This is a genomic window from Jatrophihabitans lederbergiae, assembly GCF_031845305.1.
GTDB lineage: Bacteria > Actinomycetota > Actinomycetes > Mycobacteriales > Jatrophihabitantaceae > Jatrophihabitans_A > Jatrophihabitans_A lederbergiae.
Window position 1 is genome coordinate 1 of the sequence record NZ_JAVREH010000018.1, and the last position, 81,521, is coordinate 81,521.

74 protein-coding genes and 7 pseudogenes are annotated in these 81,521 nt (G+C 69.0%); 35 read left to right on the top strand and 46 right to left on the bottom strand.

Annotated features, from left to right (window positions below; all coding sequences use genetic code 11):
- A pseudogene (locus tag RM423_RS13615) lies at positions 1 to 111 on the top strand (IS30 family transposase); the annotation flags it as partial.
- Between the two features lie 67 nt (positions 112 to 178).
- Here the strand turns inward: RM423_RS13615 and RM423_RS13620 are convergent.
- The 3 genes from RM423_RS13620 to RM423_RS13630 form a co-directional block, all read right to left on the bottom strand.
- Complete coding sequence (locus tag RM423_RS13620) at positions 179 to 1,078, bottom strand: alpha/beta fold hydrolase (RefSeq protein WP_311423581.1); 900 nt, start codon at positions 1,076 to 1,078, stop codon at positions 179 to 181.
- A 118-nt stretch (positions 1,079 to 1,196) separates the two neighbouring features.
- Entirely contained in the window at positions 1,197 to 2,135 is a 939-nt protein-coding gene (locus RM423_RS13625) for a phosphotransferase (RefSeq protein ID WP_311423582.1), read from the bottom strand.
- Positions 2,135 to 3,319, bottom strand: coding sequence for a GNAT family N-acetyltransferase (locus RM423_RS13630; RefSeq protein WP_311423654.1), 1,185 nt, complete (start codon positions 3,317 to 3,319; stop codon positions 2,135 to 2,137). Before RM423_RS13630 ends, RM423_RS13625 begins: the two co-directional genes overlap by 1 nt.
- Positions 3,320 to 3,680: 361 nt before the next feature.
- On the opposite strand from RM423_RS13630, the gene RM423_RS13635 reads away from it, so the two are divergent.
- From RM423_RS13635 to RM423_RS13645, 3 genes are all read left to right on the top strand, one after another.
- Entirely contained in the window at positions 3,681 to 4,265 is a 585-nt protein-coding gene (locus RM423_RS13635; RefSeq protein WP_311423583.1) for a recombinase family protein, read from the top strand.
- On the top strand, positions 4,262 to 5,395 hold the full coding sequence (locus RM423_RS13640) for a TIR domain-containing protein (RefSeq protein ID WP_311423584.1): 1,134 nt from the start codon (positions 4,262 to 4,264) through the stop codon (positions 5,393 to 5,395). Before RM423_RS13635 ends, RM423_RS13640 begins: the two co-directional genes overlap by 4 nt.
- A 277-nt stretch (positions 5,396 to 5,672) precedes the next feature.
- Positions 5,673 to 6,524 carry a hypothetical protein gene (locus RM423_RS13645; protein WP_311423585.1) on the top strand — a complete coding sequence of 284 codons (852 nt, stop codon included), beginning with the start codon at positions 5,673 to 5,675 and terminating at the stop codon, positions 6,522 to 6,524.
- On the opposite strand, the gene RM423_RS13650 is transcribed toward RM423_RS13645, so the two are convergent.
- Together RM423_RS13650 and RM423_RS13655 are read right to left on the bottom strand one after the other, a co-directional pair.
- A complete protein-coding gene (locus tag RM423_RS13650; protein ID WP_311423586.1) occupies positions 6,525 to 6,695 on the bottom strand; it encodes a hypothetical protein in 171 nt (56 codons plus the stop codon). It abuts the gene before it with no gap.
- Between the two features lie 66 nt (positions 6,696 to 6,761).
- Positions 6,762 to 7,061 carry a hypothetical protein gene (locus tag RM423_RS13655; RefSeq protein ID WP_311423587.1) on the bottom strand — a complete coding sequence of 100 codons (300 nt, stop codon included), beginning with the start codon at positions 7,059 to 7,061 and terminating at the stop codon, positions 6,762 to 6,764.
- Between the two features lie 414 nt (positions 7,062 to 7,475).
- On the opposite strand from RM423_RS13655, the gene RM423_RS13660 reads away from it, so the two are divergent.
- The 4 genes from RM423_RS13660 (at position 7,476) to RM423_RS13675 (ending at position 11,118) form a co-directional block, all read left to right on the top strand.
- Entirely contained in the window at positions 7,476 to 7,805 is a 330-nt protein-coding gene (locus RM423_RS13660) for a hypothetical protein (protein WP_311423588.1), read from the top strand.
- A gap of 61 nt (positions 7,806 to 7,866) precedes the next feature.
- The gene (locus RM423_RS13665) at positions 7,867 to 9,444 is read left to right on the top strand and encodes a relaxase/mobilization nuclease domain-containing protein (protein ID WP_311423589.1); all 1,578 of its coding nucleotides are present in this window, start codon (positions 7,867 to 7,869) and stop codon (positions 9,442 to 9,444) included.
- A gap of 52 nt (positions 9,445 to 9,496) precedes the next feature.
- Positions 9,497 to 9,931, top strand: coding sequence for a hypothetical protein (locus tag RM423_RS13670; protein ID WP_311423590.1), 435 nt, complete (start codon positions 9,497 to 9,499; stop codon positions 9,929 to 9,931).
- Positions 9,932 to 9,981: 50 nt separating this feature from the next.
- Positions 9,982 to 11,118, top strand: coding sequence for an MFS transporter (locus RM423_RS13675; protein WP_311423591.1), 1,137 nt, complete (start codon positions 9,982 to 9,984; stop codon positions 11,116 to 11,118).
- A gap of 27 nt (positions 11,119 to 11,145) precedes the next feature.
- On the opposite strand, the gene RM423_RS13680 is transcribed toward RM423_RS13675, so the two are convergent.
- From RM423_RS13680 to RM423_RS13730, 11 genes are all read right to left on the bottom strand, one after another.
- A complete protein-coding gene (locus RM423_RS13680; RefSeq protein ID WP_311423592.1) occupies positions 11,146 to 11,928 on the bottom strand; it encodes an HpcH/HpaI aldolase family protein in 783 nt (260 codons plus the stop codon).
- Between the two features lie 127 nt (positions 11,929 to 12,055).
- Complete coding sequence (locus RM423_RS13685) at positions 12,056 to 13,120, bottom strand: LD-carboxypeptidase (protein WP_311423593.1); 1,065 nt, start codon at positions 13,118 to 13,120, stop codon at positions 12,056 to 12,058.
- A complete protein-coding gene (locus RM423_RS13690; protein WP_311423594.1) occupies positions 13,117 to 14,829 on the bottom strand; it encodes an Ldh family oxidoreductase in 1,713 nt (570 codons plus the stop codon). The genes RM423_RS13685 and RM423_RS13690 overlap by 4 nt, the downstream gene beginning before the upstream one ends.
- Before the next feature lie 7 nt (positions 14,830 to 14,836).
- Positions 14,837 to 16,351: a class-II aminoacyl-tRNA synthetase family protein gene (locus tag RM423_RS13695; RefSeq protein ID WP_311423595.1), complete on the bottom strand. Its 1,515-nt coding sequence runs from the start codon at positions 16,349 to 16,351 to the stop codon at positions 14,837 to 14,839.
- Positions 16,348 to 17,724 (bottom strand): phenylacetate--CoA ligase family protein, encoded by a 1,377-nt coding sequence (locus RM423_RS13700; RefSeq protein WP_311423596.1) that lies wholly within the window; start codon positions 17,722 to 17,724, stop codon positions 16,348 to 16,350. Before RM423_RS13700 ends, RM423_RS13695 begins: the two co-directional genes overlap by 4 nt.
- Positions 17,721 to 18,344, bottom strand: a complete 624-nt coding sequence (locus RM423_RS13705; protein WP_311423597.1) for a DUF6939 family protein — start codon at positions 18,342 to 18,344, stop codon at positions 17,721 to 17,723. The genes RM423_RS13700 and RM423_RS13705 overlap by 4 nt, the downstream gene beginning before the upstream one ends.
- Positions 18,341 to 19,507, bottom strand: coding sequence for a GTP cyclohydrolase II (locus RM423_RS13710; protein ID WP_311423598.1), 1,167 nt, complete (start codon positions 19,505 to 19,507; stop codon positions 18,341 to 18,343). Before RM423_RS13710 ends, RM423_RS13705 begins: the two co-directional genes overlap by 4 nt.
- A gap of 11 nt (positions 19,508 to 19,518) precedes the next feature.
- Complete coding sequence (locus RM423_RS13715) at positions 19,519 to 19,941, bottom strand: cupin domain-containing protein (RefSeq protein WP_311423599.1); 423 nt, start codon at positions 19,939 to 19,941, stop codon at positions 19,519 to 19,521.
- Between the two features lie 53 nt (positions 19,942 to 19,994).
- Entirely contained in the window at positions 19,995 to 21,365 is a 1,371-nt protein-coding gene (locus RM423_RS13720) for a His/Gly/Thr/Pro-type tRNA ligase C-terminal domain-containing protein (RefSeq protein ID WP_311423600.1), read from the bottom strand.
- A 4-nt stretch (positions 21,366 to 21,369) separates the two neighbouring features.
- On the bottom strand, positions 21,370 to 22,500 hold the full coding sequence (locus tag RM423_RS13725) for a Rieske 2Fe-2S domain-containing protein (protein WP_311423601.1): 1,131 nt from the start codon (positions 22,498 to 22,500) through the stop codon (positions 21,370 to 21,372).
- 137 nt (positions 22,501 to 22,637) lie between these two features.
- Positions 22,638 to 23,849: a GNAT family N-acetyltransferase gene (locus RM423_RS13730; RefSeq protein ID WP_311423602.1), complete on the bottom strand. Its 1,212-nt coding sequence runs from the start codon at positions 23,847 to 23,849 to the stop codon at positions 22,638 to 22,640.
- 133 nt (positions 23,850 to 23,982) lie between these two features.
- On the opposite strand from RM423_RS13730, the gene RM423_RS13735 reads away from it, so the two are divergent.
- The 5 genes from RM423_RS13735 to thrS all read left to right on the top strand — a co-directional run bounded on the left by RM423_RS13735 (position 23,983) and on the right by thrS (position 30,492).
- Entirely contained in the window at positions 23,983 to 25,197 is a 1,215-nt protein-coding gene (locus tag RM423_RS13735) for a hypothetical protein (RefSeq protein ID WP_311423603.1), read from the top strand.
- Between the two features lie 5 nt (positions 25,198 to 25,202).
- Positions 25,203 to 26,522: an MFS transporter gene (locus RM423_RS13740; protein ID WP_311423604.1), complete on the top strand. Its 1,320-nt coding sequence runs from the start codon at positions 25,203 to 25,205 to the stop codon at positions 26,520 to 26,522.
- Entirely contained in the window at positions 26,509 to 27,528 is a 1,020-nt protein-coding gene (locus RM423_RS13745; RefSeq protein ID WP_311423605.1) for a class I SAM-dependent methyltransferase, read from the top strand. Before RM423_RS13740 ends, RM423_RS13745 begins: the two co-directional genes overlap by 14 nt.
- A 44-nt stretch (positions 27,529 to 27,572) precedes the next feature.
- Positions 27,573 to 28,388 carry a phytanoyl-CoA dioxygenase family protein gene (locus RM423_RS13750; RefSeq protein ID WP_311423606.1) on the top strand — a complete coding sequence of 272 codons (816 nt, stop codon included), beginning with the start codon at positions 27,573 to 27,575 and terminating at the stop codon, positions 28,386 to 28,388.
- Positions 28,389 to 28,635: 247 nt separating this feature from the next.
- Positions 28,636 to 30,492 carry a threonine--tRNA ligase gene (gene thrS, locus RM423_RS13755; RefSeq protein ID WP_311423607.1) on the top strand — a complete coding sequence of 619 codons (1,857 nt, stop codon included), beginning with the start codon at positions 28,636 to 28,638 and terminating at the stop codon, positions 30,490 to 30,492.
- A 726-nt stretch (positions 30,493 to 31,218) separates the two neighbouring features.
- Here the strand turns inward: thrS and RM423_RS13760 are convergent.
- From RM423_RS13760 to RM423_RS13820, 14 genes and pseudogenes are all read right to left on the bottom strand, one after another.
- Entirely contained in the window at positions 31,219 to 33,078 is a 1,860-nt protein-coding gene (locus RM423_RS13760; protein ID WP_311423608.1) for a toprim domain-containing protein, read from the bottom strand.
- A gap of 155 nt (positions 33,079 to 33,233) precedes the next feature.
- A pseudogene (locus RM423_RS25625) lies at positions 33,234 to 33,527 on the bottom strand (ArdC family protein); the annotation flags it as partial.
- A 6-nt stretch (positions 33,528 to 33,533) separates the two neighbouring features.
- Complete coding sequence (locus tag RM423_RS13765; RefSeq protein ID WP_311423609.1) at positions 33,534 to 33,704, bottom strand: hypothetical protein; 171 nt, start codon at positions 33,702 to 33,704, stop codon at positions 33,534 to 33,536.
- 11 nt (positions 33,705 to 33,715) lie between these two features.
- Positions 33,716 to 34,639: a hypothetical protein gene (locus RM423_RS13770; protein ID WP_311423610.1), complete on the bottom strand. Its 924-nt coding sequence runs from the start codon at positions 34,637 to 34,639 to the stop codon at positions 33,716 to 33,718.
- Between the two features lie 43 nt (positions 34,640 to 34,682).
- On the bottom strand, positions 34,683 to 35,105 hold the full coding sequence (locus RM423_RS13775) for a DUF4913 domain-containing protein (protein WP_311423611.1): 423 nt from the start codon (positions 35,103 to 35,105) through the stop codon (positions 34,683 to 34,685).
- On the bottom strand, positions 35,102 to 36,973 hold the full coding sequence (locus RM423_RS13780; protein ID WP_311423612.1) for a type IV secretory system conjugative DNA transfer family protein: 1,872 nt from the start codon (positions 36,971 to 36,973) through the stop codon (positions 35,102 to 35,104). Before RM423_RS13780 ends, RM423_RS13775 begins: the two co-directional genes overlap by 4 nt.
- Positions 36,970 to 38,463, bottom strand: a complete 1,494-nt coding sequence (locus RM423_RS13785; RefSeq protein ID WP_311423613.1) for a hypothetical protein — start codon at positions 38,461 to 38,463, stop codon at positions 36,970 to 36,972. The genes RM423_RS13780 and RM423_RS13785 overlap by 4 nt, the downstream gene beginning before the upstream one ends.
- An 18-nt stretch (positions 38,464 to 38,481) precedes the next feature.
- The gene (locus RM423_RS13790; protein WP_311423614.1) at positions 38,482 to 39,996 is read right to left on the bottom strand and encodes an SCO6880 family protein; all 1,515 of its coding nucleotides are present in this window, start codon (positions 39,994 to 39,996) and stop codon (positions 38,482 to 38,484) included.
- A complete protein-coding gene (locus tag RM423_RS13795) occupies positions 39,993 to 41,114 on the bottom strand; it encodes a hypothetical protein (protein ID WP_311423615.1) in 1,122 nt (373 codons plus the stop codon). The genes RM423_RS13790 and RM423_RS13795 overlap by 4 nt, the downstream gene beginning before the upstream one ends.
- A gap of 119 nt (positions 41,115 to 41,233) precedes the next feature.
- Positions 41,234 to 41,995 (bottom strand): hypothetical protein, encoded by a 762-nt coding sequence (locus RM423_RS13800; RefSeq protein WP_311423616.1) that lies wholly within the window; start codon positions 41,993 to 41,995, stop codon positions 41,234 to 41,236.
- A gap of 40 nt (positions 41,996 to 42,035) precedes the next feature.
- Positions 42,036 to 42,551: a hypothetical protein gene (locus RM423_RS13805; protein ID WP_311423617.1), complete on the bottom strand. Its 516-nt coding sequence runs from the start codon at positions 42,549 to 42,551 to the stop codon at positions 42,036 to 42,038.
- Positions 42,548 to 43,213, bottom strand: coding sequence for a hypothetical protein (locus tag RM423_RS13810; protein ID WP_311423618.1), 666 nt, complete (start codon positions 43,211 to 43,213; stop codon positions 42,548 to 42,550). Before RM423_RS13810 ends, RM423_RS13805 begins: the two co-directional genes overlap by 4 nt.
- Positions 43,214 to 43,231: 18 nt before the next feature.
- A complete protein-coding gene (locus RM423_RS13815) occupies positions 43,232 to 43,828 on the bottom strand; it encodes a hypothetical protein (RefSeq protein ID WP_311423619.1) in 597 nt (198 codons plus the stop codon).
- A complete protein-coding gene (locus RM423_RS13820; RefSeq protein ID WP_311423620.1) occupies positions 43,825 to 44,865 on the bottom strand; it encodes an NlpC/P60 family protein in 1,041 nt (346 codons plus the stop codon). Before RM423_RS13820 ends, RM423_RS13815 begins: the two co-directional genes overlap by 4 nt.
- A 240-nt stretch (positions 44,866 to 45,105) precedes the next feature.
- Here RM423_RS13820 and RM423_RS13825 point away from each other — a divergent pair, with 240 nt between their 5' ends.
- The 4 genes from RM423_RS13825 to RM423_RS13840 are packed head-to-tail and all read left to right on the top strand — an operon-like array spanning position 45,106 to position 48,167.
- Positions 45,106 to 45,606 (top strand): helix-turn-helix domain-containing protein, encoded by a 501-nt coding sequence (locus RM423_RS13825; protein WP_311423621.1) that lies wholly within the window; start codon positions 45,106 to 45,108, stop codon positions 45,604 to 45,606.
- A 10-nt stretch (positions 45,607 to 45,616) separates the two neighbouring features.
- Positions 45,617 to 46,153: a hypothetical protein gene (locus tag RM423_RS13830; protein WP_311423622.1), complete on the top strand. Its 537-nt coding sequence runs from the start codon at positions 45,617 to 45,619 to the stop codon at positions 46,151 to 46,153.
- 44 nt (positions 46,154 to 46,197) lie between these two features.
- Positions 46,198 to 47,331, top strand: coding sequence for a hypothetical protein (locus tag RM423_RS13835; RefSeq protein ID WP_311423623.1), 1,134 nt, complete (start codon positions 46,198 to 46,200; stop codon positions 47,329 to 47,331).
- Positions 47,328 to 48,167 (top strand): oxygenase MpaB family protein, encoded by an 840-nt coding sequence (locus tag RM423_RS13840; RefSeq protein ID WP_311423624.1) that lies wholly within the window; start codon positions 47,328 to 47,330, stop codon positions 48,165 to 48,167. Before RM423_RS13835 ends, RM423_RS13840 begins: the two co-directional genes overlap by 4 nt.
- An 88-nt stretch (positions 48,168 to 48,255) precedes the next feature.
- Here RM423_RS13840 and RM423_RS13845 read toward each other — a convergent pair whose 3' ends face one another.
- The 4 genes from RM423_RS13845 to RM423_RS25630 all read right to left on the bottom strand — a co-directional run bounded on the left by RM423_RS13845 (position 48,256) and on the right by RM423_RS25630 (position 51,456).
- Positions 48,256 to 48,960 (bottom strand): carbon-nitrogen hydrolase family protein, encoded by a 705-nt coding sequence (locus RM423_RS13845; protein WP_311423625.1) that lies wholly within the window; start codon positions 48,958 to 48,960, stop codon positions 48,256 to 48,258.
- Positions 48,961 to 49,529: 569 nt separating this feature from the next.
- Positions 49,530 to 50,267, bottom strand: coding sequence for an MOSC domain-containing protein (locus RM423_RS13850; RefSeq protein ID WP_311423626.1), 738 nt, complete (start codon positions 50,265 to 50,267; stop codon positions 49,530 to 49,532).
- Between the two features lie 178 nt (positions 50,268 to 50,445).
- A complete protein-coding gene (locus RM423_RS13855; RefSeq protein ID WP_311423627.1) occupies positions 50,446 to 50,823 on the bottom strand; it encodes a hypothetical protein in 378 nt (125 codons plus the stop codon).
- A 57-nt stretch (positions 50,824 to 50,880) separates the two neighbouring features.
- On the bottom strand, positions 50,881 to 51,456 hold the full coding sequence (locus RM423_RS25630) for a tyrosine-type recombinase/integrase (protein WP_396327716.1): 576 nt from the start codon (positions 51,454 to 51,456) through the stop codon (positions 50,881 to 50,883).
- 606 nt (positions 51,457 to 52,062) lie between these two features.
- Between RM423_RS25630 and RM423_RS13860 the strand changes: the two genes are divergently transcribed.
- The 3 genes from RM423_RS13860 to RM423_RS13870 are packed head-to-tail and all read left to right on the top strand — an operon-like array spanning position 52,063 to position 54,556.
- Positions 52,063 to 53,022 carry a DUF262 domain-containing protein gene (locus RM423_RS13860; protein ID WP_311423628.1) on the top strand — a complete coding sequence of 320 codons (960 nt, stop codon included), beginning with the start codon at positions 52,063 to 52,065 and terminating at the stop codon, positions 53,020 to 53,022.
- Positions 52,950 to 54,260 carry an ISL3 family transposase gene (locus RM423_RS13865; RefSeq protein ID WP_311423629.1) on the top strand — a complete coding sequence of 437 codons (1,311 nt, stop codon included), beginning with the start codon at positions 52,950 to 52,952 and terminating at the stop codon, positions 54,258 to 54,260. The genes RM423_RS13860 and RM423_RS13865 overlap by 73 nt, the downstream gene beginning before the upstream one ends.
- Positions 54,257 to 54,556: a hypothetical protein gene (locus tag RM423_RS13870; protein WP_311423630.1), complete on the top strand. Its 300-nt coding sequence runs from the start codon at positions 54,257 to 54,259 to the stop codon at positions 54,554 to 54,556. The genes RM423_RS13865 and RM423_RS13870 overlap by 4 nt, the downstream gene beginning before the upstream one ends.
- A 35-nt stretch (positions 54,557 to 54,591) precedes the next feature.
- On the opposite strand, the gene recD is transcribed toward RM423_RS13870, so the two are convergent.
- The 4 genes and pseudogenes from recD to recC all read right to left on the bottom strand — a co-directional run bounded on the left by recD (position 54,592) and on the right by recC (position 63,145).
- Complete coding sequence (recD, locus tag RM423_RS13875; RefSeq protein ID WP_396327717.1) at positions 54,592 to 56,202, bottom strand: exodeoxyribonuclease V subunit alpha; 1,611 nt, start codon at positions 56,200 to 56,202, stop codon at positions 54,592 to 54,594.
- Positions 56,202 to 56,543, bottom strand: a complete 342-nt coding sequence (locus RM423_RS25635) for a hypothetical protein (RefSeq protein ID WP_396327718.1) — start codon at positions 56,541 to 56,543, stop codon at positions 56,202 to 56,204. The genes recD and RM423_RS25635 overlap by 1 nt, the downstream gene beginning before the upstream one ends.
- Positions 56,540 to 59,876 (bottom strand): annotated as a pseudogene (locus tag RM423_RS25640) (UvrD-helicase domain-containing protein). The gene RM423_RS25635 and the pseudogene RM423_RS25640 overlap by 4 nt, the downstream one beginning before the upstream one ends.
- Entirely contained in the window at positions 59,873 to 63,145 is a 3,273-nt protein-coding gene (recC, locus tag RM423_RS13890) for an exodeoxyribonuclease V subunit gamma (RefSeq protein WP_311423633.1), read from the bottom strand. The pseudogene RM423_RS25640 and the gene recC overlap by 4 nt, the downstream one beginning before the upstream one ends.
- A 286-nt stretch (positions 63,146 to 63,431) precedes the next feature.
- Between recC and RM423_RS13895 the strand changes: the two genes are divergently transcribed.
- On the top strand, positions 63,432 to 64,361 hold the full coding sequence (locus tag RM423_RS13895; protein ID WP_311423634.1) for a tyrosine-type recombinase/integrase: 930 nt from the start codon (positions 63,432 to 63,434) through the stop codon (positions 64,359 to 64,361).
- An 86-nt stretch (positions 64,362 to 64,447) separates the two neighbouring features.
- Here the strand turns inward: RM423_RS13895 and RM423_RS13900 are convergent, their stop codons facing one another.
- The 4 genes and pseudogenes from RM423_RS13900 to RM423_RS13915 all read right to left on the bottom strand — a co-directional run.
- A complete protein-coding gene (locus tag RM423_RS13900) occupies positions 64,448 to 64,615 on the bottom strand; it encodes a hypothetical protein (RefSeq protein ID WP_311423635.1) in 168 nt (55 codons plus the stop codon).
- Positions 64,616 to 64,625: 10 nt separating this feature from the next.
- Entirely contained in the window at positions 64,626 to 65,036 is a 411-nt protein-coding gene (locus RM423_RS13905) for a VOC family protein (protein WP_311423636.1), read from the bottom strand.
- A gap of 442 nt (positions 65,037 to 65,478) precedes the next feature.
- A complete protein-coding gene (locus RM423_RS13910; RefSeq protein ID WP_311423637.1) occupies positions 65,479 to 65,808 on the bottom strand; it encodes a hypothetical protein in 330 nt (109 codons plus the stop codon).
- Between the two features lie 327 nt (positions 65,809 to 66,135).
- A pseudogene (locus RM423_RS13915) lies at positions 66,136 to 66,423 on the bottom strand (transposase); the annotation flags it as partial.
- Between the two features lie 7 nt (positions 66,424 to 66,430).
- Here RM423_RS13915 and RM423_RS13920 point away from each other — a divergent pair.
- Positions 66,431 to 66,765: pseudogene (locus RM423_RS13920) on the top strand (transposase); the annotation flags it as partial.
- A gap of 285 nt (positions 66,766 to 67,050) precedes the next feature.
- On the opposite strand, the pseudogene RM423_RS25645 reads toward RM423_RS13920, so the two are convergent.
- Positions 67,051 to 67,435, bottom strand: a pseudogene (locus RM423_RS25645) (pyridoxamine 5'-phosphate oxidase family protein).
- A 13-nt stretch (positions 67,436 to 67,448) separates the two neighbouring features.
- A complete protein-coding gene (locus RM423_RS13930) occupies positions 67,449 to 68,066 on the bottom strand; it encodes a dihydrofolate reductase family protein (protein ID WP_396327719.1) in 618 nt (205 codons plus the stop codon).
- A 92-nt stretch (positions 68,067 to 68,158) separates the two neighbouring features.
- On the opposite strand from RM423_RS13930, the gene RM423_RS13935 reads away from it, so the two are divergent.
- A complete protein-coding gene (locus tag RM423_RS13935; protein WP_311423640.1) occupies positions 68,159 to 68,611 on the top strand; it encodes a winged helix-turn-helix transcriptional regulator in 453 nt (150 codons plus the stop codon).
- Positions 68,612 to 69,138: 527 nt separating this feature from the next.
- Here the strand turns inward: RM423_RS13935 and RM423_RS13940 are convergent.
- Positions 69,139 to 69,363, bottom strand: coding sequence for a hypothetical protein (locus RM423_RS13940; protein ID WP_311423641.1), 225 nt, complete (start codon positions 69,361 to 69,363; stop codon positions 69,139 to 69,141).
- 338 nt (positions 69,364 to 69,701) lie between these two features.
- On the opposite strand from RM423_RS13940, the gene RM423_RS13945 reads away from it, so the two are divergent.
- The 11 genes from RM423_RS13945 (at position 69,702) to RM423_RS13995 (ending at position 80,123) form a co-directional block, all read left to right on the top strand.
- A complete protein-coding gene (locus RM423_RS13945; RefSeq protein WP_311423642.1) occupies positions 69,702 to 69,836 on the top strand; it encodes a hypothetical protein in 135 nt (44 codons plus the stop codon).
- Between the two features lie 449 nt (positions 69,837 to 70,285).
- Entirely contained in the window at positions 70,286 to 70,732 is a 447-nt protein-coding gene (locus RM423_RS13950) for a hypothetical protein (protein WP_311423643.1), read from the top strand.
- A gap of 488 nt (positions 70,733 to 71,220) precedes the next feature.
- Complete coding sequence (locus RM423_RS13955; RefSeq protein ID WP_311423644.1) at positions 71,221 to 73,146, top strand: hypothetical protein; 1,926 nt, start codon at positions 71,221 to 71,223, stop codon at positions 73,144 to 73,146.
- Complete coding sequence (locus RM423_RS13960) at positions 73,143 to 73,697, top strand: hypothetical protein (RefSeq protein WP_311423645.1); 555 nt, start codon at positions 73,143 to 73,145, stop codon at positions 73,695 to 73,697. The genes RM423_RS13955 and RM423_RS13960 overlap by 4 nt, the downstream gene beginning before the upstream one ends.
- Positions 73,698 to 74,140: 443 nt before the next feature.
- A complete protein-coding gene (locus tag RM423_RS13965) occupies positions 74,141 to 74,959 on the top strand; it encodes a ParA family protein (RefSeq protein ID WP_311423646.1) in 819 nt (272 codons plus the stop codon).
- A gap of 326 nt (positions 74,960 to 75,285) precedes the next feature.
- Positions 75,286 to 75,687, top strand: coding sequence for a hypothetical protein (locus RM423_RS13970; RefSeq protein WP_311423647.1), 402 nt, complete (start codon positions 75,286 to 75,288; stop codon positions 75,685 to 75,687).
- A 488-nt stretch (positions 75,688 to 76,175) separates the two neighbouring features.
- The gene (locus RM423_RS13975; RefSeq protein WP_311423648.1) at positions 76,176 to 77,348 is read left to right on the top strand and encodes a coiled-coil domain-containing protein; all 1,173 of its coding nucleotides are present in this window, start codon (positions 76,176 to 76,178) and stop codon (positions 77,346 to 77,348) included.
- Between the two features lie 24 nt (positions 77,349 to 77,372).
- Positions 77,373 to 77,945, top strand: coding sequence for a hypothetical protein (locus tag RM423_RS13980; RefSeq protein WP_311423649.1), 573 nt, complete (start codon positions 77,373 to 77,375; stop codon positions 77,943 to 77,945).
- Positions 77,942 to 78,313 carry a hypothetical protein gene (locus RM423_RS13985; protein ID WP_311423650.1) on the top strand — a complete coding sequence of 124 codons (372 nt, stop codon included), beginning with the start codon at positions 77,942 to 77,944 and terminating at the stop codon, positions 78,311 to 78,313. Before RM423_RS13980 ends, RM423_RS13985 begins: the two co-directional genes overlap by 4 nt.
- Complete coding sequence (locus RM423_RS13990) at positions 78,310 to 78,492, top strand: hypothetical protein (RefSeq protein ID WP_311423651.1); 183 nt, start codon at positions 78,310 to 78,312, stop codon at positions 78,490 to 78,492. Before RM423_RS13985 ends, RM423_RS13990 begins: the two co-directional genes overlap by 4 nt.
- Before the next feature lie 701 nt (positions 78,493 to 79,193).
- The gene (locus tag RM423_RS13995; protein ID WP_311423652.1) at positions 79,194 to 80,123 is read left to right on the top strand and encodes an NADP-dependent oxidoreductase; all 930 of its coding nucleotides are present in this window, start codon (positions 79,194 to 79,196) and stop codon (positions 80,121 to 80,123) included.
- A gap of 187 nt (positions 80,124 to 80,310) precedes the next feature.
- On the opposite strand, the pseudogene RM423_RS25650 reads toward RM423_RS13995, so the two are convergent.
- A pseudogene (locus RM423_RS25650) lies at positions 80,311 to 80,822 on the bottom strand (GNAT family N-acetyltransferase).
- A gap of 64 nt (positions 80,823 to 80,886) precedes the next feature.
- Here RM423_RS25650 and RM423_RS14000 point away from each other — a divergent pair.
- The gene (locus RM423_RS14000; protein ID WP_311423653.1) at positions 80,887 to 81,372 is read left to right on the top strand and encodes a GNAT family N-acetyltransferase; all 486 of its coding nucleotides are present in this window, start codon (positions 80,887 to 80,889) and stop codon (positions 81,370 to 81,372) included.
- Positions 81,373 to 81,521 lie beyond the last annotated feature (149 nt).

Sequence of the window (81,521 nt, forward strand, 5' to 3'; positions counted from 1 at the left end):
CACTCCGCCGAGGACCTCGACTGGGTCGCCCAGGAACTCAACGACCGCCCCCGCAAACGGCTAGCGTTCAAGAAGCCGAACGAACTGATCGGCGACCTGCTGTTGCAATGACCGCCAGAATCCGCCGGTCGGCTACTGGACGCAGTTCCGAGTGGCGCGAACTGCCCGGTGGATGGGGTTACGGGTTCGTTGGAGGCCGACCGGCCGATATTTCGCGGGCGGTGAGCGCGATGGTGATTTCTGCGAGCAGGGTGTCGGGGGCGTCGGTGAGCAGGTCGTGCGCGGCGTTGGGAATGATCCGCAACCGGACCGGCCCAGGACAGGCGTCAGTGGTGGCGACAGCCAGCTCTGGCGTGGTGAGCGGGTCTTGTTCCCCGACGACGACGGTGACCGGGCAGCGGGTTTGGCGAGCGTCGTCGGTCAGATCGAGCTGGCTGAACAGCGGGGTGAAGTATTGGTTGACCTGCGGAGTCCTGATCTGCGCCGCGCGCACCGCTGCCAACTCGCTGCCCGGCTGGCGTGTCGCCATCAGGGTCTGGACGTGCTTACCGAACGCGGGGGTCGCCTCGACGCTCGAATCGGCGTGCACCGCTCGCCACGTGGCGGCGCTGGCCGGGCCCCCCAGGGTCCGCATCCGCTCGGCGCCTTCCTCGACGGTGGGCAACCGCGCGGTGGTCGCGGCGACCACCAGACTGCCCAACTGCTCAGGGTGGCGCGCCGCGTAGCGCAGTGCGACCCAGCCACCGAAGGACACTCCGACCACCACCGGGCGGTGCAGCGCCAGTTTATCGATCACGACGGCCAGGTCGTCGGCCCAGTCGTCGAGCGTCCAGCTTGACGATGACGCCAGGTCACTGCGGCCGTGGCCGCGCAAGTCCGGCACGACAAGGGCGGCCCGCTCAGCTAGTGGGGCGAGCACGTGGCGCAATCCACCGCCGTCGACACCCGGACCGCCATGGACCGCCACCACCGCGGCGTCGGAAGAACGGTGATCGGCTCGACCCTGCACCGTGCCGCGCAGCATCACCCCGCGGACGGCGAACTCCCACCACACCGGATCAGCCAAGCCGTTCGTCACCCCACCAGACTGCCGCAGTCCCGACACCCACCGCCACCAAAGTGGTCTGGGACAGGATCGATGACCGCGACAGGTTCCTCCTGCGGGACGCACCGACCGATCCGTCTTGCGCCTCGTGTCAGAGAAGCGCAGATCGGGCCTCATCGAGCACTGCGCGGGCGGCGACGAGGCGGTGGCGGCAGCGGCCGGGCATGGTGCGCCAGTAGTACGGGAAGGTCATCACGGCGATGGCGAATGCCCAGGCCCGCGCCACCTGCCACTCGTCGTCGCCGACGTCGACCGTACGGCGGAACACCTCGCGGTCGGCTGGGCCGAACAGCTCCCAAGCCCCGACTAGGCCGACTGCGGGTCGACCGACGGCCAGACCGCCGAGGTCGAGCACTCCGGCGAGCGTCCGGTCGGCGGCTGCTGGCCCGCGTACGAGCAGGTTCTCGGCGAGCAGGTCGGCGTGCACCCATGTCGGGGCGACGTCGGGTTCGGGCAGGTCGGCCGTCGACGCCCAGTACCGCGCCGCGGCGGCGAGGTCGAGCTCGAGGCCCGGCACTTCGCGGCAGCGGGCGAGCCAGTCGTTAATCTCGTCGCGGACGTCGCGTAGCCGGCCGGCGCGGTAGGACGCGAGGGCCGGATCAGCGGCGGCGTCGGAAGGCACCGGAAGCGACCGGAGCTGCCGCGCGACCTCGCCGAGCTCGACGGCGAGCGCGGTGGTCGTGGGGCCGCTCGGCAGCGGGACGGCCGGCGTCTCACCCTCGATCCACGACACGACCGCCCACCGCTCGGGGAATTCGGCGTCGGGTTCGCCGACCACCATCACCTCGGGCACCGCGACCGATATACGCGGGGCCAACCATCGGGACCACCGGGCCTCGGCCTTGATCGATGCCGAGCCGCCGGGTTGGCGGGGCAGCCGCACCGCGAGGTCGTCACCGAGCCGGTACAGCACGTTCGACGACCCCGCGACGTCTAACCGCTGCAAGGGCCGGTCGGCGAGCGCCGGTGCGTCGCGACGCAGCAGCGTCCGCACGAGCTTGTCGGTGATCGGGAGGTCGTCGTCGTGCATCAGAACGCGAAAGAGTTGAACGGGGCGGGATCGGTGCGCAGTAACCGGCCGAGCCGGTCAAGCGTTCCGGACCGGTGCTCCTGGATCAGACCAGCCATCGCGAGCAGCCGGGCCGACCCGCCGCCGAGGAACAGCCGCGACAGCGCACGGATGTCGACGGTGAGGTCCGGCGATGCGGTCGTGCGCGCGCAGTTCCCGTCAGTTCCGGACGTCTCAAGCCGCCAGGCTCCCGTGTTGTTGCGGCACATCGGATCGTCGGCGACCTCGACGACGAGAGTCTCGGCGTACGGGTAGGTGCGCCGCGAGAGGCAGGACGGGACGTCGAGCAGTCGCAGCCAGAGGTTGTCCGATTGGCGGGTCACCCGCATGCCGCGGGGGTCGGTGAGCATCCAGCGCAGCGGTTCGTCGGTGGGGCGGCCGGCGGCGACGACCCTTCGGGCGAGGTCGACGGAGAAGATCGTCTGCCACAGTGCGCGGTAGGCAGCCGTGCTCGTGGTGCACAGTCCGTCGACAACCACGGTGCCCGCCTCGGCCGTCGTCCGGCCCCACGGCTGGCGGAACCGCGCGACACCATCGACCTCGCCCGCGGTGCGGTGCACGAGGTACTGCGGCGGGCCGTCGGTCCCCACTGCCGCGTCCGACAGGTCTGACCAGCGGCCCGGCCGAGCCGCGAGCTCGCCGACGGTACAGGCCCGGACTTTCTCGTGCAGGGCCGGCCAGACCGTGCGGTCTGTCGCGGGCGCGAACCCGAAGTTGCCGTAGATCGATCCCTCACTCGCGCTCAGCCCGGCGACCGACTCGCCGCGGGCGAGCGCGTCGTCGAACATCCGTTGCATCATGTGACGAAGCAGCCCCCGGCGACGGTGCGTCACGAGCACCCCGGTCGAGGTGACCCCTCCCAGTGGGCGGGTGAGCAGGCCGGGGACGGTGAGCTCGTGCGAAATCATCGCCGACGCCCCGACCATCCGGCCGTCGACCACGGCGGCCACGGGGTGCAGGTCAGGGGCCTCGAGGTCACGCACCTGCTCGGCGACCACGCCGGCGGTGCTCGGCGCCGGCCACGGCTCCGGCCCGTCGTACCAAGCAGCCGGCGCCGGTTCCCACATCGGCCGGCCGGTGTACTGAGGCAAGACCCGCACCCAATCCGCGGCGTCACCCGGCCCCACCGCACGGATCTCGACCATCACATCGCCGAGCGTAAGTCAGGACGCGAGCGGATTGCGTCGATCAAGTTCGGGCGGGCAGCCCATCACGACCCTGCGGCGCCTTGCAGGGCCCACGCTGCCCTGCAGGCGAATCCGTGTGGAGGATCGTCTGCGAGACGGCTGGTGCGCCAGATAACGCTGCGAGAACCGTGCCAGTTACTGCTGCCGGTCACAGCGAATCCGAGCTCGTGCCGGCCGAATCGCGGGTGTCTCAGAAACGATCCTTTTCCTTACGTAAACCGAATGGCTCCGACACGCCGAGCCAACAACGTCGGAAACCCGTGTCAGAATCTCGCCCGCCGGGTGCGGTCTTGTCGTTGAGTTCCTTTACAGTCCGGCCATGACGAACTACCGATATGGGTATGTGCGGGTGTCGACGCTGGAGCAGGATCCGGCCGGCCAGCTCGACGCGATGGCAGCGGCCGGTGTCGAGCGCGAACGGGTCTTTGTCGAGCGTGCCTCAGGCGCACTGGACAGCCGGCCCGAGCTGGCCAAGCTGCTCGGTGTGCTGCGGCCGGGCGACACGCTCGTGGTGTGGCGGCTGGACCGGCTGGGTCGGTCGACGTCGCATTTGATTCAGACGGTGACCGAGCTGGGGGAACGGGGCATCGGCTTCCACTCGCTCACCGAGGCGATCGACACCACCACCTCAGCCGGCCGGCTGCTGTTCGGCATTCTGGCGTCGCTGGCCGCGTTCGAGCGCGACGTCATTCGCGAGCGCACTATGGCCGGCCTGGCCGCCGCCCGGGCGCGTGGCAACGTAGGAGGCCGGCCGCCGATCATGACGCCGGAGAAGCTGGCCGTCGCCCGCCAGATGCTCGACGCTGGAACACCTAAGAGCGTCGTGGCCAAGACGATCGGCGTCAGCCGCCCGACGCTATACACACATCTTGGCCGGTTACTTAACGACGGAGTGACGAGGTGAGCAGCTACTTGGAGGAGGTTGACAGCCTCGTCAAGCAAGCGGCCGGGGCCTCTGATGAGGCCGTGGAGGCAGCCCTCGGCACCATCCGAAGCGAAGCGTCCAAGGTTCACTTGGCGTGGTCGGGATCGAACATCGGCTATCACGCTATGGTCTATTACGACGGTTTTGAGGCGCCGCCGGCTGGGCGGCAGTTCAGCCGAGAGTGGGGCCTTTTCGGCGGAAGCATGCTGGCACCTGACTCGACAGGTTGGGCGCAGCGCACCTACTCCGAAGTCGTCACGCACATCACCACGCGGGCGAACACCCTCGACCCCGACGCAATGAAAGCTCCGGTGAAGCTTGCCGAAGCCACTCTGCATGAGGTCAAAGCCGGGCTCGAATCAGTCCTCGAGACGGTCCTGGCTGAGGCCGACGACGCCTACTTACGACGACAGCTCATTGAGGTCCAGAAGGTCGACGTTGTTGCAGTTCAATCGTTCCGGCGAACCATGATGCCCACTGGCCAGCTGGTGACGCGCGACCCCACTGCTGATGCTGTTCTCGCCCTAGCGCCGCACCAGGAGTTCGTCGCGGTGATCGAGTCGATGCGCTCGCCGTACGTCGGCCTGCAAGAACTGGTTCGGCTAGGCAACCAGGTGGTCAGCCACCTTCGGCGCCGTCCAGCACCGACCGTTGACGGTCTGAAAGGCGTGCCGGTGGGGGCCGGCAAGGTGTTCATCGGCCACGGTCGATCCAAGGAGTGGATGGCGTTGAGCGCGTTCGTGGAGAAGCGCTTGAGGCTAGACACAGATGAGTACAACCGGATCCCGACCGCAGGTATCCATACCTCTGACCGGCTGCAAAGCATGCTCGACGACGCGGCGTTTGCGCTGCTGGTCCTCACAGGTGAAGACGAACAGGAGGACGGGCGGATCGTCGCGCGGCTCAACGTCGTTCACGAAGTGGGCCTGTTCCAAGGCCGGCTCGGACTACGGCGAGCGATCGTCATGCTCGAAGACGGGTGCGAGGAGTTCTCCAACATTGCCGGCCTTGGCCAGATCAGATTCCCCAGGGGCAACATCAGTGCAGCGTTCGAGGAGGTCCGGGAGATCCTCGAACGAGAAGGACTGATGGTTTCGGTCACGGAATGAAGATCGGGTCCGCCCTCGGCCTGGTCTGCGTCGCAATCAGCCTCGTAGCGACCGTGCTGGCTCTGTACTTGGCGGTGGCGGCCGTGGCCAGCCTTGCGGCCGCGGCGGTGTGCTGGGTAGTCAGTCGAGCTACGAGCCGGCGAGAGAGCCGGGCGGATTGGCGGTGGGCGGCCGAGCTGGGGGAGCGTGGGGCATAGCAAAGCCCCGTGGTGCCTAACTCAGCCGAAGCTAGCCAGAGGACCGAGACCACGGGGCGCTGTCTTCTATCCTACGGGGTGTGACCAGTCCTGACCAGCCGGTGGTGTTGACCCCGGATCAGGTGCGCGAGTGGTTGGGCGGCCCACGGTTCGGCCGGTACCTCACCGCGGCCGATGGCGACGCGGGCCGAGCGCTGGCGTTGTATGAGTGGAACTCGCATATGGCGGCCGCGGCGTTGCGCGACGTCGGGCACTTCGAGGTCGCGATGCGCAACGCCTACGACGCCGAGCTCAGTGCGCGCTACCCGGACTGGGCGGCCGACCCGGGCACTGGCCTGTTCCGGTTGGAGAGCGGTCCGGCCAAAGACCGGGTGCCGCAACGTCGAATCAACGCCGGCAGCGTCGACAAGCTCAACGTGGCTCGGGCCGGCCTCGGCGGTCAGCCGTCGCACGGCCAGGTGGTGGCGGCGCTGGACTTCGGTTTCTGGACCCAGCTCACCGCCAAGGAGCGAACGAGCACGCTGTGGACGCCGATGGTGGCGCGGGCTTTCCCTGTGCACGTGACACGCGCCGAGGCTCATTCCTTGGTGGACCGGGTGCGCAAGTTCCGTAACCGGTTGGCGCACAACGAGCCGGTGTTCTCGAACAAGACCGGCTTAGTCAAGCGGATGGAGGAGACCGAGACCCTGTTCCGGCTCTTACGCCCGGAAGCGGCGGAGTGGGTACGCCAGCACTCCGACGTGCCGCGGCTCATCGCCCGCTGCCCGGTGCCGGGTTTGATGCCCACGACGGGCCGGACCTGGCCGATGACCGCGGCTCAGGTCGCGGCACTGTCGATCCCTCGGTCATCGCGCCCGGCGCGCCCGGCGAAGTCAACCCGGACGGTTCCCGATCCCTCACGCCGGCCCAAGCCGCCCGGCCAGAGCCTGTAGTTACCAGCAGCCGTAGCGGCGGACACGCTCGGCGTTGACCGCGCCCCAGCCGAGCTGGGCGAGCAGGACCACGGTCAACAAGCCGCCGATGACGACCACGAGACTGTTGTGTTCGGTGAACGCTGGCACGAACAGGTAGAGCGCAACGATTGCGTTGGTGCCGAACGACATGAAGGTTAGTCGCGAGTAGCGCCACCATCCGCGTGTCGCGTGGGGAAACGTGACCATCGGTCAGGCTCAGGCCACGTCCACGTTGCGCTCGCCGTCATCGACATTGCTCGATGATGACCCGGTGGCGTCCTTTACGACGCTTGCACCCGCGCCGCCCGGCGCGGGCCGGCGCCCAACCGGCGGTTTGGCATAACCCATCGCGCGGAGCTGGGCCGGCGCCCAACCGGCGTCCTTGCTTGCGTTCCAAGCCTCGGCATACGCCTCGTCGGCTTTGCTGGCGCCGGCCTGGGCGGCCGTGATCAGCGCGTCGCCCTCGGCCTGCGCTGCCTCGACAAGCGCCTTGGCCTTCGCGCGGGCGGTCGCCACGTTATCGGCGGCCTCAGCCTGACCGGCCAGGGCTACGCCCAGCTCGCCGGCCTTGTCGACGAGCGTCCCGCTGATTGTTTATGTCCGCCCGAAGGCGGACCGTCTTAACCACCGTATCGACACTGAGCGCCGATGCAGAGCTACTTTCAGGTATCAAGATAGTTAAATGCTATGCATTTAGGTGGCCCTCCGGGGTCCTGGCGCGCATACTGGCGCGATGCACACCGTCCTCACTTCCGGCCTAGGCGCGGGCCGGCCCCTGTCGGGACCTAAGAGCGGTTCGGTCCGACCGGACGCGGTCGTGGACAAGCGGGGATGTGCGTGAGCACTGAAGGGGCGGAGGGAGCCGCAGGACGGGCACGGTCCAGTCGGAAGCGGACGCATCGGGAGCCGGGCCGGCGCCGGGGGGTGAACGTGCGGTTTGATGACGCGGAGTACGCGGCGCTGGTGGCGGCGGCGAACCGTGCTGACTTGTCACCCACGGCCTATGTGGGCACGGCGGCATTGGCCGCGGCCCGGGGCACCGAGGCTCCGGGCGCGCCGATCCGGGAGGCGCTGACGGAGTTAATGCAGGCACGGACAGCGGCGGTGCGGATCGGGGTGGCAGTCAACAAACTCGCCGCGAAGGCATTGGCCGGTGGCGATGTGACGGCGGCCGAGCTGGCCGCCGCGGCAGAGGCAAGTGACCGAACAGTGGCGCGGGTTGGTGACGCCGCCGCGGCGGTGCATCGGATGATGGCGTGATCAGCCGCGTGCTTTACGCGCGGGCGGCTGGCTCGGTGCTGCGGGCGCGATGATCAGCCGAGTGTTTCGAGGTAAGTCCCCGTACGGTCTGGTGCGGTACCTCTACGGCGAGGGCCGGCGCAACGAGCACACCGACGCGCACATGATCGCGTCGTGGGACGGCAACCCCGCCCGGTTGGAGCCGGAATTCATCGAGGGTCTGGACATGCACAACGTGGCGCCGTTGGTGCGGCAGTTGGAGCAGCCGGTCCGGGCGTGTGACCGGGCGCCGAAGGAGTGGGTCTATCACCTAGTGTTCCGCAACGCCCCCGAGGACCGGCGCCTGTCGGATGAGGAGTGGGCGCAGGTCTGCACCGCGGCGATGGAGCGCACCGGCATCGCCCCCGAGGGTGATCCGGCCGGTTGCCGGTGGGTCGCCGTCCGGCACGCTGACGACCACGTGCACGTGGTGGCGACGCTTGCCCGGGAGGACGGCCGGGCGCCGAACGTGTGGCGGGACTATCCCCGACTGGCCGAAGTCAGGCACGAGTTCGAGGACAAGTTCGGGCTGCGCTCGACCGCACCCCGCGATGACAACACCGCGGCGGCCCGCCCTGGGGTGAAGGAACAACTCACGGCCGAGGCCAAGGGCCGGCGAACCTCACCGCGGGTGACGTTGCGGCAGAAGGTGAAGACCGCCGCCGCGTCCAGCTACGGTTTCGCCGACTTCACCGACCGGCTCGCGGCCCAAGGCGTGACGGTGTGGCCACGAATGTCGGAGCGCAACCCGGAGCAGATCACCGGCTACTCGGTGTCGCTGAACGACTGGAGGAACGCGGCCGGCGAGCCGGTCCGCTTCGGCGGCGGCAAGCTCGCCCCGGACCTGTCCTGGCCCAAGCTGCGTGCCCGATGGGAGCCTGCGCCCGCAACAGGCCAGCGCGAGACGCCGGCCGGGGGTGCAGGCTGGCACGCCCGGTCCGGCGCGCCGCTTGGAGGCTCGTTGACGGGCGATGACGCCGAGCAGGTGTGGCGCGAAGCCGAGCGGATCGTGCGCGAGGCCGCGGACAAGATCAGCGCCGACGCCGACGCCGGCACCGACCCTGACGCCGCGGCCGATGCCGCGTGGGCGGCCTCGGACACGCTGTCCGGTGCCGCTGCCGGCTTGGAGGGCGACGCCGGCGGGCCGATCACCGACGCCGCCGAAGCGTTCGACCGGGCCGGGCGGGAGCGCTACCGGCGCGTGCCGGCCCGCTCGGACACCGGCACCGCGCTGCGCTCAGCGGGCCGCATGATGGCGCTGCTGGCACCCGGGACCAAGCACCCCGGCGCGCAGGTCGCGGCCCTCACGGTCGCACTGGCGGCGCTGGCGGCCGCCGTGGCCGACCTGCGCCAGTCCCAGCAACGACTCCACCAGGCCGAGGCCGCGCTGGCCTCGGCCGAGCAACTACGACACGTCGCACCAGGACCCCAGAAGGCCACCACGACAGCGACGCGGCGGTCTAAGAACGCGGCCGACCTGGCGGCGATGTCGTTCAGCTCGAAGCCGTTCCGGGTGCGACCGACCAAGGCGACACCGGACGCGCAAAAGAAGGCCGCCGCGGCCGCCGAGGAGCTACGCCGCCGCGGCGACGGCCAGGGCCGAGGACCGACCCGCAGTTAGTGCCGGACGCGGGGCCTGGGAGGCCGTAATCCGGCTGCCGGCGCTGCGCGGGGTGCTCATCGCGGACCGACTGGGCCGCAGTAGCGGGGACGTCCTGGCCGCGATTGAGATTGTCACGTCGGTCGCGGCCGGTGAGCCCCAGGGCATCAGCATCCGTGTCCGGCGCGCCGATTCGTTCGGCCAGCACCGTTTGCAGCATGTTCGCCGGCAGCCCGATCCGCTCGGTGACAGCTGTCAGCTCCCGCTGCCACGTATCGTTTGCAACCGCGCCGGGTTGCTTGAAGGCTTCAGGCCTGGGAACCAGGATGGAGCGATGAGCGACGACATCACGCTGTGTGCACCCGGCATCGCCCAAGTGCGTCGACATTCCGGCGCCGACACGGCCAAGACCGGCGCACGCGGCCCGTCCGAGCCGGAAAGGACGCGAACGACCCCGGCGCGCGAGACGGTAGCCCGCTTGGTCGGGATCCGATGCCGGAAGCGGTGACCCGGGGCCCGACGAACGCTCGTCGCGGCTGGTTAGGCGCTGCGCTCGGCATGTTCGCCGTCGCGTGGGGCGCGAATCAGTTCGTGTCGACGCTGGTGGTCTACCAGTCCGAGAGAGGACTGTCGATCGCCACCGGCGACGGCCTGTACGGCATCTACGCCGTGGCGCTGATCGCGACAATGCTGCTGAGCGGACCGGCCGCCGATCTGTGGGGCCGCGCGCGGTTCGTGCGTCCGGCACTGGCGCTGTCGATGCTGGGCAGCGTGCTGCTCATGCTCGGCGACCACTGCGTCGGCCTGCTGTTCGCCGGCCGCTTCGTCGCGGGGGTCGCGAGCGGCATGGTGTTCGCCGCCGGCACGGCCTGGGTCAAGGAGCTGTCCGCGTGCGCCGCTGCGGAGGCCGGTCCGCGCCGGGCGGCGATCGCACTCTCGGCCGGTTTCGGCGCCGGCCCTATGGCGACAGGCGTGGTCGCGCAGTGGGCGCCGCACCCGCTGGTGACTGCGTATATGCCGCATCTGATAGTCAGCATCGCCGCGCTGCCCGGTGTCCTGTGGGCGCCGGAGACGGCCGGGCCGGCGCCATCGGGTGCGCCGGGTTACGCCGCGCGGCTCCGCGTCCCGGCGGCGCGGCGTCGCCGATTCCTGACGGTCGTGGTTCCTGCCGCGCCCTGGGTGTTTGCCGCGCCGTCGCTCGCGTTCGCGGTGCAGCCGGCGCTGCTCGGCGACCGAGTGCACGGCTACGCGATCGTGTACAGCGCACTGATCGTCGCCGTCACTCTCGGCACGGGGATCGCGGTGCAGCCATTCGCGCGCAGGCTCGACCGGCCCGACCGTACGGTGGGCGCCAGCGCGATCGGGCTTGCATTGATCGGGGCGGGAGCGCTCGTCGCGGCGCTCGCGATCGGGCAGTCCGATCCCTGGACGGCGGTGGTGGCGGCGGCGCTGCTCGGCGGCGGGTACGGCCTGTCGCTGATCGGCGGGCTGGTGGAGACCCAGCGCATCGCAGCGCCGTCCGAGCTGGCCGGGCTCACGGCCGTCTACTACTCGCTCACCTACGTTGGCTTCGTCTTACCGCTGATGCTCGCCGAGGCGCATGCGGTCGCCGGCTACCCGACCATGCTCGTGGCCGTCGCGGCGCTGATCGCGCTCAGTCTCGCGACGTCCGTCCACGCGGCGTCGTCGGCCTGAGCGGGTCGGCGGGCGGCAGGCAACCGCTCAGCTCTGCTCGCGAGCCGCGGCAAGTGCGTCGACCGTCGCGTCCTTGAGCATCTTGATCTCGTTGCCGATCGCGATGAGCCGGAAGCCCTCGCGCCGGTACTGCACGGCGAGCTCGAGGCTGTAGGCGAAGATGCCGGGCACGATGCCGTTGGCCTCGCACGCCCGCAGCACCGCCGCGCGCGCGTCGTCCATGTCCGCGCCCACGGGGTTACCGGGGTGCCCGAATGCGGCGGCGAGGTCACCGGCCCCGATGAACAACCCCGACAGGCCGGGGACGGCAGCGATCTCGTCGACGTTGCGCACGGACTCGACGGACTCGATCTGCACGAAGCAGGTCGTGCGCGCGTTGACGCCGGCGAGGTAGGCCTCCAGCTCGGTGAAGTACGCCGAGGCGCGCACCGGGTTGAGGCCGCGGATGCCGATCGGCGGGAAGTAGGTCGCCGCGACGGCGGCGGCCGCCTGCTCCGCGGTGTCGACCTTCGGCACGATGATGCCGTGCGCGCCGGCGTCGAGCGCATGCTCGATCAAGTGGTGCTGCAGCCACGGCACTCGCACCACGCCGGCGCAGGAGCTGCCGGTGAGCGCCTGCAAGCAATGCAGCGCCTCGCGCTTGGTCATCGGCGCGGCTTCCATGTCCAGGACGACGAAGTCGGCGCCGCAGACCGCGAACAGCTCGACGATCTCGGATTCCCCGGTCACGGAAAAGAAGCCGGTCGCGACGCCGTAGGCGTCGAGCGCGGTGCGTAACGGTGACGCCAGCTGCGCCAGGGGGTGCGTCATGACGGCCGCACCGCCTGCGCCATATGATGCGCCGGGCTGTGCCGGGCGGACTTCAGCTCTTCGTCGTTGGTGGCCACCTGTGTGCTCCCATGATCGGATCGTGCCGGGATCGCTGCGATGTTACTGATCATGCCGTGTCCGCCGACCGGTCTCCCGTGCCGGTGGCCGCGCCCACCCGCAACACCTGCGCGTCGGCGTCGAGCTCGCATTCGACACCGAGCGGCAGGGCCCATTCCGGCTGCGTGTGGCCGAGATCGAATTCGGTCAGAACGACGATGTGCTCGGGCACGACCCGGCGCAGGGCGGCGTCGAGCTCCGCGCGCTCGGTCTGCAGGTAACCGCGCGGCCGGCCTACCACGAGCCCCGTCACGTGGCGGAACGCGCCCGCCGCGGCCAGCACCCGCAGCATCGTGTCGACGCCGTCGGGTCCGCCGAGGCCGGAGGCGCTCCAGCGCGACCCCGGCAGCGCGATGTCGAGGGCGAGCACGACGTCGTCGCTGCGGGTGAGCAGGTCCCAGGACGGCGTGCCCCGCACCCACCAGGCCAGCGCCTCGAGACAGCCGGCGAGCAGGCGACCGCGCGCGCGACCACCGCCGCGCGGGGCGCGCCAGCCGCCCGCGCCGGAGGCCGCGCGGTGTTGCGTGTGCGGTGCGGCCTCGCGTCCGGCATCGATGCGCAGCCGCTCCTCGGTCCAGAACTCGCCGGGGCGGCACTCGTACGGCTGCCCGGACCATGCCCCGGCGATGCCGCGGGCGGTCACGTCGAGCACGGCGGGCTGCTCGGCCAGCCCCATCGCGGCCATCGGCCCGTAGATGGCCGGGGTGCCGGCGTGGTGATGCAGGAACCACAGCAGGGACGTGAGATCCGAACCGCCCTGCGTCGCGGCGCGGTGCTCGCGGGCAATCCCGGGATCGAGCAACGGCAGCAGCGTCACGGCGGAGTTCCCGCCGATGGCGCCGAGCACCAGGCGGGTGTCCGGGTCGGCGAACGCGGCGTGCAGGTCCGCGACCCGCTCGGCCGGTTCGGGGTGCGGGTCGGCGCCGGCTGCCGACGGCATGAGCCGCGGCCGGTAGCCGGCATCGGCCAGCCAGCGCAGGCCCAGCTCGAGGCGCAGCGGCATGGTGTGCGCGGCCGGCGCGGCCGGCGACACCACTGCGATGCCGGCGCCGGGCGGGACCAGCGGCCGCGTCACGAGGCGTGCCCAGTGCCATGGGCCAGCAGCTCGAGCTCGTCGGCGAGCGCGGCCGGCAGCGTGACCTGCCCACGTGCGCTACGAGCGGCGCCGCGGCCGGGCAGCCGCACCGGCCGATCCGGCTCGACCGGATCGGCGGCCGCGACGTGTCGTTCGAGGTCGAGGACGTGCCGGTGCAACGCTTCCGGCGCAACGCCGACGGCGGCCGGATCGAAGGCGATGAAGAACGCGCTGTTGCCGCCGACGCCGTCGAACGCGTCGTGGGCGCACACGACGTCGCCGCCCAGCGCGCCGCCGAGAAGCTCGGCGGCGACCGCGAGCGCGAAGCCCTTGTGTGCGGTGCCCGCCGGTCCCCAACCCAGGGGCGCGAGCGCAGTGTGCATCGCGGCATCGGGTGCGTACAGCCGCTTCGGATCGCGCACGGCCGTCCCGTAACGTCCCACGAGGACGCCCGCGGGCAACTCGGAGCCGGCGCGGGCGGCGATGCGCACCGCGCCCTCGCTCCAGGCCGAGGTCGAGATGTCGACGACCACCGGCCGGTCGTCGCCGGCGGGGCACGCGAAGACGATCGGGTTGGTGCCCAACCGACCCTGGCCCGACCCGGCCGGCGCCACCTTCTGCCCGGTGCCGGAGTAGTTGCAGAAGCCGAGCACGACGACGCCCGCCTGCGTCGCGCGCGCGGCGAGCGGGCCGAGCCGGCCGAGGTGCCCGCCGTGCGAGACCCGCACGAACCGCGCGCTGTCGGCCCCCTGCGCGCTCGTCAGCGCGTGCTCGATCTCGCGCAGCACGTGGACACCGAGCGCGCGATTGCCGTCGATTGCGATCGTGGCGCCGTCCGTCGTGGCCACGGGACGCGCGGCCGGATCAAGCTCGCCTCGATCCAGCGCGCCACAGTACTCGACGATGCGGACGAGGCCGTGCGAGGGGTAGCCGTCCTGCTCCGCTGCGATCAGTTGCGCGGCGCACTGCGCGGCGGCGTCGGCGTCGACGCCGCGCGCCGTCAGGGCTGCGGCCGCCAGCCGGTGGACCACGTCGCGCGGAAGCGTCACGTCGGGCGCGGCCGTGCTCGGCGCGGCCAGAGCACCGGACACCAAGGCACCAGACACCAAAGCACCGGACACCGGCGCACCCGACACCAAAGCGCCCGACACCGGCGCACCGGCAACCGGCGCACCGGCGGCGGCCTCCGCGGCCAGCACCTGCTCGAGCACGGCATCGGCGTCGAGGCCGTCCGTGACGATGTCACGTGCGTCGATGCCGGCCGAGGCGAGCTCGTCCAGCCGGCGGTCCAGGCCACTCATCGACGCGCGCAGCTGCGGATCCTGCACCGCGTGCTCGCCGGCCACCCGGGCGGCGAGCGTCCGCGGCTCGGCTCGCAGCGCGTACCAGACCCAGTCGAACTGCGGATCCTCGAGCAAGTCGGCCACGTGCGCAAGGACGTCGCCGGGCAGCAGCACACCGGACAGCACGATGACCTGCGCGCCCCAGGCACGCAGCCGCGGGAGGGTGGCGCGCAGGTTGTCGGCCACGAGCCGGTACAGCGCGTTGTCGGCGGTCCACGGCCAGACGTTCGCGAGCGAGTCGGTGTCGAGAGTCGCGGCCGGGACGCTGTACCGGCGCGCGAGGCGTTGCGCGACGGTCGTCTTGCCGACGGCGGGCGCGCCGGTGATGGCGACGAGCCGGACCTGACCGTCGTGCCCCGAGCTCATGGCCGGCTCACCCGCGCCGCGCCACGAGCGCGCGCACCCGGGTGGGACTGCCGCCGAGCAGCGCAGGCGCGACGTCGTTCGCGTGGCGGAAGCCGATGACCTCGCCGCCGACCAGCTGCTCGAGCGCAGCCGTGGCTTCCCGTTCCGCCAGGGCAGGCACTATGACGACGGCACCGGCGCCGACCCAGTTGCGCGCGGTCTCGGCGTCGGCGCAGTGCCGCGTCCGGGCGGCAGTGCGGGCCGAGACGGCGTCCCGTACGCGCGCCGTCTCGTCGGCCACGGCCCGGCCGATCTCCGGCGCGGCGTCGGCGACGTCGGCGACCAGGAGCGCGGTCTCGCCGGCCGGTGTCTCGATGACGGCGCGCGCCCGGTCGCCCGGCCCGCGCGCCGACTGCGCCAGCACCAACACCGGCACGCCGCGCCGGCGCCATCGCTCGCGCGCCGCACGCAGCGCGCCGCGGTCGGCGACGTCGAGGTGCACCCGCACGCCGTCGACGCGCAGCCGGGCGGCCAGCGACTGCACGGCGTCGTCGGCGCCGCGGACCGCGACCTGTACCGGGCTGACGTCCGGGTCGAGCTGCAGCTGCCCGTGCTCGTCGAGATGCTGGTGCAGGTGCGCCAGCAGCAGGCGGCGGGTCACGCAGCCCGTGACGTGCATCGGATGCCGGTGAGGAATCGAGTCGCGCAGCCGGATGTCGAAGGCGCGCGCGAACAGGTCGCCCTGGTCGTAGACGCAGCCGACCTGGATCGTGCCCCCGGTCGGGAGCACGGTGTCGCCGCCGAAACACCGGCGGGCGATCTGCTCGTTGTTGCCCCACGGCGGCCGGCGCGACCAGAGCACGGGCACCTGCAGCCGCGCCGTCATCGCCTGCGCCATTATTAACGCGCGGTCGAGCTCGGTGTTCGCGGCGGCGTCGTCGGTGACGCAGGCGTGCCATTCGTGCACGTCGGGCGCCTCGAGCGGGCGGTAGATGCCGCGACCGCTGCGCGAGCCGCGCGGAGCCGGCCGGAAGTACCTGGCGTTGCGACGCAGCCGCACCGGCAGGTCGTCGACGACGCGGATGGTCCGCGCCCAGTGCGTGTAGACCGACGCCTCGCCGGTGGGCGTGAGCACGGCGCGCGGTCGCCCGGCCGCCCAGTCGCCGTCGCTGCCGGCCGACAACAGGTTCTGCTGTTCGGGAAAGGCCGCGATCGCGGGTTCATAGACGCTCGGTGGCGCGAGCTCCGGGAACTCGTACTCGTCGTAGCCGAACCGGTCGAACTCCTCGTCGAGGATCGCCCGGAAGCGACGCAGCAGCGCGGCGCCCCACGGCAGCGTGATCGCGGCTCCCGGCAGCGCGATGCTGCGGGTGTCGAAGATCTCGGCCTCGAGCAGCGCGCGCGAGAAGTCGTTCAGGGTCCCCGTCGTCTCCGCCGGCTTTGCCTGAGCGGTCGTGGCCGACTCGAGAAGGCCGTCGCTCTCAAACCGGTCGTCGATGTCGATGCGCTCGTCCGGCGGGCCGTCGATCTGTGCCGTCGTCATGCTCGATCGAGCCGGGGAGTCTGCTCGAGGTTCGACACGCACAGCCGGAACTTCCCGGTCGAGGACTCCGGCATCCGGTGGAGCACGTCGAACTCGACCTGGAACGGGAACTGCGTGTGGTGGACGATGCGCTCGACCAGCTGATTGCGCGTCGCGCGATCGAGACCGTCCGGGGCGTAGACGCGGATCGTCAACGCTTCCGGCCGGTCCTGGATCACCTGGAACCAGTGGATCAAGGGTTGCTGCATCAGCAGGTAACTGAAGAAGTACGAGTCGACGTGGCCCTGGCCCGGAACGACGATCAGGTCCTGCAGCCGTCCGGCGACCGACGAGATGCGGGGGAACGGCAGGATCGCATCGGCCGCGCGGGGGAGCAGGGCGGCAACGTCGCTGGTCTCGTACCGCAGCAACGGCATGGCCCGGTTGTTCAGCGGGGTGACGACGAGCTTGCCGCGCACGCCCTCCGGACAGGGCTGCAGGTCGTCGTCCAGGATCTCGACCACGACGTTCTCGGACTGAAGCAACATGCCGTTGTGGTCGGGGGATTCGTGCGCGACCACGTTGCTCTCGCGCATGCCGTACTTGTCGTACACCTCGCAGTTCAACGTCTGCTCGATGCGCTCGCGCAGCGCGGGCGGCAGCGGCTCGCTCGTCGCCTGCACCGCACGCAGCCCCTCGATGCGCAACCCGCGTCGAGCGGCCTCGCCGGTGATCAGGTGGATCGCGTTCGAGTAGGTGCTCACCAACGCCGGCCGGAAGGCGATCAGCTCGTCCAGGAAAGCCGCGATCAGCTCCGGGCTGAGCCGGAAGGTGTTGAACTCGCGTCGGTTGACCAGCCGGTTTTCCCACTGCTCGATGCGCTGCTTCAGGCTCCAGTAGATCTCCGAGCCCCACAGCAGGACGAACGGGTCACCCAGCTTCCAGCCGCTGCACCAGGCGTAGGTGCGCAGCTGGTGCGCGCGCATCCACAGCCGGAAGTCCTGATCCTGGCTGAATTGGGCGCGCACGCCGGTGGAACCGCTGCTGAAGTTGACCTGCAGCGACTCGGTGTCCGCCTCGGACGACAGCAGGCGGTCCTGGTGCGCGGCCAGCCGAGCTCGCGAGAGCACCGGCAGCTTGGCCAGGTCGGCCGGCGTCGCGATGTCGTCGGGCTTCAGGCCGCGCTCGTCCATCAGCTCGCGGTAGTACGGCACGGTGCGGTAACTGTGGGCGACCAGGTCACGCAGCTTGGCGGCCTGGATCTCGTCGATCTCGACCGGCGACTTCGTCTCGTTGGAGACCAGCCACTCCAGCCGGTCGCGCACCGCACCCCGGCCGCGCAGCGACATCTGTTTCCAGTAGATGGCCTCGGCCATCGAACGGTTCATCTTCATGAGAACTCCAGGGGCGCCGCGCCCACGTCGGCGGCGAGTCGGTGGTGCCGCGCCAGCAGCTCGTCGAGCTCGTTGTCGTACCAGCGAGCCAGCAACGAGGAATGGCTGAACGACTGCGAGCTGTCGTCGATGTCCATGTTGGCGTCCCAGTCGTAGAACGCGACGGTGCGGCCGATCGCGAGCCAGGACGAAATCCGCTCGTGGACGTCGGGTGGCACGACGTGCTCGAGCAGGTACAGGTATAACGGCAGGTAGATCAACAGCCGCGCGTCGACGATGGGCAGCTCGACGTCGCCGAGCCGGAACCGCGAGCGGTCGTAGCGGTAACCGCCGCCGCGCTGGTCGTCCGGCGGCCGCTTCGCCGGCGTGCCGGCGAGCTGGGCGAGGTCGAGCTCGCCATCGACGATCTTCAGGCCCTGCCACACCGACTCGACCGAGCGGGCGCGCAGCTCGGGCCGTCCCGGCACCGGCAGGACCGCCTCGTCCCACACTGTGAAGGGTCCGAGCGGGCGCCAGACACGCATCGGCGCCGCGCAGTCCTTGAAGGTGTCCACGCACAACGCGTCCGGATCGCCGAGCAGTTCCAGGCCGCGCAGCCGCGACACGGCAAGGGCCGTCATGGAGCCGACGTCCAGCCCGCGACCGAGCGCACGTAGGACCGGGCGACCTCGGGCTGCACGGGCGCGAGGTCGGGGCCGACCAGGCGGTAGGCGTGCCGGTTCTCGTCAGCGGCGAGCGGCGCCCACTGCGGCCTCTCGACCGTCCAGGCGTTGCGGCGTGACCAGTCGACCAGGCGGATGCCGGAGCTGGTCGCGGCCAGGGTGAGCAGCGGCGGCAGGTGCGGGTAGGGCGTCACGAGCGTGCGCACGCCCAGCTCGGCGAAGCCGTCGAGATCGGCCAGCCGCGGGAGGTCGGTCAGGTAGAGCACCTGCCGCTGCGCCGCGCCCACCCGCCCTGCCAGGTGCCGCACCTGCTCGGCGATGTCGTCCCAGCTCGCCTCGACGTGCTCGGTAGGGGCGACGCCGGGCTCGGCCAGCGCCGCGGCCACGGTCTGCGGACGGTCGGCGACCGATGCCTGCAACGGCTCGAGGACGTCGGCGTGGGTCGCGAACGACCACGCGTAGCCGAGATCCTCCTTCTCCAGCATCAGCGTGCTCATGTTCTCGACGGTGAGCTCGGCCTCCAGCGGCGCGCGCGTGACGTCGAACCCGGCCTCCTCCAGCAACGCGACGCGAGCCGCGTTGTTGCTCATCAAGGCGATGGTTCGGGTGCCGACCGCGCGCAGCAGCTGCGGTACGGGTGTGTAGTCCCGGCTGTCCCACAGCGCGCCGATGCGCACGAAGACCTCGCTTGTGTCGAGATCCTCCTGCTGGCGCAGCTGGTAGATGTCGAAGTGGGCGGCCATGCCCGCGCCGCGGGCATCCTGGTCGACGGCGTACAGCAGGATGCCGCGGCCTGCCTCGATGATCGTCCGCAACGACGTGCGCCACTGCCAGCCGCAGTCGCACTGCAGCGACCCGAACAGATGCCCGAAGGCGCATGCCGACTCGATGCGCAACAGCGCCGGCTCCGACCCGCCGATGTCACCCAGCGTCGCGATCACGTAGCGACCGGTCGGGAACCCCACGTAGTACAGCGTGAAACGCGCCTTCACGTCGTCGATGCCAAGCGGCAGCGACGCCGGGCCGTGGACGTCGACGCCTTCCGGTAGTGCGGCGAGATCGAAGCCGCCGGCCAGCAGCCGTTCGCGATCAGCGGCCGTGACCGACACGGGCGTGGTCATCTCCGGGCGGCTCAATGGGGCGCCTCGACGAGGGTCATCCGGTCGGGCGCGGACACCGGCATGTGCGGCACGCCGAACGCGAGGAAGGAGATGCCGCGGTCGATAGCTGCGCTGACGCCGTGCGGGTACTTGGCCGGGACGTAGATCGAGTCCCCGTCGACGACGACGTAGTCGACGCCGTCGATCGTGATGGAGCCCTTGCCCTCCTGCACGACGAGGATGTGCGCGCCGGGATGGGTGTGCAGCTCGAACGCTCTACCGGCCGCCATCGTGATGGAGTCGAGCCCGATCGCGTCGCCGTTGTCCAGGAACGCGACGGCTCCCGACAGGCCGAATACGCCCTGCAGAACGCCGCCGGCGCCGTCCGACACCTCCTCCTGCGGACAGTCGCGCAGGTTCACGATGTGCTGCTGGGGGTCGAATGCCGCTTGCATGAGAACTCTCCTGTGGTCCGGTGTCGCTGGCGGTCTGTTGTCCGGGGTTCGGCTCACGCGAAGGTGGGCGACCGCGAGCAGTACGTCGGCGGCGCGGCCGCCGTCCCGTCCGCAGCCAGTCGGTGCGCCAGCCGGGCCCCGGTGGTGGCCAGCCGCGCGCCGCCGCGCTGGCGAACCTCCGCCAGCTCGACCTCGTCGCCGACGACGGCGACGTAGGGGATCCAGCGGCTCTCGCTGTCGCGTACGCGCCGACGCACCGGCTCGTCGCGGTCGTCGATCTCGGTGCGCACCCCGCGGGCCTGCAGGTCGCAGGCGATTCCCTGCGCGTGGGCCAGGTGCTCGGGGCGCACCGGCAATATCCGCACCTGCACCGGAGCCAGCCAGTCCGGCCAGCTCGGCGGCGCGGCGTCGAGTCCGTCGAGTAGATGCACCAGAACCCAGCGCTCGAGCGATCCGGTGGCGCTGTGCACGATCGTGACCGGACCGGTGTCCCGCGGATGCCAGTGCTGGCCGTTGAGGTCGTCGAGCTGCCCGTGCATCGTTCGCAACCCACGAGGGTCGTAGATGTTGTGTAGCAGGCGGTAGTAGTGCTTGCGGCGCGAGATCAGCTCCAACGCCACCGCCCGCCCGCTGCGATCGCTCCAGCGCTGGATGGCCGTGATCGACTCGGCGTCGCCCGCCACGGCCGTCATCGCCACGGCGTGATCGACCGGTTGCATCGCGTCGACGCACGAGAGCTGGGCGTCTAGCACCTCGAAGTACTCGGCCATGCCTGACGCCGCGTCGCTACACACGCTGTGGCAGTCGAAGAAGTCGAAGGATCTTGTGCGCTGCAGGCCGTTCAGCTCGCCACTGCGGTTGCGGCGGAATCCCGCGACCTGCTCGTGCCACCGCCACGGCATCTGCGCCCCGTCCGCGGTGACGTCGTCGAGCAGCGTGAAGAAGCCGGGATCAGCGCCGTAGCGCAGCAGCATCGGGTCGTCGCGACCTGTGCCGCGGACCTCGTAGATCCGTTCGCGGAAGCTGCCGGCCAGCTCCGAGAGCCGCTCATCCCACTGCACCAGTGCAGGCGTGATCACCGGGCTGGACATGAGGTCGTGGGTCAGGAAGTGCTCGAGCCGGTCGCAGATCAGCGTTCGTAGGACGACGCCGGCCGGGAACCACCGGATGTGGCCGGCCTCGGCGTCGCCGTCCGGGGCGGCCAGGCGCAGCGCGGCCAGCGTCGCGCCGATCGGCGGCGCGTGATAGTCGGGCGCCCCGGTCGCGCGGCGCTCAAGCAGTCCAGCGAGGGCGGCGTTGTCGACGGCAGGGATGTCGGCCAGTGGCGTCGGCTCCTGCCCGGGCCGCACCAGGACGTGGGTGTGCTCGATGCCCGCGACGACGCGCTCACGCGCGCCCACAGGAGTCGGGGCCGGATCGGTCATCGCGTCACCGCGGCAGCAGGACAGCCGTTGTTGCGGTACGCCGGGGCAGGTCGACGACGTCGACGAGGTCGCTGTTGCGGGGCGGGAGGCCGTCGGCGGCGCGAGCGATCTCGGCGAACAGCATGTGCCGGAACATCGTAATGCCGCGGTCGGCGACTCCGAGCCGCTCGCGGGTGCGGTCGAGGATCGAGCCCTGCGAGGCCCAGACCACGGCGTCCTGCCCGTCGATGGAATCGAGATCCCAGCTGCCGTCCGGGCGGCGGGTGGTGGACGGTGCGACGGTGACGGACGGCTCGTCGGCGTCGCGGCCCTCCCACCAGATGTGCAGGGTGTGTTCGTCGTCGATCGGCGTCCGGAACTGCATGCCGCGGTAGGACGGACTGCAGTGGTAGAGAATTCCCGGAAAGATCAGCTGCTGCCCGATTTCCCAGTCTTCGCCTGCCTCGTCGCGGCTCTCGCCCACCAGTCGCCGGCGCTTGACGAGGCCTAGCGGAGTCTCCTCGAACGCCAGCTCGTCGTGCGGGCGGACGGCGAAGGGCTCGGGCGCGCCGCGAAGGCGCGACTGCGCATTGCGGAAGTGGCCGTGCAGCCACTCCAGGTGGGTGGGATCCATGCCGTTCTCGGCGATCTGCAACCAGTTGCACGGCAGCACGTCGATCCGGACGGTGATCGCGTCCGGATCGGCCAGCGGCCCGAGCGCGGTGATGCCGGGTGCGGGATCGGCGGTCCCGCCGAGATGGCCGAAGACGAGGCCACCGCGCTCGAGTACCGGCAGCGACCTGGTGCTCGCGAGCTCGGTGAGACGTGAACCGGCCGGTTCGTTTGGGGTCTCGACGCACATACCGGAACGGTCGAATGCCCAACCGTGGTAGGCGCAGCGGAGCACCTGGCCTTCCACGAAGCCGAGCGCGAGGGACGCGCCGCGATGCGGGCAGCGGGCGGGCACCAGACCCAGCTCGCCGTCCTCGGTGCGGAACAGCGCGAGGTTCTCGCCGAGCAACCGCACCGCCTGCACCGTGCCGGGGGCGACCGCCGGCCCGGCCGCGATCGGATGCCAGTAGGAGCGCAGGAGTTGGCCGGTCGGGGTGCCGGGCCCGACGTGGGTCAGGGTGTTGTTCTGCTCGGCGCTCAGCACGGCGCGTCCGAGGATCGAGCCGATGCTGAGTTGAACGTCATCGAGCCTCGATCCGGTCTGGTCATCGGGCGGGACACAGCTCCCGAACGAACGATATCGATCATTATACCCACTGTCACTCGCAATCTCCCCTGCGGTCAGGTGATTGGCGGGAGCTCGTGCAGCCGCTCGATGAGCTCGCCCATGGAGCGGTGCGCCGACCGTGCGTACCTGTCACGCCAGGCGTCCGCCGTGCGTAGGCGTTGATCGGCGGCAGCCGCGGGCGGGGGGACAGGGGCGCGGCCGACGGGCAGCACGGTCGTCCACAGCGGCTCGGGTGTCGCGCCTCGGATGAGCTTGGGCACGCAGCCCTCGGGGCCGAAGTGCAGCCGCCGGGCGCCGAGGCGGAAGGCCGCGAGCATCGGCGCGCGATAGCCGACCTCGAAGTACTCGTCGCCGCGCAGTCCGGGTCTGGCGCCGTACGCGCGCGTGTGCACCGACGTGCCGTCGGTGAGCAGCACGACGCAGGCTATGGGCTCGTCTGCGGCGTCGCGCAACAGCACTAGGCGCGCACGATCGCCCATCACCCGCGCGAGCTGGCTGACGTAGTCGAGCCAGTCGGTCGGACGCAGCCCGAGCGTGTCGGCGTGCTGTGCCAGGAGATCGGCCGCCACCGGGAGCTCGTCGACAAGCGGGCCCTCGGTCTCGGTCGAGCCCGCGGCGACGATGCGGGCGGCCTGCTTGCGCAGCTTGCGGCTGCGGTCGCTGCCGAGCCATCGGTGGTAGTCGAGCTCGGCCAGGGCCGGGGTCTCGCCGTGGAACCTGTCGAGCTCGAGCGCGAGGTCGACGATGGCGAAGTACGTGGTGTCGACGGCGTGCGGCTCGGCCCGCGCGAGCGTCGCCCAGCTGGCCGAGTCGACGAACGCGGCGGTGACGGTGCGCGCGCCGGCCTCGACCGCGTGCTCGCGCGCCGCGCTGAGGAGAAGGCCGGCCACCTCGGCCGCGTCGGTGGGCGACAGTGCGGGATCGACCAGCAGACCGTTGCGGTAGCCGGATCGCGAACCGACCAGCAGCGAGGGGTACAGGCCGTCGGCCGGCGCGCCGGTGAGCGCGGCGAGGTCGTAGTAGGGGTTCGCTTCGTCGGACGTCAGGTAGGCGGGCAGCACGCCGAGCAACCGGCCCTCCGCGTCGACGGCGCTGAGGTACCGGACGACGGTGCGTGGGCTCGATTCGACCGACTCGACGAAGGGCAGCGACAGCGTCACGCCGAGCGCGCGTGCGCTGAGTCCCCAGAAGTCGGCCAGCGCGGGGTGCCCCTGACGAAGTTCGGCGATCGACTCATGCTGTGCGATCGAGACAGGGGCCGACATGTCGCCGATCGTACGAAAGGCCGGTAACAACGACGGCCGAGGGGCGGTTGTCCGCACTTGTGCTGTTACAATGGTACAGCTCACTCCAATGTTCACGTTGCGGACCGCCTCGCCGACGGGAAGGGTGTCGCACATGCACGTCGTGGTTCTTGCCTCGCGTCACCGAGGTCCCGTCGACCGACTTCTGGCGCGCGGCCACGAGGTGTCGGTGATCGCCTACCAGGGCGCGGCGCACCTGTACGAAGACCTCCCGACGCAGACGGTCCAGGGCCTCGGCAGCATCGACGAGGTGCTCGCGGTCGCCCGCGCCGCCGGCGCCGAGACCGCGGATGCGGTCGTGCCGCTCGGTGAGTTGTCGGTGCTGGCCGCCGCCACGCTGCGCGACTACTTCGATATCGGCGATCCCGACAGGCGCATCGGTACCGCCATTGCGGCGCGCTTCATCGACAAGGCCCGCATGAAGGACGACCTCGCCGCGGCCGGTATCCCGGTGGCCAACCACGCCAGCGGCACCGCCACCGAGGTTGGCGAGCTGTGTCGCGACGTCGGGTTCCCGGTCGTCGTGAAACCGGCCATCGGCTCCGGGTCCCGGCACACGGTCAGCCTCGTCGACGACCGGGAGCTGCGCGCCGGGCTCGCCGACGAAGACGGTGTGCCACGCGTGGGCGACATCATCGTCGAATCGTTCGTCGAGATGCGCGCCGAGCTGCACTGCGACTTCCAGGTCGCAGACAGTGCCGTCGTCTTCGCTGCGACCTCGCGCTACATGGCGCCGCTGCTCGGCAGCAACGGCGCCAATGGTTCGGTGGTGCTCGGGCCTGGCCATCGGCATGACACGGGAGTCGCTCTCGCGCAACGGGTGGTCGACGCGCTCGAGCTCACCGACGGCGTGTGCCACCTCGAGTTCTTCGACACCGTCGAGGGCCCTGTGGTCGGTGAGGTCGCGGCGCGGCCGGCCGGCGGCGGGATCGTCGAGGCGGTCGCGCTAGGCACAGGCGTCGATCTCTGGGAGCGCTACCTCGACTCCTGCCTGGGTCCGACCGTGACGCCCGACCCGCGACGCGGAACGGCTGTGCCCACAAACCGCCGGTTGCCGGACGGGGTGGCGGCTTGGTGCGGCCTGCCGGCCCGCAACGGACGGGTGGTCTCGATGACGGACAGCGCCGCTTTGCTGGCGCTGCCGTATGTGCATGCCGTGCACATGGAGATGGAGGTCGGCGACACGGTCCAGCGTCCAGCCGGTTCGACGTCCTGGGCCGGCATCGTCGTGTACGAGGCGCCCACGGAGGTTGCCGCCGTCGCCACCGCCGGCGATCTCTGGTCGATGTTCTCGCTCTCCGTGGCGTGACGCCGGTGCGGCTGCCTTCCCGGGTTGCGCCGCCCGTCGCGGCTGTCCGATCGCTGGCGGCGGTCACGCTCGTCAACACCGCCGGCGACGGCCTGTTCGCTGTCGGCGGCATCCTGTTCTTCATCCACTCCGTGGGCCTCTCTGCTGCCCAGGTCGGTTTCGGCCTGACCGCGGCCGGCATCGCGGCGCTGGTCGTGAGCGTGCCGATGGGCCGGCTCGCCGACCGGCTCGGGCCACGGCGCGTGCTCACTGTCCTGTTGTGCACGCAGGGCGTTGTTACGTTGCTCTACCTGGTCGCGGGCTCCTACCCAAGTTTCCAGGTCGTCGCCGTCCTGTTCGCCATCGGGAACTCGTCGGCGGCGCCGGCGCGTGGCGCGCTCGTCGCGCAGATCACCAAGAAGCACGTCGAGTACCGGGTCGCGTCGCGCGCGTTCCTGCGCTCGGTGACCAACGTCGGCCTGGCGATCGGCACGCTCATCGGCGGCGCGTTGATCGGCGCCGGCACGGCCGGTACCTACGACGCGTTGATGGTGGTCGACGCCGGCACCTACCTGGTCGCCGCCCTGTTGCTCGTCACGCTGGTTCCGGCGACGGCCACTGTGTCCGCGTCTGCGTCGAGCCCGGTCAAGACAGCCGCACCAACCGGGGGGGCCACAGCCCCGCGCAGCGCGCTGCGAGATCGCCCCTACGTCGTCGTCACCGTGCTGTCCGGCGTGATCTCGCTGCAGTACGACGTCCTGCCGACGGCGCTGCCGCTGTGGGTCGCCTTGCAGACCGACGTCGCGAAGGGCTGGCTCGGCCCGCTGCTGTTCGCCAACACAATCATCGTCATCCTGTTCCAGCAGGCGCTGGCGCGGGGTTCGCGCACGGCCGACGGCGCGGCCCTGGCGGTGCGCCGCTCCGGCCTGTGGTTCGTCGGATCCTGCGCGCTGTTCGCGCTGAGCTATCACGGACATGCACCGATAGCGCTGCTTGTCCTCTTCGGCGCGGTGGTCGTACACTCCTGCGGTGAGCTGCTGCATGCCGCGGGTGGGTTCGGCCTATCGTTCGGGCTCGGACGGGACGGCGCGCACGGCGAGTACCAGGCCGTGTTCGGCCTCGGTATCGGCGCCTCGCGAGCTGTCGCGCCGCTCGTCCTGACCGGCTTGGTGATCGGGCTCGGTGTACCCGGCTGGATCCTGTTGGCAGCCCTGCTGTTCGTTCCCGGCCTGGCGATGCCCGCCGCTGTGCGATGGGCGCAGCGCGACCGAACCCGCGAGGACGCCGATACCGCCGACCCCGATCCGTCCCCACGATCAGAGGAGCCCAATCATGCGTCGAGCTGAGCTCGAGCAGCTTTTCCACCCGCTGAGCCTGGAGCAGAGCCTGCACCTGCTCGACAGCCTGACCTGGTTCCCGCAGCCAGGTCCGGACGGTTCGGCGCGCATTGCCGATTACGTCAACACCCGCGCCGATGGTGCGTCGGTCGACACAGCGACGATCGACAGCGTGCTCGAGCGCATCGACGAGTCCGCCGCGCCGGACGACGATCCCGCGCTGGGCCGCTGGGCGGACATCCGGAACGCCAAAATCCTCTACTCGCTGAAGTACGACCTGAAGACGTTCCTGCTGCCTGATCCGTGGTTCACCTTCATGAATATGGGCTGGCAGGAGGTGGGCGCGCCCGACCCCGACCTGCGAGAATGGTTGCCGGGCGGTCAGGACGTGTGGCGTTACTCCGCGAATCTCTACGACATGGTCGCGAGCCGGATGCCACTGGCCGGCAGAGACGTTCTCGAGGTGGGCAGCGGTCGAGGCGGCGGCGCAGGTTTCGTGGTCCGCAAGCACCTCCCGAGCAGCTACACCACCGTCGAGCAATCCGAGAACAATGTGGAGTTCGCGCGCGCGGTGCAACCGAGCGAGATCGACTTCCGGGTCGGGGACGCCGAGTCGATGGCCGTGGACGACGACAGCATCGACGCGGTGATCAACATCGAGTCGGCGCACTGCTATCCCAACCCCAAGCGATTCTTCGCCGAGGTCGCTCGCGTGCTCCGGCCGGGCGGGCGGCTGCTGTTCGCGGACGAGTGGTGGACGGAGCAGGTCGGCGAGCTCACTGACGCCATCGCCGCCGCGGGGTTGACCATCGTCACCCACGAGGACCTTACCGCCGGCATCATCGAGGCGCTGCGACGCATGCCGGCTATCACCGGCCCCCTCGTCGCCGCACAGGAGGGCGCGCAGCGCCGGGTGTACGAGCGCTTCTTCGGTGAGCGGGTCCTGCGCGACTCGCTCGAGTCCTACACCTCGAAGCGCTTCGTCTTCACGCTCGTGGTCGCGGAGTTGGCATGAGAGTCCTGCCGGTGACTACCGCTACGGACAAGGACGGTGCACCGATGAGTGGGGAAGTCGACCGCCGCTCGACCGACGAGCTGGTCGCGACCTATCTCGCCGACGGCGTCGTGCACCCGATCACCGTTTTCCCCCCGGACGACTGTCCGCCCCTCCTGGCCGCCGTGCGCGACGTCTTGACGCGGCCGGGCCCCGCGCCGGCGCCATCGCAGGAGCAGTCCAGCGGCCGGCTCGCGTCGGTCTCGGGCACGCAGAGCAGCGTCCCCTTCGTCGAGTCGCGCCATCTCGACAGCCGGGTGGTCTTCGACCTGTGCACAGCGCCGCCGGTACTGGACCTGGCCAGGGGCATTCTCGGCGACGATCTGCTGCTGTGGCGGTCGACGATCATCGCGAAGCCGCCGGGCGGCGCGGGATTCCGTTGGCACCAGGACTTTGGCGGCGTGTTCGGAGCGCACGAGTCCTACGGCCTCGAGCCCCCGCTGCATCTCAATGTGTGGATGGCGCTGACGCCGACCACCCGGGCCAACGGCTGCCTGCGCTTCGTCCCCGGCATGCCGCAGGTGTTGCCGGGCGCCCCGTCCGGCCCCGGGCAGCGGGCGACCCTGCTGACCCGCGAGGAGCACATCGACGAGAGCCGCGCCATCGACGCACCCCTGGCGGCGGGCGAGGCCGCCGTGTTCGGCGACCGCGCGTTGCACGCGTCGTGGCCCAACGAGACCGACGAGGCGCGGCTGGGCCTGGCTGTGCGGATCACGCTGCCGCAGGTGCGGGTCCGCTCGCACTTCCCGGGCCACCGCAACATCCTGATCAGCGGGCGTGACGCGCTGGGCGTCAACCCGCTCGCCCCGCCGCCGGCCTGACGCGGGCCGGGGCGGTCTGGGATGGTTCGACCGCGCCGACGAGCAGCTCGCCGCCGACTTCGCCGAGCGGTGGTTGATGATCGACAAGGGTGAGTGGGAATGCGGGATCTCGCCGGTCGCTGCCGGGTATCGGCGTCACAGCCTGCGCACCGGTGTCCCTGGCCGGGTGCCCGTGCCGCCGGAGCGCTGCTCGGCGGGCCGAGGCTAAGCTGACGCCTTACTTGGTGACGACATCTCAAAGGCAGGCATGACAAGCTCTGACGATCAGCTCAAGCGCATCAGGCACTCCAGTGCCCACGTGCTCGCGCAAGCCGTGCGGGAGCGGTTCGGGCCCGAGGGTCACGTGGCCCTCGCGATCGGTCCGCCGACGGCGCGCGGCTTCTACTACGACTTCAGCCTGCCGCGCCCCGTCGTCGAGGGCGACCTGAAGTGGCTCGAGAAGCGCATGAAGAAAATCCTGCGCGGCAACCACGACTTCGTCCAGCGCGACGTCTCCGAGGACGAAGCGCGGTCGCTGTTCGCCGACCAGCCGTTCAAGCTGGAGATCATCGACGGAATCGTCCACGGCGGTGTCGATGCGCATGGCGAGCCGTTCGAGGGCGAGCCGGTCCTCGGCACGTACCAGCAGGACACCTTCCTCGACCTGTGCGGCGGTCCGCACATCGCGAACACCCGCGACATCGATCCCAACGCGGTGAAGCTGCTGACCGTGGCGGGTGCCTACTGGCGCGGCGACGAGAGCCGTCCGATGTTGCAGCGGATCTACGGGACGGCCTGGGGCACGCGCGAGGAACTCGACCACTTCCTGTTCCTTCGTGCCGAGGCCGAGCGACGCGACCACCGAAAGGTGGGCCGCGAACTCGACCTGTTCATGTTCGACAAGTCGGCACCGGGCATGCCGTACTGGCTGCCCGACGGCCTGCGCATGCTGAACACGATGCTGGAGTTCTGGCGGAACGAGCACGAGGCCCGCGGATACCAGGAGATCAGCAGTCCGCTGATCAACGAGAAGTCCCTATGGGAGACCTCGGGGCACTGGCAGAATTACGTCGACGACATGTTCGTCATCCCGGACGGCGACAACCGCACCTACGCGGTCAAGCCGATGAACTGTCCCAACGCCATGGTGGTCTACAACCGCAAGACCACCTCGTACCGGGAATTGCCGCTCCGGTTGTCGGACTGCGACCTCCTGCACCGCAATGAGCGGTCGGGAACCCTGCAGGGGCTGTTACGGGTGCAGGCATTCCGGCAGGACGACGCGCACATCTTCCTGCCGGAGGCGGAGATCGGCGCCGAGATCCAGCGCATCTTCGACATCGCCGATCGGTTCTACGGCGTGTTCGGACTGAAGTACCGACTCCGCCTGGGCACCCGGCCGGAGAAATTCATCGGCGACGTCGCGACCTGGGATCTCGCGGAGTCGACGCTGCGGGATGTGCTGGAGGAGCGGGCGCCCGGCGAGTACATCGTCGTCGAGGGCGACGGTGCTTTCTACGGACCGAAGATCGACATCCTGATGGAGGACGCGCTCGAACGCGAGTGGCAGATGGGGACGATCCAGCTGGACTTCCAGCTCCCTCGACGTTTCGGGTGCGTCTACACCGACGACCAGGGCCAAGAAGTCACCCCGGTGGTCATCCACCGCGTCATCTACGGGTCCTTGGAACGTTTCGTCGGCATCCTGCTCGAGCACACCGCAGGAGCACTGGCGCCCTGGCTCGCTCCGCGGCAGGCGATCGTCCTACCGGTCGCCGTTGACTACGAGGCGGCGGCCGAGGCTCTGCGCGAGGAGCTGGTCGCTGCTGGTCTCCGCGCCGATCTGTGGTCGGCGACCACTGGCACGCTCGGCGCCCGCGCCCGGCGCGCTCGGATGGCCAAGTACCCGTTCGTGCTGGTCGTCGGTGCCCAGGAGGCAGAGGGCTCGGAGTTGTCGGTCAAGCTGCGCGAGGGCGGTCAGGTGCCGCCGTTAACCCGAGCCGAGGTCGTCGAGCGGATGGTGCGATCCGTCCGCCAGTTCGACAACAGCACCGAGACGGCGTTCGCCGACGTCCTCCCGGCCGAAGCACCGGCTGCGGCCGAAGCGGGCGCGACCAGCTCCTGACGTGACGTCCGCGGACGTCACGGCTGGCGTCAGCACTGTCACGGAAAAAGCGCCGAGCGTCGAGCGCTTCGGCATAGATGGCGTCGACGGTGCCCGCCGATGCGGCGGCGGTAGGCGGCCGCTCGCCTGCGCTGAGGCTCTGGCCGCCACCCGCGCAGCGTTTCGTCTGCGTGCGTTCTGATCTCGAGCGGCAACCACGTCATCGCAGGCGGACAGGGACTGAACCGGGTCAGACCCGCCTGCGGCTCAGCCACGATGCGCGCCGCGCGTGACAGACGCGAAGTCATCTGTCCGGTTGGGCCTAGGTTCGCCATAGGAGGTACGCGATGACGGATGCGCAGACCGCAGATGACGCACCAAACTTGGGACGGCCGGTAACGGTCAAGGTCGAGCGGGCGGCGCACTCCGTCATTTCGGCTGGATACGGTCGACACGACTCGGCGTTCACGCCCGGTCGGCCAGTGTGGACTAGCGAAAACGCCGACGAACTGAAACGGCTGTTCGTGGATCGTCCGGATGTGACGGGTCTGAGCTTCCGCAACCTCGCCAACTACATCACCCGCGCCCTGCTCGACACCGGCGGGTTCAGACCCCGACTACACCCTCATCTGCGATGAGCCGGCAATGTCGCTCGGTTCAAAGCCGTTTCGGGTGCGCCCGATCAAGGCGACACCGAACGCACCGATAAGGCGGCGGCAGCGGCCGAGGGGCTGTGCCGCCGCGCAGTTAGTGCCGGCTCCGGGCCTGCGTGGCCGTGAGACGGTGCGACGGCCGGGCGTCGTCGGCTGGGCGCGCCGTGGCGGGCCGGATGTCGGCGCTGCGCGGGGTGCTCATCGCGGCCAGTTGGGCGGCGGTGGCGGTGACGTGCTGGCCGCGATCGAGGTCGTCACGTCGGTCTCGGCCGGTGAGTCGCCCCAGGGCATCATCATCCGTATCGGGCGCGCCGATTCTTTCGGCGAGGACGGTTTGCAGCGTGCTTTCCTGTAGCCCGGTCCGCTTGCTGACAGCTGTTAGCTCCCGCTGCCAGGTATCGAGCGGCGCCTTGGCGATGATGCCGGCGGCGACCCGTGCGGCCGCTACGCGGTCCTCGGGCCAGGTCAGTTCGCGCCCGGTGAGGGCCTGGTCGACGAGCTGGCGGCCGATCGATTCGGCGGTGGCCAGCCGGTCGACGAGGACCGCCGGCCCGTGCAGCTCGGCGAGCTGGGCCGGGTCCATCCCGGCCGGCAGTGGCGCGCCGCGAGGGTCGAGGCCGTGCGCGGTCAACAGCTCGTAGGCGCGGGCGGCGGCCTGTACACCGGCCGGGTCGGCGTCGGTGGCGACCACGATCCGGTCCCTGGCGGCGCCGAGGGCGTCGGCGAGCTGGCCGGCCTGGTGGTCGGTCAGGGCGGTGCCCAGCGGTGCTAGGCCGGCCATCATGCCGCCGGAGGCGAGGTCGACGGCGAGGGCGTCGATCGGTCCTTCGACGAGGACCCCGAGACCGCCGCGATCAAGGACAGCCGTGTTCTCGGCGAGGCCGTACAGGTGCTGCCCTTTGGTGTAGAGCGGGGTTTGGCCGGTGTTTAGATACTTCGGGTTGCGGGTGTCGGTGCTGACGTCCAGGCTCGGGTTGCGGCGGCCGACGAAGCCGACCACTTCCCGGCCGCCGCCCTCGGTGCGGGCCTCGATCGGGAACATCAGCCGATCCCGGAACCGATCGACGACCCGGTCCGTAGAGGCGCGTGTGCCCAGGCCCGCGCCGAGGATCTCGGCGTCGGCGAAACCCTGGCTACGCAGGTGCTCGGTCAGGTGGGTCCAGCCGGCCGGGGCGTAGCCCACGTGACCGGCCGGGTCGTCGAGCATCGCGCTGCCGAGCCGGGTGTCGAGGTAGGCCCGCGCCCAGGAGGCCGGGTATTGGCTGGCGTAGTAGGCGGCCGCGGCCGCGTTGGCTGCGACGAGTCGGTCGCGGTGCAGAAAATCATGCTCGGGATCTTGCGCGCGGTTTTCTGCCCTCGCGCGCAGTGCGCCGGTGCGTTCCGCGCCGGCCGCGGTACGGGTGGCGAGTTTGTCGGCGTCGCTGGCCACCACCGCCCCCGGCTCGGTGGTGAGGTGGTCGTGGGTGCGGTCGAGGACCTGGTGCGCGGTGGCCAGCACGCGGGCGCCGGAGGCGCGCAGCGCGGCGTCGACATCGCCGGTCTGCGCGGCCCAGCCGGCGACGTAGGCGAAGGTGTATTCAGCGGTGTCCAGGCCGTGGTCGGCGGCCACCAGGTAGGCCAGGGATTCGGCCTCGACCTCGCGGTTGCCGCGGCAGCTGCCGGTCTGGCCGCGTTCGAACCCGGCCGGGTCGTGCATCAGGACGTGCCCGAGTTCGTGGGCCAGGGTCTTGACCGCTTGCGCCTCGTCAACGTCGGAGCGGATGACGACCTGGTGGGTGGCGTAGGCGGTGTAGCCGTTGGGGCCGGCGTCACCGGCAATCGGTGCTCGGGTGACGGTGAAACCGGCGGCCGTGCACTGAGCGGCGAGGGCGTCCCACAGGCCCTGCGGGGCGTGCCCGGCGAGCAGCTGCGGAATCGGCGGTGCCGGCAGTCGCTCGCCGCTGGTCTGGGACACGTCCCATACGTAGACGGGTCGGAAACCGACGACCCGCCGCGGGCCGCTCGCCTCGACCGGCCCGTCGCCGGGCGCCGCCGACGAGGACTCTGCGGCGGCGGTGATCGCGTCAGGGGTGTCCTCGGCTCGTCGACCTTGCGGGTGACCGGGGCCAGGATCGCCAGGCCCTTCTCGCCCTTGGTCACCTGGCGGCCGAGTTCGGTCCACAGGTTGTAGCCGGCGACCTGCGTGGCGTCGGGTTTCTGGGCGAGCAGGAGCAGGGTGTTGTTGAAGCTGTAGTTGTGGAACTTCGCGGCCACGTCCAACCAGCGCTGCCACTCAGGCCCCGCCGCCAGCGCTGACACCTGCTCGGTGAGGGTCTGGTGCAGCCCGGCGAGCTTCGCCTCCCGCGCCTCCAAGGCCTTGGCCTTTTGCTCCGGCGTGATCGGGCGCCGGTACCTGCCCGCCACCGCGGGTCAGACCTTCCGTGCCTTGGCCTGGCCGTCCAGCTCGTCGAGGCGCCGTGCGTGGGCCTCGACGACGGAGGTCAGGTCATCGATCTGATCCTGCATCGCGGCCAGGACCGCGGTGAAGTCCACCGGCACAGCCGCCGGCCGCGGGGTGCTCTGCTCGGTCTGCTCGGTCATGGCGGGTGCTCCTATCGGCTCAGGGTGCGGGTCTTGATTTTCGTGGCCGTAGCGGCCGCCGTGGCGGGCTTGCCAGCACCGGCCGGGCTGACCTCGACATACGGGCGCGGGTAGCTCTCGGCCGCCAGGTCGGCCGGGTGCGGATAGCCGGCGTCGGTGGTGCGCCAGTACCGCGGGCCACCACCGAGGGTCTCGATGTAGGCCGACGCGTCGGCCCTGCTCAGCTGCGCGAGGTCCTCCGACGTGGTGGGCCCACCGGCGGACCGGTCCGGGTCCCGCTCGATGAGGTGGGTGAGGTAGCGGACTTGCCCGGGCGTGGCCGGCAAATGCCCAGTCGCGGCCGAGGTTGCCGCCGGGTCGGCGCTGGCCTGCCACCCGCCTTCCTCGTCCTCATGGGACGCTCCGGCCGACACACCGCCGGCGTGCTCATCGACGCGGGCTTGCCCCGCTGAACCGGCGCTGTCGCTGCGCCCGGGTTCGCCGACGAACACCCGCGGCTGGTAGCTGCTCTCCGCCGCGACGTGGGCGAGGACGTCGCGCATCGCCCCGATCCGGTCCGCGCCGGATTCACGCAGCTCGTCGAAGCGGGCCATCGCGTTCGGCGCCATCTCGCCCAGCCGCGTCTCGACGCGGGTGGCGGCCACGTTCGCGGCCGGGTCGGTGTCTCCCCAGCCTGCGGCGGCGCCCCAGGCCCGGCCCAGCTCGTGCAGGTCGGCCTGGCCTGTCGAGTCCAGGGCGTGGGACCACACCATCCTGTCGGCGGTGTGCTGGGCGGTCAGTTCGGCGCGGGCCGCGGCTGCGGCCTGTTCGATGCCGGCTGCGCGTTGTTCGGTGCGCTCCTGGCGCAGCCGGATCACGGCCCCCGCGACCTGCACCGCCACGGCCAGGTGCTGGGCCAGCTTGGCCGAGGCTTCCCGCTCCGGTCCTTCATCCATCACGTGCTCGCTTTCTGCTAGCACTTGCTAGCTCGCTCAGTTGTTAGTCGGTGTCGGCCCAGTGCCCGGGCGGTGCCGGCGCGGTGGGCATCGGGGCTTGATCGCTGTGCCGGTCGTTGGTGCAGGAGGAGAACGGGCCGTCCGGCGCCAGCAGCACCGGGTTGATCGCGTCGAAGCAGGTGCGCAGCCAATCGGTCATGCCGGTGGCCTCCTCCGACACCCGCGCGGCCTCCCAGCTGCGCCACAACGCGGTCAGACGGATGATCGCCTCACCGTGGGCCCACCACGACGGGCACCACCGCTGCGTCTGGCTGATCTTGCGGACGTAGACCGGGGCGTAGACGTGCTCGACCCACGTCTGCACGTCCTCACACAACGGCTCGATCAGGTCGGCCGCCTCGCCGGCGAGCAGCTCGTCGACGCCGATCTCCTCGCCGAGCCCGCAGTCAGGGCCGGGGTCGGTCATGCCGGCTGCCGGCCCGGCTCGAACCGTGTCATCGACGACTCGCCGGCGCTCAAGGAGATCCCTCGAGCCGGGGCGCCGCCGGCCGCGGTGCTGGCTCGAGACTGGAGGGCAGCCGCGGCCTCCTTCTCGGCCGCGGCGATCGCGGCCTTACGCGGACCGTCATACCAGGGCAGCAGCCGGATCATCGCCGGCTTGATGCCCGTCGCCAGCAACACCGCATGGGTCTTGGGCAGCGCCCGCACCCCGGCCGCCGGCAGAATCCGTTCCCGCCGCGTCGACGTCGAGGACGAGCCGCCGCCCTGACCCCGGCTGAAAGACAGCACGTCGACGTCGTGCTCACCGACGATGCGGGAGATGTCCTCAGCGAAGTCGGCGTCATCGGCGCCGGAGCCGATGAGCTTGACCGTGGCCGCGCCCCACAGCTCTTTCATGCCGGCTTTTCCCCAGACCCGCTCGCCCTGGGCGTAGGACTGCAGGATCGCGATCGGGATGATCGAGCGGGAGCCCATGTGGCTGTACTGCTCGGGCAGGTCGCGGATGCGGCAGATGTTGGCGACCTCGTCGAGGACCAGCACCAGGGGCGGGTCGATCCGCCCGCCGCGGCGCTCGCCGGCCCGCTCGGCCGCGACCCGGACCTCCGTCGTCAGCGCCGACACCAGCGAGGCGGCCGACGTGCCGCCAGCGACGTTCTTGGACAGCAGGTACAGGGTCTCGCGGGTCTCGACGAACTCTGCCGGTGTGAACTCGACCAAGCCCTCCTGGGGAGTGACCCACCGGGAGATGTCGTTGTCGCGCAAAGAGGATGTGCCCGAGCGGGCGGTGAAGTACACCGACCCGCGGGTCTCCGGGGGCAGCCCTTGGGTGCCGGCGAGGGAGTTCGCGGCCGCGTTATGGCCATGTGTGCGCAGCAGCTTGACCGGCTCCTCCGTGGCCTCGTCGAACAGCCACCGATACACATCCAGCAGCGTCAGCCGTCCTAGGTAGGCGGCGAAGATCAGGTTGGACAGCAGCTCATTCGCTGCCGGTCCCCAAATCTCGCGGTTGGAATCGTCGGCGACCGCCATCACGAAACCCCCGGCGAGGCGGGTGGCGTCATCCATGCTCATCTGCCCGCCGAGGGGGTTCCACCACCACTCCTGCTTGGTGTGGGTGATGTGTTGCGGGTCGAAGACCCATACCCGGCAGCCGGTGTCGGCCTCCCGAAGAGCCGCGGTGGCCAGGTACAGGTCGGCCTTGTTCGAGCAGGCCACCACCGCTCCGGGTGCGTCGAGGATCGTCGGCACCGCCAGGCTGGTGGTTTTGCCGGTGCGAGGGGCGAAGATGGCCAGGATGACGTCCTCCCAGGAGGCTTGCAGCAGCCGGCCCGCCGGCAGCAGCCGCCCCAAGGTCACGCCGCGCTGAGCTTGGGCGACGTCGCCGGCTCTCTTGCACTGCTCGGCGAGGGAGGGCCGCAGCCGCAGCGCGACCGCCGCGGCACGCTTGGTGTCCAGGGTGGCCACGTCGGCCCGGGTGGCCATCGACCGGGCCGCCGGCCGCGCCTTGCGCGCCCCCCGGATGAACAGGACCACCGGCGCCGTCACCACCGCGGCCGCCACCAGGAACACCAGCACCGCACAGGCCCAGAGGAGCCCGGCCGGCACTCCCGGCCACGCCGCGGCGTGGTGGACCAGGTCGCCCGGGCCGGCCAGGCGCCACTTCGGGCCGCGGAAGCCGTGGCCGGTCACGCCGGAGGCCAGCCGGCCGCCGAGGAACACCGCGCTCGAGGCGGCCGCCGCCAGCACGAACCCGGCCGGGATCAGCCACCACAGCCACTCCGGCCCCGACGAGCCCTTCGGGCGGACCTGGCCGCCGGCCGCGAGCCGGGTCATCGGGCATCCCCAGCCCCGCGGCCGCCGCCCCACACCTTGTTGGTGTTCTGCCCGCCCCACTCGGTCTCGGCCGAGGTCAGCACGACGTCGACCGGGATGCCCGGGTCCTCGCTGGAAGCTTTGATGAGGAACTTGCCGGCGCCAGGTGGGACCTCGTTGCGTTCCAGCGCCGACACCGAGGTGGACCACCATTCGCGGATGGCGTTCTGTTCGGCGTTGGTCAGGGTGACCACCGAGTCCAGGGCGATCAGTTCCTTCTTCGGCACGCCGCCGATCACGATGGCGCCGGCCCGCTCCTCGATGCCTTCGATCTCGGAGTTGCGCCCGGGGGCGAGGTCGCGGATGGAGTGGGTGATCATGATCTGCCCGACGCCCTGGGTGCGGTTGAGCCGGGTCAGCTCGTTCACCCGGTCGGGCATGGTGCCGCCCAGGCGCAGCACCCGCCATAGCTCATCCAGGGTGAGGCAGTACAGCCGCCGCGGGGCAAGTCCTTCGTCGGCGAGGGCCTGGTCGGCCTCGACCATGCCGTACATGTCTGACCAGGCCGCGATCATGACCGCGGCCAGGAACCGTGGGTCACCGGCCTTGATCCGGGAGGTGTCGATGTTCACGACCGGCGGCCGGTCGGCGGTGCGCTGCACCCGGCGGGCGAACACGTCGCCGAACTGGCCGTCCAGCAGCGCCCGCAGGGAGCGCTGCAGCGGGTCGACGAGCCGGTCATAGGCCTCGTCGACGCCGCGGTCGAGGATGACCGCCCGCACCGCGTTGGGCCGGGTCTCCAGCAGCTCGACGACCTCGCGCAGCACCGGAACCGCACCCTCGTTACGGGTGTAGAGCAGCCTCAGGCAGGCCGAGATGGCGGCCTCCTCGTAGTCGGCCACCGGACCCTTGCGGCCCAGCTCCACCAGCGCCGAGATGCACACGGTGGCCTTGCCGATGGCCTCGGCCAGCAGCGTCGCGCCGGCCGCGCCACCGATCCGGGCGGCGGCCGCCGCCATCCCGCCCGGGTCGCACGGATTCAAAGCGGCCCCGCCGGAGCGGGCCACCACCCGGTGGTCCCCGCCCAGGCGACGGGTGAACTCCACGTAGTCCGGCTTCGTGTCGCCCGGGATCAACACGATGTAGCCCAACGCGGCCAGCCACAGCATCAGCTTCGAGGCCAGCGTGGACTTGCCCAGGCCCGGTTTGGCGATGATCAACACGCTGGGGTTGGCGATCCGGTGGGCCAGGAACCACGACACGTGGTCGAAGCAGATCACGGCACGGGACTTCTGGTGCCGCCCGATCGGCGCCCCCTCAAGCGGGAGCTGGCCGGGGCTGGCCCACGGGAACAGCCCGCACACCTGCCGGGTCGTGCCGCGCCACTCCAGCGGCACCGGCACGAACGCCGTCGACCCACCGCCCGGCGCGGCGATGCCGTTCTTGAGGATGAACTTGCGGCGCCGGATCGGCCGCGCGTGCCGCGAGCTGCGGGAGCTGGGCTTGGTCATAACGGATTACTCGCTTTCTCAGATGTGTTCGCGGGCCACGTGCGGCAGCACCGACAGGTCAGGCAGCGACAGGCCGATCCCCAACGCCCCGGCGAACGCCGCGGCTTGCGCGCCGCGCACGGGTGAGAGCCGGAACCGGGCGCCGCGGCCGGCGCGCTCGATCGTGGTGCAGGCCCGGTCAAAGGCGTCGTCATCGGTCACCGTGACGGTGACCAGGACCGAGAACGACACCACCCCGGCGCCGTCTGCTTCCTCCTCGGTGGCTTGGCGGGCCGAGCGCAGGTCGGCTGAGTCGTGCGCATGGACCAGGCCCTTGCGCCGCCCGGCGCGGTTGATCGCGGACTTGTAATCCCGATCGACGGTCTCCGCGGTCCGGCCGGCGTCAACCGGCCGGTACAGCAACGTGACCCGCTTACGCGGGGCGGTCCGCATCGGCCCCATCAACCGCTCCATATGCGCATCGCGCACCACACCCGGTGGCACCTGCAACGCCTCATACGTCCGGGACAGGCCCGAGTCATGCCGGTAGGACAACGCCGTCTCGTCGTGGGCGGACGGGCCGGCGTCGGCGAACTCGACGTGGATCGGCAAGCCCTCGGCTTCGGACTCGGCCAGCTCGGCCGCCACCGCCGGATCGAAGGCCTCCCGCACCCGGCGCGAGAGCTGCGCCACCGACAACGGCCGGCCCTCCGACGCCCCGGCGTCCTTGAGCGCCACCGACAATCCGGGCAGCCGCCGGCCGACCTCCTCGGCGACCGCGGCCGCGGTCTGATCGGAGCCTTTCCGGTCGATCCCCAGGCCCCGCTCGGTGAACGTCAGCGTGACGTAGCCGACCGTGTCGGCGACATCCACGGGAAGCTCCGCGGCCGCGGAGAACGCCACGTCACGGGCGAACTGGGGCGCGTCATCGCGGATCTGGGTGGCGACGTGGGAGTACAGCATCGCCCCGGCGTCGGGGATCGTCTCCACCACCGCGGCCGCCTGCACCACGCCGCCCTCCTGGCCCAGCAGTGCCAGGTACTCCCCCCACGAGGCGACCCACACGTCGTTGGTCTCCGAATCGACCAGCGCGCCGCCCTGGGCGGCGACCCGCATCACCACCGCCCACTGGTGGGCGGCCTGAATCTCGACCAACGCGAAGTCCCGGCCGATCGCGTCCGTGGCCTCCCACACCTTCACCTTGGCCAGCAGCCCGGGCAGCGACCGGGTGCCCGAGGGGGTGACGCCGGCCAGCCCGGAGCGATACATGTTGCGCCCGCGACGCTGGTGCCGGCGCCACCGCGCCGACTTCGACCACTCCGCATACACCGTCCGTCCGCGGAACGGGATGACCGCCGGCCCAGCGCCCAGGAGCGCGACCATCGCGAACCCCAGCGCCCACCACAACCCGGCCACCATCGACACCAACAACGTCATCCCAAGCCCGGCCATCATGACCATCGTCGGAATCAGCTTCAACGGACCCACACCCGGCGACGCCGGCCGGCGCCACCCGCCATAGGTCCGGTCCTTCACCTCGACACCGGCACTCACTGCGACCCTCCCTCACCTACGGCACCGTTGGCCACGGACTTCGCGCCCGAATGAACCTTCTCCAGAACCCCGACACCGGCCCCCACCGGGCCGGCCCCCGCCGCAGCACCCGCAGCGGCTCCGCCTCCTCCAGCGCCAGCTCCGGCGCCGGCAGCGCCAGCACCCGAAGCGCCGGCCTGCCCTGCACCGCTCGCAGCCTTCCCGCCGGACGGCAACGCCTGACTGCCGGCGGACTTACCGCTCGTCCCGCTCGACCCGGACGGCCCGCCCTCGCCCTTCAAACCCGGCGACGCCGTGGGCGTCGGACCAGACGAACCGCCACTGCCGTTGCCCGACAGGCTCACCGCGCCCGTCGCGGCCGCGGCGACCATCCCGGCCATCGCACCACCGCTGCCGCCGCCCATCGCCTCAGCAGACGGAGGCAACAACCGCAGCAGCGCCGGCAACGCCAGAATCGCCACAATGAGCAGCGAGAACCCGGACACGATCCCAGCGAGGTCTTTCGCGTCGCCGATCATCGTGAACGCCGCGGCGTAGATGATCGCGGCCACCAACTTGTAGAGCACGAACGAGAAAATCCAGCCACACAACCGTTTGAACCACGAATAGCCGGCCTCAGTGATCGACGAACCCGCCGCCACCGGAAGAATCCCCACCAGCACCGCCAGGATCGCGCCGCGGACCAGCATGATCCCGACCTGCACCAGCGAGGCGATCATCCCGAAGAACGCCAACAGAAACACCAGACCGCCGCCGACACCCGGCAGGGACCCCAGCGCGGTCAACCTCTCGCCCACCGAATGCCCGTCGAACCCGTTGTCGAGAATCGACTTGGCCAGCAGGTCGAAGCCCGTCAGCGTCACCTCGACGATGGTTGCGCCGGCCGCGGTCACGATCGTCATGAGCAACAGCCCACGAAGGATCGACTGGCCGGACTGCTCGGCCCGGGCGGTCCACGCCATCCGCACGCCACCCACCAGCAGACCCAGCACCGCGGCGAATGCCACCAACGGTCTAGTCAGGTTGTCCAAGGTCGTGATCACCCCCGAGGACGACGACAAATCAGGCTCCGGAGTGTTGATCCAGAACGTCATCAACGCCTTCATCACGTCCGCCAACCCCTTAGCGAACGCATCCTCAACAGCCTGAAAGCCACTACTCGCAGCAGCGCCAGCCACACCACCAACGCCCTTGCACGCCTCGCGCACCCCAGGAACATCACATAGACCCGGCATCGCTAGACACCCCTCCACTCGATGAAGCCGGCGAGGCTGTCAACTTGTTGCAGGTTCGCGGCCTGTCCACCATCGGACGCTGGAACGAACCGCCAGTCGGAGCCGTCCCAGCTCACGTGGTCGGCGCCTACCTGGAGCGTGCCGTCGGAATTTCGGTTGACTACCTGGATCACAGCGTCAGACGGCGTGTAGGACACGAACTGAAAACCAGCAATCTGAGACAGCACATCGTTGCCAGCCGCGCCACCAGCTCCGTAGAGGTGGGTTGCGCGAGTTTTCAGCCAGGCTTCCTTACCAGGGCCGGGAATCAACATCGCGTCAGCGGCCCTACGGAACTCCGCATCCGGCGCTAACCCGTAGCGGAATCCCTCGTTAGTTGCGGCTAAGAGCGCGCCGAGGGGTGTGTGCGCGTAACCGGTGGCGATGGCACCGGTCACCTTGCTCGGGCCAGCGCCGGGCAGCGAGGGCAGCGCGACGGTTTGATAGATCGACCAGGTGACGCCTGCTGGCGCAGCGCTCGGCACAGTCGTCGGCAACGCCGGCCCAGAGCTGCTGGACGACCCGATCGTGGTCGTCGCCGGGCCACCGCCGGTGGCGACTGGGCCGTTCTTCTTGTTGCCGTGGTTGACGATCAGCACGACGGCGACGCACAGGACGACAAGGATCAGGAAGCCGATCGCGGCGATACCGGTCCAGCGGCGCCCGCCAAACCAGTCGCGGTCTGCGGGAGCAGGTTCGGGGCGGGACGGCTCGTTGTTAGTCATGAGCGGCATTTTTCACGATCCTGCCCGGTTTCTGGGCGCATCAGATGAGCGCGCCGATGATGGTGGAGGCCCCGCCGACGATCAGGCACCCGGTGGCCACACCGCCCAGGCGACCGGCGTGTTCGGAGTTGCCCCGCTGGTAGGACACGGCCAACATGCCGCCAGCCACGATCAGCCCGATCAGGCACAGCGCCGCGGCGATCCACGAGACGTAGGAGATGACGGTCTGCACCCCCGTCAAGCCCGGGATCGCCTGCGGGGTCGAGGTGAACAAATTGAAGCCGAGAATGGCGCCGGCGATCGGTGACGCGGCGCCGACCACGAGACAGCCAGCTGCCACGCCGCCGAGGCGGCCCACGTGCTCGTTGCTACCGCGGTGGTAGGACACGGCCATCATCGCCCCGGTGATGATCAGACCCACCAGACACAGCGCGGTGGCGATCCAGCAGACGTAACCGATGATCGTTTGCAGATTCGTGACGCCCGGAATCGCGAGGGGGTTGGAGTTGAACGCGTTGTTGTCGGCCAGGATGCGGGCCGCCGCGGTGGTGGTCATGCGAGGTGTCCTTTCGGGGTGACGGTGGTGCGGATGGCGGCCAACACGTCGTCGACGGCTGGGTGTGTCGCGGGACACTCCTCACCGGGCAGGCCGGTGAGCAGGCGGTACTCCGGCACGTACGGGACGTGCCAGGTGTGCGGGAACACGCCCGCGAGCAGGCCCTTGGCCGCCGCGATCGGTTGCGGCAGCCGCCCAGGCTGGTCCGCGATGGTGACAACTCCGACCAGGTGCACGCCGTCCGGGGCGCGGCCGGCGAGGTACTGCGCGGCCGCGTCGCGCGCCCGCCCCAGGCCCCGCATCGTGGTGCGGCACACCACCACCACCCAAGTGGTGCGTTCCAGGATGGGATCGGGCCAGGCCCGGCCGGCATTGACGGCGAACGCGGGTAGCCCAAGGGGAGGCTGGCCAGCGGCCACCGCGGCCGCCAGGGCCAGGTCGTAGGGATGACGGGCGAGCTGGGTCAGCAAGCCCGCCCCCGAGCCGCCGTGGACCGCCACGAATGCCCACGACGCGTGCTCGGTCAGCGCCGCGATCCGGGTGCTGTGGACGGGCAGCAACCGATCGGCCGGCGGCGGGGAGAACACGTCGCTGCGGGGTGCGGACAGTGCGTTCTGCCGGTGCGCCGGCCGGGTAAGCACGCTGGTTATTCGCTTGGCCACACCAAACCTCCTAGGTAGCTAGCTCGGTTGCTCGTTGGCCAGTCGCCACTGGCCGTGAACGGGGGTCAGGGTCACGAACACGACAACGGTCTGCGCCGGGCCGACCCAGCCGTCTCGGCCGACCGGATGCAGCACGGCAACCACCTGGCGGTAGGCCGCCGTCGCACTGTCGACGGGGTGGTCATCACCGGCCAGCGACGTGGTGACCTCGACGTAGGCGTGGTGCGCGGCCCACCGGTTCCAGGTCGCACCGGGTGCCGCCACCGGCGGATAGGCCCGGACCTGCTGCGCAAAGGCCGGCGTCAGCCACGCCGAGGCCCGCTTCGCGGTGTCGTTCGGGTCAGCATCCAGCCTCGTGTCCGATGACTCGATGGCCTTCACCGCCGCCAGCGCCACCGCATCGACGCCGGCGCCGCTCACCGCGGCCGGCGACGGAACCGGCACAGGCGATGTGCCGGAAAAACTCGACGAGGGGTAGGGGCTCACACTCAACAACGACGCCGAGCTGGCGCTGGAGGTTGCGGCCGGGGTCAAGGTCAGTCGCCCGCACCCGGTGAGCAGCACCGCCGCCAGGCCGAGACCGACCACGACGCAAAGCTGTCGAGAGGCGGTCATCCGAACCTCGCCACCTTCCATTGCTGGGCTTGGTAGTAGCCGCTGGTCAGGGAGTCGATGCGCACCAGCTCCCCGCTCTGCGGGGCGTCGATCATCTGGTCGTTGCCGATGTAGATGCCGATGTGATGGGCCACCGACTCCCCCGGATTCGCGAAGGCGATCACGTCGCCGGGCAGCATCGAGTCGCGGTCCACCGGCTTGCCGGCATCACCCTGGGCTTGGGCGTCGTGGCTCAACTTGATCGCACCGCCCGAGGCTTGATAGACCGCATACATCACCAGCCCGGAGCAGTCCCAGCCGACGATGTGACAGTCATTGAAGCCGCCATCGTTGGTGCACTGGCCCAGAGTCGGGCCGGTGTAGGTACCGCCGTCCCAGGAGTACGGCTGGCCGATCTGAGACTGCGCCGCCGCGATCTCCTTCGCGGCGAACGGGCCGCCGCCCGGCACGACCCCGGTCGTGTCCGCGAAGTGCGCGGCCCGAGCAGTGATGGCCGCGACGTAGCCCGGGGTCTGACCGTTCTGCGGAATCCCCGCCGCGGACAGCACCGCGTAGGGGCCGGCGTTGTAACCGGCCAGCATCAACTCCGTCAACGTCAACGACGCCGGCACCTTGCCCTGGCCCTGCCACGCCTGCATCTGCGCCGCGATCGAGCAGTCATAACGACCCTGGGCCGGGATCGCAGCGGCCGGATCGAACGGGCTCTCCCCCGCCTTCGACCACGACGGCCACGTCCCCGGCAAGAACTGCGAGATGCCCTCAGCACCCGCCGGGCTCACCGCCTTCGGATTCCAACCGGACTCCTGCTCGATCTGCGCCGCGATGACCGACGCCGGCGCCGCCGGGCACATCGCCCCAGCCGCCGACACCAGCGCCACATACGCCGCCGGCGCCGTCCCAGCCTTCAACCCGTGACCCAGACCCCCCACCGCCGCCTGCGCCGGCGTGGACGCACCGCCACCCAGTAGGACCGCAACCACCACAGGCACGACCAGTAAGAGGCCAGCGGCCGCAGCGAAGGGAGCGGCACCCCTCATGCTGGCCTCCCAGTTCGCTCGCGTCAGTCCAGATCGGGCCTATCCCGAAACGGGCATCTCATGTCAGACTTAGGCCCACGCCTCGCCTCAGAAGACAAAAGCGGACCTTGCGTCTAACACCAGTCAGAACTATAGGCCCGCTGGTCGCTGCTCTGTCAAACGCCATAGGCAAACTGCTAACGTCGCCACCGTGGCCACAGAGGTTGGTGCCACAGCTCGGAGACGAGGGGCAGAGCGCGCGTGACAGAGACCGGACCTGACCTGCAGCCTCAGGGTGGCGGTGAGCCGACGACGTCCCTCGACACCTTCGCGGGCCGGTTGGACTACCTGTTCCGGACGGTTCACCCTCAGGGCCAACGGCCCTACAGCTATGACCATGTGGCCGAGGCCATCACCAGGGATCAGGGCCTCGACATCTCCGGCAACTACATCTGGATGCTTCGATCAGGCCGACGAGACAACCCAACCCTGCGGCACCTTGAAGGGCTCGCGAGGTTCTTCGGTGTCAGCCCCGCCTTCCTCAGTGATCAGCAGGAAGCCGAACGCGTCCGTGGCCAGCTCGACAAGCTGACCGATCTAGCCGCCAGCGGCCTCCAACACGTGGCCATGCGCGGCAACACGGTCGATGAAGACACCCTCGATGTGATTCATTCACTGTTGGACCGCGTTCGAGACCTAACGACTGGTTTGCGCGCGGATAATCAAGACAAGCCTCAGCAGAGCACCAACGAGGAGACCTAGGAGCAGCGCAGTGAAGTGGACCAGCGAACGGCAGTTGCGCCGTCGTTGCGACGCTGCCTTGCGCGGAATCGAAATCCCCGCCCCCTGGGACCTCGACGGCTTCCTGAGATCACTGGGTGATCGCCGCGGCCGAGAGATCGTGCTCGCCGAGGCACCCGAACTCACTAACTCCGTCAGTGCGAAGTGGTGGAAGGACCGAGACCGGGACTTCATCTTCTACGCGCCCACGCAGAGCGTGTTCTATCTCGAACTCAACGTCTTCCACGAAGTAGGCCACATGCTCTGCGGTCACGACCACCCCTCGGCCGGGCAACCGTTCGCGGGAGGGGACATGGAGGCGCTGACGACGGCACCCGACGCCGCGCGGACCATTTTCTCCCGCAGCTCCCGGTTCGACTCCGTGGAGGAGCGCGAAGCCGAATTCATTGCCTACCGGCTCAAGTTGCTGATCGAGCAGCGCCAGTCGCCCAGCGCTGACGATGACGATCCGGCCACCGCCCACCTGCGCCAGACCATGCGCCGCACGCTGGGCAGCTCAGCAGATTGAGACTTGCCGACGTTCTCAACGACCTTGAAATCGTGGGAGCCGTCGTGGTCTGGACCGTCACCCTGTTACGAGTCCGGATGGTCACCCAGGCCAACAGCCGCCTCCTCTGGTTCGCGTTACTCACCCTCACCCTCGGCCAAACCCTTCAAATCGAGGGCATGTACCGGGCCGTTGAAGACCTCGTGGGTGCCCCGGGCTCGGCCGCGGTGCTCAAGCACAGCTTCGCCCTCTTTTCCGCCGCCAACACCGCCGCGGTGGTGGCCCACCTACTTCCGCCCGGCGCGCAGCCGCACACCCCGCGCCGCACCTGGCTCGCGTTTTCCGCCGCGCTCGCCGTCAGCGTTCTGCCCTGGCTCATCGACCCACCACGAACCCTTCCGCCGAGCCTGCAGCACCGGGCCGAGTACTACGACAACACGTGGCACAGCCTCGTGCACTGGGCCAGCTTCCTCGGCTACCTCGGATGGGCGCTCTGGGTTGCCTCCCGGCTCTGCTGGCGGTTCCGGCGCGTCGAAGAACACGCCCCGACCCGGACAGCGGTCACACTTGTCGGGCTCGGAACCACCATCGGCGGCGCATACATCGTCGAGAAGACCATCACCGTTCTGGGTTGGTGGTGGGGTCACGGGCCTGCTCTCATCGAGTTCGACCAGGCGGCCGAAGCCGCCGTGCTGGCCCTGTCCGTCTCCCTCATCGCCATCGGAACCGCCTACGAGGCCGGCTGGGATCGGCTCGCCGGCCGCCGACGCGACCGACAGCTCCGGGAGCAATGGAGGGGCCTGGCCGCGTTCGTTGACCAGCTGCAACGCGAATTCCCCGACATCGAAACCCCAGCGGCGCTGACCACGGCTGAACGGCTCGTGGCCGGCGTGGCCATGATCCACGAGGGGCTGAGGCGACTCACTGCCTACGCCCCACCACCAGGCCCCCACACGCACGGTGTGATCGATGACGACCTAGCTCTGTGTCGCCTGGCGGGTTGGCTGCACCAAGCCTTGACCGCCAAGAAAACCGGTGCCCTGGACGCTTACCCGATCACCGGCTCGCCCGTGGCCGACACCGGCCGCACCGATCACACCGCCCGCTACCTGGAATCGCTCTACAGGCAAGCTGAGACCATTGAGCGGTCGTTGCGTACGCCCACGCGAGCGACGACGGCGACGGAGGTAACACCATGACCCAGGAAGCCCGGGAAACCGAGGATGAGCTGGCGACAGCCCACCAGGTGTACCGCAACGTCGCCCTCTTCGAGCTGGTGCGCGATATCCGGGTCGGGCTCAACCTGGCCTTCTACCGCACCTTCGCCGTGCCCCGGATCGCGGAACTCCTGGCGCACACCGGCGAGATCAAGACCCAGCCCCACAAACGGTCGATGGACACCGGCTTGTTCATGTACGAGCTGATCGAAGCCGGCTACGACAGCGAACGCGGCCGCCAGGTCGTGCGCGCACTCAACAAGATGCACAAGCGCTGGGACATCGCGGCCGAGGACTACCTCTACGTCCTGACCACCTTCATCGTCGTTCCCACCCGCTGGCTCCACAACTACGGCCCACGCAAGCTCACCGACACCGAGACGGCAGCCATCACCACGTTCTACCGCGAACTGGGCCGTCGAATGAACATCGATAACCTCCCGGCCAATTACCGTGACGCAGAGCGCATCTTCGACGACTACGAAGCCCGCAACGTCCGCTACAGCGACGCCGGCTGTGCACTCATGAAATCCACCGAAAACGTCATGGCCGAACAGCTCCCCCGACCACTTAAGCCGGCCGCCACGCTGCTGACGCGCCTCATCCTCGATGACTACGTGGCCGAAGCAGTAGGCCTAGCACCGGCACCCCGCGCCGGGCGTGCCCTGATGCGACTCGTCGGAACCATCCGCCGGCGACGTGGCCACCACCGCCACGCACCGCGCACCGACAGCTGGTTCAAGCCCGGCCGCAAGGTCGAAGGCGTCTATCCCAACGGCTATCAGTTCGACCAGCTAGGACCGCGGGACTCGGCCTGACCCGCGCTACTAAGCACTGATCGAAGTGGGACCGGCCCTCGGTGGTTGCGATCACCACGAGAACCAAAGGAACCTGCAGGGGGCGGTCTCAGGTGAGGGTGGCCCGGACGACGCCTCCTTGGTCCGGGCCGGTGCGGGCGATGGCAAGGCCTTCCGCCGAGTAGATCGCCGACGCTCCTGCCGTCTGGGTGAAGACGTCTCCCGTCGGGCCGGCGAAGCTGGCGAAGACGACGAACGCCCGGCAGGCGCGGGCGATGACGACAGCCCGGGCCTCTTGCTCCGGGAGCTCCTGCGGCCGGTGTACCAGCCCTGCGAGGTAGGCATCGACGTTCAGTGCCGCGATGCCAGCGACGTGCTGAGCGACGCCGGTGTCACTACAGATCCCCAGCCCGAGCCGCCACCCGTCTACCTCCAGCACCGTCGGGCCGTCACCGGGGTGGAACTGCGTCGGCTCGTTGCCGCCCAGCCACGTCTTGCGGTACGCGGGCCGCGCACCCGCCCCGTCGACGGCCAGCATCGCGATGAAGCGCCGACCCTGCTCCTCGACGGGGGCGCCCACAAGAGCGAGCGACCCGGTCGCTGCGCAGGCGTCGATGATCGGAATCAACACGTCGTGATCGCATGCGACAGGAGCCGCATCCAGCTCGTACCCGGTCAGCGACAGTTCTGGAAAGACGACAACGCGCGCCTGCGCCGCACGCACGACACCAGCGTGCGCCTCGGCGTTGCCGGCAACGTCTAGCGCACGGCAGGCCGGTTGAGCCGCAGCGACCGTCAGCGAGGGTGCACGCACCCCGACATCATCCACTGCTCCCACGCTGTGCGGCGACGAGCGCCGCCCCTCACGCCGAATCGCTTGTGGCGCAAGCTGCGGGACTTCGCGGGCTTGCGCGGCTCGGTGGCAACGATGGTCAGCGTCCCGTCTTCGGTGTTGGTTGCGGGCATCGCGGGGGTGCCGGCTTGCGTCGTGCTGCCCGGTTGACGGACGGGAAGTCGCTGACACCATGCCGCGGCGATAGGTCGTTTCAGCTTCCGCGCCCGAAGCCGCCGGTCCAGGTTGTGGCATCCGTGACGGTCCGGGCGTGGCGGTGATGCCCGCGTGCGCCGCGCGCTGTTTGCTGCGGGCGAGCGCGCGGTAGACGGTCAAGCGAGCGACGCCGAACAGGTCGCCGACCTCGCCGGTGGTGTACTCGCCCGACCGGATCAGCTCGACCAGGCGTGCTTCCTGGCGGGGGGCTCAGTTTGGGGTTGCTCGCCGCGCAGATGACCCTCGGCCTTGGCGACTCGCATGCCCTCCTTCGTTCGTGCTCTGATCAAGTCGGCCTCCATTATGTGGACAGTCCAGTTCGCGAAAGGGGCCTGTCAGACGTTGTGCATTAGGACGGCTGGGTCACCGGCTCTGATGACGCCAGGATGAGTGACGCCGGCTTGCACGCCGAGGATGAGGTTGTGGGCTCGCCCCAGGATCTGCAGCGCGGCAGGTTCGGCTCGAACGCCCACCTGTGGCTGGTCAAGCATCACGCAGCGGGTCATGCCGGCTCCGATTCGCAGCATCGCGTGGGCCCCTATCGTGATGCTTGCGCCGGCCCAGTCGTCCTCAAGCCAGGTTGGCTCCGGGCCGGTATCGAGAACGATATTGGGGCGCACTCGGCGGTTGTCGACCGTTCCTCCGAGGAGGGCCTCGGTGCTAGCGATCGAGCAGGTGGTAACGAGGTGGACGCTGGCTTCGTCGTGGTGAGGGATCGTGGTTTCTCGTCGCAGTGTCAGCGGCTGTCCCAGCGCGTGCGTGAGTGCTTGCGACGCGGCCGGGTCATCGACCCGGTAGCGGTCGCCCTGCGGGCTGATCAGCCATGGCACTCGGTCCTCATCCGCCGCTTCCGAGCGCCACTGCATCAGCCCAGCAACCGGCCGAAAGCGGCGCGTTCGCTTGCCACTGCCGATGCCGCTGTCAGGGGTGTAGGCGGCCCACTCGCGATCATGCAACAGGCCTCGAGAACCGAGCGGCGCGGCCGTCACGGCTTGACCAGCGGTGGACTTCACTGGATATCGGTATAGGCGGGCGACGGTACCGATCAGCACCGCCCGGCCGGTCACAGACATCTTGTGAGCTGCGCGATGATCACAGGCTTATCCTGCACGATCGCCTGACAGATCGGCGCAAGCACGCTGCACGTGCCGACGGGCGGTCGGCTGGCGAAGCCACTCATCGCCGGTCCCGCAGTGGGTGAAGCAGTTTGAGCGCCCGCAGCCACTGTCTCGTCCCTGTCCGTCATGTCGATCATGTTCGGCTACTCGGCCCGCGCCGGTGCGGTCCGAATCGGTCGGAAAAGGGCTGGCCCAGCAGTATCGCGACGAGTTGGCGTTTCTCGGGCGCGTCCCGCCTGAACTCGTTCGACCGAGTGTTCAGATTCCCGTTGCGGAACTTGACTCCAGCCAGGAAGCGCCGCATCACCGCCATCTTATGAGTCGGCACTTCATTGTCGAAGTAGCCGTTTCGGAGTATTACGCGGGCGGCGCCAAGCATGTCCTCGGACGCGAACAAGTAGCCAAGCGTCGCCGCGTCGTCCTCGCGAAGGGTCAGGATCCGGTAGTTGTCCAAGTCGAGGCGGAGGTCATCCAACGTCGCTTCAACGATCGGCAACGGTTCGTGAGCCATACCCATCCCTCCGCTGAGCGCCGAGCTGCTTTGCCGCCGGCGCCGTAGATGATCTTGTCACGTGCGTCTTCGAAATCGGTCCCTGTACCGCGACCAGCGCTCCGCTAGGGTCGCACGTCCCTGTGCGAGTAAGCCGTCCAGCGCCCGGTAGGTCCGGTTAGCGGCGGCGGACCGACGCTCCTCGGAAGCGGTGGCGTCTATATAGGCCTGGCTGGTGGTCAGCGAGGCGTGGCCGAGCAACGCCATGATCTCCCTCGCGGAGGCGCCGACGTCGGCCGGTCGAGTGGCGTAGGTGTGGCGCAGGGCGTGGACGAGGACACCGGGGAGCGGCGGTCCCCGACGCCTGCAGCGCGCAGTGCCATCTCGACGAGGTATTGGAGTCCGCCGCGCTGCAGTGGTTCGCCGCTGAGGTCGACGAACAGCGCTGCTCGGATCCCGACACGGGTCCACGGGAAGCGAGCGCGGCGTGTCGCCAGCACCCCACAGCGCCGGGCAGCCGACCACCCTCTCGGTCGTTTCGATCGCCTGCTCAACCTCACCGCCGAGCTCGGAAACCGCGAGCAGGACGAAGCCTGCCAGCCCCAACATCGCCGTGCCTGCGCTACCGTTTCCATCCACCTGGGGCCTCCCCATTTCGTGTCCTAAGCACCACGAATGTTGAGGCCCCAGGCCCACCCTCAAGCCCAAGCAGCCGACCGTGTCGGCAACCGATCACCACCTTTCAAGACCTCCTGCGGGTTCGGCCAGCAGCGTGTCCTGGCAGACGGTGTCTGCGGAGGGCGAGGTGGTGCGTGCCGTTTGCTGATGATGCCAACCGACGAGACGCCGCCCGAAGCCTTTGGGTGTCGATCGTGAGCGCGCTCCAGACGATCCGACGTGGCGGCGGCGCGCGGTATCAACTCTCAGACCGCACTGCACTGCGTGAAACTATTATTACCCGCAGTGCTAGGCCCGCTCGGAGCACGCATCGCGGACCGGGGCGCGCCCGAACAGTTGCTGTCGCCGTGACGACAGCAACGCACACACATATTTCTCCCCGCGGCCGCCGGTCAGATGCGGTGGGTCGAGCGCTCGCAGAGGTGTGTGCTGGCGTCGCCGTCGACCGATCCACCTCTCTCGATCGCGCTGGTCGGGCACCGGGCGTCTGTCCGGTTCCTGAGGTTGCAAGGCGGGTGCTTGACTAGGCCAGGACGTAGGTCAGAAGGAGCTGCAGAGCTCCGCCCGTAGGAGACGAAGCGCATGAAAGACGCCCAAAAGCCCGATCACGTAAGTCTGGGGACTCTGATAGGCCACCTAAAGGACGGCCGCTTTGTGATCCCAGACTTTCAACGTGAGTTCGAATGGGACCCTTCGGACGTCAGGGACCTCATGCGGTCGATCTTCCTTGACTACTACATCGGCAGTCTGTTGCTGTGGAAGGCGCAACCAAGCAACCTCGCCAGCTTGTCGTGCGAGCCGATCTTCGGTGCCCCGGAGGGCAGCCCTGAGCACATCGTGCTGGACGGCCAGCAGCGACTGACTGCGATGTACTACGCCTTCGTTGCGCCTGACCTGCCGATGCGGGGTCGATCGAACCGGTATCTCTTCTACATTCGCGTAGACAAGTTCATGGAAGAGGCCTACGACGAGGCGTTCGCTCACGACTGGAGACGTTCCATGCGCGCCGTGAGCGAGAACGAATCGGCCCAGTACCGCCGCCACGTCTTTCCGCTCTCGATCATGGGTAAAGGCGGTTGGTCTCTGGCCAACTGGGCACAGGGTTATGAGAAGTACTGGACGGAGGAGAAGGCTCGGGCCACCTCGGACGGCGAGCAGGAAGACGCCGAAGCTGCGGCCGTGCACGCCAGTAACGCCCGGGAGTTTGGTGAGCACCTCCGAGGCATCACCGAGCAATATCAAGTCTCGTACGTTGAGCTTGACCGGGACCTGCAGCTAGATAAGGTCTGCGACATCTTCACGCAGATCAACAGCAAGGGGAAGCAGCTCGACGTCTTCGACCTGATCAACGCTCTGATGAAACCTCAGGGACTTCAGCTGAAGCACATGTGGGCGCGTCGGTCATCGGGGGAGGGTCGAGGTCTTCCGATGATGGAGGTTCTCACGCCACCCATCCGGAAGACCTCGACGTGCTCAACGCTACTTTCTCCTGCCCTGATCTGGACAGCTTCTGCCTGCTGGATCGTCTCGGTCTGTCGGTGACCGGGCAGCAGGTCCAGGACGACCGTGCGGTGCTGGCCTGCCGGGTGCTCGAGCCCGATGACTGGTGCCACGAGTGCGGCTGCCAGGGCGTCCCCCGCGACACCGTGTTGCGCCAGCTCGCTCACGTTCCCCTGGGTTGGCGGCCGACGATCCTGGTGGTGCGGGTGCGCCGCTACCGGTGCACCGGTTGCGGGCACGTGTGGCGCCAAGACACGTCCTCGGCAGCGGCGCCGCGGGCGAAGCTGTCGCGGCACGCGGTGCTGTGGGCGCTGAAGTCGGTCGTGCTCGACCGGCTGTCGATCGCCCGCGTCGCGGCCGGGCTCGGCGCCTCCTGGCACACCGTCAACGACGCGGTCCTGGCCGCCGGCCGGGCGCTGCTGATCAATGATCCGCACCGCTTGGACGGGGTGCGGGTCATCGGCGTCGATGAACACTGCTGGCGCCATACGCGCCGCGGCGACAAGTACGTCACCGTGATCATCGACCTGACGCCGGTCCGCGACGGTGTCGGGCCCTCCCGGCTGCTCGACATGGTCGAAGGCCGCTCTAAACAGGTGTTCAAGGGCTGGCTGCAAGCGCAGACAGCCCAGTTCCGTAACGGGATCGAGGTCGTCGCGATGGACGGGTTCACCGGCTTCAAGACCGCCGCCAGCGAAGAACTGCCCGACGCGGTCGCGGTCATGGACCCCTTCCACGTCGTCGCGCTCGCCGGCGACGCCCTCGACCGCTGCCGCCAACGCGTCCAACAAAACACCCGCGGACACCGCGGCCGGATCGGGGACCCGCTCTACGGCATCCGCCGCGTGCTGCGCACCGGCGCTGACCTGCTCACCGACAAGCAGCGGCAGCGGCTCACCACCGTGTTCGCCGACGGCCAGCACGTCGAGGTCCAGGCCACCTGGGGCATCTACCAGCGCATCGTGGCCGCCTACCGGCACCCCGACCGTGCCGCCGGGAAGACCGCGCTCACAAAGATCATCGACGCCATCAGCAAAGGCGTGCCCGCAGCGCTCAGCGAGCTGACTACCCTCGGCCGGACCCTCACCCGCCGCGCCGTCGACGTGCTGGCCTACTTCGACCGGCCCCGCACCAGCAACGGACCCACCGAGGCCATCAACGGCCGCCTCGAACACCTGCGCGGCACCGCCCTCGGCTTCCGCAACCTCACCAACTACATCGCCAGATCACTGCTCGACACCGGCGGCTTCAGACCCCGAATACACCCTCTTCTGCGATGAGCCGGATCGACGTCGACCTGACCAGCGTCGTGCGGCTACTGGAGTACTGCGACCTTCGTGAGTTGCAGGAGATCATTACTTCGAAGACCGCGTGGCCCACCTTCGAAAGTTCTTTCGCGACAAAGGAGAGCCTTAATGGGCGGTTCGGGCAACTCGCCGAGTTGCGCAACGGCATTCGGCATAGCAGGACCGTCGACGAAGTGACCCGCAAGGATGGCGAGGCGGCGGTTCTTTGGTTCAACCAGGTCCTGGCTCAGGTGACCGTCAGCTCGTTACCTGGCAATCGTTCTGCTTGACCGACCAGTTTCTCACGTAATTCCCCTCGACCAATTCAGCTAGACGTGTCGCATACCGGCTCCAAAGGCGTTTCAAGGCGGCCCCGCAAGCCGGTCGCGCGGGCGATCGGCCGGTCGACGCACGCTCGCACAGACTCCGCTGATCCAACAACCAGCACGCGCTGTGATGCGCGGGTGACGGCCGTGTATAACGTCTGTCGTGTTGCCAGCGGCGAGCTCGCTAGCGGCAGCACGACGGACACGTTGCGGAACTGACTGCCCTGGGCCCGGTGGACCGTCATGGCGTGCATCGGCCGAACGTCACCGAGTCGGGCCAGCGGCAGTACGGTCGGCTGTCCGCCCCGGCGGAACGCTGCAGCGAGTTCTTCACCGTCGTTGTCGCTATTTCGGCGCACGACCACGCCGGTGTCGCCGTTGTACAGGCCGGTCTCATAGTCGTTAGAGGTCACCAGCAGCGGCTGACCGGCGTAGTGGCCGTCGGTCCGGCCGACCACGTCCAGCTCGGACGCGAGCCACCGCTGCGCGACTTCCGTCCAGTGGCGCACCCCTCGCGGGCCGGCGCGGTGCGCGCACAGTAGCCGATGCTGCTCGGAGGCGGTGAGGGCGGCGTCGATATCACCTGCACGGGCAGCGGCTATTACTGCGCGCTCGTGGCCGGTGACGGCGGCCTCGATTGCTGCGAATGGGTCGGCAGTGATCCGCGCGTCGTCGGCGACCTCGTAGAACTCGATGCTGGCGGCGTCGCTGTCGCGCAGCAGCTCCAGCGCACCGTCGGCGTCACCGGCGCGGATGAGTGCGGCGAGCTGTGCGATGGGACCGCCAGCGTCGAAACGGTGGACCGTGCGCAGCAGCCGGACCGACTCTGCCAGCCGTGCACCGTGAGAGTCCGGTCGGGTCTCGGCCGCTAGGTCCTGGACAACGCGGCTGAGGTCGCTACGGAACTGTTCGGTCACCGGGCCGATGTCCGCAGGGTCGACCAGATCCCCGAGGACTGCACCAGCTTCGACGGACGCGAGCTGGTCGGGGTCGCCTACGAGGACGAGCCGCGTCGAGGGTGCCAGCGCCTCTAGCAGCCTCGCCATCAATGTCAGAGACACCATCGAGCTCTCGTCCACGATGACGACGTCGTAGGGCAGGTGACTGTCACGGTTGTGCCGGAAGCGGCTGTTAGAGCCCGGACGCCAGCCAAGCAACCGGTGCAGCGTCGACGCCGGCAGTTGCGCCAGTCCTGCGCGATCGTCGGGAGACAGCGCTCCGGTAGCGGAATGCACGGCTTCTTCTAGCCGTGCAGCCGCCTTGCCGGTCGGGGCGGCGAGTGCAATTCGGACGCCTGGACTCAGACGGCGACGCAGGACAGCGATGAGTTGAGCGACAGTCGTAGTTTTGCCAGTGCCGGGGCCTCCTGCGATGACCGCGACCCGTGACAGCGCGGCGACCGCAACCGCAGCGCGCTGGTCCGCGGAGCCAGCCTCGGGAAACAGCTCGTCCAAATCTCCGCGCAATGCGTCGAGGTCCAGGTCGCCGGGCCGGTCGGCGCTGCGGCGTAGCAGGTCGGTCGCGACCTGAACTTCTTGACGCCAGTACCGGTCGAGCCATAGCCGGCTACCGACCATTTGCAGCGGGGGCCCGCCAGCGACACCGGTCACTAGGGGGCTCGCGGCGACCGCGGTAACCCACGGCTCAAGCTCGGGCCACGGCAGCTCGACCGTCTCGGAGGCGCCGGCTGCGAAGCTATCCGCGGCGCTGTCGATGTCGGCGTTGTCGGGTCAGCGACGATCTGGGTGGCGACCTCGGCCAGATCGAGCACTACCGACCCGTGCCGTGTCCCGCGGACGGTCAACGCGGCCGCGAGCAGGACCCGGTCGTCGCTTGCGTTGACCAGCGCACCCAGGCGCATCGCAACGTGGACGTCTGCGGGTGCGAGCACTCCGGCGGTTGAGAAGTCGGCGAGCAGCCCGACTGCTCGCGCAGCGATGAGTGCGCTCATGACGACGTTCCTGTCGCGAGCAGGTCAGACAGAGCTGTGACGAGCTTTGCCGGCGGATGCCACTGGAAGACGCCTGGGATGGCGCCGTCGTCGCCTGTAACATCCGGCCCAACCATGCCTCGTAGAAACAGGTACAGCACGCCACCGAGGTGCTGATTCGGGTCGTAGTGAGGTAGGCGCCACCGCAGAAACCGGTGCAGCGCCACGGCGTACAACAATGCCTGGAGCGGGTAGTGCGCGTGCAGCATCGCCTCGGCCAGTGCGTCCGGACGGTAGTCCCACGCGGAGATCGGCTCGTCGGGTTCGCCGAGGCGATTGGTCTTGTAGTCGACGATGACGAACCGCTGAGTGTCCCCTTCGCCGACCCTCAGGACCGCGTCGATGCTGCCGGTGAGATAGCCGCGCAGTAGCCCGTCGGCGACGACTGGGTCCTCCAGCAGTGCCGCGTAGGCGCGCATCGGATCTTCGGCACTCAGATATTGCCGCAGCAGGGCCGCGATTTCGCGCAGCGCGGTGACGCCGTTGGGTTGGTCGCCGCCGCGCAGCGGCAGTTCGAAGTCAAGCTCGGCGAGCCGGTCAGTGACGGCGATGTCGGTGAGAGCGCAATTGTCTGCCAGCGGCCCGAGCGGCGTGGCCAGCGATGGAAGCAGCGCATCGGTGAGCTCAGCTACGCCGATGCCGCGCATACCTGCCTTGGCAAGTTCAGCGGCAACGTGCCCCGTGATCTCGGCCTGCAGGTCGGACACTCCAGTATCGGTTGCCTCGAACACCGCGTGCACGAGCGTGCCGAAGGCTGGACCGCCCGGCAGCGCATTCATCGGTGAGACGAACGCACGTAAGGCCTCGCCGCCACCGGCAAGTGGGGCTGACGTATCCGGCTCGTCGTCCTTCTCTGTCAGTTCGGGTTCGCTGGTGACCGGCGGCGAAGCGTCGTGCACGCCGCTGGTGAGAGCGCTGTAGGAGGTTCGCCGCCAGTCAATGTCGACGCTTCGCCCGAAGGTGGCGGCGGTGAGCGTTGTCGACTCCTGCGCCGGGGCGCGCCACTGCGTCACCGCTCCCGGGTGGAATGCGGCGATGGCGAGCTGGTCAGGTGCCGCAAGCTCGAGCATCGTGCGGGCTGCGCGCTCCTCGGGGTACGGCGGCACTTGCTCGGGCACTCCGATGGCCGGATCGGCGGTGAACAGCAGCCGGTGCAGCGGCGAGATCTCGGTGTTCTTCTTCGTCGGCGCCCACCAGGCGACTACGCGGGCTTGGGCACGAGTAACGGCCACGTAGAGCAGACGCAGCTGCTCGCCACGCGTTTCGGAGAGCGCGGACTGTACGGCCTCGTCGTAGCCGGGGCCGTTACCGCCGACGTACCGGATGCGGTGGCCGTGCTCGTCGTGGAACAGCGGCACCGCGTCGGGCCTGTCGTACCGGTCCCACTCGAACGGCACGAGCACGACCGGGAACTCTAGGCCTTTGCTGGTCCAGACGGTCACGAGCTGGACCGCTGCCGCGTCCGAGTCGAGGCGGCGGCTGCGTTCGATAGTGGAGTCGCTGGCGGACTCGCGAACGCGCCGGCGCAACCAGTCCAGCAGCGCGGCTAGGCCCAGCTGGCCGGTAGTTGCTTCGGCATGCAGCGCCTCGCTGACGTGTCGCAGGTCGGTCAGTCTGCGTTCGCCGTCTATCTCGCTGAGCATTCGGCGCGGTAGCTGCTGGTCGCGGCTCACGGCCTCGAACAATGCCGCCACGCCTCGTTCGTCGAAGACGCGCAGCCAGCGGCGAACACGCAGGCCGAGCGTGTCCAGGTCGGCGGTGTCCAGGTCCGCGGCACTCCAGCCGACGAACGAGGAGATGGCTAGGCGGCGCAGCAGGTTGCTGCGTTGCGGTTGGGCAATTGCGTCCAGCAGCACGATCCAGTCGTTGCCGGCGATGGTCTTGAAGACGCTGGAGGTCTTGCGCTGGACCGACGGCACGCCGGCGCTCAGGAGCGCGTCGTGGAGCAGGTCGATCTGATGGTTGGTGTCGACGACGATCGCTATGTCGCCCGGGCGTAGTGGGCGCGGGCCGACTGTCGCACGGGCGTCGGCGCGCGGGGTTAGTTCAATGCCAGTGTCCAGAAGCTCTACGACGGTCCGTGCGACGTCGGCCACGACGGCGTCGCGGGCTGGGCCGACGGCGGTGGCGGGACCGCACGGCGCGGATTTCGATCGGTGCGCCCGGTAGCGACAGCGAACGTCCTGAGTGCCCGGCGGCGACGGGACGCACCACGATGCGGTCATCGCCGAGTGCGGCGCCGCGGAAAAGAGCTTCGAGCCCGGCGAGCAGGTCGGGGTCGCTGCGCCAGTTGGTCCCGAGGGTGCGCCGGTGCTCGGCGACTTCATCCGCGGCTAGGTAGGTGTGCACGTCTGCGCCCCGGAACGCGTAAATGGCCTGCTTGGGGTCACCGATGAGTACCAGCGTCGTGTGGCCGTGGAAGGCGAAACGCAGGATGTCCCACTGGACCGGGTCGGTGTCCTGAAACTCGTCGACGAGCACGACCTTGTACCGCTGCCTCAGCCGCGCTGCTGCGATCGCGCCGCTGCCGTCAGCGTCGAGAGTTTTCTGCAGTCGGGTGAGCAGGTCGTCGAACGTCAGCAGGTACCGCTCGCGTTTGCGTCGCTCCACCTCCTCGCGGACGGCTCGCGCGAACCGGAAGCGAAGGTCTGCTGCGGAGTTCGGTGCGCCGTCGTCCGGTCGCAGTTGTGCGTGGTGGTCGCTCACGACGGCTTTGGCGAGCTCGATTGCGCTCTTGACGTCCATGGGCGGCGCGTCGGCATTGGGACGTGACCACATGCGCAGGTAGAGGTCTTGGACGACCTCGACGGTGAGGTCGTCGACGTTGTCGACGAAGGTGATGTTGGTGTCGATGTCGGCTGCTGTGCCGAGGCCGCTGAGAACGCGGCGGCAGAACTCGTGCGTGGTGGCGACTGTTGCGGTGTCGAACGAGCCGAGCGCGTGAGCGAGCCGCTGCCAGCGCGCTGGTGCGTCTTCTGCGGCGAGGTGTCGGATGAGAGGGTCCTCGGCTTTGGCCGCCTGGCTAGGGTCTGCCAGCGCGTCGCGGGCGGACACCAGCCGGCCTCGGACGCGGTCGCGTAGCTCTTGAGTTGCCATTCGACCGAAGGTGACCACGAGCATCTCGTCGATCGTGGCGATGCCTTCGGCGACGTAGCGAGTGACGAGCGCGGCGATGGTGTGCGTCTTGCCGGTTCCGGCGCTTGCTTCCAGCACTGTGGTGCCGGTCGGTAGGGGACCAAGCAGATCGAACTCTTCGTACGCGGCAGTGCGGGCCGCGCTCAAGTCGGTCGTCATGAGGTCTCGGCAGCGCGCAGCGGGTCCCATAGGCAGTGCGCGAGCGGGGCGAAGCGGAGGGTGTCGTCGCCGGTGATGTCGTAGTCGACGAGCGCCGCGATGTCACTGTTCTGTCCGAGAATCAGCTCGTGGGCGACTTCGAGGTTCTCCCCGCCGTAGTCGAAGTTGCGCCAGCGTGTGCCTGCGACGGCGAGCGCGTCCTGCTCGGTCTTGCCAGCGGCTAGGCGTTCGGCGTACTTCTCGGATGTCTTCAGCGCGATCGGCAGTGGGCTGCGTAGACCGGCGCGGCGCAGCTCCAGCAGGTCGATAAGCCTAGCTCGGGCGGCGTCCGGGGTGACACCGCGGATGATCGTGCGGCCGGCGACGGCGCCGGCTTTGCCGACCGTCAGGGCTGTCAGGGCGTTGTCGTTGAGTTGGGCGACGAGCGCGAGGTAACGCACCCATGCCCGCAGACGCGCCCTGGGCCCGAGGGTGGAGTACGAGACGGCTAGCAGCGTCGTTCCGTGGACGCCGCCGACGGTGCCACCGAGTGAGACGCCGTCGAGGTCAAGGTCGATGTCAACGGTTCGGGCAGCGACCTGCCGTTGCTGCATGCATACGCCCAACAGCGCTTCGACCGTGCCTGCGACCGTGCCGAGGAGTCGGTGACCGAGAAGGCCCGGCGGCAGGTCGCCGCGGCGCACGGCAAGCTCTCGTGTGGCATCGAGCTCGATGCCGGACAGCCGTGCGGTCAGCTGAGCTTCGCCGACGGCCCACTCCGGCAGTCCGCCCATATCCAGCGGCAGCGCATCTTCCGGCTCGCTGTCGTCTTGCCAGGTAGCGACCTGCAGGCGGCGTCTGAGGAAGTGCTTCATGGGGTCCAAGACAAACTCGACGAGGTCGTCGAGTTCGACCGGCGCATCCAGCGGTTGCGGCAGCGGCTTGGTCAGCAGCGGTGTGGGCGCATGGCGGGGTCCGACGCTGGCTTGCGCGCCGGCCAGCCCGGACGGGTCGAAGGAGAACGGCTGGCTCACTCCCAGGCGGCCGGGCTCGAAGTTGCGGGGGTCGAATGGCTGGAGCGGGTGGGCGATGACGACCTGCTCGTGTGCCGGGCGAGCGTTCGCTGTGCAGGCGGTGGCGTCGATGGCGTCCATGAGCTCACCGAGCGGCACGCAGGGCGGAACGGTGGCGCCGCTGCGCGGGTCGGCGCCGGTGTAGGTGATGAGCAGGTGCTCCTGCGCGGCGCAAATCGCGTCGAGAAACAGCTGACGGTCTTCGCTGCGGACATCCCGCTCGCCGGTGCGCGGGTCGCGCGCAAGCGCGTCGTCGCCATCGACAACTCCATGGCGGGGGAACGCTCCGTCGTCCATGCCGAGCAAGCAGATGACGCGGTGCGGGACTGACCGCATCGGCACCAGGGTGCAGACGGTAAGGGTGCCGGTGCGGAAGCTCGCTCTGGTCGGACGACCCTCCAATCGGTGCGTCAGCAGCACCGCAACGTCGGGGCGGGTGAGTTCCACGGCGCCAGAGGACTCAGCGATGTCGTTGAGTTCGCCGCGCAGCTGCGCACCCTGCCAGGAGTGCTCAGCCTCGCCGAGGCTCGTGACCGTGTCTGCCAGCAGTGTCGCCCACTGCGCCACCGTGTGCGGCTGTTCCGTTGCTCGGACGGCCGCGTCGAGACGGTCGATGAGTTCGGCGACCCGGCCTGCGAGGTCGATGGAGCCGCTGTCGACGTCATCGAACGGTAGCGCGGTCCCGAGCCAACGTCCGTCCTCCTCCATAGCCACGCCCAGCAGCAGTCGGTCTAGCGCTGCCCGCCATGTCCCTTGCCCGACGTGGCCAAGTCCGTAGGGGGTGCGGTGCTCAGCGTCCAGGCCCCACCGTGCGTTGGTGGCGCTGACCCACTCACGGAGTCGCTCGAGGTCGTCGTCGGTGAATGCGAACTTGCGGCGGACGGGTGCGGTGCCGGCGAGGTCGAGTACCGCGCTTGCGGTGATGCGGGAGCCTGCGAGCTCGAGAATCTGGGTGAGCAGTCCGACCATCGGGTTGGTTTGGCGCAGAGAGCGGTCGGCGACCTTGACTCGCAGCTGCGTTGCCGGGTGTGCGCCGGGCTCGTCGAGCATGCCGAATGCTGCGGCGATCAATGGAGCGAACACCTCGACGTCCGGGCACATGATCAGGATGTCGCGAGGCTCGAGCGTCGGGTCATCGCGCAGTAGCGCGAGGATTGCCTCCCGCGCGACTTCGGTCTGGCGGGCGGACCCGTGGCAGGCGTGCACGACGAGGCTTCTGTCGGCCGGGTCAAGCTTGACCGGCTGCGTCGGCACGGAGTCGCGGGCGAGTTGGTCTTGGAGCGCGCCCAGTAGCGTGCCCGGGCGGGGCGGGACCGGATGGTGGACGGTGTCCGCCGGCGGTAGAAGCTGCTGTAGTTCGCGGATGTCCCGGGAGAGCGAGGCTAGTAGTGGGTTTCCTACTAGCTGCGCGCCACGGTCATCGGCGCGGCGTCCTGGGCCTGGTCGGTCGCCGGCGACGGCGTTCCACAGGGCCGGTGAAGGATGATTGAGCCACAGATGCAGGTCGCGGTGTTCGGCGAGCGCGTCGAGGACGGCAATGCGTGTGGGCGCGATGCGTGTGACGCCGAAGATCGACACCCGCTGAGGCAAGTCAACCGTGCCGGGTGCAGTCCGTAGCCGCGCGCACGCCGCCTCGTGCAGCTCGGCCGGCGCCGCGCCGAGTTCGTCGCGGAGCTGCCGGAACAGCTGCGCCTGCCAGCGCAAGTCGTCCGGTACCGCAGCGGCGTCGCCTTGCTCGTCACGTCCAGTCGCCCAGGCACGCAGCATGTCCGGACGTGAGCGGCCGTAGGCGTCTAGGTGGCGGCCGAGTTTGGCGGCGACGGCGTAGCGGCGGCCGGGGTCACCGGCAAGATGCGCGCCCAGTGCGGCGCCCCAGGGGCGCGTGTGGATGTCGTCTAGAAGCGCCATGATCGGCCACACAATGCGCGCGGGTGCCCAGACTTCGACACTTTCGGCGTAGTTCGGGTCAGCGGCGGCGACGGCTGCGTCAAGCATCGTGGTCGAGGGCGGGAACTCGACGTTCGCGCACACACCGTCACCATTGACTGCGCCGAGCACGTGACTGAGCCGTTGCGCGAGCCAGCGTTCAACCCCGCGCGAGGGCACGGCCACGACATCAGCGACGAATAGATCGGTCGGCGGGCTCGCCAGAAGCTCCCCCAGTGCGTCCACAAGCGGGTCTGCGCGTTCGGAGCGATGGATCATCGGACGCGGCACTGGGTCATCTTCACACGCTCAGGCGACAGTCTTGTCGTTCTTCGGCAACAGTCATCCGGCCGCCGCGCGAGCGTGGGCGCATCGTTCACGGTCGGGACGTGGCTGATGATTGTGACGATAACGGCCTCCGCAAGATCAACGCCTGCGTATCGAGTCGGGTGTTGCGTCGGTCAGCGGCGAGCTCACAGTGGATAAGGTCCGCCTGCCACCGACGTCACTCCCCCGACCAGGGCACGCCCGCGGAAGACACTGCGGGAAATTTGGTTATGCGCACTAGCCTTAACCAGTGACCAGCCCGATCGAAAGCTCAACTCCCCTAGACCAGGCGGTAGAGGAATACCTGGACTGGCAGGCCCTGGACAAGGGCCGCAGCCCGAACACGGTGCGCGCCTACAAGCAGGACCTCACCATCTTCCTCACCTACGCCGCTGACGTCGGCGTCACCCGCCTCGACGGCGTCGACCGCGAGCTGCTGCGCGCCTTCCAGTCCGATCTGGCCCGCGGCCCCGACCGCTCCACGCCGCTGGCGGCGCCCACTAGACACCGCAGGTTGGTTGCGCTGCGTTCGTTCCTGAGATTCTGCGCCCGCGAGGAGTGGACCCCGGGGGACCTCGGCGTCACCATCGACCTGCCCAAACTCCCCCGACGGCTACCCAAACCATTACAAGACGACGAGCTAGCGCGCGTCACCGCCGACGCAGCCGAGGACGTCGAACTCAACCCCGCTGGCCTACGAGACCGGGCACTGGTGGCGTTCCTAATCTCCACCGGCTGCCGCATATCGGAAGCACTCGCCCTCAACCGCGCGGACTGGAGCCGGCACACCGTCATCGTGCGAGGCAAAGGCGACGTCGACCGATCCGTGGTCATCACCGACCGCGCCTGCGCCGAGGTCGACCGCTACCTCACCGCGCGAACCGACGAGGGCCCCGCCTTGTTTGTCAGCTACTCCCCTGGACGGATAGGGCGACGACTCAGCGTCCGTGGCGCCGAAGCCCTATGCGAACGCCTCGGCACCCGCGACCGCGTCACCAAACTGCACCCACACAGGTTCCGTCACACCGCCGGCACCATCGTCCAAGAAGAACTTGGCGACCCCCGACTGACCGCGGACTACCTCGGCCACCACGGCCTCGGCTCCGTCGCCGGCTACACCGAAGTCAGCCGCACCCGACGAGCCGAGGCCAGCGAAGCACTCCGGCGGCGGGGAATGTAAGCCGAGAACCTATTACGTAAACCTGAGCCTTGTAGCGTGACCTGCCCCCGATCGGGCGTCCCGCGACGTCGGTCGCCGCCCGCCGGCTACCCGCAGGTGGTGAAGTACACCAGCACCTCTCCCGGGGTGTCTGCTGCCTCGTCGCCGGTGATCACGATCTGCAGGAGCGTGCGCGTGTGCTGGGAGCCGGTGACGCAGTGGACGAGGGCCTCCACGTCCGACTGCAGCGGGGCTGACCCGGGCCTCGCGCGCATGCCCGCGACGCTAGCTCTGCAGGAACAAGCAAAAAGGATGACCAACCGGATCGAGCATGACCCGCACGTGGTCTTGAGGTTGAAAGTCGGCAAGTACCGCACCGACGCCTTCGGCCCACGACACGGCTGCCTGCATGTCGTCCACTGCAAGGTCAAGATGTGTCTGCAACTGTTGTCCGCCCTCGACAGACGGCCACACCGGCCGCACATGGCCCGGTTCGTACTCAAAGTTCAGTGTCGGTCCAGACTTCCCTTTCGGAGGGCGAATCTGAGCCCAACCGTCCTCGGGCGGTGCGCCGGGATGAGGCGGCTCGCTGCTTGTGATGGGAAGACCCAGTAACTCGCTATAAAACTCGGCGAGCTTACGTGGATCCGGCGCGGCAACAGATACAGAAGTGAAATTCAATGACGGTTGGCCCATTTCGTTAGGGTAGCGCTGCAAGTTTCTCCGGCTGCGCCGCAATGTGGTGACTTGACCTGTCTGGATGTAGATGGACGTGGTCCTCGGCGTGACGCACCGGGACCCACCGGCTCCCAGCCGGATCACCCTCCGGGGCGATACCGGTCCGGTCCATCGCCGCCCGGCACACCTGCCCCCCCTCCTCATCCGACAGCCGCCGATCGCCCGGGTCGTTACGTAACACCAAGTGATAGACGAACTCCTCCGGCGCCCGCTCACACACCCGCACCAACGACACCACCTGGTGCCTGCCTAGCTCGACTACGTACTCCGGCTCCAGCCCCGGCCGGGTTGCCATCCCACGAGGTGACCAGGTGCGCATCGGTGTGCTCATTACGCCGCCCTTCGCCGTAGAGGTACTTCACCAACCCGTACGGCGAGCGACCCCGAAACACCCGCCCGATCACGCGATCACCCGATGAACGACCGCGGCGACCTGCTCGTCCCGGGCGACCGCCCGCGCGGTGGCATCAGGGGCCGCGGCCAGTTCGGCCGCGGTGACGTCGGCGCCAGCCAGGGCCTTCGCCGCCAACTTGTTCACCGCAACCCCGATGCGCACCGCCGCGGTCCGCGCCGGCATCAGCTCCGTCAGCGCCTCCCGAATCGGCGCCCCAGGCGCCTCCGTACCGCGAGCGGCAGCCAGCGCCGCCGTACCGACGTAGGCGGTCGGGCTGAGGTCCGACCAGCCGGCAGCGGCGGTGACCGCGGCGTACTCCTCAACGGTGTACCGCACATTCACCGACCGCGTTCGCGGCTCACTTTGATGCCTCCGCTCACGAGAACTCCGCACCCGACCTGACGGCTCCCCCGCCCACACCGCTGCTCACCCTGCCCACCGCACGTGCCCGACCGCGCCCGGTCGCACCGCACCCGATGTCAGCGCCGAATGGCACGATCGGTTGATGCTCGATGCCTCAGCCCGGGTGCACCGTGGTTGATTGTGTGATCGGTTTCTGGATTCGCGCTTGTGGTTTTGTTGGCTGGGCAGGTCGGTGTTGCCGGTGTGCCCGGCTTTTCCACTTGGTTTTCCGGTCGCGCCCTGGGGCTGGTGGTTTCGGTTTCAGGTTGGGGAGGGCGGGCTGAGTGCTGCGGCGAATACCGTGTCGAAGGCATGCCGCCAGGGCCAGCCGGTGGGCATTCGGAGGGCGGTTCGGCGTGCTGAGCGGCTGATCCGGGCGGGGACGTTGATCAGCTGAGCCCGGATGGTGGCCGTGACTGCCCGGGCGTGGGATGTGCCGGCGAGGGTGCCGGCGGCGCGGGTCAGGTTGAACGCGATCGCGGCGAGGACCAGCCACGCGCTGTTGGCGGCGAACGAACCCGAGGGCAGGTGCGCCAACGGCCCTTGCTTTGAGGTCGGCGGGCACCGCGGACGCTCCGGTGACCCGATCTACGGCATCCGCCGGTGCTGCGCACCGGCATAGAGCTGCTCACCGACCGCCAGCACGCCCGACTGACCGCGGTGTTCGCCGGCGAGGCGCACGTCGAGGTCGAGGCCACCTGGGGCATCTACCAGCGCATCGACACCGCCTACCGCCAACCCGACCGCAGCGCCGCGAAAATCGCCCTCGCGAAGGTCATCACATCCATCAGTCGAGGCGTCCCCGACGAGCTGAGCGAGCTGATCACCCTCGGCCGCACCCTGAAACGGCGATCCGTCGACGTGTTGGCCTACTTCGACCGGCCCGGCACCCTGGGTTACGGGCCCCACCTCGACCGGTCGGCAGCTGACATCTTCCAGTCGGCAGCTTCCTGTATGTCCCCGCGGGAGCCGTGCACTTCGACGGGGCTGAGCAAGACACTGTTATCTTGGGCACAGCGGTCGGCCCCTGGTCAACCGACTACGTCACCAGCTGAACGGCCGCACAGCACCGACGTCGACCGCCGGCCGAGTCTGGGCGTGCCGCAGGACGTTCCGCTTGCGGAATAGTCGGCGGGAGGACAAGGGTGTTGACCGGCTGTGCGGGTCGGCGGCCGTTCAGCTCAGCCAAGGCGCCACCGTTTGTCGCTCGGCTTCGATGATGGCCGCAACGTGTTCTTGCGCTCGGGGATATGGCGCGCCGGTGTATTTCCTCGCCATCTGGTCGATGATTTCCCACGAGGCGTCTTCGTCGATCCATTCGACGACTTGGCCGCGGATCACGACTGGCTCGAACGGGTTCTCGGCGGGCGCGATCGACAGCGCCATGCGTGGCGGCGCAGGTTGCGTGCTTGCGCGTACCGGGACCGGTGAAGAAGACGATCCGATCGTCCTGGGCACCGACCCAGACCGGGGGGGTGTGCGGAGAGCCGTCCGGCAGGACGGTGGCGAGGTGTGCGATCGGGCTGCCGTCGAGCACGCGGCGCACGTCGGGATCGAGCATCGGTTTGCTGCTCTCAGCGGGGATTGTCGGTGCGTGAGGATCGCAGCACCTCGTAGTGCAGGTGGGTCACGCCCGGGGCGGGGACGGCTTCGACGAGGCGCAGCTCGATGTGCTGGGGCAGCGCTTGGAAGAACGGTCGGCCGCCGCCCAGCAGGACGGGCACCTGATGCAGGATCACCTCATCAACCAGTCCCGCCGCCAGGGCCGCACTTGTGACGTCGCCGCCCATCAGGCCGACGTCCTTGTCACCGGCGAACTTCCGTGCGGCCGCGACCGCGTCCTCGATCCCCGTCGTGACCAGTGTCTGCCGCTCGTGCGTCGCTGGGAGCGGTCGGTGGCTGAGCACGACCAACGGTGCGGTCGGGTGTGGCGTCCCACCGTCAGCCCAACCCGAGTCGTCGTAGGTGTTGCGACCGGCCAGACTGGCGCCGACACGACCGGCGACGGCATCGAAGACACCGGCGCTGGCCTCGCTCAACCGGAATCCGTCGAAAACCTGGCTGGGCGTGTCACCGTCGAAGTACCAGTCGAACAGCGTCGGCCCGTCACCAAGGCCGCGACCAGCCCCGGGATCGCGCCCGGTGATGTACCCGTCGACCGACGTCGACAGTGCTACGAACACCTTGCTCATCATCGCGTGATCCTTCGGGAGTTCCGTGAAGAGACTCGAAGACCATAGCAAACGGCGTTCCGTAAGGGAACTCTAATTGCTACGCTAGTGCCATGCAGCGCACGAACTTCGGCGACATCACCTGCTCGATCGCGCGCACCCTCCACGTCATCGGCGAGCCCTGGTCACCCCTGATCCTGCGTGACGTTTGGGCAGGGCTCACCCGATTCGACCAGATCCAGGCCGACCTCGGCATCTCGCGCAAAGTCCTGACGGAGCGACTGAACCACCTCGTCGAGCACGGCGTCCTCACACGCCGTCCCTACGACCGGCGACCCCGCCACGAGTACGTGCTCACCGACAAAGGCAGCGACCTCGTCGATGTCCTGATGGTGATGGCCGGCTGGGGTGACCGATGGCTTTCCGGCAAGGCCGGCCCACCAGTCCTCTACCGCCACCACGGGTGCGGCGAGATAAGCGGCGCCGGGCTCCTGTGCACACGCTGCGGTAAGCAGATGCACGCCACCGACGTAGATCTGCTCCCCGGACCGGGCGCGGCTACCTAACCGGACTTAACACCGGTGAGCGATCCTCTTCGGACAGCGATCGCGCCATCTCTCGCTGACAGAAGCGCGCCACTTACCGTGAGGCCCACATACCGGACCCAGCGGACGGACGGTCACCATCATGATGTTGTTCATGAGAACTCACCGCACCAACGACCGCCGGAACGCCGAGCCCAACCCGCAGTGTGTGCAGTGCCAGGGTAGGTCCGCGGTCGTGCTGACCTTGGTCCACGGCTACGCCGAACGTAACAATGCGAATGGCCGGCCCGAACATCTGCTCACCGAATGGCGGTGCGAGCACGACTCACCCTACGAAGAGCCGGTGTGGATCAAACTAAATCCAGGTGCCCCTCCAAGCTCGCGTTCAGTGGGTGAACGATCCGCGTATGTGAGCGAGTTGCCCGGTTAGCAGTCTCGATCGTCGTTCGGCTTGTGCCATGGTGCGCTGGTTTGCCGTGCGATGATCCAGGGGTGACTCCGGGGCAGGCGACGGGCCGGTCGGTTCGCCTAATGACGTAACCCTTGCGTCATACAACGCGGCTGCGGGTCGGTACGTCGAGCAGTCCGCGCCGCCAGGAGCTTCGGTTCTGGCATACCTGGACCAGGTTGCTGATCTCGTCGGTGTCGGGACGGTGCTCGAGTTCGGCAGCGGCCCGGGTTGGGACGCCGCGTACCTGGAGAGCCGCGGGTCGCGAGTCATTCGGACGGACGGTGCGAGCGCGTTCGTCGAGGCGCTGTGCATAGATGGTCACACAGCCAGGCTGCTCGATGTCCGGGTCGATGAATTAGGTGGTCCATATGATGCGGTACTGGCCGCCCGGACGGCTACCTGCTGCGCAGGACGGCACGTTCGGCAAGGTGCAGGACGGAGACGGGGACTTTGAGCAGGCGCGTGTAGAACGAGGTAGCGGCGTGGGCGCGCCCTCGACATGGGCGACGGTGCCCCACCCTGGAGGGGTCTGTTGGAAGATCCCGAACACGGACGGGGGCGCCTTGATGCTGATCAGAGCCTGCTTTCCTGGATCGCGGTGGCCACCGCGATGACCTTGGCGCGGTCGGTGCGCTCATCCCGTCGCCGAAGGAGACGATGGTGCGGGCGTTGGTGAGGCGTTCGCCGTCGAGGTCGAAGCTGTCGGCGAAGTTCGTGGTCGAGGCGACGGTGATGTTTGCCGACGCCGGCGCGGATGGTGAGCTGCCGGGGTGGATCCGCCGAGGTAGCCGGTGAGGGTCTGGGCGAGGTTGGCCAGACCGGCGGCGGTGGGCTTGCCGCCGCTCCACCAGTTCGAGTGGGTTTCGACCGATGCGGCGAAGTCGACGATGTGCAGCGTCTCACGGGAAACGCGGTCGGGGTCCTGCAGTTCGCCGTCTAATATGGACGGCTGCGACGGCACCTTCCCCCACACTGGGCCATATTCGTCCTAGGCCTGACAAAAAGGTCTAAGTTGCCGGTCGTTCCGGTGCACGCGTGCATTGCGCCCAAAGGACCCGATTGAGGGGCTGCCGGCGTCTCCTATCCCCAGCAAATGCGGGGTGTCCAGGATCGTGCCTCGGGCTGGGTAGTCGCGGACCGCGCGTAGCAGATACGCGGCCTGACCGGCGCGCCTTGCCGTAGCAGATACGCAGAGCCGCTTAGATATACGAGAACCGGCAGCAGGCGGCGCGAGGAGACCAACGATGGCACAGCCGAACATGGGCGAACGTAAGCTCTATTCGACCCGGCCGCCGGAGGACGTATCCCGAGCATTCGCGCGCGCCGCAGTGGACACCGGAGTCTCGTTCAGCCAGCACCTGGCCGATCTGGTCGCTGATCGCTACGGGCTGCAACGGCCGAGCGAACGCTTCCGCACAAAGACCGACATCTCCCAGGACCAAGAGGAGCTGGCCGTCGACAAGCCGCGCAGGCGTGTCCGGCCCAGGCCCCTCTACTCCACCCGACTACCCCGGGACGTGCAGGCAGCCTTCGAGGCTGAGGTCGCGGAGAGGGGTCTGTCCTACAGCCTGCTGATGGCAGACATCCTCGCCGAGCGCTACCGGCCTCGGCTCCCCCTTCCGAGCGAGCGGACCAAGCGCACGCAGGACATCCAGCCGCAGGAGGTGCTGCCCCTCAAAAGGGCTTCCTAAACAGCGGCGGCGGCGGAGGGTCCGCCAAGACCCAACCGCCGCCGTGTTCGCTAGAGCGTTCTGATCGCCCGGTGTTTGCAGCACCGCCGACCTGTGAAGTTGTTAGGCCAAATCCCATCCGGATTCGTCATACCCGAAAGGAGTTCCGCCGTGGACTATAGCCAGCGCACCGGTGCATCCGCGCGGAACTCTTGCTGCGACACGCCGAGCGTGGTCGCGCACCAGATGCCAGCGGCGCCTTTCGAGAGCGGCCTGGCACCCTCCAACTTTCCCTCGGCACCTGCCGGAGTGGGCCGCCGTGCGACAACGCACGACGACGACGACCGGACCCACAGCGGAAGGGGTGGAGCGCCTATCGCACCCCGGACGTAAAGCGGCGACGGAAGGGTTCCCGCCCTTGCCGCCGCCAAAGTATTGCTGACCGTGCCGGTGTTCCCGCACCAGCTCGATCAGGTCAAGAGTTCCTCTGCCGAGTAGCTCCGTTTTTCGTGCCCCCACGACGGGAGGTCCGCGTCATCGACTATAGCCACGCCCTCACAGTCCCGACCACAGATTCAGACTTCGACACGCCGAAGGCCGATCTCTTGTGGTTCCACTTCGCCCCTGCCGTCGCGGCCTGCGGCCGGATCCGGGTGTCCAAGAACTACCGCGACTACCGCCGCGCCTTCGAGCGCAACCTCGACCCCCGGCAGCGTCCGACCGAGCCCGCAGCGGTGCGCACGTACGACGCGACCGGTGAAACCCGGTGCGTGGCCTTCGACCTCGACTGCAAGAAGGGCGCCTCCCGGGGAGCAGTACTGCGCGACTGCGAACGCCTGACCAACTGGCTGATCGAGGCCGGATGCTCCTACCTCATCGACGAGTCACCCTCAGGCGGCCGTCACGTCTACGTCTTCCTCGAGCAGCCGCGGAGTTTCGCCGACGTCGCTCCGATGGCCAAGTCCCTCAAATCTTCCAGCCAGCTGCCCACCTTCGACATCGGTCCGCTGGTCAACATGTCCGAGGGCTGCATCCGGCCGCCCGGTGCCGCGCACCGCACCGGCGGCCACCAGCGGCTGGTCACCCCGCTACCCGCCGCGCTGTCGGCGGTCACCCGACGTACGAGTCCGGCGAGCTGGTCGGCGTTCCTGGCCCTGATCCCCCAGCCCGCGCCGAGCCCGCAGGTGACGGATCTCTACCTGCCAGCTCGCGAGGCCGCCGGGGCCGGACAACGACTCCCGCTTACCCCCGACTACGCCGGGATCGCCGTCACCGGCCACTACGACACGCGCCGATACGAAACGCCCTCGCAGGCACGGGGGGCCGTGGTGATGCACGCGCTATGCCGGGGCTGGGACGCCGACTCCATCACCGAGCAGGTGTTCACCGGGCGCTGGGGAGGCTTGGCCGCGCTTTATGAGGCCAAGTACGGCAAGTACACGCCGAAGGCCCTCCTCGGCGACATCCAACGGTGCCTAGCCAAGCTCGATGAGAGCCCAGCGCACAGAATCCACACCAGCGCTACGCGACCACGGCGGGGGGAGGGTTCCGGATCGCGACTGCACCTGCGCCGCTGGACGGCTGCCCTTCAGCTGGCACTCACCGGCGATCGGTGGAACAGCGCGCGCTCGTACGGAGTGGAGATGGTCCTGCTGGCCCTGGGAGATGCCGCCCGCCGCACCCAGACCATCTACCCTGCGTTCGGAGTGAGGCACCTGTCCATGGGCGCCGGGACGGTGCTGGACCACAGCACGGTTGCGAAGACCCTCAAATTGTTGGCATCCGAAGACGACCCGTTCATCCTGCTCGTCGAATCCGACAGGGGTGTCGACCCCGACATCTACGAATTGCGCATCCCTGACCGCTATCTCAACGACATCCCTGAAGAGGCTGGCCTGCCGCCGGCGCCGTACGGCATCCACCCCGCGTTCAGCGCCCTGTGCAAGCCTGCCTATCGGCTTTACACGGCCCTCAGTCGGGCTGCAGGCTCAAGTACTGCAGCCGACCTCGCTCGGGCCGCTCACATGCCGATCAGGACCGTGCATGCCACCTTGTACGAACTGCACCAGGCCAAGCTCGTTCGATGCCGCGACGGACGTTGGCTCCTTGGCCGGCGCACCCTCGCTCGGTTCGCCCATCTGAACAAGATCGGGACCCGACTCCACGACCTCGTGCTGCGCTGGCGACGCGAACGCGAGATGCTGCGGATCGCCCACGGTCTGCCCGAACGCCGCCAACCCAACCGGTTCACCGTCGCGTGGCCCGGCGTGGCGCCCCCGGCTCAGGCCCCGTCGCGACCGACTCGCGAGGAGGAAGGACGGGCGATCGGTGGAGGTCGTCCCAACTGGCTCGTACCTGACGAGCTGGAGGCAGCCGCGATGGAAACCCTGCGCGAGAGTTTGGGCGCGGTGCTCATCACCGAGGAGACCGCATGAGGGTCGGTGCCGGGGTGTGCCCCGACTGCCTGGGCGACGTGTTGCGGCTGCCCGCTCCCGATGGGATCGAGACTCTCGACACCGGCGAGTTCCAGGTTGCCTCCGTGCCCGACGGCGACCGGTTCCTAGTGCTCCCCCACCGGGTGCCGACTCAGCCCGACGGGACGGACCCTCACCCGCCGACTTGCCTGCGGCGCCATCGCTGCCCCGGGCCGACCGAGCGTGTCCGTTGCGCCGATGTCGAGAGCGTTCGCCTACCTAGCCGTAGCGACTTCACCGCCCTGCACCGCTTCAGCACTCAGGTCGAGCTGTACCGAGCCCAAGCGCTGGGGCGACTGCGCCGCCACGCCGGCCAACGCGTGTACTCCCCCGTTGCGATCCCCCGGGGGATCGCAGAGCTGGGCCGACTGGACCCGAAGCACTGCGTGCTCTGCCGCTGCGGACTGGACGCCGATGAAGCCATTGAGATCGGTTCAATCGACGGCGAACCCGGCTCGTTGCTGGCCTGCTCCCCCAGCTGCTCCGCCCCGCCGTACGCGGACCTCGATTGAGCGACAGAGCATCGGCCGCCGCCCTCGCGCCTCCCCCACGACCCGCGCCGTAGCTCGTACGGTTCCGCGATGAACGGTCGTCCGGGCATCCCACCGTCATCATTGTTTCTCAATTTCTCAGTTTCTGAGTTGCACGGTTTCATGCTGCCTTGGGATCGAACTAACACACTTACAAGATGCCGACCGGCCGGCCCGCCCTAGACGCAATCAGACGAGCAGCCTGCACGCCACAGTGACGTGAAGACAAACTGACAAGGATGCTGACGTACGCCCCGCCACGCAGACCTGCCTGGGATCGGACACAGATGCAACCGGACAGCGAGACAAACTCTCTGCCGAACCGACACGCCGATCGGCGGCCGGGGTCCCCGCCGATCGGGCTGCCGGGACCTAGCCTCGGATGCGGGACCGTCCATCACCGATCCGCGCTGAGGAGCACTCCTATGCCGATGTATGTCGTCACCCCAGGCCAGCAAAAGGGCGGGGTCGGCAAGACGACCGTCACGGCGAACCTCGCAGTCATCGCGGGAGAGACCGGGCTGCGGACACTCGCCGTCGACCTCGACCCACAGTCACACCTCACGTTCAGCTTCGGGCAGGAAACCCCACCCCAAGGATTCAGCGTGGGGGAGCTGCTCAACGACTCGGTAAGTCCTAAGCCCAGCTTCAGGGAGGTCGTCCTCCGCTCCGTCGCCCCGAGTGTCGACCTGCTGCCGGGCGATGAGCGGGCGTTGGTCCGCGCCGAACACGACATCGCCCTCGACGCGCTCACCGGCATGACCCGGCTCCGCAAGCTGCTCGACTCGGTCAAGGACGACTACGACATCTGCTTCATCGACACCCCGCCTAAGGTCGAGGGGCTAGCCGTCGTGGCGATGGTCGCCTCGGACGGCATCATCATCATCACCGAGCCCCAAACGCTGGCCTACACCTCGACCACCGTCTACGCCGCTAAGGTCGCCCAGGTCCGCAACTCCCTCAACCCGAACCTGAAAACCTTGGGCGTACTCCTCAACAAGTCGGGCGATGGCGAGGAGGCTCGATTCATCCTCGACAAGCTCCGCGAGACCGGGCTGCACATCTTCAAGACGGCCATCCCGGTGAATCGCTACGCCTCCAAGGCTTCCCTCGGAGGTGTGCCGACCGCCCTCATCGACCGCAACCGCGACATTGGCCGGATCTACCGCGCAGTCGGTGATGAGCTAGCCGATCTGCTGCGCGGCATCACCGACGAGGCCGACCTCGAAGTGGCGAGCCGATGACCGAGACGAAACCCGCTCCGAAGCGCGGAGGGATGGCCGGACTGGCGGCCAGCCGTCGGCTCGACAGTAGGATCAACACACTCGCCCAACGATCTACCGGCGAGGAGCTACTTCCCGCCGCCGCGCCGCTGGCGCTGGTGCCGCAAACAAGCGCAGCGCCGGAGACCGCGACTCCGCCCGGCTTGCCAGCGGCCGACGAACCCAGAAACGAGCCATCCCGGGCAGCGGGTCCGCCACCACCCCACAAGCCCACTGATCGGACCGTCACGGCGCGGCAGCCGCTGACCGGCCCGGAAGGACGGCTGGAAGCATCGGGAGACCAGGTCGTGAAGTGGACTCTTGAACTGGCTCCGCAGCTGGTATCCGCATTGAACCGCTGGGAGCTGGACGAGACCGAGCGGCTGGGGGAGCGGGTCTTCCGGGAGCGGCTGGTCGATCTCGCCTTGGATGCCCTGCCGACCGACACGGAGGAGATCCTCGCGCTGGTCGCTGGATTGCCTCCGGCGCTGCGCAAGGCCGAGCCCCGCCAGTTCGGTACCCGGGTCCGATTCTCGGTGCGAGAGAAGCTGGTCCGGCTGCGGCCCAAGCTGCGCGAACACGACGTGCGGGGCGTGCGGGTTCGAGTCCGTGACGTCACCAACGCCGGGGTGTACCGCTACCTCGTTGCCCTCGGCATCGACGTGGAAACCGAGAAACCGAGAAATCCCGAAACCGAGACCATGACCTGAGCCCGGCGGTCTAACCGGGGCACTGGACCATGCCGGCTTCTGGGTCGTCGCCGGGACAACCGGACCGGTGCTGATCACCACGCACCTGCTCGCGGCCGGCCCACAGCTCGGGCGCTGCGGCTGGCGACCGAGGCGGTGATCGAGAGCAGCTCGACGACTGGCGGGAGAGCCTCCGCTGGGGGCCAGACGCTGATCTCGGCCTTGCCGCTGTTCCTCGGGTGTCTCGTTCGCCTTCTTCCGAGCGCGCAGGCGGCGTTCACAGCTGGCAGCCGACTCCAACGCCGTCGCCGCGCTGAAAGCCGACATCGCCAAGAGCCTCCGGCGGTGACGGGCACCCACCTGCGTCCTTGAGCACGCCGAGCAGGCGACCAGCTGGTCTGGCTGCCCCCTGTGGTGCGTAACGACGTCCCGGAAACTGGGTTAGTCATTCGGTGGAATCATTTCATTTCATTTCATTTATTTATTACCTTCCGTGATATGCTTCGGCTATGACGTCGCCCGCCACCAGCACCCGGATCTGCAAGTTCCCTGGCTGCCGTCGCACGGTGGAGCAGGCCACCGGCGCGCCGGGTCGCCCGGCCGAATACTGCGAGGACGCCGGGCACACCGCGGTGCGTGCCTGGCGGGCCCGGCGAGCCGGCACCAGTGCGGGCATGGGGGAGTCTGAGGACATGGGCCGCCCGGTCGCGATGGCCACCGCAAGGGCCGGGATGCTGCGCGATGAGCTGGTCAAGACCGCCGAGCAGCTGGGCGGGCAGCTGGCCCGCGCCGTCGAAGAGATGCGCATCCTGACCGATCCGGATGCTGCGGCCGCGCAGGTGGAGACCGTCGCGGCCGAGGCCGCCCAGCAGGTTGCGGCGGCCGAGGTCGCGCGCAACCGGGCCGAGGCCACCGCGCGGCACGCGAAGGCCGAACTGGTCGAGGCCAACGAGGCGGCGCAGGAGCTGGAGGATCAGCTGCAGCAGGCTAATGCTGCCTGGATCGAGGCCGACCGAGCACGGCAGGCCGCCCTCGACGAGCTCGCGGCCGTTAGCGCCGCGGTGCGGTCCTTGACCGACGAGTTGACCACCAGCACGGGGGAGCGGGACCAGCTCCAGGCGCGCGAGGCCGAGCTGGCCCGGGAGCTGGCCTCGACTCAGGAGCAGCTGCGCGCCGAGACCCGCCGCGCCGGCGAGGTGACAGCCCGGGCCGATCGCGAACGCGCCGCAGCGGAGAAGTCGATCGGGCAGCTGGAAACCAGGCTGGGCGACAGCACCACCCGGGCCGGCGGCCTGGAGCGCCAGCTCACCAGCACCCGCGACGAGCTGGACACCAGCCACGCCGCGCAGGCACGCCTGGAGGCTCAACTGGCCGCAGCTGACCAACGCGCCGACGAGGCCAACACCCGCACCGACCGGGCCGAGGCCGCCCGTGCCGCCGCCGACCGGGAACGAGTCAGCGTTGAGAAGGCCGCCACTCGGTTGGAAGCGCAGCTCGAGCAGACGCGAGCCCGGATCACCGAACTCAGCGACGATCGGGATCGGGACCGGCTCACGGCCAGCCTGGCCGAGGCCACCCGAGCGGCCCTCGGCCAGGCACCCGCTGAAGCCGAACCGGTGACCGCGAAACCACCGCGGGCACGCACCCGCAAGCCCGTCCAGCGATCCACGCCGCCGGCGTAGCAGCGAGCACCCGAGGAGATGACAATGAGCGCACCCACCGTCGACACCGAACTGGTGATTGGCATCTGCGGCCAGGCCACGGCCCGCAGCGGCACCGGCACCGTCGTCGAGGCTGCCCGTGACCCGCTCGATGGCAGCACCTGGGTGCGGATGTCGTCCTGGCCACACGCACGAGAAGCGCTCACCGCCCTGAACTCCCACGGCATCAGCGGACACGATCTGGAAGACAGCCGACTGCACGTCACCGGCTGGGATGTCCGGCTGCTGCATCGGCGACTCGGCGTCCTGCTGTCCGGCGTCGATGACCTCACCAGCGAATGGGACGCCACCGCCGAGATGGTCTGCTACCACCACGACCGTCGCGTCGCCGCCGGGATCACCCCAGACCCGGCCGAGGTCCTGGCCGACGTAGAAGCCGCCATGCGTACGTGCCTACCGATCCCGCACCGGGCACCCCGAGTCCAGGACGTCGACAGCCTGCTCCAGCTCATCGCCGCCGCCGAGGACGCCTACCAGCAACTCATCGCCGAACACATCGACTACGCCGAAGGCATCCTCAACGATCACATCGCCCGGCAGCGCCACGGTGCGGCATGAGGATGCCGCTGGCCGATCCGTTCACCCACACCGCCGGCTTCGGTGGCCTCATGGCCGTGGTCGCTGCCCTGATCGCGGCCGCAGGCGTTCTGATCACCGTCCAGCAGCGCGCCCATACTGGCCGTAAGGACCAATGGTGGGCACGGTTCACCTGGGTCGTGGATCACTCGGCCGGCGACCTCGGCATTACCCTCACGGCCAGCATGCTCGACCAACTCACCGCGACCGCGCGCCGGTTGCACGACGAGGACCTGATCGCCTTCGCCGAGCGATACACCCGCCACGTCTACGCCGAGCTACCCACACACTCGCCAACGGCACGGCATCAGGCGCACAATGGGCCCGAGGATGAAGGAGGGTCACGATGACCGCCACGGCGACACCCAGCCGGTTCACCTTCCGCGACGACGCGGAACTGGAAACCGCGCGAACCATGCTCGCCCGCCTGCTCGTCCGCCAGGCGAAGTTGCTCAAACACGATGTCGACCCCAAGGTCGCCGCCGACGCTGGCCGCCCGCTACCCGAGGAATTACCGAAAGCCGGCTGAACAGCCCATCCAGAGGCCGGCCCGGCCATGGGCGAAGCCGTGGGTTAGCCGTGACCACGTGTCGGCCGCACGAGCACTGATCCCGCTGCGTGGTGGTGGACAAGGTCGATCCCGTCATCGCCAAGGTCGCCTAAGCACGCCCACGCGGATCCTGCGCCAACCCTTACCGGAGCAACACGCCACCCATGCACGTGTTCATTCCGATCCTGCGCCAACGCGGCCTCGGGCACATCGCGAACATCCTGGCCCGTGCCCGCCACCTCGATCTCTGACGGCCGAAGCGGCCTCCGCTAACCCGAGAGCCAGGTGATCAAAGGGCGACTTCGACCGCAGCCGCGCTGATCAATCCCCACAATCAGGTGCTTCGCCGGGTCCATCTGACGGCGGTACCCCCCTCCCCGAGGCCACTTCCCGGACCGCCGTGCAGGAAGAGCACCGGCTTACCGGCCGGGTTGCCAGACGTCTCCCGGTAGATCGTGTTCCCACCCGCCACCTCTATCGATCCGTGATCGAACGGCTCGATCGGAGGATGGGCCACCGCACGATCCTAAAAGCGTCTGTCGGGGCGGATTGCCGCCCGACACACTGGTCAACCAGCGAGCGTCCACTGCCCGGTCAGCGATCCTCAAGCGGTTCGCGCGGGCACCTGGGGGCCCGGGGGCCCGGTGAAGCGTTAGCCCGCGCGAGCTACTGTCGACGACATGCCACACGCTGTGCGTTTCGATCGTTACGGACCTGTGGACGTGCTCGAGGTGGTCGAGGTCGCGCGGCCGACGCCGGGGCCGGACCAGGTCCTTGTAGAGGTCGCCGCGACGTCGATCAACCCGGGCGAGATAATGATCCGCGAGGGCGCGATGGCCGAGGTGGCACCGTCGACCTTCCCGTCGGGCCAGGGCAGCGATCTTGCCGGGCGCGTCGTCGAGGTCGGCGACCAGGTGGGCGGCTGGAACATCGGCGATGAGGTCATCGGCTGGACCGACGAGCGGGCCGCACAGGCCGAGTTCGTCACGGTGCCCGCCGATCAACTCACCCCGCGGCCACCGTCGGTGTCGTGGGAACAGGCAGGTTCGCTGTACGTCGCCGGCGGCACCGCCCACGGCATGGCCGACGCCGTGCCCATCGACTCGGGCGAGACCGCCGTCGTATTCGGAGCGACCGGCGGCGTCGGATCGATCCTGACCCAACTTCTCGTCAACGAAGGCGTGCGCGTGCTCGCCGTGGCTGGACCCGCGAACGACAAGTGGGTGCGATCGGTCGGCGCCGAGCCCGTGCACCACGGCCACGCCCTCGGGCACCGGCTGCACGAAGCCGCGCCCGAGGGCATCGATGCCGCCTACGACGCCTTCGGCGGCGGGTACGTCGAACTCGTCACCGGGCTTGGCGTCGCTGCCGATCGGGTGGTCACGATCATCGACTTCAACGCCGCCGAGAGGTTCGGCGCCAAGACCGTGTTCGGTTACCAGGTCACCTCCGCCGACGTGCTCGCCGACCTCGCAAGACTGATCGAGTCCGGTGAGCTGACGATCCCGATCGCGGCGACCTTCCCGCTGGCGCAGGTGCGCGAAGCGTACACGCAGCTGGCCGAGCGGCACACGCGCGGCAAGGTCGTCCTCCTGGCCTCAGCCAGCTGAAACGCGCTGCCGCGTTTGCGGCATCGGCCAGCCTGCAGCCATCACCTACGCCGTGACCGCCAACCCGTCGCCCATGCACAGGAGGAACACACAACCGACGGCAGGCCGGCGAGATTCTCCGACCGCGGGAACTCGCTCCCTGTCCCGTAGCCGGTTCCCTGAGTGACACGGTGGATGACCTGGTCTGCTAGGTCGCTTGCGCGTCAGGAATCGTTTCGCTGGAGGCAAACGCGCGAACAAAAATGAGACCGGTGCTTGTCATCGTGGCCCGGGAGGCAGTGTTGGCGGCCATAGTCTGAGCGAAAATCCGAGTCAGCCCTACGCCAGCGAAGCCATAGCGGATGAGCTCACCCGCGCCCTCACTGGCGTACCCGCAGCGCCAAATCTGCGCAGCAGCCGGTAACCCAGCTCTGCCTCCCCGGCGACTGCTGGCTGATCTGGCCCATTCGGCGGCTGCAGGATCCACCAACCAACGAAGACACCGTCGACGAAACCGACCCAGAACCCCAGCCCTGGGACCTCCTGGGCGGCAAGCCGCCGACGATCGTGCGCCTGCTCAGTCTCGACGCGCGACCTGGCACGTCCAGTGATGTATCGCATCACTTCCGGATCTGAGTCCAGTTCAACTTCGAACTCGAGGTGCTCCTCAGCAAGCGGCACGAGGACGATTCGCTCGGTATGCAGAGTCGGTTGCGGCATACGTAAATTGTCGCGGCTGGCGCAAGCCGATTTGGGATCCGCCTCCAGTGCGTAACATCACGGAATGCTGGAACTGGTGAGCCCGGATTGCGACCGGCACGAAGAGTGGCTGAAGTCGCACCGTGAGTGGGGTCCAGGCCTGCACGAAGAAGGTTTCGCGGTACGAGCCGGCGACGACCTGGAGAGCGCAGAGGTATTCAGCGCGTGGGTCGAATGGCTGCATTCCGGGCCAGAAACTTTCTGGTGGATTATTGAAGGTGACGCAGTCTTGGGCGGCATCGCCTTGCGGCCCTACTCCGAGATCGACCACCGAGTGATCGGGCATATCGGGTACGGCATCCGCCCCTCGGCACGCCGGCGAGGTGTTGCTACCTGGGCTCTGACAGAGGTTCTATGTCGGGCTCGTGACGCTGCGATGCCGGGGTGCGGGTTGGTCTGTCGTGACGCAAACCTCGCGTCGATCAAAACGATCGAGCGTTGCGGCGGTGTCCTCCAGCAGACCCTGGAGGACGGCCACGGGCTCGCGCGTCACTATTGGGTCGCTTTGTGAATGCGCATAGCACCCCGCTCAGCGATCCTCTACCGAGCAGTTGGCTTGTGCAGTTGGGCATGGTCCGGTTGCCGTGCCAGCACGTGGAGCTGGGAGGCGAGTCGCCTGTAGGGGTCTCGGGCGCAGGCTTGCTGCTCTGCTCGCAGCAA

What these genes read in the sequence shown, in the direction of transcription:
- RM423_RS13625 (WP_311423582.1), bottom strand. Translation starts at nt 2,135, where the DNA reads ATGCACGACGACGACCTCCCGATCACCGACAAGCTCGTGCGGACGCTG.
- RM423_RS13630 (WP_311423654.1), bottom strand. Translation starts at nt 3,319, where the DNA reads ATGGTCGAGATCCGTGCGGTGGGGCCGGGTGACGCCGCGGATTGGGTG.
- RM423_RS13635 (WP_311423583.1), top strand. Translation starts at nt 3,681, where the DNA reads ATGACGAACTACCGATATGGGTATGTGCGGGTGTCGACGCTGGAGCAG.
- RM423_RS13650 (WP_311423586.1), bottom strand. Translation starts at nt 6,695, where the DNA reads ATGTCGTTCGGCACCAACGCAATCGTTGCGCTCTACCTGTTCGTGCCA.
- RM423_RS13675 (WP_311423591.1), top strand. Translation starts at nt 9,982, where the DNA reads ATGTTCGCCGTCGCGTGGGGCGCGAATCAGTTCGTGTCGACGCTGGTG.
- RM423_RS13680 (WP_311423592.1), bottom strand. Translation starts at nt 11,928, where the DNA reads ATGACGCACCCCCTGGCGCAGCTGGCGTCACCGTTACGCACCGCGCTC.
- RM423_RS13690 (WP_311423594.1), bottom strand. Translation starts at nt 14,829, where the DNA reads ATGAGCTCGGGGCACGACGGTCAGGTCCGGCTCGTCGCCATCACCGGC.
- RM423_RS13695 (WP_311423595.1), bottom strand. Translation starts at nt 16,351, where the DNA reads ATGACGACGGCACAGATCGACGGCCCGCCGGACGAGCGCATCGACATC.
- RM423_RS13700 (WP_311423596.1), bottom strand. Translation starts at nt 17,724, where the DNA reads ATGAAGATGAACCGTTCGATGGCCGAGGCCATCTACTGGAAACAGATG.
- RM423_RS13705 (WP_311423597.1), bottom strand. Translation starts at nt 18,344, where the DNA reads ATGACGGCCCTTGCCGTGTCGCGGCTGCGCGGCCTGGAACTGCTCGGC.
- RM423_RS13710 (WP_311423598.1), bottom strand. Translation starts at nt 19,507, where the DNA reads ATGACCACGCCCGTGTCGGTCACGGCCGCTGATCGCGAACGGCTGCTG.
- RM423_RS13715 (WP_311423599.1), bottom strand. Translation starts at nt 19,941, where the DNA reads ATGCAAGCGGCATTCGACCCCCAGCAGCACATCGTGAACCTGCGCGAC.
- RM423_RS13720 (WP_311423600.1), bottom strand. Translation starts at nt 21,365, where the DNA reads ATGACCGATCCGGCCCCGACTCCTGTGGGCGCGCGTGAGCGCGTCGTC.
- RM423_RS13730 (WP_311423602.1), bottom strand. Translation starts at nt 23,849, where the DNA reads ATGTCGGCCCCTGTCTCGATCGCACAGCATGAGTCGATCGCCGAACTT.
- RM423_RS13735 (WP_311423603.1), top strand. Translation starts at nt 23,983, where the DNA reads ATGCACGTCGTGGTTCTTGCCTCGCGTCACCGAGGTCCCGTCGACCGA.
- RM423_RS13745 (WP_311423605.1), top strand. Translation starts at nt 26,509, where the DNA reads ATGCGTCGAGCTGAGCTCGAGCAGCTTTTCCACCCGCTGAGCCTGGAG.
- RM423_RS13750 (WP_311423606.1), top strand. Translation starts at nt 27,573, where the DNA reads ATGAGTGGGGAAGTCGACCGCCGCTCGACCGACGAGCTGGTCGCGACC.
- thrS (WP_311423607.1), top strand. Translation starts at nt 28,636, where the DNA reads ATGACAAGCTCTGACGATCAGCTCAAGCGCATCAGGCACTCCAGTGCC.
- RM423_RS13765 (WP_311423609.1), bottom strand. Translation starts at nt 33,704, where the DNA reads ATGACCGAGCAGACCGAGCAGAGCACCCCGCGGCCGGCGGCTGTGCCG.
- RM423_RS13770 (WP_311423610.1), bottom strand. Translation starts at nt 34,639, where the DNA reads ATGGATGAAGGACCGGAGCGGGAAGCCTCGGCCAAGCTGGCCCAGCAC.
- RM423_RS13775 (WP_311423611.1), bottom strand. Translation starts at nt 35,105, where the DNA reads ATGACCGACCCCGGCCCTGACTGCGGGCTCGGCGAGGAGATCGGCGTC.
- RM423_RS13780 (WP_311423612.1), bottom strand. Translation starts at nt 36,973, where the DNA reads ATGACCCGGCTCGCGGCCGGCGGCCAGGTCCGCCCGAAGGGCTCGTCG.
- RM423_RS13785 (WP_311423613.1), bottom strand. Translation starts at nt 38,463, where the DNA reads ATGACCAAGCCCAGCTCCCGCAGCTCGCGGCACGCGCGGCCGATCCGG.
- RM423_RS13800 (WP_311423616.1), bottom strand. Translation starts at nt 41,995, where the DNA reads ATGACTAACAACGAGCCGTCCCGCCCCGAACCTGCTCCCGCAGACCGC.
- RM423_RS13805 (WP_311423617.1), bottom strand. Translation starts at nt 42,551, where the DNA reads ATGACCACCACCGCGGCGGCCCGCATCCTGGCCGACAACAACGCGTTC.
- RM423_RS13815 (WP_311423619.1), bottom strand. Translation starts at nt 43,828, where the DNA reads ATGACCGCCTCTCGACAGCTTTGCGTCGTGGTCGGTCTCGGCCTGGCG.
- RM423_RS13820 (WP_311423620.1), bottom strand. Translation starts at nt 44,865, where the DNA reads ATGAGGGGTGCCGCTCCCTTCGCTGCGGCCGCTGGCCTCTTACTGGTC.
- RM423_RS13840 (WP_311423624.1), top strand. Translation starts at nt 47,328, where the DNA reads ATGACCCAGGAAGCCCGGGAAACCGAGGATGAGCTGGCGACAGCCCAC.
- RM423_RS13850 (WP_311423626.1), bottom strand. Translation starts at nt 50,267, where the DNA reads ATGTCTGTGACCGGCCGGGCGGTGCTGATCGGTACCGTCGCCCGCCTA.
- RM423_RS13855 (WP_311423627.1), bottom strand. Translation starts at nt 50,823, where the DNA reads ATGGCTCACGAACCGTTGCCGATCGTTGAAGCGACGTTGGATGACCTC.
- RM423_RS25630 (WP_396327716.1), bottom strand. Translation starts at nt 51,456, where the DNA reads ATGGGGAGGCCCCAGGTGGATGGAAACGGTAGCGCAGGCACGGCGATG.
- RM423_RS13860 (WP_311423628.1), top strand. Translation starts at nt 52,063, where the DNA reads ATGAAAGACGCCCAAAAGCCCGATCACGTAAGTCTGGGGACTCTGATA.
- RM423_RS13870 (WP_311423630.1), top strand. Translation starts at nt 54,257, where the DNA reads ATGAGCCGGATCGACGTCGACCTGACCAGCGTCGTGCGGCTACTGGAG.
- RM423_RS25635 (WP_396327718.1), bottom strand. Translation starts at nt 56,543, where the DNA reads ATGAGCGCACTCATCGCTGCGCGAGCAGTCGGGCTGCTCGCCGACTTC.
- RM423_RS13900 (WP_311423635.1), bottom strand. Translation starts at nt 64,615, where the DNA reads ATGCGCGCGAGGCCCGGGTCAGCCCCGCTGCAGTCGGACGTGGAGGCC.
- RM423_RS13905 (WP_311423636.1), bottom strand. Translation starts at nt 65,036, where the DNA reads ATGGGCCAACCGTCATTGAATTTCACTTCTGTATCTGTTGCCGCGCCG.
- RM423_RS13930 (WP_396327719.1), bottom strand. Translation starts at nt 68,066, where the DNA reads ATGAGCAAGGTGTTCGTAGCACTGTCGACGTCGGTCGACGGGTACATC.
- RM423_RS13935 (WP_311423640.1), top strand. Translation starts at nt 68,159, where the DNA reads ATGCAGCGCACGAACTTCGGCGACATCACCTGCTCGATCGCGCGCACC.
- RM423_RS13950 (WP_311423643.1), top strand. Translation starts at nt 70,286, where the DNA reads ATGGCACAGCCGAACATGGGCGAACGTAAGCTCTATTCGACCCGGCCG.
- RM423_RS13960 (WP_311423645.1), top strand. Translation starts at nt 73,143, where the DNA reads ATGAGGGTCGGTGCCGGGGTGTGCCCCGACTGCCTGGGCGACGTGTTG.
- RM423_RS13965 (WP_311423646.1), top strand. Translation starts at nt 74,141, where the DNA reads ATGCCGATGTATGTCGTCACCCCAGGCCAGCAAAAGGGCGGGGTCGGC.
- RM423_RS13975 (WP_311423648.1), top strand. Translation starts at nt 76,176, where the DNA reads ATGACGTCGCCCGCCACCAGCACCCGGATCTGCAAGTTCCCTGGCTGC.
- RM423_RS13980 (WP_311423649.1), top strand. Translation starts at nt 77,373, where the DNA reads ATGAGCGCACCCACCGTCGACACCGAACTGGTGATTGGCATCTGCGGC.
- RM423_RS13985 (WP_311423650.1), top strand. Translation starts at nt 77,942, where the DNA reads ATGAGGATGCCGCTGGCCGATCCGTTCACCCACACCGCCGGCTTCGGT.
- RM423_RS13990 (WP_311423651.1), top strand. Translation starts at nt 78,310, where the DNA reads ATGACCGCCACGGCGACACCCAGCCGGTTCACCTTCCGCGACGACGCG.
- RM423_RS13995 (WP_311423652.1), top strand. Translation starts at nt 79,194, where the DNA reads ATGCCACACGCTGTGCGTTTCGATCGTTACGGACCTGTGGACGTGCTC.
- RM423_RS14000 (WP_311423653.1), top strand. Translation starts at nt 80,887, where the DNA reads ATGCTGGAACTGGTGAGCCCGGATTGCGACCGGCACGAAGAGTGGCTG.